73 protein-coding genes and 1 pseudogene are annotated in these 94,811 nt (G+C 55.7%); 36 read left to right on the top strand and 38 right to left on the bottom strand.

Going from position 1 to position 94,811, the window contains the following annotated elements:
* Positions 1-193: 193 nt before the first annotated feature.
* Positions 194-1,156: a dicarboxylate transporter/tellurite-resistance protein TehA gene (tehA, locus tag DDA898_RS00020; protein WP_038909773.1), complete on the top strand. Its 963-nt coding sequence runs from the start codon at positions 194-196 to the stop codon at positions 1,154-1,156.
* A gap of 143 nt (positions 1,157-1,299) precedes the next feature.
* Here the strand turns inward: tehA and DDA898_RS00025 are convergent, their stop codons facing one another.
* On the bottom strand, positions 1,300-1,818 hold the full coding sequence (locus DDA898_RS00025) for a ClbS/DfsB family four-helix bundle protein (protein ID WP_038909824.1): 519 nt from the start codon (positions 1,816-1,818) through the stop codon (positions 1,300-1,302).
* Between the two features lie 410 nt (positions 1,819-2,228).
* Between DDA898_RS00025 and DDA898_RS00030 the strand changes: the two genes are divergently transcribed.
* The 6 genes from DDA898_RS00030 to DDA898_RS00055 all read left to right on the top strand — a co-directional run bounded on the left by DDA898_RS00030 (position 2,229) and on the right by DDA898_RS00055 (position 7,642).
* The gene (locus DDA898_RS00030) at positions 2,229-2,921 is read left to right on the top strand and encodes an expansin EXLX1 family cellulose-binding protein (RefSeq protein ID WP_279629682.1); all 693 of its coding nucleotides are present in this window, start codon (positions 2,229-2,231) and stop codon (positions 2,919-2,921) included.
* A gap of 408 nt (positions 2,922-3,329) precedes the next feature.
* A complete protein-coding gene (locus tag DDA898_RS00035; RefSeq protein ID WP_038909774.1) occupies positions 3,330-3,995 on the top strand; it encodes a DUF3313 domain-containing protein in 666 nt (221 codons plus the stop codon).
* 132 nt (positions 3,996-4,127) lie between these two features.
* Positions 4,128-4,757: a paraquat-inducible protein A gene (locus DDA898_RS00040; RefSeq protein ID WP_038909775.1), complete on the top strand. Its 630-nt coding sequence runs from the start codon at positions 4,128-4,130 to the stop codon at positions 4,755-4,757.
* Complete coding sequence (locus DDA898_RS00045) at positions 4,750-5,370, top strand: paraquat-inducible protein A (protein WP_038909776.1); 621 nt, start codon at positions 4,750-4,752, stop codon at positions 5,368-5,370. Before DDA898_RS00040 ends, DDA898_RS00045 begins: the two co-directional genes overlap by 8 nt.
* The gene (locus DDA898_RS00050; RefSeq protein WP_038909777.1) at positions 5,367-7,037 is read left to right on the top strand and encodes a PqiB family protein; all 1,671 of its coding nucleotides are present in this window, start codon (positions 5,367-5,369) and stop codon (positions 7,035-7,037) included. The genes DDA898_RS00045 and DDA898_RS00050 overlap by 4 nt, the downstream gene beginning before the upstream one ends.
* Positions 7,038-7,039: 2 nt before the next feature.
* Complete coding sequence (locus tag DDA898_RS00055; protein ID WP_050570145.1) at positions 7,040-7,642, top strand: PqiC family protein; 603 nt, start codon at positions 7,040-7,042, stop codon at positions 7,640-7,642.
* A 540-nt stretch (positions 7,643-8,182) separates the two neighbouring features.
* Here DDA898_RS00055 and DDA898_RS00060 read toward each other — a convergent pair.
* Entirely contained in the window at positions 8,183-8,809 is a 627-nt protein-coding gene (locus DDA898_RS00060; protein ID WP_013317946.1) for a TetR/AcrR family transcriptional regulator, read from the bottom strand.
* Positions 8,810-9,250: 441 nt separating this feature from the next.
* On the opposite strand from DDA898_RS00060, the gene DDA898_RS00065 reads away from it, so the two are divergent.
* The 3 genes from DDA898_RS00065 to DDA898_RS00075 all read left to right on the top strand — a co-directional run bounded on the left by DDA898_RS00065 (position 9,251) and on the right by DDA898_RS00075 (position 13,353).
* Positions 9,251-9,811 carry a TetR/AcrR family transcriptional regulator gene (locus DDA898_RS00065; RefSeq protein WP_038909778.1) on the top strand — a complete coding sequence of 187 codons (561 nt, stop codon included), beginning with the start codon at positions 9,251-9,253 and terminating at the stop codon, positions 9,809-9,811.
* Positions 9,812-10,053: 242 nt separating this feature from the next.
* A complete protein-coding gene (locus DDA898_RS00070) occupies positions 10,054-11,175 on the top strand; it encodes an ABC transporter substrate-binding protein (protein ID WP_038909780.1) in 1,122 nt (373 codons plus the stop codon).
* A gap of 309 nt (positions 11,176-11,484) precedes the next feature.
* On the top strand, positions 11,485-13,353 hold the full coding sequence (locus DDA898_RS00075) for a potassium transporter Kup (RefSeq protein ID WP_038909781.1): 1,869 nt from the start codon (positions 11,485-11,487) through the stop codon (positions 13,351-13,353).
* Between the two features lie 326 nt (positions 13,354-13,679).
* On the opposite strand, the gene DDA898_RS00080 is transcribed toward DDA898_RS00075, so the two are convergent.
* From DDA898_RS00080 to DDA898_RS00120, 9 genes are all read right to left on the bottom strand, one after another.
* Entirely contained in the window at positions 13,680-15,113 is a 1,434-nt protein-coding gene (locus DDA898_RS00080) for a serralysin family metalloprotease (protein WP_013317949.1), read from the bottom strand.
* Positions 15,114-15,546: 433 nt separating this feature from the next.
* Positions 15,547-16,986, bottom strand: coding sequence for a serralysin family metalloprotease (locus DDA898_RS00085; RefSeq protein ID WP_038909783.1), 1,440 nt, complete (start codon positions 16,984-16,986; stop codon positions 15,547-15,549).
* Between the two features lie 150 nt (positions 16,987-17,136).
* Positions 17,137-18,582 carry a serralysin family metalloprotease gene (locus tag DDA898_RS00090; protein ID WP_038901222.1) on the bottom strand — a complete coding sequence of 482 codons (1,446 nt, stop codon included), beginning with the start codon at positions 18,580-18,582 and terminating at the stop codon, positions 17,137-17,139.
* 211 nt (positions 18,583-18,793) lie between these two features.
* A complete protein-coding gene (locus DDA898_RS00095; RefSeq protein ID WP_038909784.1) occupies positions 18,794-20,182 on the bottom strand; it encodes a TolC family outer membrane protein in 1,389 nt (462 codons plus the stop codon).
* 12 nt (positions 20,183-20,194) lie between these two features.
* Positions 20,195-21,541: an HlyD family type I secretion periplasmic adaptor subunit gene (locus DDA898_RS00100; protein WP_038901224.1), complete on the bottom strand. Its 1,347-nt coding sequence runs from the start codon at positions 21,539-21,541 to the stop codon at positions 20,195-20,197.
* A gap of 13 nt (positions 21,542-21,554) precedes the next feature.
* A complete protein-coding gene (locus tag DDA898_RS00105) occupies positions 21,555-23,282 on the bottom strand; it encodes a type I secretion system permease/ATPase (protein WP_038909786.1) in 1,728 nt (575 codons plus the stop codon).
* Between the two features lie 16 nt (positions 23,283-23,298).
* Positions 23,299-23,661 (bottom strand): protease inhibitor Inh/omp19 family protein, encoded by a 363-nt coding sequence (locus DDA898_RS00110; protein ID WP_081639194.1) that lies wholly within the window; start codon positions 23,659-23,661, stop codon positions 23,299-23,301.
* A gap of 151 nt (positions 23,662-23,812) precedes the next feature.
* Positions 23,813-25,246 carry a serralysin family metalloprotease gene (locus DDA898_RS00115; RefSeq protein WP_038909787.1) on the bottom strand — a complete coding sequence of 478 codons (1,434 nt, stop codon included), beginning with the start codon at positions 25,244-25,246 and terminating at the stop codon, positions 23,813-23,815.
* Positions 25,247-25,610: 364 nt separating this feature from the next.
* Positions 25,611-26,468, bottom strand: a complete 858-nt coding sequence (locus DDA898_RS00120) for an SDR family oxidoreductase (protein WP_038909788.1) — start codon at positions 26,466-26,468, stop codon at positions 25,611-25,613.
* Positions 26,469-26,877: 409 nt separating this feature from the next.
* On the opposite strand from DDA898_RS00120, the gene DDA898_RS00125 reads away from it, so the two are divergent.
* The 6 genes from DDA898_RS00125 (at position 26,878) to DDA898_RS00150 (ending at position 38,221) form a co-directional block, all read left to right on the top strand.
* The gene (locus DDA898_RS00125; protein ID WP_038909790.1) at positions 26,878-28,194 is read left to right on the top strand and encodes an SrfA family protein; all 1,317 of its coding nucleotides are present in this window, start codon (positions 26,878-26,880) and stop codon (positions 28,192-28,194) included.
* A gap of 2 nt (positions 28,195-28,196) precedes the next feature.
* Positions 28,197-31,187, top strand: a complete 2,991-nt coding sequence (locus tag DDA898_RS00130) for a virulence factor SrfB (protein ID WP_038901231.1) — start codon at positions 28,197-28,199, stop codon at positions 31,185-31,187.
* Positions 31,184-33,688: a putative virulence factor gene (locus tag DDA898_RS00135; RefSeq protein WP_038909791.1), complete on the top strand. Its 2,505-nt coding sequence runs from the start codon at positions 31,184-31,186 to the stop codon at positions 33,686-33,688. Before DDA898_RS00130 ends, DDA898_RS00135 begins: the two co-directional genes overlap by 4 nt.
* A gap of 567 nt (positions 33,689-34,255) precedes the next feature.
* On the top strand, positions 34,256-34,714 hold the full coding sequence (locus tag DDA898_RS00140; protein ID WP_038909793.1) for a hypothetical protein: 459 nt from the start codon (positions 34,256-34,258) through the stop codon (positions 34,712-34,714).
* Positions 34,711-36,549 carry a GMC family oxidoreductase gene (locus tag DDA898_RS00145; protein ID WP_038909794.1) on the top strand — a complete coding sequence of 613 codons (1,839 nt, stop codon included), beginning with the start codon at positions 34,711-34,713 and terminating at the stop codon, positions 36,547-36,549. Before DDA898_RS00140 ends, DDA898_RS00145 begins: the two co-directional genes overlap by 4 nt.
* 115 nt (positions 36,550-36,664) lie before the next feature.
* On the top strand, positions 36,665-38,221 hold the full coding sequence (locus DDA898_RS00150; RefSeq protein WP_038901235.1) for a ferritin-like domain-containing protein: 1,557 nt from the start codon (positions 36,665-36,667) through the stop codon (positions 38,219-38,221).
* Between the two features lie 75 nt (positions 38,222-38,296).
* On the opposite strand, the gene DDA898_RS00155 is transcribed toward DDA898_RS00150, so the two are convergent.
* The 6 genes from DDA898_RS00155 to DDA898_RS00180 all read right to left on the bottom strand — a co-directional run bounded on the left by DDA898_RS00155 (position 38,297) and on the right by DDA898_RS00180 (position 44,002).
* On the bottom strand, positions 38,297-39,061 hold the full coding sequence (locus DDA898_RS00155) for an inositol monophosphatase family protein (protein ID WP_013317964.1): 765 nt from the start codon (positions 39,059-39,061) through the stop codon (positions 38,297-38,299).
* An 83-nt stretch (positions 39,062-39,144) separates the two neighbouring features.
* Positions 39,145-39,903 carry a glycerophosphodiester phosphodiesterase family protein gene (locus DDA898_RS00160; RefSeq protein ID WP_038909795.1) on the bottom strand — a complete coding sequence of 253 codons (759 nt, stop codon included), beginning with the start codon at positions 39,901-39,903 and terminating at the stop codon, positions 39,145-39,147.
* A 159-nt stretch (positions 39,904-40,062) separates the two neighbouring features.
* Complete coding sequence (locus DDA898_RS00165) at positions 40,063-41,196, bottom strand: extracellular solute-binding protein (RefSeq protein ID WP_201765860.1); 1,134 nt, start codon at positions 41,194-41,196, stop codon at positions 40,063-40,065.
* 35 nt (positions 41,197-41,231) lie between these two features.
* Positions 41,232-42,065, bottom strand: coding sequence for an ABC transporter permease (locus DDA898_RS00170; RefSeq protein ID WP_038909796.1), 834 nt, complete (start codon positions 42,063-42,065; stop codon positions 41,232-41,234).
* Between the two features lie 3 nt (positions 42,066-42,068).
* Positions 42,069-42,923: an ABC transporter permease gene (locus tag DDA898_RS00175; protein ID WP_013317968.1), complete on the bottom strand. Its 855-nt coding sequence runs from the start codon at positions 42,921-42,923 to the stop codon at positions 42,069-42,071.
* A complete protein-coding gene (locus tag DDA898_RS00180) occupies positions 42,920-44,002 on the bottom strand; it encodes an ABC transporter ATP-binding protein (RefSeq protein ID WP_038909797.1) in 1,083 nt (360 codons plus the stop codon). Before DDA898_RS00180 ends, DDA898_RS00175 begins: the two co-directional genes overlap by 4 nt.
* A gap of 349 nt (positions 44,003-44,351) precedes the next feature.
* Here DDA898_RS00180 and DDA898_RS00185 point away from each other — a divergent pair, with 349 nt between their 5' ends.
* Complete coding sequence (locus DDA898_RS00185; RefSeq protein ID WP_038909798.1) at positions 44,352-45,476, top strand: ROK family protein; 1,125 nt, start codon at positions 44,352-44,354, stop codon at positions 45,474-45,476.
* A 56-nt stretch (positions 45,477-45,532) separates the two neighbouring features.
* On the opposite strand, the gene DDA898_RS00190 is transcribed toward DDA898_RS00185, so the two are convergent.
* Entirely contained in the window at positions 45,533-46,426 is an 894-nt protein-coding gene (locus tag DDA898_RS00190; protein WP_013317971.1) for a LysR family transcriptional regulator, read from the bottom strand.
* A 167-nt stretch (positions 46,427-46,593) separates the two neighbouring features.
* On the opposite strand from DDA898_RS00190, the gene DDA898_RS00195 reads away from it, so the two are divergent.
* A complete protein-coding gene (locus DDA898_RS00195) occupies positions 46,594-47,100 on the top strand; it encodes a phenolic acid decarboxylase (RefSeq protein WP_013317972.1) in 507 nt (168 codons plus the stop codon).
* Between the two features lie 235 nt (positions 47,101-47,335).
* Positions 47,336-48,613 carry a PTS ascorbate transporter subunit IIC gene (ulaA, locus tag DDA898_RS00200; RefSeq protein WP_038909799.1) on the top strand — a complete coding sequence of 426 codons (1,278 nt, stop codon included), beginning with the start codon at positions 47,336-47,338 and terminating at the stop codon, positions 48,611-48,613.
* Between the two features lie 92 nt (positions 48,614-48,705).
* Here the strand turns inward: ulaA and DDA898_RS00205 are convergent, their stop codons facing one another.
* Positions 48,706-50,682, bottom strand: a complete 1,977-nt coding sequence (locus tag DDA898_RS00205) for a methyl-accepting chemotaxis protein (RefSeq protein WP_038909801.1) — start codon at positions 50,680-50,682, stop codon at positions 48,706-48,708.
* Positions 50,683-50,916: 234 nt separating this feature from the next.
* Complete coding sequence (locus DDA898_RS00210) at positions 50,917-51,486, bottom strand: hypothetical protein (RefSeq protein ID WP_038901242.1); 570 nt, start codon at positions 51,484-51,486, stop codon at positions 50,917-50,919.
* Positions 51,487-51,942: 456 nt separating this feature from the next.
* Between DDA898_RS00210 and sodC the strand changes: the two genes are divergently transcribed.
* The 6 genes from sodC (at position 51,943) to uspE (ending at position 57,466) form a co-directional block, all read left to right on the top strand.
* A complete protein-coding gene (sodC, locus tag DDA898_RS00215) occupies positions 51,943-52,467 on the top strand; it encodes a superoxide dismutase family protein (protein ID WP_013317977.1) in 525 nt (174 codons plus the stop codon).
* Position 52,468: 1 nt separating this feature from the next.
* The gene (locus DDA898_RS00220; protein ID WP_038909802.1) at positions 52,469-52,729 is read left to right on the top strand and encodes a hypothetical protein; all 261 of its coding nucleotides are present in this window, start codon (positions 52,469-52,471) and stop codon (positions 52,727-52,729) included.
* A gap of 65 nt (positions 52,730-52,794) precedes the next feature.
* Positions 52,795-54,738, top strand: coding sequence for a methyl-accepting chemotaxis protein (locus DDA898_RS00225; RefSeq protein ID WP_038909803.1), 1,944 nt, complete (start codon positions 52,795-52,797; stop codon positions 54,736-54,738).
* A gap of 173 nt (positions 54,739-54,911) precedes the next feature.
* Positions 54,912-55,451 (top strand): methylated-DNA--[protein]-cysteine S-methyltransferase, encoded by a 540-nt coding sequence (gene ogt, locus DDA898_RS00230; protein WP_038909804.1) that lies wholly within the window; start codon positions 54,912-54,914, stop codon positions 55,449-55,451.
* Positions 55,452-55,614: 163 nt separating this feature from the next.
* Positions 55,615-56,367, top strand: a complete 753-nt coding sequence (fnr, locus tag DDA898_RS00235; RefSeq protein WP_013317981.1) for a fumarate/nitrate reduction transcriptional regulator Fnr — start codon at positions 55,615-55,617, stop codon at positions 56,365-56,367.
* A 133-nt stretch (positions 56,368-56,500) separates the two neighbouring features.
* A complete protein-coding gene (uspE, locus tag DDA898_RS00240; protein WP_013317982.1) occupies positions 56,501-57,466 on the top strand; it encodes a universal stress protein UspE in 966 nt (321 codons plus the stop codon).
* Positions 57,467-57,553: 87 nt separating this feature from the next.
* Here the strand turns inward: uspE and pntB are convergent, their stop codons facing one another.
* Both pntB and pntA read right to left on the bottom strand, forming a co-directional pair.
* A complete protein-coding gene (gene pntB / locus DDA898_RS00245; RefSeq protein ID WP_038909805.1) occupies positions 57,554-58,942 on the bottom strand; it encodes a Re/Si-specific NAD(P)(+) transhydrogenase subunit beta in 1,389 nt (462 codons plus the stop codon).
* A gap of 10 nt (positions 58,943-58,952) precedes the next feature.
* Entirely contained in the window at positions 58,953-60,485 is a 1,533-nt protein-coding gene (gene pntA / locus DDA898_RS00250) for a Re/Si-specific NAD(P)(+) transhydrogenase subunit alpha (protein ID WP_013317984.1), read from the bottom strand.
* A gap of 510 nt (positions 60,486-60,995) precedes the next feature.
* Between pntA and ydgH the strand changes: the two genes are divergently transcribed.
* Positions 60,996-61,946, top strand: coding sequence for a DUF1471 family protein YdgH (ydgH, locus tag DDA898_RS00255; protein ID WP_038909807.1), 951 nt, complete (start codon positions 60,996-60,998; stop codon positions 61,944-61,946).
* Between the two features lie 76 nt (positions 61,947-62,022).
* On the opposite strand, the gene kdsA is transcribed toward ydgH, so the two are convergent.
* The 5 genes from kdsA to hemA form a co-directional block, all read right to left on the bottom strand.
* A complete protein-coding gene (gene kdsA / locus DDA898_RS00260; RefSeq protein ID WP_038909808.1) occupies positions 62,023-62,877 on the bottom strand; it encodes a 3-deoxy-8-phosphooctulonate synthase in 855 nt (284 codons plus the stop codon).
* Positions 62,878-62,933: 56 nt separating this feature from the next.
* Positions 62,934-63,743: an invasion regulator SirB1 gene (sirB1, locus tag DDA898_RS00265; protein WP_013317988.1), complete on the bottom strand. Its 810-nt coding sequence runs from the start codon at positions 63,741-63,743 to the stop codon at positions 62,934-62,936.
* A gap of 221 nt (positions 63,744-63,964) precedes the next feature.
* The gene (prmC, locus tag DDA898_RS00270) at positions 63,965-64,816 is read right to left on the bottom strand and encodes a peptide chain release factor N(5)-glutamine methyltransferase (protein ID WP_038909809.1); all 852 of its coding nucleotides are present in this window, start codon (positions 64,814-64,816) and stop codon (positions 63,965-63,967) included.
* A complete protein-coding gene (gene prfA / locus DDA898_RS00275; protein ID WP_038909810.1) occupies positions 64,813-65,898 on the bottom strand; it encodes a peptide chain release factor 1 in 1,086 nt (361 codons plus the stop codon). The genes prmC and prfA overlap by 4 nt, the downstream gene beginning before the upstream one ends.
* Positions 65,899-65,945: 47 nt before the next feature.
* Positions 65,946-67,202 carry a glutamyl-tRNA reductase gene (gene hemA / locus DDA898_RS00280; RefSeq protein WP_038909811.1) on the bottom strand — a complete coding sequence of 419 codons (1,257 nt, stop codon included), beginning with the start codon at positions 67,200-67,202 and terminating at the stop codon, positions 65,946-65,948.
* Positions 67,203-67,411: 209 nt separating this feature from the next.
* On the opposite strand from hemA, the gene lolB reads away from it, so the two are divergent.
* The 3 genes from lolB (at position 67,412) to prs (ending at position 69,985) form a co-directional block, all read left to right on the top strand.
* Entirely contained in the window at positions 67,412-68,032 is a 621-nt protein-coding gene (lolB, locus tag DDA898_RS00285; RefSeq protein WP_013317992.1) for a lipoprotein insertase outer membrane protein LolB, read from the top strand.
* A gap of 3 nt (positions 68,033-68,035) precedes the next feature.
* Positions 68,036-68,908, top strand: coding sequence for a 4-(cytidine 5'-diphospho)-2-C-methyl-D-erythritol kinase (ispE, locus tag DDA898_RS00290; RefSeq protein ID WP_038901247.1), 873 nt, complete (start codon positions 68,036-68,038; stop codon positions 68,906-68,908).
* Between the two features lie 129 nt (positions 68,909-69,037).
* Entirely contained in the window at positions 69,038-69,985 is a 948-nt protein-coding gene (gene prs / locus DDA898_RS00295; RefSeq protein ID WP_012769780.1) for a ribose-phosphate diphosphokinase, read from the top strand.
* Between the two features lie 339 nt (positions 69,986-70,324).
* Here the strand turns inward: prs and DDA898_RS00300 are convergent, their stop codons facing one another.
* A complete protein-coding gene (locus DDA898_RS00300; RefSeq protein WP_038909812.1) occupies positions 70,325-71,110 on the bottom strand; it encodes a type 1 glutamine amidotransferase domain-containing protein in 786 nt (261 codons plus the stop codon).
* A gap of 179 nt (positions 71,111-71,289) precedes the next feature.
* Here DDA898_RS00300 and DDA898_RS00305 point away from each other — a divergent pair, with 179 nt between their 5' ends.
* Positions 71,290-72,192, top strand: coding sequence for a LysR family transcriptional regulator (locus DDA898_RS00305; protein ID WP_038909813.1), 903 nt, complete (start codon positions 71,290-71,292; stop codon positions 72,190-72,192).
* A 228-nt stretch (positions 72,193-72,420) separates the two neighbouring features.
* Here DDA898_RS00305 and ychH read toward each other — a convergent pair whose 3' ends face one another.
* On the bottom strand, positions 72,421-72,690 hold the full coding sequence (gene ychH, locus DDA898_RS00310) for a stress-induced protein YchH (RefSeq protein WP_013317997.1): 270 nt from the start codon (positions 72,688-72,690) through the stop codon (positions 72,421-72,423).
* Positions 72,691-72,926: 236 nt separating this feature from the next.
* Here ychH and pth point away from each other — a divergent pair, with 236 nt between their 5' ends.
* The 3 genes and pseudogenes from pth to DDA898_RS23470 all read left to right on the top strand — a co-directional run.
* Positions 72,927-73,514 (top strand): aminoacyl-tRNA hydrolase, encoded by a 588-nt coding sequence (gene pth, locus DDA898_RS00315; protein ID WP_013317998.1) that lies wholly within the window; start codon positions 72,927-72,929, stop codon positions 73,512-73,514.
* Positions 73,515-73,643: 129 nt separating this feature from the next.
* Entirely contained in the window at positions 73,644-74,735 is a 1,092-nt protein-coding gene (gene ychF / locus DDA898_RS00320; RefSeq protein WP_013317999.1) for a redox-regulated ATPase YchF, read from the top strand.
* A 160-nt stretch (positions 74,736-74,895) separates the two neighbouring features.
* A pseudogene (locus DDA898_RS23470) lies at positions 74,896-74,998 on the top strand (integrase); the annotation flags it as partial.
* Positions 74,999-75,648: 650 nt separating this feature from the next.
* Here the strand turns inward: DDA898_RS23470 and DDA898_RS00325 are convergent.
* Together DDA898_RS00325 and dbpA are read right to left on the bottom strand one after the other, a co-directional pair.
* Positions 75,649-76,890: a glycoside hydrolase family 30 protein gene (locus DDA898_RS00325; RefSeq protein ID WP_038909814.1), complete on the bottom strand. Its 1,242-nt coding sequence runs from the start codon at positions 76,888-76,890 to the stop codon at positions 75,649-75,651.
* 369 nt (positions 76,891-77,259) lie between these two features.
* Positions 77,260-78,633, bottom strand: a complete 1,374-nt coding sequence (gene dbpA, locus DDA898_RS00330; protein ID WP_038909815.1) for an ATP-dependent RNA helicase DbpA — start codon at positions 78,631-78,633, stop codon at positions 77,260-77,262.
* A gap of 262 nt (positions 78,634-78,895) precedes the next feature.
* On the opposite strand from dbpA, the gene DDA898_RS00335 reads away from it, so the two are divergent.
* Genes DDA898_RS00335 through DDA898_RS00345 form a run of 3 tightly spaced genes read left to right on the top strand, consistent with a single transcriptional unit; the run spans position 78,896 to position 80,785 of the window.
* The gene (locus tag DDA898_RS00335) at positions 78,896-79,447 is read left to right on the top strand and encodes a tetratricopeptide repeat protein (RefSeq protein ID WP_033111862.1); all 552 of its coding nucleotides are present in this window, start codon (positions 78,896-78,898) and stop codon (positions 79,445-79,447) included.
* A 22-nt stretch (positions 79,448-79,469) separates the two neighbouring features.
* Entirely contained in the window at positions 79,470-79,985 is a 516-nt protein-coding gene (locus DDA898_RS00340; RefSeq protein ID WP_171851947.1) for a sigma-70 family RNA polymerase sigma factor, read from the top strand.
* Entirely contained in the window at positions 79,982-80,785 is an 804-nt protein-coding gene (locus tag DDA898_RS00345) for an anti-sigma factor family protein (RefSeq protein WP_038909816.1), read from the top strand. The genes DDA898_RS00340 and DDA898_RS00345 overlap by 4 nt, the downstream gene beginning before the upstream one ends.
* A 62-nt stretch (positions 80,786-80,847) precedes the next feature.
* Here DDA898_RS00345 and DDA898_RS00350 read toward each other — a convergent pair whose 3' ends face one another.
* The 7 genes from DDA898_RS00350 to DDA898_RS00380 all read right to left on the bottom strand — a co-directional run.
* Positions 80,848-81,423 (bottom strand): YceI family protein, encoded by a 576-nt coding sequence (locus DDA898_RS00350; protein WP_038909817.1) that lies wholly within the window; start codon positions 81,421-81,423, stop codon positions 80,848-80,850.
* A gap of 136 nt (positions 81,424-81,559) precedes the next feature.
* Positions 81,560-83,017: a diguanylate cyclase gene (locus DDA898_RS00355; protein ID WP_081639196.1), complete on the bottom strand. Its 1,458-nt coding sequence runs from the start codon at positions 83,015-83,017 to the stop codon at positions 81,560-81,562.
* Between the two features lie 251 nt (positions 83,018-83,268).
* Positions 83,269-85,314 carry an exodeoxyribonuclease V subunit alpha gene (gene recD, locus DDA898_RS00360; RefSeq protein ID WP_038909818.1) on the bottom strand — a complete coding sequence of 682 codons (2,046 nt, stop codon included), beginning with the start codon at positions 85,312-85,314 and terminating at the stop codon, positions 83,269-83,271.
* On the bottom strand, positions 85,311-88,985 hold the full coding sequence (recB, locus tag DDA898_RS00365; RefSeq protein WP_038909820.1) for an exodeoxyribonuclease V subunit beta: 3,675 nt from the start codon (positions 88,983-88,985) through the stop codon (positions 85,311-85,313). Before recB ends, recD begins: the two co-directional genes overlap by 4 nt.
* A complete protein-coding gene (recC, locus tag DDA898_RS00370) occupies positions 88,982-92,512 on the bottom strand; it encodes an exodeoxyribonuclease V subunit gamma (RefSeq protein ID WP_038909821.1) in 3,531 nt (1,176 codons plus the stop codon). The genes recB and recC overlap by 4 nt, the downstream gene beginning before the upstream one ends.
* Positions 92,513-92,798: 286 nt before the next feature.
* The gene (locus DDA898_RS00375; RefSeq protein WP_050570146.1) at positions 92,799-93,266 is read right to left on the bottom strand and encodes a type III secretion system chaperone; all 468 of its coding nucleotides are present in this window, start codon (positions 93,264-93,266) and stop codon (positions 92,799-92,801) included.
* 36 nt (positions 93,267-93,302) lie between these two features.
* Positions 93,303-94,811 (bottom strand): AvrE-family type 3 secretion system effector (locus tag DDA898_RS00380; RefSeq protein ID WP_038909822.1); only part of this gene is annotated, 1,509 nt, incomplete at its 5' end.

Genomic DNA, 94,811 nt, shown 5'->3' on the forward strand with positions numbered 1-94,811 from the left:
TAACAAAAAGTTAGCCGATGAGTTCCTTTCGCAAGAGATAGACATTCGTTGATAACTATATGAGTATACCCGCCCATAACTGGACGGCGTTTTGAACACCGGCAAGAAAGCGATAAATAATGGCCTCTTCCTGACCTCATGAATGCTGCATCAATAAATATTTTAATAATTTTGAATTTTCAGGAGACTGGTGATGAACAACTCACACATTAACCTCCCCGCTGGTTACTTTGGCATCGTCCTTGGCATCATTGGATTGGGATTTTCCTGGCGGTTCGCGGCGACTATCTGGCCCGTCACAACCATACCCGCTAATACCCTCATCTTTCTGGCAATAATCATATGGGCGCTCTTGATGTTGGCGTTGATTATAAGAATGCTCCGGCATGCCGACAGCCTTCTTCAGGAGATAAGACACCCGCTCAAAAGCAGTTTTGTGAGCCTGGCGCCGGCGACGTCGATGCTTGTCGCGATAGGGATTGCGCCATGGAATCACCCGATAGCTCTCGGCCTTTTCCTGATTGCTGTCGCTATCCAACTCACCTACTCAGCCTGGCAAACAGCAGGATTATGGAAAGGGAAACATCCCAGAGAAGCCACTACGCCGGGGCTGTATCTTCCAACCGTCGCGAATAATTTTATCAGTGCGATGGCATGTGGGGCGCTGGGGTTCCAGGATGTCGGGATCCTGTTTCTTGGGGCCGGGATTTTTTCCTGGCTTAGCCTTGAACCCGCAATTCTGAGTCGGTTACGAAATCTTGATGAAATGTCCCCAGCCGTACGGACGTCGCTCGGCATTCAGATGGCTCCGGCTTTTGTGGCCTGCAGCGCCTGGTTAAGCGTGAATGGCGGCCAGGCGGATGTTTTTGCTAAATTATTGTTCGGTTATGGCCTGTTACAGATGCTGTTTATGATAAGGCTGATTCCCTGGTACTGTTGTCAGCCATTTAACCCCTCATTCTGGAGTTTCTCATTTGGTGTCGCGTCATTGGCGACAACGTCCATCCGACTGGGGAATGCTGTACCGGGCGGAGCATTATACTGGATATCATTCCCGTTATTTATTGCCTCTAATCTGGTTATCGTACTCCTTATGATAAAAACAGCGTCTCTTTTATTCAGCGGGAAATTAATCATCAGGGAAAACAGTAATTGACCCCCTATTTTCCCCGCGCTTAAAAATCACAATGGCCTGATGCGATAATACGGTATGAAAAAGAGTCTTCCGCTATCCGGGTGGAAGGCTCCTGATCTGATGTTTAACTGCCATAATGGAACATCACCGTCAATTTGAGATGTTCACTTTAAACGCAGGTGATTGTTCTTTGCCCACTGCCTTAATCTCCCATTAGCATTGGCATAGGGTGATGACGTGTTCAATGAGATCATACGTCCCATTGTCCATTTGCCATACCATGGCTTGCCATACAGATCTTCATCAGTGCGCTCGTCAATCAGCCTCACTATTTCGTCTTTTACCGACTGAAGGTTATTGATTAACGTCTGGTAATTTAATCCTTTGTAATCAAAGTAAAATTTCTGCGCCAGAAGCCCGAGCTGATTCCACTTGTAACCGGTTTCTGGGAAATCAACAGGTTGCCCTGTTGCGTCACCGCTAATCCATTTTACAACCAGAGTGTTCCATCCCAGCAAATACGAAACAAGCTCACAAACACTCATCTCCGTGCCTTTTGCATGGCCATCCAGCGATTTATCCGCAGTGAGCTCTGGCGGAATCGCATTGAGGTAACCGATTAATTTCGTGAAATTTTTATCAATAGCGAAAAGTAGTTCGGATTTTGTTTGTGGCACGCCCATCAAGAACGCCCTCTCAGTTTTAAAAAAGATGCCGGTGTGGTGTCTGGAAAACAATCAATTATGACCCACCTGCCACTACAGGGGAAGCACCATAAAAAACACCGGTTCGGATCGATAAAACGCAACGGTCAGGCTGGTGAGGAATAATTCTGGTCGTTGCCATAAAATTCCCATCAGTTCTCAATTGAATATATGGATATCATTGCGTTACATCACATTATTTCCCATTTATTCCTCCCGGATTTATATTTAATCCACACAATGACGAATAATTTCTTTTTCTATGATGAATCGTTGTCTTTAATTTTTTTAGGATTTATCTTATTCACTGAAATATAAATATTACACAATGTTTAATGTGAAGCGGGATGTGCTTCTCATCTTACATCAAATAATATATGGACATGACTATGATGACATTCAAAAAGGCTTTATTAATATCTTCACTGTTATTACCTCTGGCCCATAGTGCCCAGGCTGCCTGGGAACTTGGCGATATCTGCTACGGCTATGCGACTGCCACGGGTTCAGGTTATTCCGGCGGCGCTTTATTATTGGACCCAATCCCTGCCAATATGGAGATAACCGCGTTAAACAGAGCGCAACTGGACTATAAAGGAGTTAAAGCGGCGCTCGCCGGCGCTTATCTCAAAGTTACCGGGCCTAAGGGAAGTACAACGGTGTATGTCACTGACTTATACCCTGAAGGCGGCGATTGTGCACTGGATCTATCATTCAATGCGTTCGAGAAAATTGGTAATTTGCAGGATGGTAAAATTAATATCCAATGGGAATTAGTAAAGGCACCGATAAGCGGTAATGTGGTGTACAGAGTTAAAGAAGGATCTAATCCTTATTGGGCTGCAGTACAATTCAGAAATGTCAAATATCCGATTATTGGGATGAAGTATCTGCGAGGCAATCAGTGGGTCAGTGCGCCAAAAACAGATTACAATCATTTTATTTTGGAGTTCGTTGGTAAAAATGATATTCCGATCGAATTTACCGATCTCAAAGGTAATATCTTAAGCGATACGCTCCCGCCGATGTCAGACAGCACGTCGTCCGCCTATTTGATCACCGGAAAAGTACAACTGCCTTAATTTCTATGATGACAGGATACTGAGCAAATAAGAGTTACCGGTGATACCGGTAGCTCTTTCCTCTCTCCTCTGGCCCTCTTCGCTTTTTCCACTAAACCGCCCACGTTTTGCCTGCAAACTGGTTTTATCCACTCCGTGTTTTTCGTCAACGCGGGCGCTGCCTGCTGACACACCTCGCCTGCCCCCAGATAGCCAACGCCATGCTGAGTGCCCGCAACATTCCCTTGACAGGCCTTAAATGTCAATGCAAAACTATACCGTACGGTTTAGTTAATGTGTTGGCGTTAGCTCACCCGGTAAGTGGGGTTAATCAGAAGGCTAACGCCGTATAGAGAAGGTTTCCGCCTTCACCAGGGAAGTCAGTGTTACGTCACTCAACAATAAGTTCTTTATCACAGGATACGTCAAATGAAAGCATTCGCACGGGCCGCCCAGCCAGCCATCGTGACCCTCGCCATCTTTTTGGCCGGTTGTTCTGGTAGCCAGCAACCCTTACGCTACACCGGTATTGGTTCATCAGCCCAGTTGACCCCTAACAGCGGTGATGCATCCGACCGAATCCCCTTCAAGTACGCCGCGCCGGTTGACTGGAAAAAGTACAACAGCATTATCATTGAGCCTGTCGTGGTGTATTCAGGCAGCGACAATCAGTTTGGCGACCTGTCCGTGTCTGACAGGCAACAACTTGCCGCCTATATGCAAACAAAGTTCGAAGAGGCGCTGCGCCCACGCTTCAGGCAGGCGACAGCATCTGCGCCGGATGCTTTACGTCTGAAACTGACGCTTACCGGTGCCGAAACCACGACGCAAGTGGTAGGGACATTCACCAAGTTCGACCTTGCCGGCGGCCCTTACAACATCGTGCAATCTATTCGTGGCAAAGAGGGCATGTTCAGCGGTTCGGTGAGTTATGCTGTCGAGATCTACGACTCTACTTCCAATCGCTTGCTTCATGCCTATGTCGCTAAGCAATACCCGAACGCCATGAACGTTTCTGCCACCATTGGCTCATTGAGCGCGGCAGAAGTCGGGATCGATAAAGGTGCAGACGAGCTGGCCGGCATACTGAAATAAGCGATCCCCGTTGACCGGCCGAGTCGCCTGTAAGGCGTCACCGCGGGCATACCGGTAAATGTTAAAAACAACAGATAACCGAAAGCCGGTTATCTGTTTCCCCCCTTATCTTGCTGAGTATTGTCCACCGCGATGAAAAGCTACCCGTATTTAATCGCCTGCCCACACTGCGGTGGCGTGTATCGCCTCCGCCCGCTGGTCGGCAACGATGTCGCGCAATGTGTGCGCTGTCTGGCCATTCTTTATCGCTCCTCGTCGATGGACCCGGCACGTTTGCTTCCGCTGGCTTTTGCTTCCGCCATCACCTTTCTGATGGCTAATGCCTGGCCTGTCATGACGGTGAGTTTTCATGGATTAACCCATAACGTGACGCTCTGGCAATCCATGTGGTCGCTTGCTCAGGGTGATACCGCCCTTCTGGCGTGGTGCGCGGTGCTGTTCCTTATTCTTGCCCCTTCTTTACAAATCATGCTGTTAACCTGGATTTTGTTGTTCGCAAGCGCCCGCCGGCGGGCACCGGGCTTTATCGCCATCATGAAAACGCTGAGGTGGTTACGCCCCTGGAACATGATGGAAGTGGGTCTGCCCGGTTTTTTGGTCGCGGCGGGGAAACTGTCCGGTCTGCTGGATGTCTCTGTCGAGCCCGGAGGGTGGTTTCTGGTGGCTTCATTGATACTGGTTTTTATCATTACCCGTCAGGAGAATCGTTGGCTGTGGGCGCTTGGCGCGACCGTTCATCACGGAAAGGCGCATCATGCATAAAGTGCCGTCAGCCCGTCAGATGAATGTCTGCGATTGCCCGGTTTGCGGGCTGGTTTTCGACGCACCGGCGGCGGATGACCGTAACGCCCGTTGCCCACGTTGCCACACCCGGTTTGATGCACATTCCCCAGGCAGCACCGCCCTGTCGTGGGCTCTGCTGCTTGCCGCCCTGATTTTTTACATTCCGGCCAATACCCTACCGGTGATGCACACCAGCCAGCTCGCCAGCGGCGGCGAAAGCACGATTATGTCTGGCGTCGTCGACTTCTGGCAGCATGGCTCGTATGGCATTGCCCTGATCATATTTGTTGCCAGCGTGGTGATCCCTTGCATGAAGTTCCTGTCCCTGATACTCCTGCTGGTCACCGCTCGTCGGAAAAGCGCTTGGGCAAGACGCGAACGCACCCGGCTCTATCGCATAACGGAATGGATCGGCCGCTGGTCCATGCTGGATGTGATTGTCGTGGCAGTGGTGTGCAGCCTGGTTCGCTTTCATTCGCTGGGCGAAGCGGAACCCCGCCCCGGCATCCTGTTTTTTGGACTGGTGGTTATCCTGACCATGCTCTCCGCCATGAGTTTCGATCCGCGTTCGATCTGGGAGGAGGAGCAATGAATCCGATGTTACCGGGTGAGATCACCGCCATTCGCCGCAGCTGGCGTCATGCCGCTATCTGGTTCGTCCCGGTTATCGCGCTGGCGATCAGCCTCGCTATGCTGGTTCAGTCTCGCCTGTCCGCCGGTCCTGACATCACCCTTTCCTTTCGCAGTGCGACAGGGCTTGAAGCCGGTAAAACCACGGTTAAATACAAAGACGTCACGGTCGGAATAGTAAAAGATATCGTTATTAACGATGACGGTTCCCGTGTTCTGGTCAGGGTGCAACTGAACAAAAGCGCAGAGAATCTGGCGCGCAGCGGCTCACGGTTTTGGGTAGTCAGGCCACGCGTGGGGATGAGCGGCGTCAGCGGCATTGATACCCTGTTATCCGGCGCCTATATCGGCGTGGATAAAGGCTATTCATCGGAAACCCGGCGCGAATTTACCGGTCTGGAAACCCCGCCCGCCATTATCAATGACATGCCAGGGAGCCATTTTGTCATCGACGCCGACGATTTGGGGTCGTTGGATATCGGCTCGCCGATTTACTACCGCCGGGTACAGGTGGGACGTCTTGCTTCTTATCATCTGAAAGAAGACGGCCGTGGCGTCAGTTTACAGGTTTTCATCGATGCGCCTTATGACCGACTGGTGCAGCCTGACACCCGTTTCTGGAATGTCAGCGGCGTCGACCTATCCGTCGGTGCCAACGGCTTTCGCCTGAAAACGCAGACCGTGGCTGCGGTGCTGGCCGGCGGCATCGCGTTTGCCACCCCGGAGAGCAATAAAGATAGCGATAAAACGCCGGCGATTAACTCCCCCGTCAGCTATCGATTGGCACCGGATCAGGAGTCCGCCATGTCGGCGCCGGATGGGCAGGCGATTCCATTCCGGCTTCGGTTTGAACGTGCGTTACATGGGCTGGACATCGGCGCGCCGGTAGAATTTTCCAGCGTCACCATTGGTCGGGTTACGGCTATCACGCTGGATTATAATCCCACTGGCTATCGTTTCCCGACGATCGTGGATGTTGAGGTCTACCCCGCTCGTCTGGGAAATTTGCTGGATAAACTGCCCGGTTCATCGCCATCTGAATCCCCTTCGCCCGCAGAAACAGTGAACAAAGCCGCCCTGTTCACCCGTGACCTTGTCGCCCACGGCCTGCGGGCCCAGGCGGTTCCCGGCAACCTGTTGACCGGGCAACTGTATGTTTCATTCGATTTTGTGCCTGATGCCCCCAACGTCCGCTTTAATCCAAACGCCCGCCCCATCGAATTACCGACCGTCAGCGGCGGGCTGGATAAACTGCAAGCGCAATTGGGCGGTATCGTCGCCAAAGTTAACAACATGCCGCTGGAGTCTATCGGCAATAACCTGAACAACACCCTGGTTGAATTGAACAAGACGCTGCGGTTGGTCAATAACCAGACCTTGCCGACCGCCAACAGCCTGATGAAACAAACGCAACTGACGACGGAAAACGCCCAGGAACTCATCGCGGAAGACTCGCCATTGCTGATTCATTTCACTCAGACGTTACAGGAAGCAAGCCGGACGCTGCGCACCCTACGCGAGTTTACGGAGCAACTGGAGCGTAACCCGGAGTCGCTACTGCGTGGACGCTCATCGGATTCAGCCCCTAACGCAGCGGATGACCGTTCTGCTTCCCCCAAAGGAAAATAGCCATGAGATTGATACTGCCGCTGCTCACTGTCATTGTGGCGCTGACGCTACCGGCCTGCCGCTCCCCGCAGGTTCGCTACCATACGCTACTTCCCCCGACCGCCGGTGCGGTATCGCCCCCGGCGCCATTCGCGATTGAGGTATTACCGGTCGATGTACCGGCGCAGGTGGACCGACAGCAGGTGGTGATTCGCACTGGTCAGGACGGCGCCATGATCCTTGACGGCGATCGCTGGCTGAGTCCGCTAAGCGATGAGATTCACACGGCGCTGTCATCACTGCTGGCTCAGCGGCCGGGGGCCTCTAATGCATCTGGGCAGCCGCTGCCGCGCGATATCCCTGTACTGCGGGTCCGCATGCAGATTCGGCGTTTTGACAGCTGGCCCGGTCAGTTCGTCTCGCTCGACGCCGACTGGAGCCTGACCGCCAAAAGCGGGGATAAGCACCTCAAACTGTCTTGCCGCAGCCAGTTGACGGAAAGCGCCGCCGGCGATCTCACGCAACTGTTTTCTGCCTGGCAGAAGATTATTGAGCGAGTCGCGACACAGATGGCGGAAACCGCCCGGCAATGGCAACAAGATGGGAATATGGCGTGTCAATCGTGAAACGGAAAAGCGACGTGTAAACAAACAGAGGATACGTCGATCAGAGGATACGCCGATGCAGCGATAGCTGGTGTTTCCTGAAGAAGAGCCAGTTCGGTCACCCGACCTGGCTCCTGTTTCACGCCCAGAGGCGGCGCGCTAAATATGACTGCCGATAGACAGACAACCGTTCAGGATCATGGCGGCCATGACGATACAAACCAGCCCAATAATTCTCATGTTCTTTCCTCACTCGTAACCGAATAAGATGGCTTCCCCCTAAAACAGGGAGACACAACCGGTCAGCATACAGACAGCCGCAGCAAACCCTGCCAACGCCAGAATTTTCATACTCCACCCTCAATAAATAAACTGTACGGTTTAGTTTATATAAAGAAAAAACACTGTCAAGGCGTTGATTGTCTGAAAAAGAGGGATGAAGACGTACCAAAAAATATCGCTGCGTGACGTACGATGCCGTTGAGCAAACGCCACGCAGATGAGGTTAACGAGGAAAATGTTGGATTTATTGTCCCAATGGGCAACCAGCCCGCTGGCGATTCATTTCCCTGCCTGCGGGGATGCCCCATGCAGGAAAAGCTGGACACCGTTTCTCACCATTTCTTTGACGCGATCGGTCGAATAATCAGGCAGTTCACGCTGCAACAGCACCGCATCCGCTTCGGCTTTGACCAGCGACGTAAACTGCATGGCTCTCAGCATGGGATCTGCCGGAGCCAGTTCGCCGGTTTGCATAGCCTCGGCCATGAGATCGGCCAACCTGGCCATGCTCTCTTTCGGCCCCGACCCCTGAAACAAGGCACCGATATCTGAATGGCCCGCCTCGCCAACCACAATGCGATAAATTTGCAAAGCCGGGTTGCCACCGGTCAGAACATGCATCATTTTTTCACCAAAACGCGTCAACTTGATCTCCAGAGAACGCTGCCCGTCTTCCGGCATGTCGAGCTCCGCCGCCGCGTCCGTCAAAAAGCGCGTACTGTAGGTGCGTACAACCGTCTCAAACAACGCTTCCTTTGAGGGAAAGTAGTTATAGAGCGTCGCCTTCGACCCCCCTGCTCGTTTAGCCACCTCATTCATGGACGCCCGTTCGTATCCCGTTTCCTGAAACAATTGGGCGGCGGCATCGATAATGGCCTGCCGTTTTTCCTCAGTCAGTGTTCGCATTACGCCTCCTCTGGCACCTGTCCGGAATGATGTAGTCAGCGTTATTCTTAGGTAACCGGACAGTACAGTTTAATTATGTCGCAGTATGCCACATTCCGGCCCCCCAAGAAACCGCGCGGCGTTGACCATCTCCCGTATGTGTAAGTCGAGTTTCGGTAACAGCGCGCCCAGCAGTTAAAATCGTACATTTGTATTAAAATAGATATTTAAGTCCGTAAAATTAAATTTTATGAAAATAAATAAGAATTAAATTCTGAATATAAAATCATAAATGGTTTTTTGATCCAAAAGTTCATTCTGTTTTTTTGAGCAAGATTGTCAAATCCACGCTATTCTCTTCTCACTGCCAGCAAGGATACGATGCAGGCCGGATTACGGAACGCCCGATATCGCCCGCTGTCATCGTGGGCTGGCATTCCCGCTGACGCCCGGAGAGGAACCATGAGATCGAAAAGTGAAATCACAGCAGAACAACTGATACGCAGCGCCGCGGCCATCATTCGGCGTGATGGTCTGCACGCCTGTACGCATCGGGCTGTAGCTGAAGAAGCGCAGATGTCGCTGGGCGCCACCACCTACCATTTTAAAACGCTGGATGATCTGCTGGCCGCGGTGATGCATCAGGCGATTGAAGACTTTGCGGTCAGCACCCGGCATTGGCTTTCGCTGCGTGGAACCGACGACCCTGCCGCGATCCTGACCGATTTCGTATTCTGGACTATCGGCGAGCGCTCAAGGCTGACTCGTGAGTACGAACTGTTCGTGGCCGCGGTTTCCCGCCCCTTCCTGCGGGCGCACGCCGCCGAGTGGCTACATGCCCACGAAACGATATTGAGCGAGCATTTCGGTTTCAGCCGCCCGGTGTCGCAAGCGGCGGTGTCGTTCACCGATGCCTGGTTGATGCGCGGCATTCTGAGCGGCGTCGATGACTTGCCGGATGCGGATGTGATTCAGGCGGCGTTTCACGCCATCGTCACCAACAGGTCCGCCATCGGTCCTTAACGCACATCTGTGCGGGTCATTGCCACCCGCCCCCATTGAAATTGAAACGATACATGTTCCTCCGGGGCGGTGAACTGCCCCGGCAGGCATGACTTTGCCGGTAATAAACGACCGGCGAAAACTGGAGCAGTACCTCTATGGGAAAAGTACCTACATGGAAAAAATACCGGCATGGGGAAAGTCCCTGCGCGGGAAAAATACCTAAATGGGAAAAGTACCTACACGTAACCAAGGACTATCGTATGAAGAATGTGAATAACGCGATGAAGGCAGCCGGATTAACGCTGGCGCTCGCGGGAAGCACGGCAGCCTTTGCCGGGAATGCCGCCACTACGCCGGAACAACGATCGCTGGACCAGATTTACCAGAGCGCGCTAAGAGAAGGCGGTGTAGTCACGGTCTACGCCGGCGGCGACACCGCGGGCCAGCAGGATGGCATCAAGCAGGCGTTCGAAAAACGCTTTCCGGGTATGACGCTGAATGTCATCGTGGATTACAGCAAATTTCATGATGCCCGCATCGATAACCAGCTGGCGACCGACAGCCTGATTCCGGACGTCGTTCAGCTACAGACGTTGCAGGATTATTCGCGCTGGAAAAAAGAAGGCGCACTGCTGAACTACAAGCCGGCGGGCTGGGACAAGATCTGGCCGGCATTCCGGGATCAGGACGGTGCCTGGACCGGCATTTTCGTCGATGCGTTCAGTAATGTGGTCAACACCAAGCTGGTCGATCAGAAATCCTGGCCGCGTGAAGCCAATGATTACCTGCGCCCTGACCTGAAAGGAAAAATCGTTGTCACCTACCCGAACGACGACGACGCCGTGCTGTTCTGGTTCAAACAGGTGGTGGATAAATACGGCTGGGATTATGTGGCGAAGTTCAGCGAACAAGAGCCGGTTTACGTACGTGGCACCCAGGCGCCGGCGGACGATGTGGAAAGCGGCAAGTCCGCGGTAACCTTCTCCACTGACGGCGCGCTGGTTCCTGACGCCAAAGCCAGTTCCCGCTTTGTGCTGCCGGCACAAGATCCGTTTGTCGCCTGGGCGCAGCGCGTGGCAATCTTTAAACAGGCTAAGCATCCGGAATCCGCCAGGCTGTATCTGAGCTGGCTGCTGGACCCGAAAACCCAGACCGACGTCTGGTATATGTGGTCGGTTCGCACCGATGTGGCGCCGCCGGCCGGTTACAAGCACATCTGGGAATACAAGAATGCCAGTCCGGAAGCCTTCGAGCGTTTCATGAGCGACCGGGCGGCAGTCGAACGTTTCAGAGCGCAGATCGGTTTGTATCTGGGCGAAGTCAAAGGCGAACCGTCGCCGGGCTGGCTCGGCCTTCACCCGGAACAGGCGCTGCCGCACTGAGTTATCTGCCATGTAATACGTTATCCACTATGTAATATGTTATCCGCCACGTAATACGTGAGTGAATGACCTATCGCTCATTTGCCAGGGATTCCGCCGTGTCACGGAATCCCTTTTTTATTCCGCAGAAAACCCGTTCCGCCCGCAAGCTAAATCTCATCACATCTCGCGTCACGTTAAGTCTTCTTCACATTAAGTCTTCTTATGTTATCCAGAATTTCGGCGCCGTCACGTCCGGATGAACGTAACCGACTACACTATGATTACACGGCATTTTTCCTGATTCTAACCATTCACCGGGATGTGCATATGACGCATACGCAGCAAGAAAAAGCACCAGGTTTGCTGGCTATTTCCGCTCTGGGCATTGTATTTGGCGATATCGGTACCAGCCCGCTTTATACCTTCAATACCGTGATACAACTGGCCGGCGATGGCAGCCGACCGGAAACCATATTGGGCCTGCTTTCCACCCTGTTCTGGACGTTGATCATCGTTACCTCGATCAAGTACGCCTTGTTTGCCATGCGGATCGACAACAAAGGCGAAGGCGGCGTGCTGGCGTTGATGTCGCTGTTGCAGAATAATCAGGCCAAACGCCAGAAATGGATTATTGCCGCCGGGCTGCTGGGCGCGGCCTTTATCTATGGCGACGGCGCGATCACGCCGGCGATCTCGGTATTGTCGGCGCTGGAAGGACTGGAGCTGGTTTTGCCGGAAACCACCGATTACATCCTGCCGCTGACAATAGTCCTGCTGGTCCTTATCTTCGCCATTCAGCCAATGGGTACAGCCAAAATCAGTCGGTTTTTCGCACCGGTGATGCTGCTATGGTTTGCGACGCTGGCTCTGCTGGGCATCAGGAGCATCATGAATTATCCGGCCGTGCTCTGGGCGTTGAACCCCGTCCATGCGCTGACATTTTTCGCTACCCACGGGCATATCGCCCTGCTGATTCTGGGCGGCGTGTTCCTGTGCGTCACCGGGGCGGAAGCGCTGTATGCCGATATGGGGCACTTTGGCCGTAAGCCCATCTGGATTGCCTGGTATACGATGGCGCTACCTTGCCTGCTGCTCAATTATGCCGGTCAGGCGGCATTTATCTTATCCGGCACCGACGCCAACAATAATATTCTTTTTCGCCTGTGCCCTCCGGCGCTGCAAATACCGCTGGTGATTCTCGCCACGCTGGCTACCATCATTGCCAGTCAGGCCATTATTTCCGGCGCGTTTTCCATGACGCGGCAGGCGATTCAGCTCGGCTGGTTGCCCAGAATGAAAATCACCCAGACGGCGGAGCAAAGCTACGGCCAAATCTATCTGGGCACCGTTAACTGGCTATTGATGGTGGTTACGCTCAGCCTGGTCATCCTCTTCCAGTCTTCGGAACGGCTGGCCGCCGCCTATGGTATTGCCGTTTCCATCACGATGCTGATGACGACGCTGCTGTTATATATGGCAATGCGTAAGATTTGGCACTGGAACAAGATGCTGAGTCTCAGCATCACCGCCATTTTTATCCTGATCGATGTGGGATTCTGCGTCGCCAATATGCTGAAAGTGTTCGACGGCGGCTATGTTCCGTTGTTGCTGGCGATGCTGATTTTCTGCGTGATGTTTATCTGGCGTCGGGGTGTGACCCGCGTATCGCAGACCGTGGCGGAAAAAACGCTGCCGGTAGACGAGTTTCTCTCATCGCTACAGGCTGATGGCATTTCGCGCGTGCCGGGCGTCGCCGTATTTTTAACCCGCGTGCAGAATGTCGCGCCGCCGGTGATGCGCTGGCATGTCAAACGTAACCAGGCCTTGCATGACAAGATCATCGCCCTGACCATTCAGGTGCTGGATGTGCCGCGCGTCAGGGAGGAAGACAAATTGGTGTTAACCGAAAAATTTCCCGGTTTCTGGCAAGGCGTGGCCTACTACGGATTTATGGAGAAACCCAATATTCCCGAACTGCTCAGGCAAACGCCGCCGCTGAAAGCCTGTGCCGATCATGAATCCGTAACCTATTATATCGGCCATGAGTCGATCGTCGCCAAAGACAGTACGGACGCCCTGCCGCGCTGGCAATCCTACCTGTTCGCCTGGATGATGCGAAACTGCCTGCATGTCACGGAATACTACCAGTTGCCGGGTAATCAGGTGATCGAGATCGGTCGACGCATCGCCATCTAGTCATTTATAATTAGTCACTTACGATGGAGGACAGGCATATTTCCCTGCCTGTCCTCGCGTTTATCCCAACCTCTTCCTGCCCGACAAAGGAGAGGCCGTAACTCGTTCCACGTTTGCGCCATACGTAAAACCCACATTTCCCCTCCTGCCTGACGATAATCACGCCAATGTTTCAAGTTACCGAGGGTATTAAAAATATAAGTATGTTGTAACTAAATAGGTTGTTGTAACTAAATGAGTTTAACGAGGCAGAGCGACATAGATAAATTCTCAATGAGAAAGTGAAAAAATAAAGGGCGGATAGCCGCCCTTCGGTGATCAGACAGTTACACAACGAAATCGGCTGTCTGCGATACCTGACCCACGATCTTCACCAGGAATTCCGGCGAGGTGTTGTTATCAAGGTTCAGATAAAGATTGCTGACGCTGGCTGACGAATCCCAGTTGAGCAGGATCTCACCGCCGCTGCCGCTGAACTGATTAACAAAGTGCAGGTTATTACCGGTATTGAGCGCAGAAAGGTCGATTTTATCGACACCGGTCTGGAAATCGAGAATCCAGTCCGGCGCCGCCACTTTGGAATCGGACACGGCGGTATACACAAAGGTATCACGACCGCTGCCGCCATACAGACGGTCTGCCCCGCCCCCGCCGTACAGGATATCGTCGCCGGCACCGCCGCGCAGAATGTTGTCGGCATTGTTGCCGATCAGCAAATCGTTGCCGGAGCCGCCAATCGCGTTTTCAATAGTCACCCCGTGCGCGATCGACACATTACCTTTCAGCCCGCCGACATCAGACAATGACCCTTCGTTCAGATTGATACGCTGATTATTGCTGTAACCAGAGAAATCGAAGGTGTCGTTGCCGCCCGCGTCCCATACCGAGAAAATCAGCGCTTTGCTGCTGCTGGTCGCGGTGTAGAAATCACGATCGGTGTTGGAGTTAAAGCCATACACGGTATCGCCGGTACGAGTAGTCATATTGGCGCCGTACAGGCGCTGAATGGCGTCGATATCATCCAACATCGGGCCGGCGGCATAATGGCCTTTGAAATCCCCACCGGTATTCTTCTCACTCCAGTAGCTCATGATGCTGAACTGACGGGTGTCTTCGGCATAGGTCACATCGCTATAGGTGGGGTTCCCTTCGCCGGCGTTATAGTCACCCGGATGGTTCAGGCCCAGCGCGTGGCCGATTTCATGCGTCAGCGTCTGACGGCCGTACTCCATTTTGTCTGGGCTGCGAATGTTGTCCACATTGTAGTTGTACCAGGTGGTACCGGACGCGCTGCCGCTCCCCGGCAGATAAGCGTACGCCTGCGTGCCGTAATCCAGACGACCGCTGGAGTCACGGGTATAGTTGCCAAAGGTGACGTTGGCCGACTGGTTCCCTGTCACTTCCGTGAAGGTGATGTTGGCCAGATCCGCCCAAGACTGTAATGCCAGTTTGGCCTGAGCGACCTGTGCGGCATTGAATTTGACAAACCCGGTATCGCCGTCCGGCGTGGAGCGTGCGGACTGGAGAAACTTGAAGGTCAGATTGGCGGATTTGCCAAATACATTCGAACCATTCCAGCTGACGTTGTCGCGGGTAATTTGTTCGCCCGCATCCTCAATCGAATAGGATGGTTTGCCGTTAATCGTCAATCCATTTCCCCGCTCGTGATAATGCAGCAGATCATAAACAGAGTCATAGCTGCTGCTGGCGGATAATGAATGCAACGCGTCATCATCACGTGAAGACAGATTTTTTTCCATAAAACCCTCATTGGTATGAATAATCATAAAATGCCATAATCATTAAATTTTTAGATAAAGAACACCTCTGCCAATCTAATGACATATTTTTCAGCATATAAGCCTGATGATATTTGACACAGACAAACAACGCCGTCACTGGCGCTAATTATTTATATAAGCCACTGTAATGTTTTTGTAAAGAGTCGTTAATCAATTTTCTATTTACTGGAGAGTTAACCCACGGCTTCAATACGATGCTAATTGATTAAAGTGGAATAAGTTATTTGAATGATGGCAAATAAAAAAGAAACGGTTGCTTGTTAAAACGGTTAATTTTATCGAGAGGATTTAATACAGAGAAAATAATTTCAGGAATGAATTCTACCCTAATGCAGAATGGAATATTAAACAGGGCAGATAAACTGCCCTGTGCAATATTTTCAGAATATCATTACACAATAATATCGGACTGTGCCGCCTGACCGACAATTCGTACCAGGAAGTCTACCGAGCTGTGCCCTGCTTCATGCAACCACAGGTTGGTGATGCTGTTGGCCGCATCCCACTGCAGCATCACTTCCTGACCTTTGCCGGTGAACTGATCCTGCACAAAGCTCAGTTGACCTTCGTTGCGGAACGCCGACAGGTCGATTTTATCAATGCCTTTCTGGAAATCGGCAATCCAGTCATACGCTGCCACGGTGGAATCCTGACCGCTGCCGTAAACGAACGTATCACGCCCGGCGCCGCCGTACAGCGTATCCGCGCCGGCACCACCGTACAGCACGTCATTGCCCGCGCCGCCCTGCAGTATGTTATCTGCGCTGTTGCCCACCAGAATATCGTTGCCGGAACCGCCAATGGCGTTTTCGATGGTCACGCCGTGCGCGATCGACACGTTGCCTTTCAGGCCGCCCACGTCCGAAAACGAGCCTTCATTCAGATTGATACGCTGGTTGTTGCTATAGCCGGAGAAGTCGAAGGTGTCGGTGCCGCCGGCATCCCATACTGAGAAAATCAGTGCTTTACTGCTGTCGGTCGCAGTATAGAAATCACGATCGGTATTGGAATTGAAACCATACACGCTATCACCGGTACGGGTGGTCATGTTGGCGCCATACAGCCGCTGAATCGCCGCGATGTCGTCAATCATCGGCGCGCCGCCATAGTGACCGTTGTAGTCGGCACCGGTTTCATTCTCGCCCCAGTAGCTCATGATACTGAATTGATAGCTATCTTCCGCATACACCGCGTCATTATAGCTCGGGTCACCTTCGCCGGCGTTGTACTCACCCGGATGGGCCAGGCCAAGCGCATGACCAATCTCGTGGGTAAAGGTCTGACGGCCATATTCTTCCGACCCCGGATTACGGATATTAGACTGGTTATAGTTGTACCAGCTGCTGCCCGCCCCCTGATAATTACCCGGATAATAGGCATAGGCTTGAGTACCGTAATCCAGGTTGCCACTCGCATCACGCGTATAGTTACCAAAGGTGATATTAGCAGATTTATTTCCCGTTACTTCGGTAAACGTCAGATTGGCTACGTCCGACCAGGATTGCAGCGACAGTTTCGCCTGCTCAATTTGCTCTGCATTAAATTTCACAAAACCGGTATCGCCGGATGGAATGGAGCTGACCGACTGCAGAAATTTAAACGTCAGATTGGCCGACTTGCCAAATACATTGGTTCCATTCCAGCTGACATTTTCCCGGGTAATTTGCGCCGCGGCCTGATCGATGGAATAGGATGTTTTGCCATTGACCGTCAGGCCATCGCCACGATCGTGGTAACGCAGAAAATCATAAACGGAATTATACGCGCTGCTGGTATTCGCGGATAATGCGTGTTGAGCGTCATCTTGACGTAAAGACAGATTTTTTCCCATAAAATCCTCTGGAAATACGATAAAAGAATACTGTCATCCTTTATTCAGGACGAGCAACGCCCTGCCAGAATGACATGATAATAAGATTCCCGTGGAAATCTTATTAAACAGGATGGTTAACCCACCCTGTTTAATATTTTCAGTGGTTGATTACACAATAATATCGGATTGCGCGGTCTGGCCGACAATGCGTACCAGAAAATCCACTGAGCTGTGACCCGCTTCATGCAGCCACAAGTTGGTCGTGCTGTTGGCCGCATCCCACTGCAGCATCACTTCCTGACCTTTGCCGGTGAACTGGTCCTGCACAAAGCTCAGTTGGCCTTCGTTGCGGAACGCCGACAGATCGATCTTGTCGATACCGGTCTGGAAATCGGTAATCCAGTCGTATGCCGACACGGTGGAATCCTGACCGCTGCCGTAGACGAAGATATCGCGTCCGGCGCCGCCGGTCAGCGTATCCGCGCCAGTGCTGCCGTACAGCACGTCGTCGCCCGCGCCGCCCTGCAGTATGTTATCTGCGCCGTTACCAATCAGAATGTCGTTGCCGGAACCGCCAATAGCATTCTCGATGGTCACGCCGTGCGCGATCGACACGTTGCCTTTCAGGCCGCCCACGTCCGAAAACGAGCCTTCATTCAGATTGATACGCTGGTTGTTGCTGTAACCGGAGAAGTCGAAGGTGTCGGTGCCGCCGGCATCCCATACCGAGAAAACCAACGCCTTGCTACTGTTGGTCGCGGTATAGAAATCACGATCGGTATTGGAGTTGAAGCCATACACGGTATCGCCGGTACGGGTGGTCATGTTGGCGCCGTACAGCTTCTGGATCGCCGCGATATCATCCATCAGCGGACCTGCCGAGTAGTGACCTTTGAAGTCACCGCCGGTGTTTTCCACTTCCCAGTAGCTCATGATGCTGAACTGACGGGAGTCTTCCGCATAGGCAGCGCTGTTTTTGTAGCTAATATCGCCTTCGCCGGCGTTGTACTCCGCCGGATGGCTCAGCCCCAGCGCATGACCGATTTCATGCGTGAACGAATGACGTCCATACTCATCGGTATCCGGGTTGCGAATGCTGGACTGGTTGTAGTTGAACCAGGCGCTGCCGGATACCGGATGCGTACCTGGATAAGCCGCATAAGCCTGGGTATCAGTATTCAGGCTGCCGTCGGCATTGCGCGTATAGTTGGCGAATGTGATATTGGCTTTTTGATTGGGGCTGACTTCGGTAAACGTCAGGTTCGCCGCATCCGCCCAGGACTGTAATGACAGTTTTGCCTGCTGCATCTGCACCGGCGTAAATTTTACCGGGCCGGTATGACCGTTAGGCGTCGAGCTAAACGTGTTCAGAAACGAGTAGGTCAGATTTGCCGCTTTGCCAAATACGTTATCACCGTTCCAGGTGGTATGCGGCCGCGTTAATCCCTCGCTCACCGCCTTATCGGTGGTATAAGACGGTTTACCATTGACAGTCAGACCGTCGCCGCGCTGATGGTAATACCAAAAATCATACACATCGGCATAGCCGGTATAACTTCCCGCCTTGGCGGCAGCGGCAGAGGTATTTAACGAAGCTTTTTCGTTTTGTTGCATATCACTTCTTCCATAAAGTCTGACGCATTACTGTCAGAATGCCTTGTTTCGCCATTAAATCGCCGGCAATTATCATCACGGCTAATTTAATGACATACCCATCTCTCGCAGCGGGCTGCGAAAGAAATTTCGTGGAAACTGCAATCAATTTTTGTAGAGAAAACCATCAGTTTTCATAGACACCACAACCAACTAACGCCAAAGGTTACCGCTAATTCGTTTTATTACCGGTGGCCGCGTTTATTCCGGTTTTATTTATTACAGGCGCAGATTGAAACCAGGCAGCCAATTGCATCATATCCTGCTCATTCAGCGTTCCGGCGGTATAGCGCAAATTCAGCCAGGCCTGTAACCAGCGATATTTGACTTCCGTCAGCTCGCGGCGGGCGTTATACCACTCCTGTTCCGCCATCAGCACGTCCAGATTGATGCGCTCGCCGCCGGCGACGCTCTGCCGCGTCGCGCGGATCGCTTCCTCAGCGGCGGCCACGCTCATCTGCCAGGCTCGGATTTTGGCGGCCCCATTGGCGCACAGGTTGAACTGACGGCGTAATTCCGCAAAGGTCTGCCGGGTCTGGTTATCCAGCTCCGCCTGACTTTGCTGGTATTCCGCCGCTGCCTGACGCATCGAGGCCGAAACGGCGCCGCCGGAATACAGCGGCACGCGCACCTGCAAACCGACGGTCTGGGTGTCGTATTTCTGGTTGTAGTTGTATTCAGACTCCGACAAGCTGTTGCGGGTGGACGCCACCAAATCCAATGTCGGCAGATGGCCGGCGCGATTACGCTCAATTTCGTAGCGGCTGTAATCGACGTTTTCACGCTGTACCGCCAGCTTTGCGTTGTGCCGCACCGTCAGTTCGCGCCACTGCGACAGCGAGCGATTTTCGGTGACATTATCCGGCAACGTATCCAGCGCCAACGGCGACAGATCCTGAATTTGCAACGGCGAACCCATCATGTTTTCCAGATCGGTCATAGCGGCATCCAGCGTATCTTCCTGTTCGATACGCTGGGCTTCAGTGACGGTGTAACGCGCCTCCGTTTCCCGCAGGTCGGTTTGCGTGCCTTCCCCCGCCGCCAATAAGCGACGGTTCAGCGCCAACTGCTCCTGATAGGCACGGCGCTGCGCATCCAGCAGCATCAATTTCTCCTGCGCCAGCAATGCCTCGCTCCAGGACTGGTACAAACGCACCATCAGGTCCTGACTGCGATCGCGAAATCGCTGATCGGCCATCAGTTTGCGGGTGACGCCCTGCTGGTAGCGCGCCCAGGCGGCATAGTCCAGCAGCGGCTGACGCAGCGTCAACGTCGATACGTAGTTATCGTAGTCACGTTTAGTCGTGTTATTCAGCGTCCGATCGCGTTGCGTCACCTTGGAATGACTGTAATTAGCGCCATAGGTATATTGCAGCGACGGCAGCAACCCGGCGCGGCCGATCGCCACCTCTTCCTGCCCGGCGTCTCGTTCGAAACCGGCCGCCCGCAGCTGTGCGTCATTACGCAGCGCCAGTTCCCATGCATCCAGCAGCCCCATCGCCTGGGCGCTGCCGCCCGACAGAGATAACACGACCGTCAGTAGTACCGCTTTCCTTCGCATTGCTTCCTTCCGTTACTCTTCCGTCAACGCCAGATGCATGCGATCCATCAGGGGTTTAAACAGATAATTGATAAACGAACGCTCTCCGGTGCGGACAAACCCCTGCACCGGCATACCAGGTTTAATTTCCAGCCCGTGCAACGAACGCTTGCCTTCTTCGCTCACCTGAATGCGCAAACCGTAGTACGGCGTGCCGTCCTTTTCGTCCACCAGCCGGTCAGCGGAAAGCAGGGTCACCGTTCCCGGCACTCGCGGCGTGGTGCTTTGGCTAAACGCGGTGAACTGCAGTTCCACCGGCAGCCCGGACCACACCTTGTCCACCATTTCCACCGGAATGCGCCCATCCACCAGCAGCGGCTGGTCTTCGGGAACGATGTCCATCATGACCTGCCCGGGGGCGATCACCCCGCCTTCGGTGAAGATCTTCATATCCACCACGGTGCCGGCAACCGGTGCACGGACCTGCACGTTGGCCAGATTGAAATCCGCCTTCTCGCGCTGACTGATCACCTCATTCAGTTTGGCCTGTACGTCGGACAATTCGCTGTTGACCTCTTTGTCGTATTCCTGCTGACGCTGGGCGATGCGCAATTTTTGCTGCTGAATATCACGCCGGGTTCGCCCTACCTCGCCGCTGGTCTGGGCCAGTTCGCCGCTGACCTGCGCAAACAAGCGCTCCGTTTCCAGCATCTTATTACGCGGAACATAGTTATCCGCCGCCAGCGGCCGCAGTCCCTGCAACTGCTGGCTCAACGTCGCCTGCTCGGACTGTTTGCTGCTCATCACCTTTTGCAATGCGCCAAGCGACGTCTCCAGGCCATCGATGCTGGCGCGCACTCCGTCTATTTCCAGCTTTAGCGACTGCTGCCGGCTACGCAATAGATCTTCCTGCAACGCAATGATGGCGGCCATTTCCGGCCGCTGGCGCGCCTGAGTCAGCCGGGGCGTCGCCGCCAGCGACGATTGATTACGTTGTTCCGCCAGCAGTCGGGCTTCACGAGCAATCAATTGATCGTATTGGGAGCCCAGCCCTTCGCTGGTGGTACGGGCATCTACCGCATTCAGCGTCAGCAACACCTGACCCGCGGCAACGCGGTCGCCGTCTTTCACCTGAATCCGGTCGACAATGCCGCCCTGCATGTGTTGGATCACCTTGCGATTACCGGACACCACCACATTGCCTTGCACCGCCACCCCTTTATCCAACGGCGCCAGCAAGGCCCACAGCAGAAAACCGCCAAAACCGGCGAGCACCAGCCACCAGCCCAGCCGTAACGCGCGCTCTTCATCCCGGCTGGCGCGATCGCGCATTGCTGCTTCGTTCAATTCATCCTGAGTGGTTATATCCATGCCTGTCATCACGAGATCCCTGTCATTGCGGCATTGCGGCCGTGGGGTTCATCCGGGCCTGATTGGCGGCGCTGCGCTGTTGCAGTTCCGTCAGCACATCCCGCGCCAGTCCCATACGCTGCTGCTGGCCCTCATGGAGGATCAGAATTTTTTGCGCCAGCGTCGTCAGCGCCGGGCGATGGGTAATCAACACCACGGTGGCGCCGCGTTTCTGCAACGCGACAATCGCCTGCATCAAGGCCTGATCGCCTTCGCTGTCAAGGCTGGCGTTCGGTTCATCCAGAATCAGCAGGCAAGGATCGCCGTACATGGCACGCGCCAGACCGATACGCTGCCGCTGGCCGCCGGACAAACCGCCGCCGCCATCGCCCAATTCGGTGTCATAGCCATTGGGTAGCGACAAAATCAGTTCATGTACCCCCGCCAGTTTTGCGGCCGCCACCACTTTTTCCGGATCGGCATCGCCAAAACGGGCGATGTTTTCCGCCAGCGAGCCCTTAAACAGCTGCACATCCTGCGGCAAATAGCCGATGGTCGGACCAAACGTGTTTTTGTCCACCTGATTCAAATCAGCGCCATCCAGACGCACTTTGCCTTGCGTCGGCGACTGCGCGCCGACCAGCAAGCGCGCCAGCGAGGATTTACCGGAACCGGACGCGCCGAGAATCACCAGCGTTTCGCCAGCCTGCAACGAGAAATGGATGTTCTGCAGTCGGGTATTGCCCTGCGCCGTGCGCAGCGACACCTGTTCCACACTGAGATGCCCTTCCGGCGCAGGCAGCGCCATTGCCGCCGGGCGCGGCGGATAGGCGGCGATCAGCCGGGTCAGGCGCTGCCAGGCAATGCGCGCGCTGCTCCACTGTTTCCATACCCCGATTAACTGATCGATCGGGCTCAGTACCCGGCCAACCAGAATCGAACCGGCGATCATCATCCCCGGCGTGATCTTGCCGTCGATCGCCAGCAATGCTCCCAGCCCCAGCATCAACGACTGCAACGCAATACGGCTGTATTTGGACGCACCGCCTACCGCGGCGGCACGCTCGCTGGCCAGATTCTGCAGGGAAATAAAACGGTAATGACGCGCCAGCCAGCGCCGACGCAGGTTGCCCAGCATCCCCATTGCTTCAATAACGTCGGCATTGCGCAACTGAGCGTCAGCCAGATGGGTCGCCTGTTGCGATTGCTGATTGGCTTCCGCCAGCGGTTGATTGGTCAGATGCTGGTTCAGCCAGGCCAACGCCACCAGCACCACGGTGCCGCCCAGCGCCAGCATCCCCAGCCAGGGGTGCAGCAAAAACAGCACCAGCAAAAACAGCGGAAACCAGGGCACATCGAAGAAGGCGAACAGCGCATTGCCGGTGATGAACTGGCGCAGCAGCGTCAGGTCGGTCAGCGCCAGCCCGGCGCGGCCATCGCCGGCCTCCAGATTACGGGCGAAGGCCGCATTGAAGACATCCTGATTGAGCGCCAGATCGATACGGGTGCCCAGCCTCACCACCAACAGACTACGAACCCACTCCAGCGCGCCCATAAAGGCGCACAGTCCCGCCATCAGCAACGTCAGCATCAGCAGGGTTATACCGTTGCCGGACGCCAGCACCCGGTCATACACCTGCAGCATATATACCGAAGGCGCCAGCATCAGCACATTGATGACGGCGCTGAAAATCCCGACGCTCCAGAAACTGCGGCGGAACTGGCGCAGCACGCCGAACAACGAACGATCTCGCTCAGAGGAAGCATTCACGGCAGGGCTCTCTCCCTTAGGCTTTCTTTTTCAGGGTGCGAACGCTGCCGTCAACCAGCTTATGTTCGTAGCGATCGCGGTTGCGGCTGAAAAACGCCACCGCCGAGCCGTCTGCCTGCGTCAACGTCAAGCCGTCGGGCGTCGGCCGCCAACCGACCGGCGCTTCCGGCAGCAATTTTTGCAGGCACGCGCTGTCGCCAGCCAGCTTCCAGGTCGTGCCGTCAAGCACATCGGTGTTCAACCGGATATCACAGTGCTGCTCTGCGCCGCTCAATACCCACTGCCCGCTCAGTTCCGCCGCGGACGGCAATCTCAGACTGCTCGCCATACATCCTCCACTCAGTGCACTCAATAATGTCGCAATAATAAGCTGTTTCATGATATTCCCATCATTCGGTCATCAGTGAACGCGTTTAATAATTGAAACCATCTGGTTAAATATGTTGATAACGGCAGGCATATTTCCGATAAGAGAAAACACCTGCCGTTATTCAACAAACCCGAAAATAGCGGGAGCGTTCCCGTTATTTTTAAACAATAACATCCGACGGTTGTAATGCCGCACCGACAATGTTGACCAGAAAATCAGCCGTCTCGTGCCCGCTTAAATGCAACCACATATTGGTTTGATGAGACTGACTATCCCAATTCAACACCACTTCGTTTCCTTTTCCCGAGAAATTATCCACAAAGCGAAGATCATGATTTTTATTAAATGCAGATAAATCGATCCGGTCTTCGCCACGCTGGAAATCGGTAATGGTATCCGGCGCCGACGATAGCGAATCCTTTTCCCAGGCATAAACAAAAATGTCTTTACCGGCGCCACCGGTTAAAATATCAGCGCCGCCATCGCCATAAAGCACATCATTGCCGGCACCGCCGTCAATACGATTATCAGACAGATTACCCACAATCACATCATGGCCTGAACCGCCAATCGCGTTTTCAATCACCGCGCCCGCGGCGATGGAAACATTGCCTTTTAGCCCGCCGACATCCGAGAAGGTGCCGCTAATCAGGCTAATACGCTGATTCGCGCTGTAACCGGAGAAATCAAAGGTATCGTTGCCGCCGGCATCCCAAACGGAAAATATCAGCGGCGTTTTGCTGTCTGTCGCGGTATAAAAATCACGACCACTATTGGAATGAAACCCGTATACCGTATCGCCCGTGCGGGTCGACATATTGGCGCCATACAATTTTTGAATGGCTGCAATATCATCCATCAGCGGCGCGGCGGCATGATAGCCATGAAAATCGCCGCCGGTGTACCCTTCATTCCAGTAGCTCATAATACTGAATTGGCGGGTATCCTCCGCGTAGGTCACGTCTTTATAGCCCGGATTACCGTCGGAAGCGTCATAATCTCCAGGATGATACAGCCCCAGCGTATGGCCGATTTCATGCGTCAGCGTATTACGGCCAAATTCATTGATATCCGGCCGCTGATTGTCGGCCTGATTATAATTAAACCAGGCTGAGCCGGCCCATTTCCAATTGCCGGGATAAAAACCGAACGCCTGGCTGTTGTTATCCGTATTGCCGTCCGGGGTTAATGTATAGTTGCCAAACTGAATGGTGGCGCGCTCACCATCCTTAGCTTCGCTAAATGTGACGTTCGCCACATCAGCCCAGGATTGCAATGCCAGTTTGGTCTGTTGAATCTGCGCGGCATTAAATTTGACAAAGCCTTTGAAATTATCAGGCATGTCGCTATCAGCGACCGACTGAAGAAAAGAGTAAGTCAGCGCGGCGGATTTACCGAAAACCTTTTCGCCATTCCAGGTAATATTGCCGCGGGTGATTTGATCGCGGGCCTGCTCCAACGTATAGGACGGCTTATCGCCGATGTTGCCATTGCCGCGGGCGTGGTAATGCCATAATTGATAGACATCCGCCACGCCGGTATAGCCACCGGATGATGCGGAAGAAAGATCGGTCTTCTTTCCATATAAAGCCATAACATTTCCTCCATGAAATTCGTCTTTATACCCGTAATACTTCAAATTGTAGATATGTTGGCAACACCGCGACTAAACACGAGTCTATTCACTGTTTACCCTATTCACTTTTTGTCCTATTGAAAGTGAATACGCCTTGTGATGCATTAATCAGCTTGAAATGCGGCATAGACTGACAACACAGACAGGTTAGTAAAACAGAAATAAAATGACAAGATTCTGTCAGGAAAATCGACGTTTTATTACCTTGCGTTCAGACTACGAAAAAAAACCAGACAGAACATTGAGGAAGGGGAAATTGGCAGAATAAAAAGTGGCGCATCTGTCGCCAGCGCGCCACGGTATTTAATAACATGAAAAAAAATTACAGCGATGCCAGCGTACCGCGGATAACCTCGGCATAGGGCGTTGTCGAGCGCCCCAGCAACGTCGTCAGCGCGTTCTTATCATCAAACAGTCCGCCTTTTTCCGCACCGGCGTCGGAGTCCGCCAGCATATCGGCCAGAAAGTCCGGTAATCCCGCACCTTTCAGCGCGTTGGCGAAATCAGCCTGGGACAGGTTGATATACTGCACCGGTTTACCGCTTTGCTTCGCAACTTCCGCGGTAAACTCCGCCAGCGTGTAGCTGTGATCGCCGGCCAGCTCGTAAATCTTCCCTTCCTGACCATGCAGTTGCAGCACTATTGCCGCCGCTTGCGCATAGTCGCCGCGCGCCGCGGAAGCAATGCGACCTTCGCCGGCGGCGCCGATAAACGCGCTGTGCGCCAGAGCCGGCGCGATGCTGGCGGCATAGTTTTCGGTATACCAGCCGTTACGCAAAATAACATGAGGGATGCCGGAGGTGCGTAGCGCACTCTCGGTCGCCAGATGCTCGGCCGCCAGCCCCAGCGACGAGGTATCCGCGTGCAGCAGGCTGGTATAGGCAATCAGCCCGACACCGGCTTTTTTCGCCGCGTCAATTACTGCCTTGTGCTGGGTTTCGCGCTTGCCGACTTCACTTGATGAGATCAACAGCAATTTGTCTACCCCGTTCAGCGCGCTGACCAGCGTCTCCGGCCGATCATAATCACCGTGTCGCACATGAATCCCCTGCGCGGCCAGAGCGCTGGCCTTGGCAGGGTCGCGCACCACCGCAACGATCTGTTCTGCCGGCACCGATTTCACCAGCGAATCAATCACCAGACGGCCCAGTTGGCCGGTTGCTCCTGTAATCGCAAACATCACGTACTCCTGTTAATGAGAAAACCTTACGCCACGCTTCAACCCGCATGCTCTCAACGCCAGAACAGGCTGAAGCTCTTGCCAGCAGCATATGACCAAAGCTAACTTTTAGTAAGTACTAACAAAAAGGTTAGTGTTGAATAAAAATGCCGACAACATCACAGAATGCTCGCCGCCGCCTTCCAGCTGGCATGCTACCGGGTAACCTGTAAGATAATCGACCTGCCGGTTTTTTAGTTTCAGTCACATCGCACTTATGCGATATTGCTTTTTCAGAGAGCTGATGACGCAAATATTTGTCATATTTGTCACTTCTTTACGTATTTGATTCGTGATCATCAGAATTATAATCGCAGATATTGAACACGATTTTCTGCCTTGACGGTTTATCACAAAGGGTCTCTTTGGCGTGGCAAAATTATTTTTACGCAGTGGAAATTTAGACGATTTTCTTGCGTTGGGAGAGAACGGCCAGCCCGTTTATGCTTCGGCGCTGCAACTACGGGAGACACTGCGTCTTCGCAAACAACAGCACATCGCGGACTGTCTGGCCATCCCCCAACCCAACGAGGATGGCGACCGCATCGACTGGTATGCGCCCTTCGCCGGCAAGATAACCTCCTGGATGGCGGCCAGCGACGAACAGCGTGAGCAGGCGTTGCTGGTGCTGGAACAGTATCTCGGCACCGTTGGCGCCATTAGCGAGCGGGCGCAGCAATCCAACAAGCCGGCACAGAAACTCTTCGGGGTATTGTTGTCGAAAGCCTTTCAGTTTCCAGGTTCCAATCATGTCTATCTGGTGGACGATAAACCGGTCATCACCTTTTGGGGATTCGTCAGCCTGGGCAAAAAATCCCGCGCTGATGTGCTGGAGTGCCTGCGCCCGGTTGAACCGGTCGACATTCCCGAGCCGGTTCCGGAACCGCTGCCGGAAGTGACCACACAGGTCGCCGAACCCGAACCGGAACAACCGCCGCCGCCGGTCGAACCGGAACCGATCGTGGTTGCCGAACCGGTCGCTCCGCCGCAAGCCGCCCCGTCGCCGCGCCGGGTCTGGACCAGCATCTGGTTGCTGGCGCCGGGCGCCGCGCTGTTGGCGACGCTGGCGTTCCAGATCCGCGGTTGCGTTTCTCAACCCGAAAACAACGCTCCGCCGGCGGTGACCGCCATCAAACCGGAAAAACGCGCGCTGAGCGCTACGCCGACGGATACGCTTCCACCGCCGAATCTGCCGTTGCAAGTAGCGACGCTGCTGACGCCGCCAGCGCTGGCTGAACAGAAGAAACCCGAAGAAAAAGCGCCGGAAGCCCCCGCCCATGTCGAGATGAGCGCCGCGCCGAAAGGCGCGCTGGTGATGCCTGCCGACGCAGTAAAAATCGGCTCCATCCGTTTCCTCGACGGCAACTGGCAGGCGGTCGTTTCCATGAAAAATCCGCTGACCGGCAAACCGCCGGTTCTCCGCTACCAGATCAAAGACGGCAAAGGCCGGGTTCGCTTTAACTACAGCGAAAAAGTCACCTGCCAGGCTGAGGTGGAAGCCGGGTTGCATCAGTCCGGCAATCTGGTGATCAACAGCCGCTATCGGGCGCGCTGCAGCGATGGTTCCCGTTATCCGATGCCGGAAATCGTCTGCACCCGGCAAGAATCGAGCGAGGCCGCAGAATGTAAAGGCCGCTACGATGCCGACACAGAGCTACCGATGACGATTAAGCGTGAGAGCAAATAACCATGCTGGCAACCCTGACAGATTACAAACAACAAATTACGCTGATTCAGAATAGCGGTATTCAGTTTCTCGATTTTGCGTTAAAGCTCCCGCCGGCCCGGTCAAGCTTCGCCAATCGCTTTGTTCGCAAGAGCGCCAACGGGCCGCTGTTGCGGCTGACGTACAACGAACACAGCGGAAAATACGCCTTGCCGAGCGCCATGCAGGTGCTGCCGGAAGCGGTCAATCCGGAATCCAGTTACACGCTGGAACAGTCGTTGCGTCTGCTGAGCAACGTATGGCTGCCGCTGCCTTTTTTCCGTTTTAACCCGCCGCGGACCTTCATGGGCGGCCCAAACAACTGGGCGCGGGTACAGGTGCTGGAGCTGGGCGAGCCGGACGATGACGGCAACACCCACCGCCTCTGTCTGGCCTTCGATACCCGTGTTTATCCGGAAAGTCACGATCTGGAAGCGCTGGCGCCCAGCGAAAGCGACATCAACGCCGGGCGCTTGTTCACGCTGGCCTACCACAGTGAAGAACTGGACGATTTCCTCGACCAGACCTGGGTGGACGGCTGGCTGCGCGAAGCATTTTCCCAGCAGGCGCTGGTGGTGGAAAGCCGCAAACCCCGCGATATCCGCCAGAATCTGCGTGAATTCGAATATCAGGCGCATTACCTGAATTTGCTGGATATTATGGCGACGCTGCTGGATGTGCCGGAAATCCGCATCACCAGCGGTACGCTGAAAGAGCCGGCCATCAATGTGGATCTGATTCTTGACGTCGGTAACTCCCACACCGCCGGGATCCTGGTGGAGGATCACGCCGACGAAAGCAACGGCCTCAAGCAGACCTACGAGCTACAGATCCGCGATTTGAGCCAGCCTCATTATCTGTACAACGAGCTGTTCGACAGCCGGGTGGAGTTCGCCCAGGCGCGCTTCGGCAAGCAAAACTTCTCCTTCGAAAGCGGCCGCGACGATGCGTTTGTCTGGCCGTCGATTACCCGCGTCGGGCGCGAGGCCAGCCGTCTGGCGCTACAGCGTCAGGGAACCGAGGGTTCCAGCGGTATTTCCAGCCCGCGCCGTTATCTGTGGGACGAAGAGCCGTATGTGCCGGGCTGGCGTTTCAGCCAGACCAACAGCCCGCGTCAGCAGGAGCCGCTGGCGACCGCCATGCCGTTGACCATGCTGGTCAACGATGAAGGCCAGCCGCTGTTCAGCCTGCCGCTGGACGAACGCCTGCCGGTGTTCGACCCGCACTACAGCCGCAGTTCGGTGATGACGTTCATGCTCTCAGAACTGCTGGCGCAGGCGCTGATGCAAATGAACAGCCCCGCCCAACGCCTGAAGATGATTCACGCCAACGCGCCGCGTCAGTTACGCAACATTATTCTGACCCTGCCCTCGGCGATGCCTAAACCGGAACGCGAGATCTTCCGGCGGCGGATGATCGAAGCGATCGGTCTGGTGTGGAAAGCGATGGGCTGGCACCCGGCCGATGAGGATTTCCTGACGGTGGAGGGTAAGCGCCACAGCAGCATGCCGGTGCCGGAAGTCCAGATGGAGTGGGATGAAGCCACCTGCGGACAGATGGTGTACCTCTACAACGAAGCGCAGGTGAATTTCGGCGGCCGGGCGGAGGCGTTCTTCGCCAGCATGGCGCGGCCGGACAAAGAACTGGCGGACGACGAACAGCCGGGGAAAACCTTGCGCATCGCGTCTATCGATATCGGCGGCGGCACCACCGATCTGGCGATTACCCAATACTGGCTGGACGACGGCGTCGGCAGCAACGTCAAAATCATCCCCCGTCTGCTGTTTCGTGAAGGGTTTAAAGTCGCCGGCGATGACATTCTGCTGGATGTGATCCAGCTGTATGTGCTGCCGGCGTTGCAGGTCGCGCTGAAAAAAGCCGGCGTCACCAGCCCGGACAGCCTGATGACCCGGCTGTTCGGCAGCGAAGGCCGCATGGACGGCCAGCTGACGCTGCGCCAGCAGGTCACGCTGCAAATGTTCATTCCTATCGGTCAAGCGATTCTGGAAGCCTACGAACAGTTCGACCCGCTCGATCTGAACGCGGAAATCGACACCACATTCGGCGAAATGCTGCCGCAGGCGCCGACGCGCAAAGTACTGGAATACGTCAACAGCGAGATCCAGCGTGAATTGCCGGACGAGGAAACGCCGTTCGATATTCTGCAGGTGCCGCTGATTCTGCGTCTTGGCAAGCTGCACAGCGAATTTCTGGCCAACCGCATGAGCATTACCCAGCACCTGCGGCTGATGTCGGAAGTGGTGTCGCTGTATGCCTGCGACGTGCTGCTGCTGACCGGCCGTCCGTCCCGTTTTCCGGGTATTCAGGCGCTGTTCCGCCACCTGCAGCCGCTGCCGATTAACCGCATGATGTCGCTGGATGGCTATCACACCAGCGACTGGTATCCGTTTAACAAGCGCGGGCGTATCGAAAACCCGAAATCCACCGCCGCGGTGGGCGCGATGCTGTGCCTGCTGGCGCTGGATCTGCGTCTGCCCGGTTTCTACTTCAAAGCCGGGGATTTCGAACCCTATTCCACCGTGCGCTACCTCGGTATGTTGGACAGCAGCCACACCCTCACCACCGATAACGTCTACTATAACGATATCGATCTGGATGACGCCGATTTCACGCTGGACGATCAGTCCGGTTTCGAAGTACGCGGCTCACTGTGCCTCGGCTTTCGCCAGTTGGACAACGAACGCTGGCCCGCTTCACCGCTCTACTCGCTGTCGATCGTCGATCCGGAACTGGCCCGCAAGGTGGCCGGCGACAGCGTACTGCACGTGCGCCTGAAAGTGGTGCCGGGCGACGATAACCTCACGCCGGAACGCGTCGAGATCGCCGACGCGGTGCTAGGCTCCGGGCTCGCCATTTCGCCGCATCAGCTAAGGCTGAAACTCAACACCTTGTCCAGCACGGTTTCCGGCATGGCACATTACTGGATCGATAGCGGGAGCGTCTTCAAGAAATGAAACCATTAACGCCCAAACAGCTGTCGAGCCGTCTCAGCCGTCAGTTACAGTCCGTTTCGCAAGGCGTGGATCAGGCGATCGCCTGGGTGGATGAAACCCGGCGCAACGTTCCCCGCCTGGATATGGAAGCCGATCGGCTTATCGTCAAGCTGCGGCGCTGTCGCAACAAGGCCCGCGGCCTGTCCGATTCGTCGTTAAAAGAGATCGCCATGGGCATGTTCGGGTTGGCTCAGGGCGGCAAAACTTATCTGCTGACCTCGCTGGCCGGTAACGAAAACGGACGAATTGAAACCTCTATCGGCGGCGTTACGTTGGATTACCAGAAAAACATCAATCCGGACAACCAGCAACCGGCCTTTGTCACCCGCTTTACCCGGCAGGCTGAAGGCAAAAACACCCCGAATCCGGTACAGGTCCAGTTGCTCAACGAGGCCGATATCGCCCGAATTATGGCCTATGCCTTCGTACTGGAAGACAGTCAGAACCCGGCGCCGGAGCTTGACGAACAGCATATCGCCGAGCACCTGAAAACCCTGTCGTTGCACCGCCAGCAGGAAGCGGTGCCCGGGCTGGACGGCGATGACGTGGTCGCGTTGTGGGATTATCTGGTGCGCCACGACGCCCGGCGTCAAAAGCCGCTGGAACGCAAATTCTGGCCGCTGGCGGTGGAGCTGGCGCCGCACCTCAGCATCGACGACCGCGCCAGCCTGTTCTCGGTTCTGTGGGGCGAACAGTCGGAATACACTTCGCTCTACCGCCATTTCGCCCACACGCTGGAGCAATTGTCCGGCACCCGCAAGGTACTGGCGCCGATCAGCCTGCTGGTGGATGAATCACTGCAACCCGACAGCGGTATTTTCAACGCCAACCTGTTCGACCGGCTCAATAGCCCTTCCGATCTCAGCGCGCAGGTGCGCCCCATCGTCAACGGCCGCGCGGCCAGAAATGTAGAGCTGTCGCTGGCGGAACTGCTCATGCTGGCGGCTGAAGTGCAAATTCCGCTGCTGTCACCGCCAAAGGAAACGTTGTTCGAACAGGTGGACCTGCTCGATTTTCCCGGTTTCAGCCTGCAGGACGAGCCGGAATTCGAGCCGGACGAGGATAACCCGGAGCGGCTGTTGCGCCTCAAGCCACACCCGTTGTCCCGTGCATTGCTGCGCGCCAAACGCGCCTATCTGCTGGAGCGTTATACCGACGATCAGGAAATGAATCTGCTGATGGTCTGTACCGCCGCCGCCTGCAAAGCGGACGTACGCCACGTCGGCCGGGCGCTGGATTTTTGGGTGCGTCATACCCAGGGTGAAAACCCGCAAGTCCGTAGTCGCCGCAAACCCGGCCTGATCTGGGCGGTGACCCGTCATGACCGGCGTTTCACCCACGGCTATAACAACGATGAAGCGGTACAGCGTTACGTGGGTAACCCCGGCGATGCCTGGGGCACCATGCTGGCGATGGACAAGCGCGGCATCAACAGGATGGCGGCCTGGCTGGACGCGGAGGTTCGCCGTGAAGTCAAACTGGGGCGCATCAACGAACAACTGAGCGAATTGCAGCGCGAGCTGTCCGATAACCTGCTTGGCAGTTGGTATCAGCCGGCCGGCGCCGATGACCCGGCGCACAAACAGCATATCGCCGAGTCGATGCTCAAAGCGTTGCAAACCCGAACCGGCGTGCACGGCGAACTGCTGGAACGGCTATTGCCTTCCCGCGATGAACTACGTCGGCTGTATCTGCAACAACAGGAACAGGCGCAACGCAACTTCGCGTCCTATCAGGAAGCGCAGGATACGGCGGTGCCGCTGGTCAGCTATGAACCGTTTGGCGTCGGGATGGATATCGACCTGTTCAGCGATGACGCCGACCCGAGCGAAGAAGACGAAACTGTCGTCGCGCCGGCGCCGACCGAGGAAGAGCAAACCGAAAACCACAGCTATGAAGCGGAGTTCGCCCGTAATCTGTACCGGTATTGGATCAACCACTTGCGCAACCTACCGGAAAACGTCGCCATCATTGAATTACTGGGGATTAACCGCCCCACCATCGAAATGCTGGTGGAGGAACTGATTACGGCCAGCGTGCGGCTGAAGATTGACGATGAGCTGCAAACCATGCTGTTGGATTCCGGGCAACTGGGTATTAACCGGGAAAGCAAAGCGGATCGACAGGTTTCGCGCGCGCTCAACGTGCTCGGCGATTTCGTCGCCTGGCTAGGCTTTCAGCAGGTGCCCGAGGCCGGCCGACCGGACAGCCGCGTCAACAAAGGCAACAAGATCTTTGCCAAGCCGGAAAAGCAAACGGCCAACTTCGGCACCTCCCGACGGTTGACCAAACTGTCGGCGACGCCGGTCAACAATACCGCCTATTACATTTATGACTGGCTGATCGGCCTGAACGAGATGATTATCCAGAACGCCGGCTATGCGGCTGGGCGTGACATCAAACCCAAACAGCGCGAACGTCTGGGAACGATTCTGGGTCTGATCAAACCGACCGAAAGCTGACCCCTGCGGCGGAGCATTACGCTCCGCCCTTTCAGCATAAAAGTTTACACAATCAAATAATTATGCTGCTTTCCTTATCCAAAATTTCGATAAAATCACGTTATAAATCAGGCTGGTCTTGCAAAAATACGACTCTCACGTCATAGTTTTACACGGGGTGTGCACTGCCGTACCGAATAGGTAACGAATACTTTTATTATCATGTTTTTTCTTTGATTCGCCCGGTTTAAAACAATATTGTCGATGTTAAAAAGTACTGTTGACGCTAAAAAATACTGTCAACGCTAAAAAAGGCACGCAGGCTACCCCGTTCTTTTTTCCACCATCATGACGACCGGACTGTTGCTCCTGCAAAGGAAAACAGAACGGCCCTTCTTCCAGGGATATCGGGTTGCAGTTATCCATTGGGTGTGTTCTGACACCTGTATTGGCATACCAGACTGCGGGTGATGTCGCCTTAGGCAACGTCGCCGAAAAACGATAGTGATCCCCGTTCCACGACGCCTGACACCGCTCAGACGCGCGGTTTTCTCTCAGCTGTTCACGACATGGCACAGGTAACACATCATGAGTAACAGTAGTGAACCCGACACCGCCTTTGACGATTTTCTGACCCTATCCGCCCTGCTTACCGGTTTCAGTCAGTTTGAACTGACCGGCACCGGACTGGCTCACGATTATTTCACCTGGCTGCAGCACAACGCCGCCGCACCGTTCAAACAACTGCTGCACGACTTTGCGGCGCAACCGGATGATGACGCATTACGGCTCAACTGGCTGGAAGCCACGGTGCTGACATCGCTGACGCTCGGCCCGGTCGCCCGCAGCCTGCTGCGTTTATGGTACACCGGCCAGTGGGTGCCCATTTCTTCGAAGTCGGACGCCGCCGCCTGTTTTCTCAGCGACGCCGCCTGGCGCGAGGCGTTGATCTGGCAAGCCATCCACGCCCACCCGCAGGCGATCCGGCAGCAGGAATTCGGCGCCTGGGCCGAACCGCCCATTGCGGAGTGGAGAACGCGCGGATGAATCTCATCACCCCTCATCAGGCTGAGCAGACCGATTACGACGTGGTGATCGTCGGCGGCGGCATTGCCGGTTCGCTGATGGCAAAAACCCTGACCCGCGGGGGAAAACGCTGCCTGATACTGGAGGCCGGCGACGGTGATAACCTGCATTACGCCGGATACCGGCATACGCTGCAGCGTTATCGCCAGCATCCGGGCAAAAACCATCAGGTATCCGGCCCACGTAACGTCAACGCGCCGGCGCCGCACGATACCGCCCTCCAGCCCCTGATGCCCGACGGCTATGACGACCGCGGCTATCTGGTGCAACGTGGTCCGTTACCATTCAGTTCCACCTACTGCCGCCAGCTCGGCGGCACGTCGCTACAGTGGCTCGGCAGCGCCATGCGCATGCTGCCGGAAGATTTCGAATTGCAAAGCCGCTACGGTATCGGGCTGGACTGGCCGTTGCGCTACAACGATCTTGAACCCTGGTATCGGGCGGCGGAGTACGAACTGGGCGTCTCGGCCAATGTAGAGGAACAGGCGTATCTGGGAATCCGGTTTCCGCCGGATTATGTCTATCCGATGCAAGGTCTGCCCCCTGCCTGGGGCGATCGACAGCTGGCGCGCCGCCTCAACGGCATGACGGTTATGGAAGACGGACAGGCGACACCGTTGACCCTGCGCGGCACGCCGTCCGCGCGCAACGGCGTGCCGCACCCCGGTTACGAACACGGCCGCGGCTATCATCCTCGCGGCGCGGCAGGCAGCCCGCATCTCGGCCTGCGCTGCTCCGGCAATAGCTATTGCACGCCGCTCTGCCCGACGCAGGCTCGCTACAACGCGTTGAAAACGCTGGAAGACGCCGATCCGGCATTGCTGGACGTCGTCACCTGTAGCGTAGCGCACAAGTTGCTGATCGACCCATCGACCGATGCCATCACCGGCGTTCAGTTTCGCCATTATGTGCATCAGGAAACGGCATTGCATCACCTGCATACCGTCAGCGCCCGACGCTATGTGCTGGCCGGCAACGCCATTGCCAATGCGGTGCTGTTGCTGGCGTCCGATGCCTGTAAAGGTAACGATCTGGTTGGGCGTCATCTGATGGATCACCCGGTACTGCCGGTCTGGGGCCGGGCCGACGCGCCCTTGTGGCCGATGCGCGGCCCGCTCGCCACTTCGGGGATTGAAGCCATGCGGGGCGGCCCGGCCCGCGCGCATCGCGCGGCCTATCGCATCGAGCTGAGCAACGACGGCTGGCGCTGGCCGGTCAACGCCTTATACCACGATATCGAACACCTGCTGGCGGAGCCGTTGTGCGGCGCCCGCTTACGCAGCCAAATGCGCGAACGGCTGTCGCGGCAATTCAGCGCCCGCTGCCTGGTGGAACAGTTGCCGGAATACAATAACCGGGTGACCATTCATCCTGACTACCGCGACGCGCTGGGCAATCATCGTCCGGTCATCCACTATGACCTGTCGCTGTACACCCGCACCGGCGTCGCGCGCGCCGGCAACGCTATGCGCCAGATTTGCCGGCACGCCGGCATTCGCGATCACAGTCATTACTCGCCCGACGACCCCGGCTACTTTACCTGTCAGGGGCAGCCGCTGGCGTTTGTCGGCGCCGGGCATATCGCCGGCACGCACTGTATGGGCAGCTCGCCCCATCATTCGGTGGTTGATCGCCAGCAACGCAGTTGGATTCATAAGAATCTCTATCTGGTGGGAGCCGGCAACATGGTCAGCATGGGAACGGCGCCGCCCACCCTGACGCTGGCGGCGTTGACGCTATGGGCCGCGCGCACAATTCTTTCCGAACTGGACAGAATGTGTGCCAGCACACGTTAAACGCGAAAAAAGCGCTACAAAAGATGATGATATTCGGGTTTCATGCTACGAATAAATAGATAAGACTAACTACACACTTCGTCACTGCCGCCACTGACTAAGACGGAATAACATCATGAACTTAAACGAACACGCCACACACCAAGATTTGGATGCTATGTTCAGGGAAAAAGGCTACGTCAAATTAACCAGCCATAAGGATCTGGCGCACGAGTTAGACGATATCCGGGACTTATTGCAAAAAGCGATGGTGCTGGAACACGCGGTAATCCCCCCCTACCTTACAATGCTTTATACGATGAATGACGACATCGATCCGCGTGTCCCCGAGGTGATTCATTCCGTCGTGATTGAAGAAATGCTGCATTTTGTCATGGTCGGCAACCTGCTGAATGCGGTGGGCGGCACGCCAAATATCAGCGGCCACGATTTTTTGCCCGATTACCCGGCCACGCTGCCGTTCGGCATCGAAGATCTGGAAATTCAGCTACACCCGTTTTCTCAGCACGCCATACATCAGGCGATGCAAATCGAACACCCGAAATACGTGCGTCCGGACGTGGTAGCCAGCCATGTCTGCAGCGACATGTCGATCGGCGAATACTACGTCTATATCGAATCACGCCTGCGGGCGGCGGTGGAATCTTTCGGCGAAAAGGCCGTGTTCTGCGGCGACCCCACCCGCCAGATTGAGCCGGAGCAGTTCTGCCACGGTTCCTACGGCGCCGTCATTCCGGTGACCGATCTGGACAGCGCGGTCGCCAGCCTGCGTCAGATTTGCGATCAGGGCGAAGGCTCGCCGCACAATATCTGGCAGGGCGAAGACAATGACGTCCCGCACTATTATCGCTTCAACGAAATCTACTGCGAGCGGCTGTACGCCCACGGCGACACCATCGCCAGCGGCCCGACCGGCGAACCGTTGACGATCGAATGGGACAAGGCCGTCAGAACCCACAGCGCGGCCAAAGTCAGCGACTATCCGGAAGGCGAGTTGCACAAGGCGATTGTGCGCTTCAACCGTCGCTACTGCGAATTGCTGGAAAACCTACAGTTGGCGCTGTCCGGCCGCCCGTTAAAACTCACCCCGGCGGTGATGGCGATGGGCGCGCTGCGGGAGGATTTCCGGGCGATCGTCTCCCATCCGTTCCCCGGCGACAACGCCTACCGCGCGGCGCCGACGTTCGAGTATACCCCGCCGCCGCCGCCGCGTTTTCAGGCCAAGAGTCAGGCGGTCACGTTCTCCAACAACCAGGCTACGCTGGAGAAACTCGGTCAGGCCTATGCCGCGGGCGACCTGCCGATGGCGCTCACCTGCCTGAGCGAACAGTTGGTGTGGGACATGACCGGCCCGGTGGATGTGCCTTATACCGGCGTGTTCTACGGCCACGAAGGTTTCTCCCGTTTCTGGTCGCTGATGAGCCAGACGGTAGAATTCAGCAGCGAAGTGGTGGAAAAAGTCTTCTTCAGCGACAATCAGGCAATGGCTTACGGCAGCCAGCAGGGGATCACCAAATCCACCCGCGTGCCTTACAGTTACGACTGGGCGATACGCTATGAGTTCACCGACGACCACCGTATCCGGCTGATGCGCAACTACTTCAACCCGATGCGTATTCAGGCCGCGCTGGCCGCTACGCCGCCGAAACCGCGCTCGTTCATCAACAAGTAACGCGCACGATTTCTTCTCTTTCCCGCACCGCCAGCCCGGCGGTGCTTTTTTTTCGCTTCACAGACTTTTTTCGCCTCACAGACTGAAGAACGGCTCCACGATCTGCTGCACGTCGGGGATGGCGGTCGCCACATGCATACCGCCCACCTCATAACTTCCGCGATATTTCACCACCAGCCCGGCTTCCGTACAGATCACCACCCCGGCGGCGATATCCCAGATGCTGGTGTTTTTCTCCACGTAACCGTCAGTAAACCCCAACGCGGCAAACCCCAGTCCGACAGTAGCGCAGCGATAGCGCGCCACCGCCCAGCCTTCATCACGCAGGTAGCCGTCCAGCATCGCCACTTCCGCCGCCGCCCACTTATTACTTTCCCCCAGCGCCACCAGCCGAACCTCGCTGAACGGCACCTGACGGCGATACGGCATCCCGTTACGCCATACGCCGCAGCCTATCGCCGCCGACAGCGTCAGGTTCAACATCGGCAACGCAACGGTGCCGACCATCGCCAGCCCGTTTTCGACATACCCGATCGAAATGCCCCACAGCGGCAAACCGCGCAAAAAGTTGGTGGTGCCGTCTATCGGGTCGATGGCCCAGAAACTATCGCCGGCTTCGCCGCCCATTTCTTCGCCCAGAATAGCGTCCTGCGGAAACGCCTCCCGCAGACGGTCGCGGATCAACTGCTCGACCTGCCGGTCCGCATCCGACACAAAATCATTGGCGGATTTCTGTTCCACCACCACGCTGTCACGCCGGGCAAACAACTGCCTTGCCAGCAACGCCGCTTCCTCCATGACCGTGTTGGCGGTCTCAAAGCGCAACTGCAAATCAGACATTATATCCTCCGGTTATCAACCCACTTTGGCTCTCACCCCAGTTTGGTTCTCACCCCAGCTTGGTTCTCACCCCAGCTTGGTTATCAACCCAGCAAATCGGGAATATCAGACAGGATCGTCTGGGCGCCATTATCGAGGAAGCGCCGGGCCTGAGCGGCATCATTGACGACTGCCACCGCGTATTCGATATCGCTGTCCGCCAGGATGTGCTGGGCCTCGTCATCCAGCAGCTCCGACAGGCAGTGCAAAATCTGGCAATGGGTTTCCTGCAACAACGCCACCGGGCGCCTGGGCGGCACCACCACGGCAAACGCCCGCGGTACATCCGGCATCAGCCGCGCCGCCGCCTGAATGGAACGAACGGAAAAACTCGACAGAAACAGCCGCTCGCGGTTGGCGGGCCACATTGATTTCAGTACGCCCAGCGCCACCTCCGCCGTTTCCACGTCGTCGCCTGCGGTCGGTTTCAGTTCCAGCTGCAATCCCATATCCAGCTCCAGCACGCATGCAATCAGCTCCTGCAGCGTCGGGATGGTTACCCCGGCGAACGCGTCGCCGAATTGCGCGCGCGCCTCCAGCTGGCGAATGTCCGCCAGCGTCAGGCCGGCGACCAGACCGCGCCCATTGGTGGTGCGATCCACCCGATCATCATGGATGATCACCGGCTGGCGATCCCGCGTCAGTTTGACATCCACCTCCAGCCACTTTGCCCCCAGTTGCGCCGCCTTACGCATGGCAACCAGCGTATTCTCCGGCGCCAGCGCCGAGGCGCCGCGGTGGGCGATTAATGCATCATTCACCACGCGGTGGTGACGAAGGTGATCGGTTATCACATCAGACATAATGGTTTCCCTGGTGTTTCAATACATCGGTGTTGAGTAAGAAAATATGTTGAATTAAAAATGCGTTTGGCCTTGCCCGCGTCGGATACAACAAACGGTTTTTAAACGTCTGTTGTTCAAACGTCATCACGTCAAGCGTCATAACAAGGCCGCGCGATGTCATTTCAGCATCACGTTTTGAATAAACTGCTTTTTGATTTCGTCGCCCAATGGCTTGGCCGCCCAGGCGAAACTGCGCGACCGATCCAGCGAATCCGTCGCCTGAGCGCCGTCGTCCGCCGGCGTCAGCAGCGCCGTACCGAACTGCGAGTGAAAGCGCCGTTGCGTGTCCGGCTGCGTCAGCCAGTGGATGAACAGTAATGCCGCCGCCTTATGTTTGGCGTTGGCCGGGATCCCCACCACATTGCCGCCGCCCGGCATGCCAAAATCAGGAAGGTAGAATTTGATATCCGGCGACACTTCGCCTTTGTGTTGCAGCGACAGCACCAAATCCTCCCATGAAGCGGCGAGCTTAAATTCGCCGGCATTCAGTCGGGTGATGCTGTCGGCATTGGACGCGCTGATCACCATGCTGCCTTTGTAACGGTTGAACCAGCTCCAGGAGGGCGCAAGCCGCTGCAACACCGCCGGCGCGGCATTGCCGTCACGGTAGTTGACGTCGGTGACCAACGCCCGGGTAACGGATTCGATAAACGCCGGACCGGAGCCGCCATTCTCTACGTTAAAGGTGAATTCACCGGGGTTTTTCACCAAAAACTGTTCGAACTGCGGCAGCGAATGCGGCAGATCGGCCGTGTCGATGCGCGCAGAATTGTAGGCGATCACGGTCTGATTGCCCCAGAACGCCACCGCGTAGCCCTGGGTATCAACCCCTTCGATCTGGTAGCTTAGTTTGTCGCCGGCCGGCAATCGGGCTTTGAGCGGCCCCCAGAACAGTTTGGGTCCGTTAAGTAACCCGAACTGGCTGCCGCCCACCGAGATCACGTCGATATCGCCCTGCTCACGATGCTGCTCCGCCAGCAGTTTGTTGATGCTGGCCATCGCCTCGCCATCGGGAATGGTGACCCGAATGCCATACTGTTTCTCGAACGCCTTCACCTCTTCGCGCAATCGGTCCTGATAGTACCAGTTGAACCAGACAAGCTGACCTTCCTGACGCGCCTGCGCTTCCACCGCCTGCCAGGACAGGCTAGACAAATCCGGCGTCTGGGCCTGCACCCGCAGTAACGGCAGCAACAGTACCAGCAACGCCGCCAGTCGCCCTATTTTTGACAGACTGAGTCGAATGAACATGCAAGATTCCCCTGAATGATTAAGCGGCATCATCGTTATCCCTTATTGACGAACGCAGACGCCGGAACATGTCTGAGACAGCGCTCCATCAGCAGCATCAACAACACGTTAGGCACCACCAGAATCAGCGACACCACCGCCGCATTAGGCCGAATGAAGTTATAACCCAGGTACGAATACAGAATGGTCGGCACGGTGATAAAGTCGGGCGCGCCCACAATGTAGGAAACGGAAAACTCTTCGATGGACAGAATGAACACCATGATTATCGCCGCCAGCGCCCCGGATTGAAGCGCCGGCCAGTAGGCCACCCGGAAGATTTCCCGCCGGGATGCGCCCAGGTTGCGCGCCGCATCCACCAGATCCTGCCGGACCTGACTGAAAGAGACGCTCAGAATGCGGATGGCGTACGGCAGAAACAGCACCGTATGACCGAGGAAAATCCCCATGAACCGCGAGTACACCCCCAGGCGCATCAGCAATGAGGAGAAGAACACCGCCACCACGAACCCCGGCAACACGATCGGCAGCAGCGTCAGCGCCTGTGCCAGCCCTTTGCCGGGAAACGACAGGCGGCCAAAGGCATAAGCGGTCGGCATCGCCAGCAGCAGGCAGGTCAGCGTCACCATCGGCGCCAGCAGATAGCTGTGCAACAACGCATCGGGCAGCGAGGTGTTGTTCCATAATTCACGCCAGCGCTGCAGCGACAACACCGGCGGGAAGACATCCGGGTACGCCCACGGGTGAGACGGATCCACCAATGACCACAGCACCGCCATGGCAAACGGCAGAATCAACCACACGGTCCCCAACAGCAGGATCACCACCACCAGCAGGCGGTTGAGTCGGTCAATCACGGTCTGCTGCATCGGTTATTTCCCTATTCTGTGCACGGCCGCGCGGGCCGCGACCGCCAACAACCCGGCCCCCGCCAGCGACAACAACATCAGCATCACCGCCACCACCGCCGCCTGATTCCAGCCTTCAGCGCCCGACTGCTGAACCCGCAGCATCAGTTGCGACATGGAGTTGAGGTTGACCGGCCCCGCCACCGACTGAAAGGAAAAATCACCGGCGGCGCCGATAAAGATCAGCATCATCGCCGTTTGCAACGCCCGCAGCGTCAGCGGCAGCACGATGCGACGAAAACGAACCCAGGCGCCGGCGCCAAGATTGCGGGCGGCGTCCAGCACCGTGTCGCCGATAGCCTGAACCGAACCACTCAGCAACAGCAACGCAAACGGCATCTGTTTCCAGACCTGCAACAGAATCACGCCGATGCCGTTGGCGTCGTTTTGCATACGAATCGGCCGCTCCGTCAGCCCCAGTCGTAGCATGGCGACGTTGAGAAACCCCTGATAAGAGATGAAATTGACGAACAGAAACGCCGCGGTCAGCCCCGGCACCAGCAGCGGCGCTTTCAGCAACGCACGCAGGGTGACGGCCCCCGGAAACGGCTTGCGCAGCCAAATCGCCAGCGGGTAGGCCAGCGCCGCCGACAGCAGCGCGCTAACCAGCGCAATGCGCGCCGAGTAGAAAAAAGAGCGCCACAGCTGTTCGTCGGTCAGCATGGTTTGCCAGAAACGCAGCGATAACCCGCTGTCGCCGGCAAAATTAAAGAACCCCAGCGACTGGGAAAACGCCATCCCCAACACTGCGCCCATCGCCAGCACGATGATCCCCAGCCCCGGCAGCAGCATCAGGTAAGCCATCAGCGACGATCTCATGCCGCCACCGCTTCGCGCAAAAACTGCAACGCGCCGGGCGGCAGTGAAAAATAATAGGTTTCCCCTTCCAGCAGCGGCTGATAACCCAGCAGTTGAATCCGGTAATGAACGCTGTCGCTATCCTGATGACAACCTTCGATATCCGTCAGGTTGCCGAGAAAGGTCTGGCGTTTAACCCGCAGCGAGAAGATATTCTGCCCCAGCGCGGGCAACGACAGCAGGCAGGCGTTTTCCGGCCGCCAGCACAGATAGACCCGCTGCTGAGCCGGCGGCTCGTCCGACGCAACCACGAATTCACCCAGCGCGGTGTCGACCCGATACTGCCCGGCGTCCCCATCCCGCGCGGTAACCGTGCCCACCATGATGTTGGCGGTGCCGATAAAATCGGCCACAAAGCGGTTAACCGGCCGGTGATAAATCTCCTGCGGGGTTCCGGACTGAATTACGCTGCCGCCGTGCATCACGATCACCTTGTCGGACATCGCCAGCGCCTCCGCCTGGTCGTGGGTCACATAAACCGCGGTGAAACCGTGCTTACGCTGTAAGGTACGGATCTGCAACCGCAGTTGTTCACGCAGCCGAGCATCCAGATTGGACAGCGGTTCGTCGAACAGCATCACATCCGGGCGCACCGCCATTGAGCGCGCCAGCGCCACCCGCTGCTGCTGACCACCGGATAGCTGGGTGGGTAATTTATCCAGATGCCCGGCCATCGCTACGGTCAGCGCGGTTTCCACCACCCGATGACTCAACGCCTCACGTGGTACTTTGCGCTGCTGTAACCCAAAGGCGATGTTTTCCGATACCGTCAGGTGGGGAAACAGCGCATAAGACTGAAAGCACATCGCCGTATTGCGTTTTTCCGGCTCCAGGCCGTTCATTTCCCGGCCGCCGATGCGAATGCGCCCGCCGTCCAGCGGGACAAAACCGGCAATGGCGCGCAGCAGCGTGGTTTTGCCGCACCCGGATGGCCCCAGCAGAGTGACGAACTCCCCCTCGTTAACGTCAAACGACACCCCTCTAAGGACAGGAACGTCACCGTAAGCCACACTGGCGCGTTCCACTTCCAGTCTACTCATTACATGGTCTCCCGTGAGTCGCAAGGCATCATGTTCAGCAAGGTGAAAACGTCATTAATTCAACTTATAATGCAGTATGCATAATAATAATGACAGATATGTTGCAAGAATGTAATGGGAAAATCATGAATCAATCTATTGATATAAAAATAAATATCTAAATTTTCACTGTGACTATCTTTATTTCCGGGTTGCATATCATGCATGGCGCAATTATCATTCATAATGTTTAATAATTAACATGATATACACTAGCGACAATGCCCCGCAGGTGCTGGTTTAACTGCACGATTTGGCGATATAAAAAGGAACTGCACACCATGAACACTCGCGCTGGAACCTGCGTCTGATGCGGTCAATACTTCACCATAACGAAAGCATCACCGTGAACGAACGCATGGTGCTGGACATTGTTCGCCGCCATCGAAACATCATGCGCTCGGCGGTTTCTCCGCTGACCAACCTCACCCAACCGTCGGTGCACCGCATCATCGACAGCCTGCTGGAGCGCGGGCTGCTACGGCTGGGCGAATGCATCGTGCACGGACGCGGCAAACCCAGTCCGGCGCTGGAACTGGCGCCCGCCGCGCGCTACAGCATCGGCATTTCGGTAAATACGGATATGCTGGCGTTCTGCCTGTGCGATTTCAGTTGCCAGGTATTGCATGAAGAAACGCTGGATATCGCGCTGAATGACCGCACTCGGGCGATGTTTACGCTGAAAGACCGGGTGCGCAAGACGCTGCAACACTACGCTATTCCGGCGTCGACGGTCGTCGGCATCGGGTTTGCCATCGCCGGTTATCTGATGGAAGAAAAGCGGTTGTTCAATGCGCCGGAGCCGCTGCGCGACTGGTCACTGGTGGATCTCAAAAGCGAACTGGAAACGTTGTTCGACCTGGACGTCTGGACGGAGAACAACGCCACTACCGGCGCAATTGGCGAATCGGTGCTGGGCGCGGGGCTGTACTATCCCACCTTCGGCTACCTGTCGTTCAATTACGGCTTTGGCGCCGGCCTCATCCTCAATGGGCAGCCGTTTTCCGGTGCGTTCGGCAATGCCGGTGAGATCAGCCGCATTTATACCGAGCAGGAATTCACCTCCCGTCCGGCGCTGGGTGAACTGATCAAGCGGCTTAATGCGCGCGGTATCGATATCCAGCGGGTAAGCGCCCTGCGCCAGCAGTTCGACCCGCAATGGCCGGGCGTAGACGACTGGGTGGCGGAGGTCAGGCCATACCTGAACCGGGCGATTGACGCGCTGCGGGCGGTGATTGACCCGGCCGCCATCGTGTTCGGCGGTGAATTGCCGACGGCGCTGGGCAAGATGCTGCTCGACGTGCCGCCGATCCAGCAGCCGCCACGTTACGGTCTCGCCGCCCAATATCCCCAACTGTTGCTAAGCCAGATCCAGCACGACCCGTCGGTGATTGGCGCGGCGTTGATGCCGCTTAAAGCACGTTATTTCGCCTGACGCCCGTTTGGCGTAAGCCAACTGCAAACCAGAGATTATGAGTGACGGCGTCACGTTTAAACCGGCGTCGACGCGGCCGTCAGCAGCGTCACCAGGGTGGCGACCTCGGCGTCGCAGGGCTGCTTTTCTTCCTCTACCACCAGATATAACGGGGTGAAACGCCGACCGCCCTGTGGCAGCGACAACGGCTTCAGCTCGCCGGAAGCCAGCCAGGGTGCGATACGCGCCTCCGGCATCCAGCCATAACCGACGCCATGCATGACCGCTTCTATCGCGGCTTCCACCGTGGTGAACGTCCAGTTTTCCGCGCTGGCCGGCTTACGCAAACTGTCTTTTTGCTGTTGTCGGTCGATGATTTCAATCAGCGGATATGCCGCGAGATCCTGAAACGCCAACGGCGCGGCTAACCGGTGCAACGGATGATCGGCCCGTGCTACGGCCACAAACGCCATTTCCATCAGCAGCCTTCCCCGATTGATGCCGTCCCACGGCCGGGAAATCAGCCAGATATCCGCCTGACGATCCGCCAGTTGCGCCCGATTTTCACTACGCAGCACCTCCATCAGGTGCACCTGCGTATGCGGGTGGCGAGACTGAAAATCGCGCAGTGCGCCAAACAGCGTGGACTTGGGAAAAATGCTGTCCACCACCAGGTCGATTCTGGCTCGTCCGCCACGTCGCAGCACCTCCGCCCGCGACTCCAGCGCCTGAAAGGCATTGAGCAACGGGATAACCTGCGCCAGCAATTGCTGCCCCTGCGCCGTCAGCACCGTTCTGCGCCCGGATGGCGCCAGCAGCGACACCCCCAGCCGCTCCTGCATCAACGACAATTGATAGCTGACCGAAGATTGACTGCGGTTGAACGCTTGCGCCGCCGCGGCAAAGCCGCCCAGTTCCACCACCGCCTGCAGCAGCGTCCATTGTTCCAGTGTGGTTTTCGTCAACACCATGCTTCAGCCCGCCTTTGTATACCTAACGACTGTTTATGCACCGAACCTATCGTTCGGTTCATCACCTCAATTCATCTAATTATCGAATTAATTAGCGCTAAAAACAGCGTTATTAATCAACTTAATCCGCTTTTATACTCCAGATAAGTCAACAGAAGGAAAACAGTATGAGTAGCTTCGACAAACAGGATCTCAGCGGTTTTGTGGGAAAACATCTGGTCTATACCTACGACAACGGCTGGAATTACGAGATATACGTGAAAAATGACCACACGCTGGATTACCGTATCCACAGCGGCATCGTGGGCAATCGCTGGGTGAAAGACCAGCAAGTGTTTATCGCCCGCGTCGCCCGCGACGTCTGCAAGATCTCCTGGACGGAACCAACCGGCACCGACGTAAGCCTGATCATCAATCTGGGCGATCGGATTTTCCACGGCACCATTTTCTTCCCCCGCTGGGTGATCAACAACCCGGAAAAAACCGTCTGCTTCCAGAACGATCACATCCCGCTGATGGAGTCCTATCGTGCGGCAGGCCCGGCCTACCCGACTGAAGTGATTGACGAATTCGCCACCATTACCTTTGTGCGCGACTGCGGCGAAAACGATAACAGCGTCATCAATTGCCCGGCCAGCGACCTGCCGGATAATTTCCCGCAGAATCTGCGTTAAGTCCCCCCACGGCGGCCCGTCCGGTCCGCCGTTTTTTCTTTCCTGCCGTACCGTATTCCCCCTACGTAATACGTCTGCATCGGGCAAAACCAGACTTCACCTAATTGACCGGCAACGCCATAAATTGAAGTGGAACGCCATTTTGAAAAATGCAAAAATCATTCGTCCCGCGTGAATACCGCCTGTTTTCACGGTTTACAGAATAACCGTTCACTTTATTTATGGATGAAGAAATATGGATATTTTGCTTAGTCTGGTCAAAACCCCTGCGGTGATTATCGCCATCGTGGCGTTTCTCGGATTGCTGTTTCAGCGCGCCCCGCTTTCCCGCCTGATTACCGGTACGTTTCTGTCTTTTATCGGTTTCACCATGATCAAAATTGGCGGCAGCATTCTGATGAAAGTGCTGACCGCCTTCAGTTCGTTGTTTTCTCACGCCTTCGATATTGTCGGCGTGGTGCCCAGCAATGAAGCGATTATGGCGGCGACCATTGACAAGATTGGCGCGACCGCCGCGCTGATCCTGCTGTTCGCCATGGTGCTAAATATTCTGCTGGCCCGATTCACCCGGCTGAAATACATCTACCTGTCGCTGCATCTGGTGCTGTTCATGGCCTTTGCCTTCACCGCGGTACTGATTCAGCTTAATTACAGCAATACCACTATCATTGTGGTGTCCTCGCTGTTGATCGGCCTTTACATGGCCGCGTCGCCCTATATTCTCAGCCGGTTCAGCCGCGATATCATCGGTTCCAACGAATACGCCATTTCCCATGCCGCCATCTCGTCTTATGTGCTGGGGTCTTATATGGGGAAATGGTTCGGCAACAAAAACAGCAACACCGAGCACCTGACGCTCAGTCAGCGCTTCGACTTTCTCCGCGAGCCGAATGTCGCCACACTGCTGACCATGTTGGTGCTGTTGCTGCTTTCCTGCCTGTTCGCCACCCGGCCGCAAATCAGCGACGCTATGGTGATGGTGTACGGCGCTGGCGCGGCGGATAAAAACGTAGTGATTTTTATTCTGGAACAGTCCGCCACCTTCGCCTGCGGGCTGTATCTGGCCAAGGCCGGCGTAAACCTGTTCACGGCTGAAATCGTGCCGGCGTTCAAGGGCTTCGCCAATGTGTTCGCCCCCGGCGCCATTCCGGCGGTCGATGTGATGGTGCTGTTTACCAAAGCGCCCAACGCCACGCTGATCGGCTTTCTGATCAGCTTCTCGGTGGAGCTGGTGTGTATTCTGCTGTTCCCGCTGGTTGGACTGCCGATTATCGTGCCCGGCATCATGGCCAGCTTTATCACCGGCGGCGCCGCCGCCATTTTCGGCAACGCCACCGGCGGCGTGCGCGGCGCGATTATCGCCAGCAGTCTGAATGGCCTGCTGCTGTGCGTGCTGCCGGCGCTGACATTGCCGCTGTTTTCGCATCTCGGCGCGCAGGGCGTCACATTCGCCGACCCGGATTTCACGCTACCGGCGCTGATTCTGGATCATCTGCTGCGCTGGTTTAACTGACGTCTCGTTCAATCCACCCCAAACAATCCATCAAAACAAAACGGCAGGCTCTGGTGGCCTGCCGTTTTTCTTGGTGATACCGAAACGCCGGCTTAGAACGTCGTCCAGTTATCCGATGACGAGCTGGCTGGACGGCCGGCGGGCAACGCGGCGGTACGGGCGCTGTTATCTGTCATCCGCGCGCTGCTATCCGTCATCCGCGGGCGTACCAGCGCCGGGGCGTGGCCGGATAGCGCCGGTTCATCCTGTGGCGACAGGCGGAAGACCGACACCAGCCGCGACAGATTCGCCGCCTCATCCTCCAGCGAATTCGACGCCGCGGACGATTCATGCACCATCGAAGCGTTCTGCTGAATAGTGGTGTCCATTTCCGATACCGCCGCGCCTATTTGCGCAATGCCACGGCTCTGTTCATCCGACGCCGAAGCGATTTCGCCCATGATGTCGTGGACCCGCTTAACGGATGCCATAATGTCATCCATCGCGCTCCCCGCATCCGACACCAGCACCGTCCCGGTATTGACCCGGGTCACCGATTCTGAAATCAGCCCTTCAATCTCTTTGGCCGCCTGAGAACTGCGCTGCGCCAGATTGCGTACTTCACCGGCCACCACCGCGAAACCGCGCCCCTGCTCCCCTGCGCGCGCCGCTTCCACCGCGGCGTTCAGCGCCAGGATATTGGTCTGGAACGCAATGCTGTTGATGACGGTGGTAATATCGGAAATCTTTTTCGAACTGCCGGAGATGTCATCCATAGTCTGAATCACCTTGTGGATGATCTCACCGCCCCGATTGGCGTTACCGGAAGCCTGCTCGGAAATCTGGCTGGCATGGCGGGCATTGTCGGCGTTGTTTTTCACCGTAGCGGTCAACTGTTCCATGCTGGCGGCGGTTTCCACAATCGCCGACGACTGCTGCTCGGTACGCGAAGACAAGTCGTTGTTGCCGGCGGCGATATCCGAAGAGGCTTTCGCCACGCTGTAGACGCTGTGCCGAATGTCGGCGATCAGCTGGCGCAGTTTTTCAGTCATCGACATCATCGCCAGCGTCAATTGCCCCAGTTCATCATGACGCTCCACCACCACGCTGGCCGACAGATCGCCGCCGGCGATCTTCTCCGCCAGTTTCAGGTTGGCGATCACCGGTCGGGTAATCTGGCGGGTGACCGACCAGGCAATGAACAGCCCCAACACTGCGGCGGCAATGCCGGAAATAATCGTCTGGAATACCGAGTTATTGATAATATCGTTGTTACGAGCGCCGATTTTTTTGAGAATCCCGTCGATGTCGTTAATCAGCTTATCCCCGGTCGCTCTGAGCGCGGAATCGGTCGTTCTCAGTTGATTAACCTTATCGTTATATTTCACGCCGCTCTGGTTATAGCGCTCAATTCGGCTACCGAGTTCGCTGACGCTATTTTTAGCCTCCGCAGGGAGCAATCCATTCAGGCCGTCGAAGGATTTTTTCGCCTGATCATAAACGCCCTGCATCGATTTAAACGCCGCTTCGCTGCCTTCTTTTTGCAACAGATGCACTTTATCCACCAACTGTGCGTAGAGCACGCTGGTCTGATGATATTGCCGTAACAGATTGATATCGCTAGAACTGACGTAGAACGCATCGCTCAGGGCTTCTTTCTGGTCAAGCGCGGCGATCTCTTTGGTGACATCGTTCATGCCGTCAACACTGCTTTTGACACGATCGATATTTTTGGCGTATTCCGTAAAGTCCTGCGCCACATTGCTGAAATCGCTCTGATACGTCGCATCCCAGCGCAGCGCGTTGGCTTTTTCATTTAGCTGACGAGCCTGTTCAAGGTATTTATTCAGGTTGTTGAGGTTGTCATTATTGAGCGTATACGTGAATTTAATCCGGGCAATTCGGGTAAGATCAATAAAGTTTCCCATTTCATTCATGATCGAACTTTTAATATATAAATCCTGAATCATGAAAAAACGAACCGAGCTGAAGGCCGACGCCAGAATAACCAGCAGCAGCACCAGGCCAAATCCGCCATACATCTTGTGAGAGATCTTTAGATTTCGCACATAATTCCCAAACACACTCATCCTTGCTTCTCCGACTGGGTGGAATGCGCCGTGATAAAGGCGACAGATATTTTTACTTATCGGAAGATAATGATGTTTTTTTAGCAAAATCTAGTGACGAGAATCACACTTAACGCAAAATAATGCTTTATTGCAATCAGAAGTGATTGGCTCTCATCATCAAACCGCGTTAATCAACACCCAAAAAGCCCCTGCCGGAAGGCAAGGGCTAAGCAGTCGGGCAAGGAAATAGGATTATTTGACCGCCGCCAGACTTTTGCCAATCGCCAGAACTGTACTGGCCTGACGCTGCTGGGCCGGCTCAAACATTTTGTTGTCCACCAGCGTTACCGGCTGGATTTCGATGATGCGACCTTTCACCACGGCAGAGCACAGCGAATGCACCACCTGGTCATTCAGAATGGTCAGCAGGCAACGGAACTTCGGCGTGCCGTCAGCGACCAGATCCTTTTTTTCCGGCCGGATACGCTGGCGCAGCATCTCTTTCTCGGAACTGGCGACCACGACATCCAGTTCGCTATCGCCAGCCGCCGTCTGCCCGTTGGTCAATGGCGGCATATAAACGGTTACCAGCGCCTTACGCTTGGTTGCGGTATCCACATACTCCGCCTGCACCGAATGCTCTTTCGCATCCACCTCCACCTTCTGCCGTTTCAAACCATCGACAACGGCCGGCAGTGCGTCGCCCAGCTGTTGAGAGGTATAACCGGCGATCAGGTCCGGATTGCCGTTGTCGGCAAAACCATAGAGCGGCATAGCCAGCAACAGACCGCACAGCCCTTTCGTTATAACGCCCTTACTCATGTTCTTCTCTCCTTTAATAAATGCGTCTGATTTTTTGATACAAACCATCCCCTGATAACACTATATATCGAATTGTTTTTTTATCAGTGTGATAGCGTCAATTTTTACCGCAATTCGGTTGCTCTGACGCAGTATCCGCAATTCAGCGCGACCATCGGTAGCCCGCCGCGCGGCATTTTCCCGGCGCTCATCCGTTCACCCTGTTCCGCTCTACATGCACATCAGCAACGAAGCCGAACCCAGAGCAGGTTATACACGCCTTTTGCCGCATCACTCGGTGATCAACAGCGAATCAATAAGTGACAACGTCACTTAAAAGACTGGCGCACTGTACCACGGCAACTATAGTTTTGTTGGGTGACCCGATACGACTCAGTCCTCTGCATGGCCGCCGGTTGCGCGGTGCAGTGAACCAACACGTTGAAAACCCATGACAATGGAAAAGAAGGGAACATCATGAAACTGAAAGCATTGATTCTGTCCAGCCTGTTCGTTAGCGCGATAGCCGGCGCGGCAAGCACCACGGTAACGCTAAAAGAGGCGCTGCCGACCGGAGACGGCAATACGCTTGGTGATATTACCATCACCGAAACAGAATACGGCCTGCTGTTCAGCCCCAGCCTGAAAGGATTGCCGCCGGGCATTCACGGCTTCCACGTGCATGCCAACGCCAGCTGCGCGCCGGGCGAGCAGAACGGCAACAAGGTGCCGGCACTGGCGGCCGGCGGCCATCTGGACCCACAAAAAACCGGCAAACATCTTGGCCCTTACAACGACAAAGGCCACCTTGGCGACCTGCCGGGGCTGGTGGTCAATGCCGACGGCACCGCCAGTTACGAGGTGCTGGCACCACGGCTGAAATCGCTATCGGAGGTGAAAAACCACGCGCTGATGATCCATACCGGCGGCGATAACTACTCGGATATGCCAAAAGAGCTGGGCGGCGGCGGCATGCGTATCGCCTGCGGCGTTATTCAATAACATGTTGTCAACCGACGCGGCCCAACCGGCGGCGTCGGCCATCTCTGCACGTTTTTCAGTCCCCCTTTGTTTGCGCGGCATTCCTGATAAAACACCGAAAACATTAGATTTTATTAATTATAATCTGTCGTTATTAATCATTTCTATCACCACTTATTACCTTATTGATGCCAAGGTTATTACCGATGTGATCCTGTACACGGAAATGAATTTCTTGCTTATACCGTTGATAGCAGGTGATCGAGATCACCCTATACCCTGAAAGCATCTCGTAGGATGAACTGTGCTTCCCATTAAATTAATTTAAATATAGGGAGTGGGAATATCATGTCATCTTTCCTGAGCCATATCGCAATCCCGGGTTTAAAAAGGAACCGCCCTGCACGTGGGGCCTATCGCTGCGATGCTTTACCCTCCTCGCTGTCAGCCCTCGGGTTACCATCAAAACCGGGGTTGCTGCTGGTATTTGTGCCACCTGAAGCCAATTTTTCAGAGGTCAACCGCGCCTGGCAACGTTTCTCTGCCCCCCATCGCACCGTTATCACCCTTTCCTCCACCGGCGCATTATGCAGCCAGCGCAATAATTCCACTTACTGCGACATGAACGGTCCGTATGGCAGCTGGCTGTGGATGCCCCAATCACTGATCGCTAAACATGAAGTGCATCTGGTGGATCTGCACATGCATGACAAACCCAGCGCCCGCGCCAGGATCGATGCCATCAGGCAAGAACTGGAACGCCTGGATGTCAGTTTGCCGCTCTCTTCGGATAACACGTTTGCGCTGATTTATTGCGATGGCCTGGCTGCGTCGGAAGGGTTTCTGATGCAAGCCTGGTATGCCTGCCGCCGTTTCCCCTGTCTGACCATTGGCGGCGCGGCAGGCGGGCGGCTCGATTTCAGCGGAACCTACATCGGTGCGGACAATACGGTGCTGCAAGGAAAAGCCGTGATTGTGTTCTGCCAGATGGCGCCCGGTAAGTCTTTTGCGCCGTTCAAGAGCCAGAACTTTGATCCGACAAAACAAAGCTGGCTGGTGGCGGAAGCCGACCCCGTCGCCCGCACGGTTAAGTCCGTCTTTGACGCCAACGGCCATGAGCAACCCATCATTGAGGCGATCGCCTCATGTTTGCGCTGCCCGCCGAACCAAATCAGCCAGCATCTGACAGGAAAAACCTTTGCGGTTAAAGTCAACGATGAATACTTCGTCCGATCCATCGCATCGATTAAAGAAGACCGCATTGCCTTTTTCTGCGATCTGGAGTTTGGCGACCGTCTGTATCTTATGCAGTCAACGGATTTTATCGCCACAACCGAGCGGGACTGGCAACAGTTCATATCGCAATATGGCAAACCGGATCTTGTTCTACTCAATGACTGTGTACTACGCCGTGCGGGCAACCCCAATTTGGAACAGGCCCAATTCTTTGATCAGGTCCCCGCGGCGGGTTTTTCCAGTTTTGGTGAAATTCTGGGTGTGCCGATCAACCAGACGCTATCTGCGCTGGCATTTTTCAGTCGTGATGTTAAGGCGATGACGCACTTCCCGGTCGAATACGCCGCGTATGCTGGCCACTACGCTCAGCGTTCCCTGCGGCGTTGGGAAGCCTTGCATGACATTCAGTCCGCGGTGGTCAAACAAGTGGTCGATTACGAGCAGGCGCTGGCGCCATTGCTAACGGCCATGCCGCAGCTTGAGCAGGCAACGTTACGACAAAGCGATACGCTGGATGTGGCCCAGACCAGTATTCGCGCGATTAGCGAATCCGCCGCAAAGACGCAGGAAGCGCAGATCCGGCTTGAAACCGGCCTCAACGATCTGGAGCGTATTTCAAAAGGCATCAGTCATATCACCAGCGGCATTAACGCCATTGCGGATAAAACCAATCTGCTGGCGCTGAATGCGGCGGTGGAGGCCGCGCGCGCCGGCGAGGCGGGCCGGGGATTCGCCGTGGTCGCCGACGAGGTACGCAAACTGGCCAGCTCATCCAAAGAGCAGGTGGATGCCACCACTCACAGCATCAACGAAGCCGTTGAAACCATCGCGCATATTCGCACCATTGCACAGCAGACGGTAACGACGACAACGCAGATGGCGGATAAAAGCATCTCGGCGGCGAATCAAATCGCCGATATGAGCGCGGAAACCGAGAAAGACCGGTCCAATATGACCGCTAACCTGGGTAATTTGAAGGATCTTGCCAAAGGTATGGATGCTATGCAGGATGCCGTCAACCAGTTGACCACCCTGCAAAAACTCGCCTCCTCCTAAATCGGCCCTCAACCGGCGGCGGCCGTTCTTCCCACCCGCCGCCTCCGGCGCTTCCCTGAAAAATCATGCAGTTTTTATGTGACAGACAGCGCTATTAAAGCGACAATGCTGACCACGCTTAAATCAGGTCACCACGTCATCGTAATTGGCCGACGTTTCACAACACGATATCCATGCAGACATTTTTATTTGACACGCTACCAACGCCCATCGGGGAATTATTATTGATTGCCGATGAAAATTATCACCTTAGGGCGGTGGAATGGCGTGAATATGAAGAAAAATTATCTCAATCTCTGAATAAGCGTTATCGCCACGATCCATTCGTGTTAAAAGCCTGTAATAATCCTGGTGGATTAACCGATGCTCTGCGCGCCTATTTCGCCGGCGACCTGCATATCATTGAAACGCTGCCGGTAGCCGCCGCCGGCACCGACTTTCAGCACCAGGTATGGCAGGCGCTTCGCACTATATCCTGTGGCAGTACAACCACTTATGGCGATTTGGCCGCCAGACTCGGCCAACCGGGCGCCGCGCGCGCCGTTGGTCTGGCCAATGGCGCCAACCCGATCAGCATCGTGGTCCCCTGCCATCGTGTTATCGGTGCGCAAGGCGCGCTCACCGGTTATGCCGGCGGCATTCATCGCAAACAATGGTTATTAACCCACGAAGGGTATTTGCCACAGCGGAATTTATTCAATACCGACCATTAACTTACCGTGGATGATGTAGCCGCAGGGTAAAAAATCCGAATGTGATGGTAAAAATATTAATAAGCTCACTATTTATTGGTCAGTTCCAGAGATAGCAGATCTTATCAGACTCAATAAAAGCTGTTAAAATTGACCGATATCAATTATCGCCTGAGTAAAGTCTATGATTCCTGAAAAGCGAATAATCCGACGCATTCAGTCTGGCGGTTGCGCAATCCATTGTCAGGACTGCAGCATCAGCCAGCTGTGTATTCCTTTCACGCTGAACGAGCATGAACTTGACCAGCTCGACAACATCATCGAAAGGAAGAAACCCATCCAGAAAGGGCAAGCGTTGTTCAAGGCCGGTGATGAACTGAAATCACTGTACGCCATCCGCTCAGGCACCATCAAAAGCTACACCATCACCGAACAGGGTGACGAGCAGATCACCGGTTTCCATCTGGCGGGCGATCTGGTCGGGTTCGACGCCATCGGCAACGCCCAGCACCCCAGCTTTGCTCAGGCGCTGGAAACCTCCATGGTGTGCGAGATTCCGTTTGAAACGCTGGATGACCTGTCCGGCAAAATGCCTAATCTGCGTCAGCAGATGATGCGGTTGATGAGCGGCGAAATCCGTGGCGATCAGGACATGATCCTGTTGTTGTCAAAGAAAAACGCCGAAGAGCGACTGGCGGCGTTCATCTACAACCTGTCCCGCCGTTTCGCCCAGCGCGGCTTCTCACCTCGCGAATTCCGCCTGACCATGACCCGCGGCGACATCGGCAACTACCTTGGCCTGACGGTGGAAACCATCAGTCGCCTGCTCGGCCGTTTCCAGAAAAGCGGCATGCTGGCGGTGAAAGGCAAATACATCACCATCGAAAATATCGAAACGCTGGCCGAACTGGCCGGCAACTCACGTAGCAAAGCGTAGCACCCCCATCCCCTGACCGGATCAATGATTGCTCTGAATTGTCGATCCGGTCTTCATCACCAGTTGTTCAAAGCGATTTCCTTGCGTTACTCTTAACGGGCAGGCTGCAGCGTGACAGCCAACAGGAGGAGCTATGGCGAAGTATCAGAACTTACTGGTAGCTATTGACCCCAATCAGGATGACCAGCCCGCGTTACGACGGGCCGTTTATCTGGTCCAGCGGCTTGGTGGCCGTATCAAGGCATTTTTGCCTATTTACGACTTTTCCTACGAAATGACCACCCTGCTCTCTCCGGATGAAAGAACCGAGATGAGACAAGGGGTTATCGCCCAACGAACCGAATGGATTGCGGAACAGTGTAAATACTATCTTGATGCGGGAATCGCTATTGATATCAAGGTAGTCTGGCATAACAAACCTTATGAAGCCATTATTCAGGAGGTCATTGCCGGCAAACACGACTTATTGCTCAAAATGGCTCATCAGCACGACCGGCTGGAAGCGGTGATTTTCACTCCGACCGACTGGCAGTTGTTGCGTAAATGCCCTTGCCCGGTGTGGATGGTGAAAGATCAGCCGTGGCCGGAAGATAGCCGTGCGCTGGTGGCGGTCAATCTGGCCAGCGAAGACCCGTATCACGATCCGCTCAATATCAAGCTGGTGTCGGAAGCGCTGGATCTGGCCCGGCAGGTCAATCAGACCGAGGTCCATCTGGTGGGCGCCTATCCGGTCACGCCCATCAATATCGCCATCGAATTGCCGGATTTCGACCCCGGCGTTTACAACGGCGCCATTCGTGGTCAGCACCTGCTGGCGATGAAATCACTGCGACAGAAATTCAACCTGGACGAGCGGGTTACCCATGTGGAAAAAGGGCTGCCGGAAGAAGTGATTCCCGACCTGGCAGAACATTTGCAAGCGGGCGTGGTGGTGCTGGGATCGCTGGGGCGGACCGGTTTGTCCGCTGCGTTTATCGGCAACACGGTGGAGCATGTGATTGATCACCTGAAGTGCGATCTGCTGGCTATCAAGCCGGACGATTTCGTCTCTCCGGTGACCTTGCAAGGGGAAGCCGACCACCCGGACGAAAACGCCTGACGGCTGCCGTTCGTCGCACACACCATTAAATGACAACGGGGGCCAGATGGCCCCCGTTGTGTTGCTGCAACCAACCGCCTGGCGGGATTACAGCGCTTTCAGAATCGCCTCGACGCTTTCTTTGGCATCGCCAAACAGCATCTGGGTGTTTTCCTTGAAGAACAGCGGGTTCTGTACACCGGCATAGCCGGTATTCATCGACCGTTTGAACACAATCACGTTTTGCGCTTTCCACACTTCCAGCACCGGCATACCGGCAATCGGGCTATGCGGATCTTCCTGCGCCGCCGGATTGACGGTGTCGTTGGCGCCGATCACCAGCACGGTGTCGGTATCAGCGAAATCATCATTGATTTCATCCATTTCCAACACAATGTCGTAAGGCACTTTGGCTTCCGCCAGCAGCACGTTCATATGCCCCGGCAAACGCCCGGCCACCGGGTGGATACCGAAACGCACGTTGACGCCGCGCGCCCGCAGTTTGGCGGTAATGTCATGCACCGGATACTGTGCCTGCGCCACCGCCATGCCGTACCCCGGTGTAATGATCACCGACGTGGAGTTTTTCAGCAGTTCCGCCACCTCTTCCGCCGTGGTTTCACGATGCTCGCCCACCGCCTCATCACTGCTGGTGGAAGAACCATCGGTACCGAAACCACCGGCAATCACGCTAATGAACGACCGGTTCATCGCCTTGCACATGATGTAAGACAGGATGGCGCCGGAAGACCCGACCAACGCGCCGGTAACGATCAGCAGATCGTTGCTCAACATGAAGCCAGCGGCCGCCGCGGCCCAACCGGAATAGGAGTTCAGCATGGAAACCACCACCGGCATATCCGCGCCGCCGATAGACGCCACCAGATGCCAGCCAAACGCCAGCGCAATCAGCGTCATCAGCAACAGCGCAAACACCTGCATTGCTACGCTGCCGGTTTTAACAAACACCAGCAACAGCAGGAATGACAATACCAGCGCCAGCAGATTCAGCTTATGACGGTTAGGCAACATCAGCGGTTTAGATGAGAACAAACCGCGTAGCTTGCCAAACGCGACGATCGAGCCGGTAAAGGTTACCGAACCGATGAAAATCCCCAGAAACACTTCGGTCAGATGGATATTTTCCATGATCGGGTCGGCAATATCGCCTTCGCCGATAAAGCTGTTAAAACCGACCAGCACCGCCGCCAGACCGACAAAACTGTGCAGAATCGCCACCAGCTCCGGCATCTCGGTCATTTCCACTTTGCGAGCCAGATGCACGCCGATAGCGCCGCCAATCACCATCGCCGCGATAATCCACCCCACGTTGCCGGCGTTCGGCCCAAGAATGGTCGCCAGCAGCGCAATGGTCATCCCGCTGATGCCGAAAATGTTCCCCTGACGGGACGTCTCGTGTTTGGATAAGCCAGCCAGGCTGAAAATAAACAAAATTGCAGCAACGATATACGCTGCCGTCACTAGTCCTCCAGACATCCGTTACCCCTTAATTCTTGCGGAACATTTTCAGCATGCGCTGAGTGACGGTAAACCCGCCGAAAATATTGATGCTGGCGATCAGCACGGCGATGAAAGAGAAAAAGGACACCCATCCACCATGTCCGATCTGCAACAACGCGCCCACCACAATGATGCCGGAAATGGCATTGGTGACCGACATCAACGGCGTATGCAGCGCGTGGCTGACGTTCCAGACCACGTAGTACCCCACCACGCAGGACAGCGCGAATACGGTGAAGTGCGACAGGAACTCTTTCGGCGCCACATTCGCCAGCCAGCCAAACAGCACAATCGCGATAGCGATGAAAATAAATTTCTTCCAGGGCGACGCGGGTTTAGCGTCCTGCTGCGCGACGGCCGCCGCGGCCGGTTTGGCCTGTTGCGGCTGAGCGGAAACCTGAATCGGCGGCGCCGGCCAGGTGATTTCGCCGGCCTTGATGACCGTTACGCCACGGATGACGGTATCCTCGAAATCGATCTCGATCTCGCCGTTCTTCTCTTTGCACAGCAGCTTCAACAGGTTCACCAGATTGGTGCCGTACAGTTGTGAAGACTGGGTCGGCAAACGGCTCGGCAGATCGGTATAACCGATGATTTTCACACCATTTTCCGTCACCGTGACCCGATCCGCGACGGTCAGCTCGCAGTTACCGCCGGTCTGGGCCGCCAGGTCGACAATCACGCTGCCGGGTTTCATGCTCTGCACCATCTCTTTGGTGATCAAGCGCGGAGCCGGTTTGCCGGGGATCAGCGCCGTGGTGACAAGAATATCCACCTCTTGCGCCTGCGCCGCGAACAACGCCATTTCCGCCTTGATAAAGGCTTCAGACATCACCTTGGCGTAGCCGTCGCCGCTGCCGGCTTCTTCTTCGAATTCCAGCTCCAGGAACTCGGCGCCCATGCTTTTAACCTGTTCTTTCACTTCCGGGCGGGTATCAAACGCACGCACAATGGCGCCCAGGCTGCCTGCCGCGCCAATCGCGGCCAGACCCGCCACGCCCGCGCCGATGATCAGCACCTTGGCCGGCGGCACTTTACCCGCCGCCGTGATCTGACCGGTGAAGAAACGGCCGAATTCATGCGCGGCTTCGACAATGGCGCGATAACCGGCAATATTCGCCATTGAACTCAACGCATCCATCGACTGTGCGCGCGAAATACGGGGAACGGAATCCATCGCCAGCACCGTCACCTGGCGGGCCGCCAGCGTTTCCAGCAATGCCGGGTTCTGCGCCGGCCAGATGAAGCTGATGATCGTGCTTCCGGCACGGGTCAATTCCACTTCCTCATCCAGCGGGGCGTTAACCTTGAGCAGGATATCGCTCTGCCAGACAGCCGCCGTATCCAGAATCGTTGCGCCGGCCTGCTCGTAAGCCTCATCCTCAAAACTGGCGAGTTTTCCGGCCCCACGCTCAATGGCGACCTCAAAGCCCAGTTTCAGCAGCTGCTCCACCGTTTTTGGCGTGGCTGCGACACGGGCTTCATTGGCCAACCTCTCTTTTGGTACACCAATACGCATTGTGAATCCCTTTTCGTTGTCACGAAGGTTTTATATGGTTGTGTCAATCACCTAAAAACTAACTTGTCGCCGTTGCCAGCACCCTCAGGCGATAGCGATAAGTCCCTTTATAACCTACTTAAAATGGAATTAATGATCCACCGCTAAAACCATTAGGTTCTAAAAGCAGAATTTTGACAGGTGACGATGGCTATTTATGGTTAAAAATCACAGCTAAAACAGATTTTTCTAACATTATTACCATATTAATGTTTCGAGCCATCTCACAAAAAGCCCCTGTTAACGCTTTGTTAAGCGCACTGATTCTGATAAATATCGTTTATAAAAGGAATTCGGTTATTAATAGTGATTATTTCCATTTTTCTCTTCTTCCATTATCAACTCAGCGGTTTTGCGGGATTTGGCTTAAAATGCAGAGGCATAACGTCAGGTTCCGTGCCATAATCAGCGGCTACCACAGAAGATGGCTTGGTACGTATTCACCGTATGCGTCAGGCGAAAGGATTTTTTATGAAGCTGAAAACTAGCGTTGTTGCATCAACTCTTTTATCAATAGTAGCGTTTTCGGCGCAGGCTGCGCAGGAACTTACGCCAGAGAAAGCAGAATCACTAAAACCCTTTGAGCGTATTACCTTTTTAGGTCGTTACGATGCCATTTACGAAGCAGCGTCCGATGCCTCTAAAAAGGCGGATGAGCGTGGCGCGGCGGCTTTTTATATCCAAAGCACCTCGGAAGTGAACGGTGGGCGCTGGGCCGTTACCGTGGATCTGTACCACAAGGACGCGCCGGAAGCGACCAAAGACACCAACTACCGTGAATTCAGCGGCGTGAAAGAACTGCCGAAAGATGACGCGGTACGTCTGGAACCCTATGACACGGTCACAGTCACCGGTTATTTTGGCAACCAGCCGGAAGTGAATGAAGCCATTGGCAAAGCAGCCAAGCAGAAAAACGCGTATTCCTTCTATATCGTGCGTCAGGTCGATATCAACTCCAGCGGCGCAACCCAGTCCATCACCGCTTTCGTCTACAAAAAAGATGCGCCGAAACGTCAGGTGCAAAGCCCGGACGCCATCCCGGCAAACTCGGAAGCCGGCAAAGCAGCGATTGCCGCTGGCGGCGCAGCGGCTTCCAAAGTGGAAATCCCTGGCGTAGCTACCTCTTCTAGCCTGAGTAATAAAGTGGGTAACTTTTTCCAGACCCAGTCTTCCTCTGTCGGATCACGTTACAGCGTCACCATGCCCGATGGCACAAAAATTCAGGAGCTGAATAACGCGACGGCGGCACAGATGGCACCGTTTGACTCCATTAGCTTCCGTGATAGCTTCAGTAGCCCCACGGATATTTCTGAAGAGGTAGCGAAGCGAGCGGCGAAAAAAGGCGCCAAGTTCTACCACATCACCAAAGAGTGGCAGGAAAACGGCGACCACTACACCATCAGCGCCGACTTGTATAAATAATCGTTTTGTACAAATAACCATGGTTCGATGCATAAAAAAACCGCCTGTTGGCGGTTTTTTTACATCTGCGGGTAAATCAGTTGCTGGTATCCAGTTCCGGGAAGCTTTTGACCAGTTCATCGATCGCTTTCATCTGCTGCAGGAACGGTTCCAGTTTAGCCAGCGGCAAAGCGGAAGGGCCGTCGCACATGGCGCTGTTCGGTTCCGGGTGTGCTTCAATAAACAGCCCTGCAATTCCGACCGCCATACCGGCACGCGCCAGTTCGGCCACCTGAGCACGACGTCCGCCGGACGCGGCGCCGAACGGATCGCGGCATTGCAACGCGTGGGTAACATCAAAAATCACCGGCGCGCCGTGGGAAACCTGCTTCATGACATTAAAGCCCAGCATGTCCACCACCAGGTTGTCGTAGCCAAAGTTACTGCCGCGATCGCACAGAATCACCTGCTCGTTGCCGCCCTCGCGGAATTTATCCACGATATTGCCGACCTGCCCCGGACTGATGAACTGCGGTTTCTTGATGTTGATGACCGCGTCGGTTTTCGCCATCGCTTCCACCAGGTCAGTCTGGCGGGCGAGGAACGCCGGCAGCTGAATGACATCCACCACTTCGGATACCGGTTGCGCCTGCTGCGGCTCATGCACATCGGTAATGATTTTCACGCCAAAAGTTTGCTTCAGTTCCTGGAAAATCTTCATCCCTGCTTCCAGACCCGGACCACGGTAAGAGTGGATGGAAGAGCGGTTCGCCTTATCAAAAGACGCTTTGAAAACATAGGGGATACCCAGTTTCTGCGTTACCGTGACATAGTGCTCGCAAATCCGCATCGCCAGATCGCGGGATTCGAGCACATTCATGCCGCCAAACAGAACAAACGGCAGAGAGTTGGCAACCGGGATATCTCCGATGTTAACCACTTTATTGTTCATAAACTTACCTTATTGTCGGATAAATCAGATGATCGGGGTTCAGGCGTTTTACCGAACTAGTGCAGCACAATCTGCTTCTGCTCGATAGAGTGAATCTGCACCTTAATCATTTCGCTAACCGGATCTTCCGGGCATTGTTCCACGAAATAGCTCAGGTCTGACAAGGCGATATGATCGCATTCCAGTTGGGCGTAAATCAGGCCACGGTCACGGATTTCATACGGATCTTCCGGGTCGAACTGCAGCACGGCTTCACTGGCGCGCAGCGCCAGCTCCATCTGTTTCTCTTCCATCAGCGCGACCTTGAGCGTATCCAGCAGCTTGCGGACAATCATCACGTTTTCCGCTTCATCCAGATCGCTGTCCATCAGCCTGGCGGAAAGACCAATGTTGCCTTTTAGCCACACTTCCAGCACGTGTTCGCTCAGCGTGTCGCCGTTTAGCGGATTAATCAGCCACATTTCATCGTCGAGCCAGTCGGCGCGTAAAATCAGCTGGGTCGGGAAAATTACCGGCATCAGCGGCAACCCCAGCTGATTAGCGATATGCAGGAAGATAATTCCCAACGATACCGGCATCCCCTGTCGGGTAGCCAGCACGTTGTCCAGCCACAGTACGTCGGACAAATGGTAAACGCCACTGGCGCCGCCAAAGCCCCAGGAATGGAAGAAGAGCTCAATGAGCTGTTCCAGCTGTTGATCCTGATCCAGATCGGCGGAGATGACCGCCCGCGCTTCTTCAACGAGTTGCTGCAGATTTTGTCTCACTTCCTGCGCGGAAAAATCGCGGCGTATTGACTGGGAAACCAGAATCACGCCTTCACTTAAGGGGGACTGGTTAAATTCAAAATCAGCAATAGAACTCATAGTTATTCCATCAAGCAAAGATAACGTCAGCTGCACGCCTGAAAAAGCAAATTATTCATCAGCCCATGCACGCCTTGCGGGCGCGGAAGCCAGCGGATCAGATAATAATGCCAAACCTGGCGCTCGTCAGCAGGTCTGTCCAGAACGTCGAGCGATAATCATGGCTAATCATTACCAATGTGATCCGGCTCAAGCCCCGGCAACGCAGGTTGAGGCCGCATTCAACGCCCGTAGATTGCCCCGGCGGGCCATTGCCCCAGCGTCACTCGCTCATTATCGCCATAATCGCGGTAGGTTTTCACTTGCACAAAACCATACTGCGTCAGTAATGACCGTACCGCATCGCCCTGCTGCCAGCCGTGTTCCAGCAGTAGCCAGCCGCTATCCAGCAAAAATCCCCCCGCTTGCCGGATAATTTGCCGCAAATCAGCCAGCCCAGCCTCTCTCGCCACCAGCGCGCTGGCGGGTTCGAAACGCACATCGCCTCGCGACAGGTGCGGGTCATGCTCGTCAATGTAGGGAGGATTGCTGACAATCAGAGAGAAACGCTGCCCATTCAGCGGCGAAAACCAGTCTCCCGGCAAAAACCGGGCATTGGCGATTCCCAACTGACTGGCGTTATGATTGGCCAGCGCCACCGCGTCGGGCTGACGATCAATCCCCACCACCTGACAATCCGGCCGCTCATGCGCAATCGCCAATGCAATCGCTCCGGTGCCGGTGCCCAAATCCAGCACCGATGAGGCACCGGCGGGCAAATGCGCCAGCGCGTGTTCAACCAAACATTCGGTATCCGGACGCGGGATCAGCGTCGCCGGCGATACGGCCAGCGATAGCGACCAGAACTCCCGATGCCCGACCAGATAGGCAATCGGCTCGCCGGTGGCGCGGCGCGCCAGCAAGGCTGCAAGCGCCGAGCCCTCGCCATCGGTCAACTCGGTTTCACCAAACGCCAACAGAAACGTGCGACCTTTTCCGGTCACATGTTCCAACAGAATCTCGGCGTCTCGCTTCGGGCTGTCGCTGGCCTGCAGTCGGGCTGCCGCCTGTTTCAGCCAGTCCTGATAATTCATTGATCCTGCTCGGCCAGCGCCGCCAGTTGATCCGCCTGATATTCCTGCACGATAGGCTGAATCAGCATATCCAGTTTGCCTTCCATCGCCTCGTCCAGCCGATAGAGCGTCAGGTTGATACGATGATCGGTCACCCTTCCCTGCGGAAAGTTGTAGGTGCGGATACGGTCGGAGCGGTCGCCGCTGCCCAACAGGTTACGCCGGGTCGAGGCTTCTTCCTGCTGGCGCTTTTGCATTTCCGCGGCGCGAATGCGGGCAGCCAGCACCGACAATGCTTTGGCTTTGTTCTTGTGCTGTGAACGCTCATCCTGACACTCGACCACAATGCCGGTCGGCAGGTGGGTGATACGGATAGCGGAATCGGTGGTGTTGACGTGTTGCCCGCCGGCGCCGGAGGAGCGGAAGGTATCGATTCTCAGATCGGCAGGGTTGATATCCGGCAGTTCCGCTTCCGGTACTTCCGGCATCACCGCGACGGTACAGGCGGAGGTATGGATACGCCCCTGCGACTCAGTGGCCGGTACCCGCTGCACCCGGTGGCCGCCGGATTCGAATTTCAACTGGCCGTAGGCGCCGTCGCCCGCTACCTTGGCGATCATCTCTTTGTAGCCGCCGTGTTCGCCGTCGCTGGCGCTCATGACTTCAACCTTCCAGCGGCGGGATTCGGCATAACGGCTGTACATACGGAACAGATCGCCGGCAAACAGCGCGGCTTCGTCACCGCCGGTGCCGGCGCGAATTTCAAGGAAACAACCGCGTTCGTCATCCGGATCCTTCGGTAGCAACAACACCTGTAATTGCTGTTCCAGTTCTTCGCTGGCCGCTTTAGCCGTTTTCAGTTCGTCCTGCGCCAAATCGCGCATTTCGGGGTCATCCAGCATCAGTTCGGCCGTGGCGAGATCGTCCTGCGTCTGCTGCCAGCGCTGAAAGCAACGGGTAATGTCGGTAAGTTGCGCGTACTCGCGGGACAACGCCCGGAAACGGTCCATATCGGCAATCACGCTGGGTTCTCCCAGCAGCGCCTGCACTTCTTCATGGCGCTCTTGTAACGCTTCCAGTTTGGCAACAATAGAAGGCTTCATGCGGGCAGTTCAATCCTGTGTTGAATCATTATGGGGGAAGAAGAATGCTAGTTCAGACCGAGGCTGTCACGCAAAATCTGCAAACGCTCCAGATCGCCGTCGCGGGCGGCCTGTTGCAATGACCGGGTGGGAGCATGAATCAGGCGATTGGTCAGCCGGTGCGCCAGTTCCTGCACGATGGCATCCACATCGCCGCCGTTCTGTATCGCCGCCAGCGCTTTGGCGGTCATATCATCACGCAGGCGATCGGCCTGAGAACGATAGTCGCGGATGGTGTCCACCGCCGCCTGCGCACGCAGCCAGGCCATGAACTCCGAACACTCCTGCTGCACGATGGACTCAGCCTGAATGGCCGCCGCCTTACGCTGCGCCAGATTGTGCTGAATGATCGCCTGCAGATCATCGACGCTATACAGATAAATGTTCGGCAATCGCCCGACTTCAGGCTCGATGTCGCGCGGTACGGCGATGTCCACCATCAGCATCGGCTGATTACGGCGGGTTTTCATCGTACGCTCCATCATCCCTTTACCGATGATGGGCAACGTACTGGCGGTAGAACTGATGACGATGTCCGCCTGCGGCAAATAAGCACCCAGTTCCGCCAGCGTAATCACATCGGCGCCCACTTCTTCGGCCAGCAACTGAGCACGCTCGCGCGTCCGGTTGGCAATCACCATCCGCTTCACGCGATGCTCGCGCAAATGACGGGACACCAGTTCGATGGTTTCGCCTGCGCCCACCAGCAGGACATTGACGTCGGCCAAAGATTCGAAGATCTGCCGCGCCAGCGTACAGGCGGCAAACGCCACCGACACCGCGCTGGCGCCGATATCGGTTTCGGTGCGTACCCGTTTGGCGACGGTAAACGACTTCTGGAACATGCGCTCCAGTTCGCCTGACAATGAACGTTCGCGCTGAGAATCGGCGAAGGCTTTCTTGACCTGCCCCAGAATCTGCGGTTCGCCCAGCACCAGCGAATCCAGTCCGCTGGCGACGCGCATCAGATGGCTGACGGCAGCATTGCCTTCGTGCCAGTAGAGATTTTTACGGATTTCATCAGGACTGAGCCGGTGATAATCACACAACCAGGCGATCAACTGTTCGCGCCGGTTTTCCTGCTCTTCCACGCTGAGATAAAGTTCGGTGCGATTGCAGGTGGAAAGCAACACCCCGCCCTGAACCAGCGGTTGCTGTAACAGACTGTGCAGCGCCTGCCCCTGTCTGTCCGGAGAGAACGCTACACGTTCCCGCAGAGAGACTGGTGCTGTTTTATGATTGATGCCAAGCGCAAGCAGGGTCATGGTCTACAGAGTAATCCCGATGTTAGTATGGGTTTCATCTGAGTGGCATTCTACTTGAAGCCTGCGGGCAAGAAAAGTGACCCTGGGCGACTACATTCACGTTGTTCCACCGCGCCGGGCAGCATCACAGGCATTGACGCTGCCAGTCAACCCCGCTAGCGTGACGCCTTGTTGTGAACCCATGATGCTTGTAACAGGACCTTTTCGACATGCCCAATAATCCCGTTCGCGCCTTACGGTTACTGCCTTTGGCGAGTGTGTTACTGACAGCCTGTACCCTGACGCAGCCCACCTTGCCGGGTAAAAAACCGACCTCTCCCGAGTGGCGCGAACATGAGCAAAAAGTACAAAATCTGACCCAGTATCAGACCCGCGGCTCCTTCGCCTATATTTCCGATAGGAAAAAGCTGTACGCCCGTTTCTTCTGGCAACAGCCTTCTCCACAGCGTTACCGTCTGTTGCTCAGCAATCCGCTAGGGGGCACAGAACTGGAGCTACAAGTCAGCCCGGACCTGGTGCAGATTACCGACAATCAAGGTAAGCGCTACATGGGTAAAGACGCGCAGCACATGGTTCAGCAGCTCACCGGCATGGCGATTCCGCTCGATAATTTGCGCCAGTGGATGCTCGGTCTGCCGGGCGACGCGCAGGATTTCGCTCTGGATGAACGCGCTCTGCTGCGCAGCGTGAACTATCAGCAGGGCGACCAGCACTGGAACGTGTCCTACCTGTCCTATACTGACGGTCCACTGCCGTTGCCGCAGAATCTGGAACTGACCCAGGGCGAGCAACGCATCAAACTGAAAATGGACAACTGGACGACGCAATAGCTCATGGCGACCGCATGCAACCGCTGGCCTTCCCCGGCCAAACTGAATCTGTTTTTATACATCACTGGTCGTCGCCCGGACGGTTACCATAATCTGCAGACGCTGTTTCAGTTTCTGGATTACGGCGACACCCTGGCCATTACGCCACGGCAGGATCAGCAAATCGTCTTACTGACACCGCTGCCCGGCGTTCCCGATGAACAGAATCTGGCCGTTCGCGCCGCCCGCCAGTTGCAGGACCATTGTCGACAGGCCGGATTGCCGTTTGCCGGCGCCGATATCGCCGTCGACAAACGTCTGCCGATGGGCGGCGGCCTGGGCGGTGGTTCGTCTAACGCCGCCACGGTACTGGTGGCGCTGAATCAGCTGTGGGGCAGCCGGATACCGGTCGACACATTGGCCGCACTGGGCCTGAAGCTGGGGGCGGATGTGCCGGTATTCGTGCATGGGCACGCCGCGTTCGCCGAAGGCGTGGGAGAACGGTTAACACCCGCGTCGCCGCCGGAAAAATGGTATCTGGTGGTGCACCCCGGCGTCAGCATTCCCACCCCGCTCATCTTTGCCGATCCGGATTTGACGCGAGATACGCCGGTACGCCCGCTGTCACAATTACTGACACAAACTTTCAGCAACGATTGTGAAGCTGTCGCAAGAAAACGTTTTCGTGAGGTTGAAGAGCGACTTTTATGGCTGTTAGAATACGCACCGTCGCGCCTGACCGGCACCGGCGCTTGCGTGTTTGCCGAATTCGACACCGAGTCCGCCGCTCGTCAGGTGCTAAACCGGGCCCCGGAAGGATTGCATGGTTTTGTTGCGCGTGGTGTTAACGTTTCCCCGCTGCAGCGGCGGCTTTCCGGGCAATTCAAGGATTGCTAAAACACCACCGCCGACCGTGATGTTCTAGCGATCTTTTCCATACACCCGTATGTATATCCTGCTTGCGGTACGACACACGGCCTTCCGCAGGCGGAATATTTCTCTGGACGCAAGCTTGAGGTTCTTCTCGTGCCTGATATGAAGCTTTTTGCTGGTAACGCCACACCGGAACTAGCACAACGTATTGCCAACCGTTTGTACACCAGTCTGGGCGACGCTGCTGTTGGTCGTTTTAGCGACGGCGAAGTCAGCGTACAAATCAACGAAAATGTACGCGGTGGTGATATTTTCATCATCCAGTCGACCTGTGCTCCCACCAATGACAATCTGATGGAGCTGGTCGTAATGGTTGATGCCCTGCGCCGCGCTTCCGCAGGACGTATTACCGCTGTCATCCCCTACTTCGGCTATGCACGTCAGGATCGCCGTGTACGCTCCGCCCGCGTGCCGATTACCGCCAAAGTCGTGGCTGACTTTCTTTCCAGCGTCGGCGTTGACCGTGTCCTGACGGTGGATCTCCACGCCGAGCAGATTCAGGGGTTCTTCGACGTACCGGTAGACAACGTGTTCGGCAGCCCGATTCTGCTGGAAGACATGTTGCAACAGAATCTGGACAACCCGATCGTGGTTTCTCCGGATATCGGCGGCGTGGTTCGCGCTCGCGCTATCGCCAAACTGCTGAACGACACCGATATGGCGATCATCGACAAGCGCCGTCCGCGCGCCAACGTCTCTCAGGTGATGCACATCATCGGTGACGTCGCCGGCCGCGATTGCGTGCTGGTCGACGACATGATCGACACCGGCGGTACCCTGTGCAAAGCGGCGGAAGCCCTGAAAGAGCGTGGCGCTAAACGCGTCTTCGCCTACGCCACCCACCCGATCTTCTCTGGCAACGCTTACGAGAACATCAAGAACTCTGTTATTGATGAAGTGATTGTCTGCGATACCATTCCGCTGTCGGAAAATATCAAGTCGCTGCCGAACGTACGCACGCTGACTTTATCAGGTATGCTGGCAGAAGCCATCCGCCGTATCAGCAACGAAGAATCTATTTCTGCGATGTTCGAGCACTAATCGATATTTCGGCTGCAATGACTACGCCACCGGATAATGATTATCCGGTGGCGTTTTTATTAGAGATGAAGAACATTTCCGTATTTTTACTGAAATACTCAATCGTTCAACAGGATCCTTAATATACCCGTCATACTTCAAGTTGCAGGTGTGTTGGCTACGTTACTCGGCCCCTCCTTGGGCCTCGCCCTTTCAGGGCCGCAGCAAGCTGCGTTCAAATCTGCTCCCGGCAGATTTGTCGTTCACCCGAATAACTTGTCTGAATAAGCTCATCGAGATTCACTCACTTGCCGCCTTCCTGCAACTCGAATTATTTGGGGTATAGACCGGAATGATCGGTTATAGAGCGACTTTGCGCTGAGTCCTGGCTTGTAACGCTTTAACCACAGCCTCCCCAAGCGCCGTTGCAGAAGCTGGGTTTTGTCCGGTAATTAAACGCCCATCAACAACAACGTTGTTCTCAAATATTGGTGCTTCTTCAAACTTTGCCCCGCCTTTCTTCAAAGCACCTTCCAGTTCAAATGGCACGATCTTGTCATACTGCCGGGAAACCTCTTCCGCTGCTGTAAATCCTGTGAGGCGACGACCTTTGATTAAGCTTTCACCGTTGCTGAGTTTCACATTTATGAGCCCTGCCGGGCCATGGCAAACGGCACTAATAACATCCTTGTTTTCGTACATAGTTCGCACAATATTATTGAGTTCAGTATTATTTACAAAATCCCACATCGGACCATGACCACCGACGAGCAGAATCGCAGAATATTTTGATGGGTCAACATCCGATAATTTAATCGTTTGACCAAGCTTGTTTCGGTGTTGGGGGTTGGTCCAAAAATCCAGGCTAGCCTGATCTTTCAAGTCGAAACCATCGAAAGGAGCCAAGCCACCTTTGGGACTTGCAATGTCAAAGTCAAAACCCGCTTTATCAAAGACCTTTACTGGATGAGTCAATTCTGGAAACCAAAATCCCCCAACGAGATTTTCTGTTTTCTTATCCAGACTGGAGACGACAATTAATATCTTTTCCTGTTGTTGAGTTTCCTGGGCAGCCCCCGCAATAACAGATGCCGAGAATACGGTAATGGCGATGATGAGACGCACAAAATACGTTGCAAGTGACATATGATTTCCTTCGGATTGTTGGTGTGTCCTCACTGTATCTGAGTTCAAAACCCAGAGGTAGACGGCTAAAACGGAACAGATTGTTTAAAAAAACATGCCAATAGCCTTGTATTAAGGTGAATTATTACCACAGAATATAAATACGCGAACGAGATGAAAATAATACGAGAGGATTCGAGATGAGCCAAAACAATGATTTTGATGGGTTGCCGGAATTTCTGGCTATCTCGAAAAGGCTTAGTATTCGGAAAGCGGCTATCGATCTTGGCAAAACACCAGGTTCAGTCAGTCAAGCGTTGCAGAAATTGGAGAATCGCCTTGGCATGCTCCTTTTTCATAGGACAACGCGTAAAATGGCATTGACAGAGGCCGGAAAGAACCTGCTCTTGAAGATAGAGCCCGCTGCGCGTGCAATTTCAGTAAGTCTCGAAGACGCGGTTCAGTCGTCAAAGGCTCCGGCTGGGACATTGAGGTTAATCGTAGAGCGTCTGGCCTTACCGCATGTTATTGAACCTTTATTACCCGCATTCCGCCAGGAATGGCCAAATGTAAACCTGGATATTACTGTCAGTAATCGCCACAACAATTTTATTTCTGAGGGTTATGATGCGGGTATCTTGATCGGTTCATACATTGAGCAGGATATGATTGCGATACGACTTTCCAGGCCTTTTCAATGGGCGGTTTTTGGGGCTCCAGCCTATTTCAAACTACATGGGAAACCTAAAGTCACCAATGATCTTGTTCATCATGAATGTATTCGGTTTCGTCGCCCGGAAAAAGGCGATATTTATCGTTGGGAATTTATTGAGAACAATGAAACAGTACGTATTGACCCGACAGGAGCCATTACGGTCAATGATGGTGAACTTATGCGTAACCTTGCTGTTAAAGGGGTCGGCCTCATCTACTCGTCTACATTCCACACTTCGCGCGAACTGGCAACGGGAAGCCTGGAGCCCGCACTGCTTGACTGTTCCCCAGGAAATGATGGTCTTTTTCTCTATTTTTCGAAAGCAGGCAGAAATCAACCCAAGTTGCGCGCGTTTATTGAGACATGTTCCCGTATAATGAATGTTTAAAATTTATAATATATTTTATGTTTAAAATAATTCAAATTGCAGGACAAGGCTCATTTTAGCCTTGTAATACGGTCCCAAAGCAGCGAAACACAGGGGGACCGAGTAGCAAAGCCAGAGCACCTGCAACTTGAAGTATTATGGGTATAAACATGTCGACGGATAAAGCGACACTGCCGCCATCCGGTTTCCACCAGTTGGCGCTTATTGGATATAGCCGTTACTTGTTAATCAGGGATGCCGTTCGCGACGACAGCGTTTATCAAAGTGCTTCAGCCACCAATAACGATCCGTCACATTTTCCCGTCCACTAATACGCGCGCCCGCCAGCCACAAAATAGCGCCGGCAAAAATAGCCAGTAACTCCACGTAATAGAGCGAACCCGGCAAATTCAATTCAGGCAGCTGATTAGCTATCGAATAAGCTATTCCGGCAATCATAAGCAACATACCTAATCCCATAAATACGTTGCCCATCATCACAGCATTTCTACGTTTCATATTTCACCTCCAGAAATATCCAGTGGAAATAACCAAAATATTGCTGCGTGTCTTTCTGATTTATTCACAGTATAAGCAGCACTTCACTATGGGGTTGCGTGAAGGATCACATGTTGGTGATCAAGTGCCCCTGCGTTACACTAACGGTTTTACCAATTATCCTGATACGTCGTGACCTTAGGCTCCCCTAAAAACGTATCATGTGAGTCGTATCAAATTATGAGTGGTATCAAACTGTGAGTGGTATCAAATTGATTGTAGGTCTGGCGAACCCTGGTGCCGAATACGCCACCACCCGCCATAACGCCGGCGCCTGGTACATTGACCGCCTGGCGGAAGCCTACCGACAGCCGCTGAAAGAAGAGAGTAAATTTTTCGGCTATACCGCACGTCTGTCTATGGCGGGTAACGATGTACGCCTGCTGGTGCCCACAACGTTCATGAACCTGAGCGGCAAAGCCGTAGCGGCGATGGCAACCTTCTATCGCATCCAGCCCGATGAAATTCTGGTGGCGCACGATGAACTGGACCTGCCGCCCGGCGTCGCCAAACTGAAGCTCGGTGGCGGTCACGGCGGCCACAATGGGTTGAAGGATATCGTCAGCAAACTCGGCAACAACCCCAATTTTCACCGTTTACGCATCGGCATCGGCCATCCGGGTGATAAAAACAAGGTGGTGGGATTTGTGCTAGGCAAACCGCCCGCCAGCGAACAGACGCTGATCGATCAAGCGATTGACGAATCATTGCGCTGCACCGATATCCTGATGAAGGAAGACATGATCAAAGCCATGAACCGCCTGCACGCGTTCAAAGCGTCATGATGGGCGATCGGGCGAATCGAGTTCATGCCACATTATGTGTATAATTGGCATTAAGACTGACTTTTTCCATTATGACAGGCTTTTTCCAAACAAAGCCTGATGATTAGTGATTTTTAAGGTGACATAAACATGGGATTCAAATGCGGTATCGTTGGGCTGCCTAACGTGGGTAAATCCACTCTGTTCAACGCGCTGACCAAAGCCGGTATCGAAGCGGCCAACTTTCCGTTTTGTACTATCGAACCCAACACCGGCGTAGTGCCGATGCCGGACCTGCGCCTCGACCAGTTGGCCGAGATTGTCAAACCGCAGCGTACCGTCCCCACCACCATGGAGTTTGTGGATATCGCCGGTCTGGTGAAAGGCGCCTCCAAAGGCGAAGGTCTGGGCAACCAGTTCCTGACCAACATCCGTGAAACCGAAGCCATCGGCCACGTGGTACGTTGCTTTGAAAATGAAAATATCATCCACGTTGCCGGTAAAGTGAACCCTGCCGATGATATTGATACCATCAACACTGAGCTGGCGTTGTCGGATCTGGACACCTGTGAACGCGCGCTGCATCGCGTACAGAAGAAAGCCAAAGGCGGCGATAAAGACGCGAAAGTTGAACAAGCCGCGCTGGAAAAATGCCTGCCGCAGTTGGAAAACGCCGGTATGCTGCGCGCGCTGGATCTAAGCGCGGAAGAGAAAGCGGCGATCCGCTATCTGAGCTTCCTGACCCTTAAACCAACAATGTACATTGCCAACGTTAATGAAGACGGCTTCGAGAACAACCCTTATCTGGATCAGGTTCGCGAAATCGCAGCGAGAGAAGGTTCCGTGGTAGTGCCGGTATGTGCCGCGGTTGAATCCGACATTGCTGAACTTGATGATGAAGAGCGCGATGAATTCATGGCGGAGCTGGGTCTGGAAGAGCCAGGCTTAAACCGCGTAATCCGCGCGGGTTATGAATTGCTGAACCTGCAAACCTACTTCACCGCTGGCGTAAAAGAAGTTCGCGCCTGGACCATCCCGGTTGGCGCCACTGCCCCACAGGCGGCCGGTAAAATTCACACCGACTTCGAAAAAGGGTTTATTCGCGCCCAGACTATCGCCTTTGATGATTTCATCACTTACAAAGGTGAACAAGGCGCCAAAGAAGCCGGTAAAATGCGTTCAGAAGGGAAAGAATATATCGTTAAAGATGGCGATATTATGAACTTCTTGTTTAACGTCTAAATTTTCTTCTGTTGTCTTCATGAGGCTTCACTGATTCTCATGAAGGCCGACAAACCCATAAAATCCACGCAGTTGCGTGGATTTTTCTTTTCGTAATGTCTCATGTAATGGACTGACCCCCTCCCCGGTAGACGATCCTGGACTGGCCCTGGACTGACCCCACAACCGCAAACAGCCCCATGAATCCCTGAATAATCTGACGCCAGCAGAATACCGGCATGATGGCTGAAAAACCGGATATATCAAAAAGTACGTGGAACTAAAACGGGTGTGCTTACAGTATGCGCTGACGTACCGTCACAGTACGTATTGAGTGTCTGTGTTTTCCCTAGGTAACTCTACGGGCTGGTTGCGTTTGAATGTGTAGCGGTACATATTCAGATAAACGGCCCCCGGCGACACAGTCATCTCGAAGACATTAGTCCAAAATGGATAAACAGGTGTTGTGGTAGCTAGCCTTAGAGGAAGACACAAATCAAAGTGAGTACATGAATGAGTATAAAAATAAATAAACTATTTATCAAAATTTTAAACTTAAAATCACAGTTCAACGTCTAATTTTCTTCTGTTGTCTTCATGAGGATTCACTGAATCTCATGAAGGCCGACAAACCCATAAAATCCACGCAGTTGCGTGGATTTTTCTTTTTATGCTGTCTTACCAGGTCTTGTGGAGGCGCGTTGAAAAACGCGTATAAACAGTTTCCATCTTTATGGTAGTCGGGTACAACAGCATTATAAGAAATGTATAAGAAACCATGATGCTCGCAGATATTCAGTTATGAGCATAATTTTTTTCGTAAAAAATGAGAGTTACCTTTGTTTGCATCAGGTGTTTGCATCAGGGCGCCACCATCGGTAACTCTCACGCTTTCAGGCTGATATGTCAGAGCTGGTCGGGATAATGCAAATGATTATTTACCGACAAAGGTGGTCACACTTAACGGATTCAGCCATACCGTCGCCTTGCCGCTGTCATCGACCTGATATGAGCCGCCATATTCAACATTCAGCACTTCTGATGTGCTGTATTTTTCAAATTTACCGACGTTAGCGTTACTGATATTCAGCGACAACATTTGGTCTGAGTCATTCGTGTTTACAGCAACAATAACCATTTTTCCATCCGAGTTCTTGTAGGCTGTAAGGTGAACATTTGACTGGGGATTTTCCGTAGCCTGAATACGAAGGGCACCAGGGCGAACAAACCGGGCATATTGCGACATCACGTAACCACGCTTACTGACTTTACCGTCTTCAGTCAGTAATCCATACGAGCGACGGATATACCACCAGACATAGGCGCTATAATTTGACACCATGCTGGCATTCAGTTCAGTACCCACGTCAAGGGCTGAGGTCCAGTTATTGGCCGATTGTTTGGAATCAACATAGTGTTCGGTCATCCACAGTTGCTTACCTGCATTCTGTGCTAACGGATACGGTTTAGGCGTCGTTCCATACAGGTGCCCACCGATGATTGACACATATTTTGATGCGTCACTATCTTTCAATACCGGATCAGTTAATGCAGGGTTAAAACCTAACGATTCCGCGACAATGACTTTGAGTGAACCAAATTTAGATCCTTGCGATTTGAGATAGTTTTTGAATTCATCACCACTCCACTCGCAGGATTCATAATCAGGCTTCCAGTCGGGCTCGTTTTGTATAGAAATAGCATAAATGGGGGCACTGTTAGTCTGCATGTATTTGGAAAAATCCAGCAGGTGCGAGGTATAGGCAGAGTAATGTGCCGGAAGCAAACGCCCACCGTTTATCAAACTGTTGTTGCTTTTCATATACGCGGGTGGCGTCCAGGGGGTAGCCATTAATTTAGCCCCCAGCGAGACGGCCTTACGCGCACTCGGAACTTGTATATTCCATTTATTGTAGTCGGGATCAATTCTTATTCGCATAATTGATAGCCCTATCTGGCCAGCATCATTACCGAATGCAGTATTAATTTGCTCTGTTGTCAGATCATTTATCCACCCAGCACCATTCATCCCGCCAAAACCTTGAATTGTCTGGTAATTAACTTTTGCGTCAATCTTCACTGTATCAGCATAGGCAGAAAACGCTCCTGCCGTGACTGAAACCACAATAGCCGCACTCAAACAATGGCGAACCCAGCAAGTTACATTTCCATTCATAGCATCCATCCTTAATAACATGAATATTGGGAAACAATTATAAAAACTAACTTTATTATTCCTGAAAAGCTATAAATACAACAAACAAAAGCCACCTATATTTAATTTTGATGGCATCTTATTTATATTCCATTTTTATATTTAGTTCTAGCGCTAAAATCTGCATCCCCGTCTTCTATATTGGGTAAATAGTATCAGCAGATTAATCAGATGCGGGCTAATAATGACGTTATCTTATTTTCCTGTCTTTTTCCTAAAGTATAAAACGAGAAAACCAGAGCAGGTTCTGACCGCAGGAGCGGCCAGAAAACCCTATATCACCAGTTAGTCAAGGCCCATCAGAGCACAGCATGATTGCTTTTTCTCACCTTACTTCAGCAACCTGACCTTCACCGCCTTCCCTTTAATTTTCCCCTGCTGCAACTGCTTCCACGCGTGGCGCGCCACCGACTGCTTCACCGCCACATAGGCGTGCATCGGATGAATCGTAATCTTACCGATATCAGCGCCATCCAGCCCCATGTCGCCGGTTAATGCGCCCAAAATATCGCCGGGACGCATTTTGGCTTTCTTGCCGCCGTCGATGCACAGCGTCGCCATCGTCGCTTCCAGCGGGGTGATGCGTAATCCGGTCGGCAGCGGATGCCAGCTGAGTTTCATATTCAGCATCTCTTCCAGCGCATTGGCACGCTGGGCCTCTTCCGGCGCGCAGAGACTGATGGCCAGCCCGCTTTCACCGGCGCGGGCGGTACGGCCGATGCGGTGAATATGCACCTCGGGATCCCACGACAACTCGTAGTTAATCACCATCTCCAGCGCTTTGATATCCAGCCCACGCGCGGCAACGTCGGTTGCCACCAGCACGCGGCTGCTACCGTTAGCGAAGCGTACCAGCGTCTGGTCGCGGTCACGCTGTTCCATGTCGCCGTGCAGCGCCAGCACGCTCTGGTTACTGTCGGTCAGGGCATCGTATACCGCCTGACAATCTTTTTTGGTATTGCAGAACACCACGCAGGAAGCCGGTTGTTCGCGGCTGAGCAGTTTTTGCAGCAGATCGATTTTACCGCTGCGGGAAACTTCATAGAACTGCTGTTCAATCGCCGGCAGTTCATCCACCGTGTCGATTGCGATGGTCAGCGGATCGCGCTGAATACGGTGGCTAATGGCGGCAATGGCATCCGGCCAGGTGGCGGAAAACAGCAGCGTTTGACGCTGAGCGGGCACGTGGGCGATAACCTCATCGATGGCGTCGGCAAAACCCATATCGAGCATCCGGTCAGCTTCATCCAGCACCAGCGTCTGCAGGGCATCAAGGCTTACCGTCTCCTTTTTCAGGTGATCCAGCAGTCGGCCCGGCGTGGCGACAATGATGTGAGGAGCATGGATCAGCGAGTCGCGCTGGAGACTGAACGGCACACCGCCGCACAGCGTCAGCACCTTGATGTTCGGCAGGTAGCGCGCCAGCCGGCGCAGTTCATTGGCGACCTGATCGGCGAGTTCGCGTGTCGGGCACAGCACCAGCGACTGGGTGTTGAACTGCCCGGCATCCAACTGCTGCAACAGGCCCAGCCCGAAAGCCGCGGTTTTGCCGCTGCCGGTTTTCGCCTGCGCGCGGACATCTTTACCTGCGAGGATCGCTGGTAACGCCGCGGCCTGAATCGGGGTCATGGTCAGGTAGCCCAGCTCGTTAAGGGTGGTGAGTTGTTCCGCAGGAAGCGCGTTAAGTTCAGCAAATGAGGTCACGGTGAGAATTCCAGATGAAATAAGCCGGCAATGATACCATCCCTTTCCTGCCGCGCCGTGAGGAGTTTTCACCTCGCCGCCATCGGGTTCGGCTAATATCGCAAGGCAGGGTTAGCTCAGGTCACTTTTTTCGAAGAGAGACTTTCGAAAAGAAATGTTCGACAAGAAATATTCGAAGAGAAATGAGCGGCGAATAAAAACGAATGCCGAGACGTTAACTCATCATTCACACCGCGCATTCATTAACCCTGGAGTAAATACGATGAACCCTGTCTCCCGCTTCCAACCTTCCATTGCCCGTCGTCTGGCTATCCCGGTACTGCTGTTTTCTTTGCACGTCCCGCAGGTGTTTGCTGCCGGCGACGACGACACCAACCGTAAAACGCCCGACTGCCCGGCCGGCCAGATTTATAACAGCGCCACGAAACAGTGTGTGCCGGAGAAAACCAGCCGTCTTAGCGATCAGGATAAAACGAACTATGCTTATCATCTGGCTAAAAAAGGTGAGTATCAGGCGGCGCTGAACCTGCTGGATACCCTGAAAAACGGCAATACCGCCGAAGCCTGGAACTACCGGGGGTACGCCACGCGAAAACTCGGGCGTACCGACGAAGGCATCGGCTATTATCAACGCTCGCTGGCGCTTAACCCGAATTATGCGAAAGTGCGCGAATATCTCGGCGAAGCGTGGCTGGTGAAAGGCCGCCCCGATCTGGCGCGGGAACAACTGAAAACGATCGCCGGTCTGTGCGGCCAAAACTGCGAAGAGTATCGCGATTTACAGGCCGCGATTAACGGGCATCCTGAATCCTGAGTATCAGCACGAGGACAAAAAAATCACTACCAGTGAAGTTCGCCAGCAGCTTGCCGCGCATCTGACACGCCTGTGGCGCTATGGTCTGGTGCTGTCGCGCAGTCACGACGCTGCTGAAGAATTAGTTCAGTCCACCTGCGTTCGCGCGCTCGAAAAGAGCGCGCAATTTACGCCGGGTACCCGTATCGACAGATGGCTATTTTCCATTCTTCACTCTATTTGGATTTCCGACCTGCGCGCCCGCCGCGTGCGTATGGGGCAAGGATTTGTCGAAAGCGATGAATTGTTGGCGCCGGATACCCACGCGCTGAATGACGATCGCCGGCATTACCAGAAAATCATGCAACGGGTAAACGCGCTGCCTGAAGCGCAACGCAACGCCATATTTTTAGTTTATGTCGAAGGGTTTACCTATCAGGAGGCGGCAGACACGTTATCGGTACCGATCGGCACGATTATGAGCCGGCTGGCGGCGGCACGGACCATTCTGGCCCAATCGGTTGACGCCCCGGTGTCCGAGAAGGAAAAACGTTCATGAGATCAACGAGTTTTATTCCCCCTTACAGCGACGAAGCCATCGTTGCCTGGCTTGACGGTGAGATGAATGACACCGATGCACAGCGGTTCGAACAAGAGCTCAGAAGCGACGATCAACTTGCCGTGCGCATCGCTACGCTGCAGAAAAGCGATCTGGCGTTTAAAGAAGCCTTCGAGCCGTTGCTCGATGACGCGCCCCAGGCCCGCATGCAGCATCGGCTTGAGCAACTGCTAACAACGACGCCCTCGGCGGGAGAAACCTCACCGCGCACCGGGGTTAGCCGCCGTTCGCTGATTGCCGCCTCGCTCAGTTTTCTGGTGATGGGTTCAGGGCTGGGGTATCTGGCGCGCCCGGCCTCGGCGGTGCGTAGCGAGAGCGAGAAAATTCGCGATCTTGAGGCCCGCTACATGTCGCTATACAGCGCGGAAACGCTGCTCGATATGGACAGCGCATCGCCCGTGCTGGCTCGCGGACTGGCGCGTACCGCGCAGGACATTGGGCTACATCTGAGCGAACAGCAGCTTACTATTCAAGGCGCGGAGCTGAAAATGGTACGTATGCTGCGCTACGACAGCACCTCAATCGCACAGATTGCCTGGATGCATGCCGATTACGGGCCGATGGCGTTGTGCATTTCCCCTGATCGTCAACAAAGCGCAACCTCGATCAACCATGAACAGCGACATGGAATGCATCTGGCCTGGTGGTATGCCGGGGGCTATCAGTTCGTATTGATCGGCCGCAATCCCGTCTCGCAGCTTAGCGATAGCGCGCTCAGGTTGCAGACCTCACTGACCTAACCTGTGGCCCAACGATGCCCTTCCCTCCACGCCCCGCTAGCCAGCGCGTGGAGGAAGGGGTTTCATAATGCGCGCCGGACCTGCGCCTGAATATCAATGTTAATCGCGACCCGGTCATCCACCAGCGCCATAAACCGATCCATATCAAAGGCCGAACGTGAAATAGCGGTTGTCGCATGAAGAAACAACGTCCCCCCGGTCGGCGATGCGCCCGTATATTCCTCCAGCGTGGTTTCCAGAACGACGGGTCGCTGAATGTTTTTTACCGACAGCGAACCAAACACCCGAAAGTGGCCATGCCCTTGCGCCACAACCCTATTGCTGGTGAAAACAATCCAGGGATAGTGTTTTGCGTCAAAAAACATACCGCTTTTCAACTGGTAGGTCAGCAGGGAGTTGGACGCTTCAAGCGTAGCAACGGGGATTTTCACTTCAATGCGATCATCGGTTTCCTTCGCGGAATCCAGTGTGACGTCCCCCGTTACGCCATCCAGATGCGCCTGTGAGGTATCGCCAAATGCGCGCCATGACAACGCAATGGCGGTCTTATTCGTTGAAATAGTGTAGTTGAGGGGAGTGGCGTGTAGCGTTGAACTTATCAGCAGCCCAACGGCCACTGCGGGAATGATGCGCATCATAACGGGAAGCTCCTCAAAGCAGACAACGCGTAAACGCTTCAAGGTGCTACTTTATTCATTCCCCCTGGGGACAGACAAAAAACGGCCGCATCAAGGCCCGGACATTCACCGTAAAAATGAATCATGCGCTGATTTTTCACACAGTAAACGCCAGATGAATTTCCCGGTCGGACAAACGGCGCAAATACCGGGAGTGTTCTGAGTTAACCGAATATCCGAATATCTCGATACGGTTTCGGCCGTTGGCCTTGGCCTGATATAACGCGTTATCGGCCTTTTTGATCAGTTGCTGATAATCCGGGTGGTTATCGAACTCGGCAATACCAACGCTGATGGTTACCGAGATGCCCTTTTCCGCCGTTGCCGGAATATATAACCCGGCGATCAATTGACGAATCGAATCAAAGATCATGGCGGCTTGCGACGTCTGGGTTTCGACCAGCAGCACCATGAATTCTTCGCCGCCATAGCGAAAGACATAATCGCTGCTTCGCACACTTTCGTATATTTTCGTCGCGATTGTCTTAAGTGTCAGATTACCGGTTTCATGCCCGTAATTGTCATTGATCTTTTTGAAATGATCGATATCAATCATCGCCAGAATAAACGGCTTTCCCGAGCTGATAGCCAGCGCGATTTCCCGCCGCATAATGGTCGGAATAAAGCGGCGATTGAGCAGATTAGTCAGCGGATCCTTACCGTTTTCGAATTTAATCAGTTCATCAAACATGGAACAGAGTATTGAATTAACCTGCCCAACTAACTGGCGGACGTCGCGTAATAATTGAGTGCGTATCGCCGTATTTTCGACGTGGTGGGGAAATGTCTCCCTCACCCGATTATCCACCTGCCGGATCAATGCCTCCAGCTTTTTCAATAAATCCGGACCATTGAACAAATGCCGTCCTTTATGAAAAAACCACAGACCAAATTCCGATTTTTCCAGCAGGACAATCTCTTCAGACGGTAGCCCAGTCGCCACGTTATAAATGAACTGATTTTCCCAATTCATTAATGCGCCAAGTTGCCGCTCTCGTTCAACATTCACATCGTCATAAATCGACAAAATACGATAGCGTTCCTGATCGCGCATCGCGCTTTTGTAACCGGGAGAATACGCGGTGGTCATCGCCTCAATCGCGGTATCGATAACCAGACTGCTAAAACAGACCGCCTGATTAATCAGCGCGGCATCCAGGTTGCGTTTCCTGTCCAATAACCTGAACAGTTCATTTTTCAGTTTACGCGCGCCTCTGGCCACCAGGTCGGTCGGAATACCGATGCGCGCATGAATAACGCCAACCTGCTGCTGCCGTTCCAGCAATGCCGATAACGACTCGGTGGCGCTGCCCAATACCGAACGTAGCCAGTGATACATACTTTCGTTGAGTTGGTTGGCGACTTGTTGGGTATTGAGATACAGACTGGCCTTTTTATCCTGAAGCATATAGTCGTAAAACACGCTGACCAGCTGACGCAATTCTTCTTCACATAAATCGCGTAATAATTCATGAGCGTCAGAAGACGTCAAATTAACCAGCTCTTGCCACTCAGCGAGCAGCAATTCATTATTATCACTTTGTTCAGTATGCATTATTAAATTAACAGTAAGTTGTTTTCATATTGTCCTACGACGTCGCCTGACAAACTCGTGGCCCCTTTTTGACGCCACGGAGTGTACCCAACTTACCTCAAATTCCCAAATGTATTTCAGCGCCAATACATTAATAAAATTACTTATTTTGGTAATGATTCGTTAAAAAAACGCCATAATACGGCACTAATCGCTACGGAAAGGCGGCACCATCGCATAATCAATAATGCCGCCTTAATAATAACCGCCGTTTATTCCACCAGTCCGCTTACCCGCAACACCCGCCGGTCGACCGCCTCCGCCAGCACCGTGCTGTGCTTCCCCACGCAGCCGAGGCTGAACGCGTGTTTGGCGCGGGTAATACCGGTGTACACCAGTTCGCGGGTCAGGATCGGGCTTAAAGAATCCGGCAGCAGCAAGGCGGTGTGGGCGAATTCCGACCCCTGGGATTTGTGCACCGTCATGGCGAACACCGTTTCCACCGCGGGCAGTCGCCCCGGCAGCACCCAGCGGATACCCGATGAGCCATCGCCGGCCGGAAACGCCACCCTGGTCGCCCACCCCCATGAACCGTCCGGCTGGAGCAGCGGCACCTGTAGGGTGATGCCGATATCGCCGTTCATCAGCCGCTGGCTATAATCGTTGCGGGTCACCATCACCGGCCGCCCCGGATACCAGCCTTGCCAGGCCGCCAGCAAGCCGTCCCGATACAGCAGTTGGGCGATGCGCCCATTCATACTGTCGACGCCCCACGGCCCGTTGCGCAACGCGCACAACAGTTGGAACTGGCCGAAGGCATCCAGAATCTGCGCCGCCCAGATGTCGAACTCGCTTTGCGGCGCCGTCAGCGCCGGCCGAGTCGAGGCCATCCGTCTCAGGTAGTTGCCGTAGCCCACCGGCGCCGCCGCAGCGGGCTGAGCGCCGAACCGATCGGCGGCGCCGTCAATAACCCATTCACGCAGCGCGCGGTTATCATTCGCCGTCAACGTCAGGCGCGCCAGGTCGGCATACCCCTGCCGCCAGACAGACGCCAACGCCGCCGCATCGCCGGCGTTCACCGCCTCCGCCAGTTGGCCGATGCCGCTGTCAGCGCCAAAGCGGTAGCTGTGACGCAGCATGGCGATGGATTGATCCAGCGCGCTGCCTTGCGGGTCGAGCAGCGAATCGTCCGGCGCGTCCCCCGCCACCTCGCGTAACCAGTCGCGGGTCTGCGGCAGGTAATGCCCTTGTGCGGCGCGCTGGCACAGTTCGCCCATCAATGCGCCGGCTTCCACCGACGCCAGTTGATCTTTATCGCCCAGCAGAATCAGGCGGGACCGGGCCGGCATCGCCGCCAGCAGCGCCGCCATCATCTCCAGATCCACCATCGACGCTTCATCCACCACCAGCACATCCAGCATCAACGGATTATCGGCGTGATGACGGAAATGCCGGGTATCCGGCCGGCTGCCCAGCAACCGGTGCAGGGTCACCACCTCGCTATTGATATGCTCCCGAATAACCTCTCCCTGCGCCAGCCCATCCAGCGTCAGGCCGGCAATGGCCCCGGCAATCGACTCGTTCAGACGGGCCGCCGCCTTGCCGGTGGGCGCCGCCAGCCGAATCCGCAACGGCTTGCCGTGCTGTTCCATCGCCAGCGACTGCAACAGCGCCAGCAGTTTCACCACGGTGGTGGTTTTCCCGGTGCCCGGCCCGCCGGTGATGATGCTGAAGGCACTGCCCGCCGCCAGCGCGCAGGCCAGTTTCTGCCAGTTGGCGGAGCCGGCCGCGGTGGCAGGAAACAGCGCATCCAACCGCTGGCGCAGCGCCGCTGGCGTTATCGCCGCCCGCAGCGCGTCGTTTTGTGTCAGTTGCTGCGTAATGGCGTGGCGCACATCCTGCTCGTATCGCCAGTAACGGCGCAGATACAGACGCGCGCCGACCAGCACCAGCGGCGTGCTGCCTTCCCCCGACGATACCAGTTGCGGCTGTTGCAACGCCGCCTGCCAGGACGACAGGGTAACGCCCGCCAGAACCTCCGCCGGGCGCGCAATCTTACGATTTTCACTGCGATCGCCTTCCGGCGGCAGCGCCAATGAAAACCCGCTGTCGGCAAGCGTGGCGTCCAGATCGAGGCACACATGCCCGCGCCCAAGCTGATAGCTGACCAGCGCCGCGCCCAGCAGCAACAAGGGCGACGCCTCCGGGCACTCCTGATGCAGAAAGCGCACCAACGCCCGATCCAGCTCCCGCAACCAGCCGCACTCAACCCACTGGTCCAGCAACAGGGTTAATTCGTCATAACGGGTTATGTTCATGCCGTCGCCTCCGTTTCGCCGCTAAACAGGCGATCCAGCGCCTCAATCAGCGATCGGTCCGGCCGCTCGGCGCACACGCCGCCGCCCGGCGCCTGACTGCCGCGCAGGAACAGGTATAACGCGCCGCCGACGTGACGGTCGTAGTCGTAATCCGGCAGGCGGGATTTCAGCAAGCGGTGCAGCGCGAACAGATACAGCGCCAGTTGCAGATCGTAACGGTGATCCAGCATGTCGCTCGCCATACGCGGTGGGTCATAGTCGGCGGCGTCCGCCCCCAGCCAGTTGGATTTGTAGTCCAGCACGTAGTAGCGCCCCTGATGTTCAAACACCAAATCGATAAACCCTTTCAGCATGCCGTTAAGCTGTTCACGCATCAGCGCCGCACGCGGTTCACCCGCCAGCGTGGCGGCCCTGACCTGTTGATCCAATATCTGGGTGTCGACCTGATTGAGCGCAAACCAGAACTCCATTTCCACCTGATACTGCGTCAGCCCGGCCAGCGAGACTGCGCTGCCGGGTTGCGTCGGCAACGCCAGTGGCTGGCTAAGCAGCGTCATCAACCAGTCGGTGAGCATCGGTATCCACTGCGTCCAGCCTTGCCGGTTACAGCGCCGCGCCACCTGATCCTCCACCCGGGGCCGATCCGCCGCCAGCAAGGCGAAGCCCTCTTTCCCGGCCCACTCCAGCAGGCCGTGCAGAAAACTGCCCGGTGCCGCGCCGCGTGGAAAACTGTACATGTCGAAGCCGGACGGCAACGGCGGCAGACGCTCCGTCGACGCCTGCGGTTCGCTAAAGGTTTCCTGCTTCGCGCTCTGCACTTCGGGCTCGTCGCCCGCAGCAGGTTCACGAAACTCGCGGTAATGCCCTTCCGGTGCCAGTTGTAAACCGGAATAGCTGGTGATACGCCAGCGGTGACTGCGCATATCCGGCAACGGCGGCTCCTGCCCCAACGCCGGCGTATGCAGCTCGGCGCGATAGACAGCGTCATCCGTCTCCGGCAACGGCGCAATCTGGCTGTCCGCGCCGCACCAGGTCGACAGTTGTTGCGTCAGTTGCGCCGGTTCCAGCGGTTCGCCGGCGCCGAGCAGGTAACCAGGCGCGCTTTTCTCCAGCTCTTTCAGCGGCGCCATGCCAAGCCACATGGCGTAGCGGGCGCGGGTCAGCGCCACATAAAATTTACGCAGGTCCTCGCCCAGCCGCTCATGGTCGGCACGCTGCACCGCCTCGTCGCTGGCAATCAACTCAAGGCGCGGCTTCGCGTCATCATCATGAAATTTCAGCGGCACGTCCCGGTGGCTGACGGTGCGAAACGCACAGGCAAACGGCAGAAACACCAGCGGATACTCCAGCCCTTTGGACTTGTGGACGGTGACCACCTTCACCAGATCGGCATCGCTTTCCAGCCGCAGTTTCAGGGTGTCGCCGCCGGGGTTATCCGCCTGGCGCTGCTCCGCCAGATAGCGGATCAGCGCGTGCTCGCCGTCCAGATGCACGCTGGCCTGTTGCAGCAATTCCGACAGGTGCAGCATATCGGTCAGCGCGCGGGTATTATCGGCGGCCAGCAGCCGGCGCGGCACATCGAAATCCCACATTAGCCGCCGCAGCATCGGCAACACGCCTTGCTGTTGCCAGCAGCGCTGGTAGTGGTCAAATTGCATCACCCGGCGTTCCCACTCCTGCTCGTCGTGGTTTAAGCGGTCGAGCGCCTGCCAGCTCAGCCCCAGCGCTGGGGTCGCCAGCGCGGCGCGCAGCAGCCGATCGTTCTCTGGGTCGGCGCAGGCCGCCAGCCAGCAGTGCAGTTCGCCGGCCTGCGGACTGTCGAACACCGACTCCCGGTCCGACAGATACACGCTGCGCACGCCACGGGCGGAAAGTTGCGCCCGCACCGCCATCGCTTCGCGCCCGGTATTGACCAGCACCGCCATATCCCCCGGTTTGACCGGGCGCAGCGGCTGCCCCGGTACGGCAAAACCGGCCCGGCCTTGCCCGCCGAGTTGCAGCAGCCGCACCATTTCGCGGGCGCAGCCGGCAGCCATGCGCTGGCGGTATTCCGCCGACGACAGCGGTTCGTCCGTCGCCAGCGTCCAGCAGGTCAACGCCGCGGCGTCAGCGCCGTCCAGCACCCACGCCTCGTCGCGGCCGTTGGCCTGCACCGGTAAAAACGGCACCGGATTGTCGCCGTCCGGCTGACGAAACAGAAACGCCCCCGCGCCGTCGGCACGATTTTCCGCCTGCATGAACACCTGATTGACGGCGCCGACCATCGCCTGGGTGGATCGGAAGTTAGTGCCCAGCGTGTAATGCCGCCCGTCGGTATCGCGGCGGGCGCGCAAATAGGTATAGATATCGGCGCCGCGAAACGCGTAAATCGCCTGTTTCGGGTCGCCGATCAGAATCAGCCCTTGCTGCGGGTCGTTGTCCGCCACCCGGTAAAGGGTATCGAAAATGCGGTATTGCAGCGGATCGGTGTCCTGAAACTCGTCGATCATCGCCACCGGGAATTGACGGCGAATACGCTGCGCCAGCCGTTCGCCGTTGTCGCTGCGCAGCGCGGCATCCAGCCGGGTCAGCAGGTCCTGAAACCCCATTTGCGCCCGGCTCTCCTGCTCGTGGCGAAACCGCTGGCTGACCCAACGGCAGGCGTGCCGCAGTAACTGACTGCGCGGCTCCGGTAATTCGCTCAGCTGCTGCGGCAACGTCTCCATCGCGGTCAAGGCCGGATGCTGCGGCGCCTCTTCCGGCACTTTCCAGCACTCCCGCAACCCTTGCGGGGTCAGCCGCGTCCAGCCGGTGCCGATATCCAGCGTCGTCTCATCGCTGGTGGCCCAGTGGTGCAGTTTGTCCAGCCACGGCTCGAAATAGCGGGCCTGCAGCTTATGACCATTCGCCTTTTTCTGTGCCACCGCGTCGTTCAACAGGTCGCGCAACTCGACGCACCACTGCGGCCAGGGCGCTTTCAGCGCGCTCAGACGGCGCGTTTTTTCTTCACGGACCGCGCTGAAAATCTGCGCGGGCAGCTCGTCGATGCCAATCTCGTCGGCGTACTCCAGCAGCGGCGTCACGCTGCGATAAAAGTGTTCCGGCGACGGCCAGCTATCGCGCAGTTCCAGCACATCGCGGGCATCAAGCGGAAAAAAGAACGTGCGCCAGTAATCGCGCACCACCTCCAGCAGCAAATCGCTCTGGTCGGTTTCCAGCGTCTGGTTAAACAGGCTGCCGCTGTCAAAGGCGTGTTCGCCCAGCATCCGATTACACCAGCTGTGGATGGTGGACACCGCCGCTTCGTCCATCCATTCAGCGGCCAGCTGCAATTTGCGCGCGCAGTCCGGCCACTGTTCCGGCGGGTAGTCGGCGCGCAGTTCGCCCAGCAGCGGATCGACCGCGTCATCCTTGCCATCCGGCTGAAAGTAAGCGGCCGCCTGCGCCAGCCGGGCGCGAATACGGTCGCGCAGCTCGCGGGTGGCGGCATCGGTAAAGGTCACCACCAGAATGTCCGGCGGATTGAGCGGGCGAGAGAACGCCTGCTCGCCGCCGTGCCCCAACACCAGCCGCACATACAGCATGGCGATGGTGAAGGTTTTGCCGGTGCCGGCGCTGGCTTCGATCAGCCGGCTACCGGCGAGCGGAAAGCGCAGCACATCCAGCGGAGAAGGTAACGCACGCGCCGTCATGGCTGGCCTCCTGATTTTTTATTCTTCGCCGACGCCGCTTTCATCGTCAGGTACAGCGGCGCCAGCAGTTGCTGCGTCCAGCGGGCAAACTCGCCGTTGGCCCACAGGTGGTCGAAACTCGGGAAAGCCCGCGCCAGATAGGCGTTAGACGCCGATTCGGCAAACTTGCGGTTGGCCGGATCATGTTCCTCATAACACTGACGTGCCGCCTTGCCCGCCTCACCGTCCGGCGGCTGATCCGGTTCTCCGCCCGTCTCCAGCCAGCGAAATCCGCTTTTCACCGCCAGCGGCAGCGGGTAACGCATGCCTTCCCGCCAGGCATCCACCAGCGCCTGCCAGTATACTTTCGCCTGCTCCGGCTCCAGCGTCGGCAGGTAAACGGTGCCGTTTTTGCTGACCAGCGTGCTGTGCAGTGGTTGCCCGCCAAGGTGCCCGGCCAGATGCGCCACCCAGAACGGCAATAGCTTGTCGAAGCGATAGCTGCGCCGCGTGGGATGAAGCAACCCACCGCTTTCCAGCACCAGCCGGCACCGGTTGCCCTGCCCGTCTGTGCGCAGCTCGTTCAGCCAGTCTTCCAGCGGGACATCGGGCAGCGACAGCGCTTCGTCAGCCGTCGCTTCAGGCCATTTTTCCCGTTCCTGCTCGTAACGGGTGAACAGATCCGCCATCGGCTCCGCCAAATCCTGCTCCAGCACCGCGGTAAAGCCGCCCGGCGCCAGTTCGCCGCGCCGGGCGATGCGCGCCAGCTGTTCCGCCAGCGCCTGCTCGCGGGGGATACGCTGGCGTAACGCCGCGTGCTGCACCTGAATCAGCTCGTGTTGCAGGCGCCAGTTTTCCAGCGCGTCGATAGCAAACGGCTCCTGATCCTGGCTGGTGGCGTCTGCCTGCTCGAACCAGACATTGAGCCGCAGACGGAAGAAGCTGCGCACCGGGTCGCGGACAAAATCCGCCAGTTGGCGCAGCGTCAGCACACCGTCCTGCCGATACTCGTCCAGCGCGGTTTCCGTCGCCGGCGCGTTCTGCGGCAACAATCTATCTTGCGGCAACAGCCCGTCATCCTGCGGCAACAGCCCGGCGCGCCATTCGCGGGCATAGCTGAACAACGGGCTGCCGGCGGTAAAATAATCCGGGCTGAATGGCTGCAACCGGTGCTCTACCGTCAGCGCCGACAACACATCCTGCTCGTCGGCGGTCTGCCAGCCGTTACTCAAATGGTCGCGCAGTTGTGCCACCAGCACCGAGGGCGGCCGCTCGCTGTTGTCGTGAATGCTGCGTCCCACCCAACTGATATATAAACGTTCACGCGCCGACAGCAGCGCCTCCAGAAACAGATAGCGGTCGTCTTCGCGGCGGGAACGGTCACCGGGGCGGTAATCCTGCCCCATCAGGTCGAAGTCCAGCGGCACCCGGTTGCGGGGATAGTCGCCATCGTTCATGCCCAGCAGGCAGACGTGGCGAAACGGGATGGCGCGCATCGGCATCAGGGTGGCGAAGGTAACAGCGCCGGCAAAAAACGGCTGGGTCAGGCTCGACTGCTCAAACAGCCCCAGCCAGTGTTCCCGCACCACCGACAGCGGCAACGCCTGTTCCAGCGCCACCGATTCGCAGGCCTCCAGCCAGTTCTGCAACCCTTCATCCAGTTGCAGCAGCATAAAGCCGTCCTCGCCCTCATCCGCCGTAAAAAACGTGCTCAGCAGCGCGCGTAACCGTTCGCCCCATTGCGTTGGCGTCGCGGGCTGACACAGCTGCTGCCAGCTGTAATCCAGCCGGTCGAGCAGCAACGCCAGTTGACCGGCCAGTACCGCATCCAGCCCGCCGATTTCATCCAGCGGTTCGATATCCCGCCAGGCATCGCCGGTACCCACCGCGTAGCCCAGCAGCATGCGGCGCAGGCCGAAAAACCAGCTGTTTTGTTCCGGCGCGTCGGGCAAGTCGAGGCTCTGGCGCTGGCGGGCGTGCAGCCCCCAGCGCACGTTGGCGGCCCGAATCCAGCGTTGCAGCAGCGGCAACTGCTCTTCGGTGATGGCAAAACGCTGGCGCACCGCCGGCACTTCCAGCAAATCCAGCACATCGCTGACCGCCACGCGCGACTGCGGCAAATTCAACAACCGCTCCAGCGCCGCCAGCAGCAGGTTGTTCTGGCGCGGCCCGCGGTCCGCCACGCTAAACGGGATATAACGCGGGTCTTTCTGCCGGTCGATCAACCCAAACACCGCCTGAATGTGCGGCGCATAGCCGTTGATGTCCGGCACCATCACAATCACGTCGCGCGGGCGCAGCGTCGGGTCGGCGGCAAACGCCGCCAGCAGTTGGTCGTGCAGCACTTCCACTTCGCGCTGCGCGCTGTGAGCGACATGAAAACGGATCGAGCGATCCTGATGCGGATCGATGGCAGGCCAGCGCGCTCGGCTTTCCGCCAGCGGTCGCAAATCCCGAATGTCGTCCTGTAGTTGATTGAGCAGGCAGCTTTCGCCGTTGCTGTCGAACAGGTCAATGCGTGAAATCAGCGGCTGCAACAGCGATTCGTACTGCTCGCGCTGGTCGTATTCATCCAGCAGGCCGATGTAATCCCGCCCCTGTTTACCCCAGGCCGCCAGCAGCGGGTGGGCATGCTGATGCAGCTCTTCCAGCGCGACCGCCTCCGGCATGCCGGGTTTGCGTTGCTGGCGGGCGCGTTCGGCGCGCAGCAGATCCTTGTCGGCGATAATATTGCCCCAGTAGTGCTCGCACGGGTTATGCACGCACATAAACACCTGGGTCCAGCGGCCGATGGCCGCCAGCAGTTCCAGCGCCTGCTGCGGCAGCGATGAAATCCCGAATACCATCACCCGGGACGGCAATCCCGCCGGCCGGTCGCCGTCGCCCCGCCGTTTTACCTCATCCAGAAAGCGGCGATGCAGCGCGGCGCGGCTGGTGCCGGACAGCGCTTCGCCGGTATCGGCCAGCAATGCGCGCCACAGCAGCGGCTGCCAGCGCTGATCGTCCGGCAATGGCTCCACGCCGCGCCGGCTGGTCGCCAGCACATCACGCCCGGCGGTCCAGTCAGCCAGCCAGTCGGCGCGATACACCTGATACTGATCAAACAGGTCGGCCAGTCGTTCGGCCAACTGGTAGCGTTTACGTAGATCGGCATCCTGTTGCAGAAATCGCGCCAGCGCGGCGAATTCAGGCTGCGCCAGTAGCTCCGGCAACAACCGCACCAGCCGCCACACCAGCAGCGATTTATCGAACGGCGAGGTTTCCGGCACCTGATCGTGACCCAGCACCGAGCGGTAGACCTGCCAGAAAAAACGCGACGGTAACTCGACATCCAACGCTGCCGCCACGCCGCATCCGCCGTCACGGACATCACGCGCCAGCGCCAGTTTCAGCCACTGCCCGATGCCGTTGCTTTGCACCAGAATCAGCTCGTTTTCCAGCCCGCCCAGCGGATTAGCCGCCATCCACGACACCAGTACGTCGCGCAGGGCTTCAGGATGGTTGCTGTGGATCGCCATCAAACCGGGTTGTAACCTGTTTTCGCTCATCGTTTTCTCTGGACAACTGGGTTGCATTAACGCCTCACCGAATTACGGCGGACCAGCGAATATCTTAGCATTCAATGGGATTGGGTGGGATACCGCGAACAATATCAGGGCGTTGCCGGCGAAGTCAGTTGAGATTCAGGCAACCTAACCGGTGTGATTTTCCTGATACGGTTGTATCAGGGATGGGGCGCTGTCGGCACCGCAAAGAAAGGCAAAGAGAGACGATGACCGCTTCTCTCTTTGCCGTATGCTCCTCTCTTTGCCGTCAATGTTGTCAGCAATGCGCTCAGGCGGCTTGAATCTCCGCCAGCGTCCGTTCGATAAACGTACGGGTTTCTTCCACCTGCCGAATGTAGCCGTTCATCAGCGCGCTGAAACCCGCTTCATCCAGTTTGTCGAGCGGATACTGACTGCACAGGCGCAGATTGTCGTACTCATCCAGCGCCAGCCAGCAACCACGCATCGCCGCCATCTCGAAATTGAGCAGCAGCATCAGGCGGTAGACAGCCAGCCGGTCTTCGCCTTTCAGGCTCACCACCTGGCAGTGCAGCAGCAGATTGTCGCTGTGCGCCGGCACTTCAATCACCGCCGCCTCCCGACCGTCCGCGCCGTTCAGTACACAGATGCCGTTATTCAGCGTCAGGCGCTGCCGGTTGAACTGGCTAAAATGTTGCAGCAGCCGCGCCGCCAGTTGTTGTGCCGAGGTCGCTTGCGTTGAGGCTGAAGGCGTTGAGGCTAAGTGCGTTGATGTCATCGTATTGCTCCTGTTGTTGTTCGTTCCGTTGCCGAATTACTGTTTCGCCAGCGTGATGCCCTGCTGATTCATATGATTGACCGCCTGAGAGACTTCCGGATTGGCTTTGGCGATCGCCCCTTCCAGACTGAAGCTGCTTGGGCTGTTCTGGTTCTGACCGTAGCTGAAATTGATCTTGCCCAGCAGCTTGGTCATGCTGACGTCGGCACTACTGCCGGCGCTGACAATCGGCAGCGGGAACGCCAGCCCTTCCTTGTTTTTCACCGTCTGGGTAAAGTCGAGCGACTTGATACGCAGGTTGTTGCTGTCACGGAAAATCGCCGCGATGTCATCTTTACCCATCGTATTGTTCTGGATGCCCTGTTCGACTTTCGCCTTCACCTCGTCTTTCAGTTCCAGGCTGACGCCGGCGGTGGCGTTGGTCAGCGACTGCATCTTCTGCACCACCGCTTTCAGCGCCGGGTTTTCCTCCATGAAGCCGTGAATGCGCTCGGCGTTGGTGGGCGGCAGGTTATCGCTGACCAGCTTACGCAGCGCATGGAATATCCCGTTGCTATCCAGTTTCGACAGGTTGGCGTAAGTGGTGCTGTAGCTGGCGCTGTCCAGCGTTACCCCCTGTTTTTCCGCGGTTTCATGCTGCCGGGTTTTGGTGTGCAGGTCCTTTATTGCACCGTATTGCCCATCATCGGCCGGGGTTTTGGCCTCAAAATGCTTGTTCAGTATCGCCAGCTTTTCTCCGGTGTCCGTCAAGTCTTTCACCCCCTTCAACACCTGCTGAGTTTCCGGATCGGTAAATTTTTTCTCCAGCGACGAAAGCAAACTATCCATATCCCGGTTTTCAACAGGTTGCGCGGCTTTAAGCTGCATACTGATGCTGTGGTTGGTTTTGGTATCCACCGTCATGGTGACGGAAGCGTTGCTGGTTATCGGCGCGGTCCACGAACCGCTCGGCGTAGGGTTGGTGATACCGGCGAACGCCGTGGCATTCGCACCCACGTTGACCTGGTTCATGAAGCGCACCCGGTTATTGGTGGTGGCATTCTGCTCGGTGAACTCACCGCGTACCGTGCTGTGCTCATGGCTGGCCGACATCAGGTTCGCTCCGGCCCCTAAACCGACTGAAAGCCGTCCTGCCGACGTCGGCACTTTGCCTTTTTGCGCCGCGCTGGGTTTATCCGCCAGGTTGACCTCGGCGCGCGCATCGGCCGTCAGCGCGGCATCCAGATCGAATTTAATCGAGAAGCCCTCTTTAACCCGGTGGTCATTGCCCCTGGTGACCAGATCCAACGGATTTACATTGCCATCGATCAGCTTGTCGACAAAACCGGGCAGCTCTTTTTCGCTCAGCGTAAACTTCAGGCCGTTTTGCTGTACGGTTCCCAACCCGGCGGTGACGCTGCCGCCAAAGCGTACATCCAGCGCCAGCGCGTGTTTTTTATCATCAAAGTCAAAACCTTTCTTGGCGTCATTGGGGGATTGCCCCGTCGCCACGCCCACCTTGGCGTTCAGCCCGCCGTTACGCCCGAAGTTAACGTCAATGCCGTT

Origin of the sequence: Dickeya dadantii NCPPB 898, assembly GCF_000406145.1 — a bacterium.
Classification (GTDB): domain Bacteria; phylum Pseudomonadota; class Gammaproteobacteria; order Enterobacterales; family Enterobacteriaceae; genus Dickeya; species Dickeya dadantii.

Bases quoted from the DNA above. Each gene is read 5' to 3' on its own strand.
- tehA (WP_038909773.1), top strand. From the start codon at position 194: ATGAACAACTCACACATTAACCTCCCCGCTGGTTACTTTGGCATCGTC.
- DDA898_RS00025 (WP_038909824.1), bottom strand. From the start codon at position 1,818: ATGGGCGTGCCACAAACAAAATCCGAACTACTTTTCGCTATTGATAAA.
- DDA898_RS00030 (WP_279629682.1), top strand. From the start codon at position 2,229: ATGATGACATTCAAAAAGGCTTTATTAATATCTTCACTGTTATTACCT.
- DDA898_RS00035 (WP_038909774.1), top strand. From the start codon at position 3,330: ATGAAAGCATTCGCACGGGCCGCCCAGCCAGCCATCGTGACCCTCGCC.
- DDA898_RS00040 (WP_038909775.1), top strand. From the start codon at position 4,128: ATGAAAAGCTACCCGTATTTAATCGCCTGCCCACACTGCGGTGGCGTG.
- DDA898_RS00045 (WP_038909776.1), top strand. From the start codon at position 4,750: ATGCATAAAGTGCCGTCAGCCCGTCAGATGAATGTCTGCGATTGCCCG.
- DDA898_RS00050 (WP_038909777.1), top strand. From the start codon at position 5,367: ATGAATCCGATGTTACCGGGTGAGATCACCGCCATTCGCCGCAGCTGG.
- DDA898_RS00055 (WP_050570145.1), top strand. From the start codon at position 7,040: ATGAGATTGATACTGCCGCTGCTCACTGTCATTGTGGCGCTGACGCTA.
- DDA898_RS00060 (WP_013317946.1), bottom strand. From the start codon at position 8,809: ATGCGAACACTGACTGAGGAAAAACGGCAGGCCATTATCGATGCCGCC.
- DDA898_RS00065 (WP_038909778.1), top strand. From the start codon at position 9,251: ATGAGATCGAAAAGTGAAATCACAGCAGAACAACTGATACGCAGCGCC.
- DDA898_RS00070 (WP_038909780.1), top strand. From the start codon at position 10,054: ATGAAGAATGTGAATAACGCGATGAAGGCAGCCGGATTAACGCTGGCG.
- DDA898_RS00075 (WP_038909781.1), top strand. From the start codon at position 11,485: ATGACGCATACGCAGCAAGAAAAAGCACCAGGTTTGCTGGCTATTTCC.
- DDA898_RS00080 (WP_013317949.1), bottom strand. From the start codon at position 15,113: ATGGAAAAAAATCTGTCTTCACGTGATGATGACGCGTTGCATTCATTA.
- DDA898_RS00085 (WP_038909783.1), bottom strand. From the start codon at position 16,986: ATGGGAAAAAATCTGTCTTTACGTCAAGATGACGCTCAACACGCATTA.
- DDA898_RS00090 (WP_038901222.1), bottom strand. From the start codon at position 18,582: ATGCAACAAAACGAAAAAGCTTCGTTAAATACCTCTGCCGCTGCCGCC.
- DDA898_RS00095 (WP_038909784.1), bottom strand. From the start codon at position 20,182: ATGCGAAGGAAAGCGGTACTACTGACGGTCGTGTTATCTCTGTCGGGC.
- DDA898_RS00100 (WP_038901224.1), bottom strand. From the start codon at position 21,541: ATGACAGGCATGGATATAACCACTCAGGATGAATTGAACGAAGCAGCA.
- DDA898_RS00110 (WP_081639194.1), bottom strand. From the start codon at position 23,661: ATGAAACAGCTTATTATTGCGACATTATTGAGTGCACTGAGTGGAGGA.
- DDA898_RS00115 (WP_038909787.1), bottom strand. From the start codon at position 25,246: ATGGCTTTATATGGAAAGAAGACCGATCTTTCTTCCGCATCATCCGGT.
- DDA898_RS00120 (WP_038909788.1), bottom strand. From the start codon at position 26,468: ATGTTTGCGATTACAGGAGCAACCGGCCAACTGGGCCGTCTGGTGATT.
- DDA898_RS00130 (WP_038901231.1), top strand. From the start codon at position 28,197: ATGCTGGCAACCCTGACAGATTACAAACAACAAATTACGCTGATTCAG.
- DDA898_RS00135 (WP_038909791.1), top strand. From the start codon at position 31,184: ATGAAACCATTAACGCCCAAACAGCTGTCGAGCCGTCTCAGCCGTCAG.
- DDA898_RS00140 (WP_038909793.1), top strand. From the start codon at position 34,256: ATGAGTAACAGTAGTGAACCCGACACCGCCTTTGACGATTTTCTGACC.
- DDA898_RS00145 (WP_038909794.1), top strand. From the start codon at position 34,711: ATGAATCTCATCACCCCTCATCAGGCTGAGCAGACCGATTACGACGTG.
- DDA898_RS00150 (WP_038901235.1), top strand. From the start codon at position 36,665: ATGAACTTAAACGAACACGCCACACACCAAGATTTGGATGCTATGTTC.
- DDA898_RS00155 (WP_013317964.1), bottom strand. From the start codon at position 39,061: ATGTCTGATTTGCAGTTGCGCTTTGAGACCGCCAACACGGTCATGGAG.
- DDA898_RS00160 (WP_038909795.1), bottom strand. From the start codon at position 39,903: ATGTCTGATGTGATAACCGATCACCTTCGTCACCACCGCGTGGTGAAT.
- DDA898_RS00165 (WP_201765860.1), bottom strand. From the start codon at position 41,196: ATGTTCATTCGACTCAGTCTGTCAAAAATAGGGCGACTGGCGGCGTTG.
- DDA898_RS00170 (WP_038909796.1), bottom strand. From the start codon at position 42,065: ATGCAGCAGACCGTGATTGACCGACTCAACCGCCTGCTGGTGGTGGTG.
- DDA898_RS00175 (WP_013317968.1), bottom strand. From the start codon at position 42,923: ATGAGATCGTCGCTGATGGCTTACCTGATGCTGCTGCCGGGGCTGGGG.
- DDA898_RS00180 (WP_038909797.1), bottom strand. From the start codon at position 44,002: ATGAGTAGACTGGAAGTGGAACGCGCCAGTGTGGCTTACGGTGACGTT.
- DDA898_RS00185 (WP_038909798.1), top strand. From the start codon at position 44,352: ATGCGGTCAATACTTCACCATAACGAAAGCATCACCGTGAACGAACGC.
- DDA898_RS00190 (WP_013317971.1), bottom strand. From the start codon at position 46,426: ATGGTGTTGACGAAAACCACACTGGAACAATGGACGCTGCTGCAGGCG.
- DDA898_RS00195 (WP_013317972.1), top strand. From the start codon at position 46,594: ATGAGTAGCTTCGACAAACAGGATCTCAGCGGTTTTGTGGGAAAACAT.
- ulaA (WP_038909799.1), top strand. From the start codon at position 47,336: ATGGATATTTTGCTTAGTCTGGTCAAAACCCCTGCGGTGATTATCGCC.
- DDA898_RS00205 (WP_038909801.1), bottom strand. From the start codon at position 50,682: ATGAGTGTGTTTGGGAATTATGTGCGAAATCTAAAGATCTCTCACAAG.
- DDA898_RS00210 (WP_038901242.1), bottom strand. From the start codon at position 51,486: ATGAGTAAGGGCGTTATAACGAAAGGGCTGTGCGGTCTGTTGCTGGCT.
- sodC (WP_013317977.1), top strand. From the start codon at position 51,943: ATGAAACTGAAAGCATTGATTCTGTCCAGCCTGTTCGTTAGCGCGATA.
- DDA898_RS00220 (WP_038909802.1), top strand. From the start codon at position 52,469: ATGTTGTCAACCGACGCGGCCCAACCGGCGGCGTCGGCCATCTCTGCA.
- DDA898_RS00225 (WP_038909803.1), top strand. From the start codon at position 52,795: ATGTCATCTTTCCTGAGCCATATCGCAATCCCGGGTTTAAAAAGGAAC.
- ogt (WP_038909804.1), top strand. From the start codon at position 54,912: ATGCAGACATTTTTATTTGACACGCTACCAACGCCCATCGGGGAATTA.
- fnr (WP_013317981.1), top strand. From the start codon at position 55,615: ATGATTCCTGAAAAGCGAATAATCCGACGCATTCAGTCTGGCGGTTGC.
- uspE (WP_013317982.1), top strand. From the start codon at position 56,501: ATGGCGAAGTATCAGAACTTACTGGTAGCTATTGACCCCAATCAGGAT.
- pntB (WP_038909805.1), bottom strand. From the start codon at position 58,942: ATGTCTGGAGGACTAGTGACGGCAGCGTATATCGTTGCTGCAATTTTG.
- pntA (WP_013317984.1), bottom strand. From the start codon at position 60,485: ATGCGTATTGGTGTACCAAAAGAGAGGTTGGCCAATGAAGCCCGTGTC.
- ydgH (WP_038909807.1), top strand. From the start codon at position 60,996: ATGAAGCTGAAAACTAGCGTTGTTGCATCAACTCTTTTATCAATAGTA.
- kdsA (WP_038909808.1), bottom strand. From the start codon at position 62,877: ATGAACAATAAAGTGGTTAACATCGGAGATATCCCGGTTGCCAACTCT.
- sirB1 (WP_013317988.1), bottom strand. From the start codon at position 63,743: ATGAGTTCTATTGCTGATTTTGAATTTAACCAGTCCCCCTTAAGTGAA.
- prmC (WP_038909809.1), bottom strand. From the start codon at position 64,816: ATGAATTATCAGGACTGGCTGAAACAGGCGGCAGCCCGACTGCAGGCC.
- prfA (WP_038909810.1), bottom strand. From the start codon at position 65,898: ATGAAGCCTTCTATTGTTGCCAAACTGGAAGCGTTACAAGAGCGCCAT.
- hemA (WP_038909811.1), bottom strand. From the start codon at position 67,202: ATGACCCTGCTTGCGCTTGGCATCAATCATAAAACAGCACCAGTCTCT.
- lolB (WP_013317992.1), top strand. From the start codon at position 67,412: ATGCCCAATAATCCCGTTCGCGCCTTACGGTTACTGCCTTTGGCGAGT.
- ispE (WP_038901247.1), top strand. From the start codon at position 68,036: ATGGCGACCGCATGCAACCGCTGGCCTTCCCCGGCCAAACTGAATCTG.
- DDA898_RS00300 (WP_038909812.1), bottom strand. From the start codon at position 71,110: ATGTCACTTGCAACGTATTTTGTGCGTCTCATCATCGCCATTACCGTA.
- DDA898_RS00305 (WP_038909813.1), top strand. From the start codon at position 71,290: ATGAGCCAAAACAATGATTTTGATGGGTTGCCGGAATTTCTGGCTATC.
- ychH (WP_013317997.1), bottom strand. From the start codon at position 72,690: ATGAAACGTAGAAATGCTGTGATGATGGGCAACGTATTTATGGGATTA.
- ychF (WP_013317999.1), top strand. From the start codon at position 73,644: ATGGGATTCAAATGCGGTATCGTTGGGCTGCCTAACGTGGGTAAATCC.
- DDA898_RS00325 (WP_038909814.1), bottom strand. From the start codon at position 76,890: ATGAATGGAAATGTAACTTGCTGGGTTCGCCATTGTTTGAGTGCGGCT.
- DDA898_RS00335 (WP_033111862.1), top strand. From the start codon at position 78,896: ATGAACCCTGTCTCCCGCTTCCAACCTTCCATTGCCCGTCGTCTGGCT.
- DDA898_RS00345 (WP_038909816.1), top strand. From the start codon at position 79,982: ATGAGATCAACGAGTTTTATTCCCCCTTACAGCGACGAAGCCATCGTT.
- DDA898_RS00350 (WP_038909817.1), bottom strand. From the start codon at position 81,423: ATGATGCGCATCATTCCCGCAGTGGCCGTTGGGCTGCTGATAAGTTCA.
- DDA898_RS00355 (WP_081639196.1), bottom strand. From the start codon at position 83,017: ATGCATACTGAACAAAGTGATAATAATGAATTGCTGCTCGCTGAGTGG.
- recD (WP_038909818.1), bottom strand. From the start codon at position 85,314: ATGAACATAACCCGTTATGACGAATTAACCCTGTTGCTGGACCAGTGG.
- recB (WP_038909820.1), bottom strand. From the start codon at position 88,985: ATGACGGCGCGTGCGTTACCTTCTCCGCTGGATGTGCTGCGCTTTCCG.
- recC (WP_038909821.1), bottom strand. From the start codon at position 92,512: ATGAGCGAAAACAGGTTACAACCCGGTTTGATGGCGATCCACAGCAAC.
- DDA898_RS00375 (WP_050570146.1), bottom strand. From the start codon at position 93,266: ATGACATCAACGCACTTAGCCTCAACGCCTTCAGCCTCAACGCAAGCG.